Genomic DNA, 115,343 nt, shown 5'->3' with positions numbered 1-115,343 from the left:
TCATCGCCTTCTTCCATGCGCTTCGCCAAACGAATTTCTTCTTCTGCAGTTAAAAGAGGTACTCTACCGATTTCTTTCAGATACATTCTTACTGGATCATCTATACTAATACCTTCTGGAATACTTAAATCAATATCTGTATCATCATTTCCATGATCATCTAAGTTTACGTCATCATTATCATCAAGTCTTTCCGAATCATGTCCTTCATCAACAATCTCAATCCCTTTACTCGAAAAAACCTCATACATATCATCAATTTCATCTGGAGATAAATCTTCACTTTGAAGTGCATCCATAATTTCACTATAAGTTAACACTCCGCCATGTTTTTTCCCTTTCGCAAGTAACTTCTCCACAACTTCATTATTTACATGCGCCGATGATGCCGTTTTCTTATCTGCCATTTAAATCCCTCCTTTCACTGCAAATATAGAATTCTTCATTGTATTCATAAATCTATCTACCCCATCAATCATACATCTTATTAATCTCATATTTTATTCGTTGACTTTCCGCCAATTCCTGCAAAAAGCCTTCATCCCCCATACGTTCTAATTGATCTGCTCGTAATCTATGCTTTTCATACAAATCCTTTAAATGTGCTAAATGAATTGACTTAATACAATCATCTACTAACTGTACATTGTCACTATCCTCGAATTCATTTAGCAAACAACGAGATAACTCATTATTTGCAGAATCGCTCAAATTTAACGATATCCCAATATCAGAAGTACTTTGACCCTTTTTATGAACATCTGATAAAAATTGCATAATCTCTCTATGATCTTTATTCTTAAATTCATCTATTTGCAATTGAGCTTCTACATAAGGTATTATATTGTTATCTTCCCATAATAAGCGTATGATATGACGCTCCGCACCTAATGCAGCACTATCAACACGTTGCACAATAGTATTCATTTCTATAGCTTGCCCTTTTTTTACATTATTATCCTGTTTATTTTTTTGTAGATATTTTTGAATTTCACTTCTGACTGCACTTTCATCAATACCTAAAGTTTGCGAGATTTTAGCAATATAAGCATTTACTTCAACTGCATTATCCGTTTCTGCTAAAACTGGAACTACATCTGCAACTACGGAAACTTTACCATCCAAAGTCGTATAATCATAATCACGTAAAGCTTTATCTACTTGATAATCTAACAATGGTAAAGCATGATCTGCCAGTTTTCTAAATGCTTCGGCACCATGTTTACGAATAAATTCATCGGGATCTTTTCCATCAGGAATTGATATAACACTTACCTCAGCACCAAGATTGCGTACAATAGACAAAGCACGTACTGTAGCATTTTGTCCTGCTGCATCACTATCATATGCAAACAGAATTTTTTCTGCATATCTTAACAATCTCTTTGCTTGCTGTTTTGTAAAAGCAGTACCTAATGATGCAACGACATTTTTTATTCCATTACTATGCGCAGTTACAGCATCCATATACCCTTCAACAACAATTGCACACCTTTCTTTTTTTATGTGCTCACGCGCAAGATGAAGCCCAAATAAAATATTTCTTTTATTGAAAATCACTGTTTCTGGAGAGTTTAAATATTTAGGCTGACTATCGTCTAGAACCCGTCCACCAAACCCAACTACATGATTCTTTTCATCTATAATAGGAAATATTACACGATTACGAAAACGATCATAGACACCTTCATTTTTTCTTTCTGCAGCTAGTCCAGATTTAACAAGTAATAAATCACTTATCCCTCGCTTTTTAAATGCGTGACTTAACTTATCCCATGCATTAGGTGCAAACCCTAATTTAAACTCATCAATAATATTCTGTCCAATACCGCGTCCAAATAAATAATTTTTAGCTTCTATTCCGTAATTCGTTTTCGTTAAACAAGCATAAAAAAAGTCCTTTGCTAAATCCTGTACATTCCACAAACGATGCATTTCTTTTTCTCTGGCTATTTCTTCAGAGGTTTTTTCCTTCTCTGGTAATGGAATGTTTGCCTTTTGTGCTAATAATTTTATAGCTTCAAACCAACTAATATTCTCATATTTAGAGATAAACGAAGCAACATTTCCGCCCACCTGACACCCAAAACAATAAAAAAGCCCTTTATCCGGACTAACAGAAAAAGACGGCGTTTTTTCATTGTGAAAAGGACAACAGCCCCAATATTTCGTACCCTTCTTTTTTAGTGACACATATTCAGAAACAACTACGACAATATCACTCGAAGTTAAAACTTGTTCAACAAACTCATTAAATATTATTTTTTCCATAACCAACCCTTCATTGAGCCTGTTAAAATCAAAAACGATTATTTTTCATTCAAATGATGAATAATTGAAACATCCTACATAGATTCGCCAAGATTCTACATTTTCCTGCCTAATAGAGATAAAATTAGAAAACATTCTATCTAAATGGATATTTTTGATAAAATTTAAGATAATTTTACTATTCATTCGAAAATCCATCTCATGTTATAATTATATTCAATATAAAATTCAAATATCCTTTTTCCCTATTGACAATATTCTTCAAATTTGTTACAGTTTCGAACTTAAAAGTCACACACTGATATTTTCAGCGTGTGACTTTTTTTTAATCGCCAAACATAGTAGACGGAATAAAAATATCCTCAAAAGTTTTAATCGCAAATAAATCTGTTAAGCCAGCAATATAATCAGCAACAGTTAATGCTAACCCCCATTCATTTTCACGCTTTCGAAAATCTTCTGGCAACTTATCCGGATGCGAGAAAAAATACTCATATAAAGTATGAATAACATAAGCCGCTTTTTTTCTTTCTATTTCTAAATCTTTAGCATGATATATAGTCTCAAACATAAAATTTCTAAATTCATCCATGCTTTTCTGAACACTTTCAGATAGTATAATATCATTTTTACCACTTGATGTAAGAATCATATCGGACACCATAGCCGTAATCATTTTAGACGGTCTAATTCCAAAAACTTCAGCTACATCTTTAGGCAACATATTTGGTGTCAAACGACCTGCACGTATTCCATCATCATAATCATGGCAAAGATAAGCGATCCGATCAGAAATTCGGACTATTTTTCCTTCTAACGTAGAGGGTAGGTTTCTGCCTGAATGATTTAAAATTGCATCCTTTACTTCATTTGTTAAGTTTAGCCCCTCGCCATTTTGCTCTAAGTACTCAACAACACGTAAACTCTGTTCATTATGCCTAAAATGTCCTAATATCTCTTTCATCGCATCCTCTCCAACATGACCAAATGGAGTATGTCCAACATCATGCCCTAAAGCAGCAGCCTCAGTCAAATCTTCATTTAAATTTAACCCCCGAGCAATCGTTCTAGCAATTTGAGCTACTTCGAGGCTATGTGTCATTCGCATTCGATAATGATCACCTGGCGCAATATAAACTTGAGTTTTGTGTTTTAAACGTCTAAAGGCTTTACTGTGAATAATCCTATCTCTATCCCGTTGAAAATCAGTGCGGAAATCACATGGCTCTTCCTTGAATTTTCTTTTACTATCTTTACTTTTACAAGCTAGGGGTGACAAGTTCAAATATTCTCGCTCTTCGATTCCTTCACGAATTGTCATCTTTTATCACCTCACATTATTTCACTTTTTTTACAATGCTTTTTCTTAAAATATTTGTTATACTACAAACGAGAAAGGATGATTTTACCCAATGAAAAAATTGAAAATATATTGTTTATTACTTCTTCTCATTTTTATCACAACATCTTCTGTTTATGCAAAGCCAACAATTACCTCAGATCGTAAAACATTTGACATTGCCAGCGGACAATATCTTCTTGAAGGAAATGTTTCCGTAGCAACAAATAGTAGAGTTATAAAAGCTGGAAAAGCACGAGTTAATGTCATCTCACTTGAAGTATGGGGAACTGACGGTGTAGAGGTTACACAAAATGATTTATCTTTTTATGGCGATCAGGTTTATGTAAATGGTAAAAGTTCCTTAGCTCAAATAGATGGCGGAGTAAAATTAGAGACAAATTATACAACAATTACAGCAAACCAAGTAGATTATAATTGGAAAACTAAAATCGCAACTTTTCATGGAAATGTTGTCTTTACTGAAGGTAACACAACCTCTTATTTTTCTGTATTACAATATAATTTAGAAGCAAATACGATTATCTAATTGAGAAATTACCTTTAGATGAGAAAAAGGGCAGTTATAAAATAACTGTCCTTTCTTATTATCTTCGCCTATAACCACCGATAATATTTCCACCACCAAAAAACATCCATCCTAAAATGGCCAAAATAATTAAATTACCAATATCAGCACGTAATATCCCTATATCCACTAAAATTGATACAACTGTCATTCCTGAAATATACAACATAATCTTTTTTATTGAGTAATATGGATATTGACGGCGTAATAAAATATAAATCGCTCCTAATACTGCCAAATCAATGAATATACTAGCAAACGAAGAAAGAAAAATGCATTTCAATATTCCACTAATAACAAAAACAGTTAATAACTGCATTGTAACATTCTTCACGACAATCCCTCCTAATAAATGTTTATAATCATATTTTAACATATCTCCCTTTCATAAATCATCATTTTCCTTTTAAATATCAATAAAATTTACAAAAATTCTTATTTTTTTCTTTTAAGCTATTACTAAAACTAAATTATACAAAACTTCAGATCATAAATAATCGAAAATATTTACTTCTTTAGCAATACAATCTATAATAACAAAGGGTAACTTTACCAATAATAAAACAAAACTAAATTGTATAGGAGATTTCTTCATTATGGCAAAAAAAAGAATTGTTGCATTAGAATATATGCGCGGTATCGCCATGCTTGGAGTCATTGGTATTCATACAGGATCACAATATTTATCAAATACTTTCAATAATATACACTTAATTGCATTATTAGAAATAGTAACTCGATTTAGTGTGCCTATTTTCTTTTTCATTTCTGCTTTTGGCTTATTTTACAAACGTGATCTTAAGCAACCATTTGCTTATAAAGATTTCTTGCTGCGGCGAATGCACTCTGTATTGTTACCATATCTAACATGGTCGTTTCTTTATCTACTTCATTACACCTTAACTTATAAAGAGTACTCTTTTTGTTCTATTCCGTCTCTGATAAATTGTTTATTCTTTGGATTAGCTTCTTATCAATTATATTTTATGGTGATTTTATTGTGGTTCTATTTATTGATGCCCCTATGGATAAAAATGGTGAAGCATATGACAAAGCTCAGATTGATTTTTTTATTAATTTTCCAAATTGCTTTTGATTATTATTCTAGTTATATTCTTACTGGAAACTTCTCCAGTTTTTTCATCAATCATCTGATTGACTATCGTTTAAATTATTGGGTATTTCACTACTTATTTATATTTATTTTAGGCGCCTATTGCTCTATTCATTATGAAAATTTTCTAAATCTTTTAAAAAGATATTCTCGAAAAATTACTTTTCTTTTCTTTCTTTCCCTATTTGGAATCTTAGGATACTATTATTCATTATTATATTTATCAGGGTATTCAACTGAATCTGCAATTAATACTGCTCATCAATTAAGCCCCGCAGGAATTTTTTACACAATCGGAACAACCCTATTTCTATTCTATATCTTTACATTCAAAACTCTCCCTAAGAAAATAAGAATTTTATGTTCACTGTTAGGAAAGCATTCTTATTTTGTTTATCTTTTTCATCCTTTTGCCATTTATTATTTCGCTCTTTTCCTTGCTTCCCAAGGGAAATTAATGACAGGTCCTATAACGATTTTATTCTTCTTTGCCGTAACTTTTTTTAGTATCTTGGTTGCTATTTGTATTGATAAAATCGGAAAAATCTATCCTATTTTAACCTTATTACTTACTGGAACAAAGAAAAAATAATTTTTCTTTGTTCCAGTTTTTTATTCTTCTAAGTTGTAGTGATTCATAACATAAATTTCTTACAAAATTTTCAGAATAACTCCGATAGTATAAATTAAAAATTCAAGATATACTTAGTATATTAGGTAAATTTTTGTCGAATAAAATAGAATAAAGCTGAGATGAGGAGAATCGATATGGAAAAATCATTTGAAACCCAGGTATCATGTAAAGCCCTAAAAATGCAACAGCACGACTTTATTAATCATCTACAAGTTATTCAATCCTATTTGCAAATGAATAAAACTGATAAAGCATTATTCTATTTAGATAAAGTTGTAGACGAGGTTGCATCTTTAGACAGTATTGACGAATCAAGTTGTAGAAATTCATACATCGGTTAAAATTACACATTTACGTAATTTATATACTCAATAATGATTTATCCGATGACCTAGCTATTCATTGGATAAATCATTAATCTATGCTACCTTACCCTATAAATAAATATAAAAGTAAAAGGTGCTATCAGTGATAGCACCTTTTACTTTTATATTTATACCTATGAATTTGTTAGGACTAATCTTCCCATTCCATGGAACGTTTAACGGCTTTTTGCCAACCAGCATAAAGTTTAGCGCGAGTTTCTTCATCCATTGTTGGTTCGAAACGTCTGTTTAATTGCCAGTTGCTAATTAAGTCTTCTTTAGATTTCCAAACACCAACAGCTAGACCTGCAAGATAAGCAGCACCTAAAGCAGTAGTTTCAACAACTTGCGGACGATCTACTGGAACGCCTAACAAGTCAGATTGGAATTGCATTAACAAGTTATTAGCAACAGCGCCGCCGTCAACTTTCAATGCTTGTAATCTAATACCAGAATCAGCTTGCATAGCACCAAGAACATCTTTAGTTTGGTAAGCCATGGAATCTAAAGTTGCACGAATGATGTGAGATTTGCTAGTACCACGAGTTAATCCGAAGATTGCACCGCGAGCTTTCATATCCCAGTATGGAGCACCTAGACCGACGAATGCAGGCACTACATAAACACCTTCAGAATCTTTAACTTTACGAGCATAGTATTCAGAGTCTGGAGCAGATTCAATAACTTTTAAACCGTCACGTAACCATTGAACTGCAGAACCAGCTACGAAGATACTACCTTCAAGAGCATATTCTACTTTACCTTCAATACCCCAAGCAATTGTAGTTAACAATCCATTTTTGGATGTATATAATTCGCTACCAGTGTTCATAAGCATGAAGCAACCAGTACCATAAGTGTTTTTAGCCATACCTGGTTTGAAGCAAGTTTGACCAAATAAAGCAGCTTGTTGGTCACCAGCGATACCAGCGATAGGAATTTCAGCACCCTGTAATACAGTAGGAGTAGTTAATCCATAAACTTCACTGGAAGGTTTAACTTCTGGAAGCATAGATTTTGGAACCGTAAGGATTTCAAGAAGTTCATCATCCCATTTTAAATCACGAATGTTATACATTAAAGTACGGGAAGCATTGGAATAGTCAGTAACATGAACTTTACCGCCAGTCAATTTCCAAACCAACCAAGTATCCATTGTACCAAATAACAATTCGCCTGCTTCAGCTTTTGCACGAGCGCCTTCAACGTTATCTAAAATCCATTTTACTTTTGTACCAGAGAAGTAAGCATCTACCACTAAACCAGTTTTTTGTCTGAATGTATCGGATAAGCCCTTAGCTTTGATATCATTACAAATATCCATTGTTTGACGAGATTGCCATACGATAGCATTATATACAGGTTTACCAGTGCTTTTTTCCCAAACAACTGTAGTTTCACGTTGGTTAGTAATACCAATTGCAGCAATTTCGCTTGGTTCAATACCAGCGTTTGCAATTACTTCGGCAATCGTACCAATTTGAGTTGACCAAATTTCGTTTGCATTATGTTCAACCCAACCTGGTTTAGGGAAAATTTGTGTAAATTCTCTTTGTGCAACAGCAACAATGTTTGAGTTTTGATCAAAAAGGATTGATCTTGAACTAGTAGTACCTTGGTCTAACGCTAACACATATTTTTTTGTCATAATTCTCTAAGCACTCCTCGACATTAAATTTTATGAATTAACTTAATATGATATCTAGTTTTAGCAGATGTAATATAATATCAGTAAAACTAGATATCATTTTTCATAACAACTTTAAATATTACTTCAAAATCCCAAAGTATTAGATTAAGTTGATAGCTTTAGCAACGAAGTATGCAACAGCGCCACCAGCTAAAGGTCCAAGAATTGGCACCCAAGAATAAGCCCAGTCAGAGCTACCCTTTCCAGGGATAGGTAAGATCGCATGAGCTATACGAGGCCCAAGATCACGAGCAGGGTTGATTGCATATCCAGTAGGACCACCTAAGCTTAAACCTAAAGCCCAGATTAACATACCAACTAAATAAGGACCGAAACCTGCAGGTAATTGACCATTGTTTGCATTGAAGATTACCCAGATTAAGAACATAAGCATAAAAGTACCAATTGCTTCGCAAAGGAAGTTTGCACCATAGCTACGAATAGCAGGGCCAGTGGAGAATACACCTAATTTTGTAGCTTGATCTTCAGTAGCTTCCCAGTGTGGAAGATAAGCAGCCCAGGCAACAACAGCACCTAAGAAAGCACCAAATGTTTCAGCAACCATAGTTACAACAGCATGACCTGGTTGATAAACACCATTCATGGTTTTAGCAAGTGTAACAGCTGGGTTTAAGTCAGCTTGTGGAGCTCCTAATGAAACCGCAGTGAAAACACCTAACATACACGCAAATCCCCATCCAGCAGTGATTACAATCCAGCCGCTGCCTTCACCTTTGTTACCTTTTAAGATAACGTTTGCAACTACGCCGCACCCCATACAAGTAAGTACTGCGGTACCAAAAATTTCGCCTAATAAATTTTCCATGAGAATAAGTCCCTCCATTACTTTGTTTTTTAAGATGAAAAAATAATGTCTGATAAATCCTCTTAACCAACAAGCATTGCTTGTTCTTTTTTCTTTTTTTCAATCACCTCTTTTAGTATGCATTAATATGATAAGATGGGATGTCGTACTTTTTAGTCCAACTACACCCATTCACATATCCGTAACTCCTACAGCTATTATATTAGCTATTTTTTAATAAATTCCTGCAAGTCTTTTATATTTTTCTTACATTTCTGAAAAATATTTTCATATTTCACTTACAAAGGAAAAAGGTTTGAATATCTATAAAAATAAAAATATCTTAATATCTATTCACATTCCTTAAAATTAGCAAGAACATACAGTGAAAGACATTAAGATACATCTTCTTTATTAATTCAAACAACTCTCTGTCATCTCGCTGTTTATTTTCTTTAATTAATTTTATATTTGTATAATTAGATAAACTTTTGAAAAATCCTGCATGATTTTAATTTTTTTTATTTTTTTCTTACATCACTTCCAAAGCTCACGTTTACTTGTACTAACAGCATGAACTCCATTCTGAATAGCCAGCTCAATATCTTCCATCGTATGCATAAGCCCACCAGCTAAAATAGGTAAGTTTGTTTCTTTGACCAATTCCTCAATAATTGATTTTGGAACAGATGCTGGTAAAATTTCAACGGCATCAGGACGACAATTTCTTAATAAATTTATGCCTGACTTTAAAGCCTCAGAATCCATTACAAACAATCTTTGAATGACGATCATCCCTTCCTCGCGAGCAAATTTTACTAGCTGTGGCTTTGTTGTAATGGCTCCAGTAACACCTATGCGTGCGAGATACCTAATTCCTGACCGATCTTTACCTATTCCACCCAATAAATCTAAATGAACCAAAATACGTTTATTATGTTTTTTAGCTTCTTGAATGATAGACGGCAAAATAATAATATCTCCAAAAAGTAATATAATGCTAGATGATTTTATATTTAAAGCAAATTTAAAATCATCTACCGTCCTTACTGCAGGAACTATTGCTCCTTCCGAAAATAACTTATCACAGATGTTTTTTTGTTCCATAATCCCATATCAACTCTCTAATTTTTATTTTTTGTTATAAAGCCTCTAGGAGAATTATTTCGTCATTTTCAATAATTCTCCTTCTATATATTCTACAATATAAAAAATATTTTATATCTTGTATATTTATTATATTATTTTTTCTTTTTATATTGACATTTTTTTTTTGTCATAGTAGAATGTATATTGTCGTTAAGGCGTGCTGGTGTAGCTCAATTGGTAGAGCAGCTGACTTGTAATCAGCAGGTTGGGGGTTCAAGTCCTCTCGCCAGCTCCATAAATAAGGATGGGTTCCCGAGTGGCTAAAGGGAGCAGACTGTAAATCTGCCGGCTCTGCCTTCGTTGGTTCGAATCCAACCCCATCCACCATTAATTTGATATCGCGGGGTGGAGCAGTTGGTAGCTCGTCGGGCTCATAACCCGAAGGTCGCAAGTTCGAGTCTTGCCCCCGCAACCAAAACAAAAGTTAGTGATCGCTGATGTAGCTCAGCCGGTAGATCTTATCCTTGGTAAGGAATAAGATCACCCGTTTTCAATCCCGGTCATTAGCTCCATAAATACGGCGGCGTAGCTCAGTTGGCTAGAGCATGCGGTTCATACCCGCAGTGTCCGGAGTTCGAATCTCTGCGCCGCCACCATTTGAAATTAAAACTCGCGATTGCGAGTTTTTTTATTATAAGGTCATTATAATAAAGCAGAGGAAAGATGATCAAGAATTAAATTCTTACATCTTTCCTCTGCTTTTTATCGTACAAAAAATTTTAATAAAAATGCTACACTCCATAATATCGCTACCTCCAACCCAACATATTGTAAGATTGATAAATGCTCCATATCAACCGATGGCAACCAACTAAAAAAAACAATTAAAAACAAAAAGTCATTTGCTTCAAACTTCTTCATCACAACTCTGCTTCACAGCCTTATATAAAAATAATAGGAATAAGGATAAAATTATTCCTCATTCCTATTATAACCATCTTTTCTAAATGAATCAATCATGCTTGCCAAAAATTAAAGTATCAATTAAATCTATCAATTGTGCAATTTCTGGTTTTGAAATCTGACCATTTGCACCAATAGACTCACCTTTACGGCGCATTTCATCATTAATTAACGAAGAGAAAAATACCAAAGGTACTTCTTTTAAACGTTGATCTGCACGAACCAATGTCAATAAATGATGTCCGTCCATTTGCGGCATCTCGATGTCAGAAATAATCATTTTTACACTTTCTGACACTGGTTTATCTTCTCTAGAAATTCTACTTAACGCTTCCCATGCCAATTTACCATTACTATATTCATGTACATTACGATATCCAGCCTCATGTAATGTTCCAACTAAAAGATCACGTAACATTGGAGAATCTTCCGCTACAACAATCGGCTGTTTCGTTCTTTTTTCCTTAATATCATCATGAGTATCTTCAAAAGTAGTTAATTTTGCATTAATTTCAGGATTAATTTCAGCAATGATCTTTTCAAAGTCAAGCAAAAGAACAATTTTATCACTCATCTTAATTACACCAACAACCATAGATGTATCCCCAACATTAGGAGCAGGTTCCATCTCAGTCCATGAAATGCGATGTATCCTTGATACAGTATCGACTAAAAATCCCATATTATAATTATTAATTTCTGTAACAATTATATTTTTAGGCTCAATTTCTCCGCCTTCATTTAAACAACGCGGTAAATTAACTAAAGGCATTACTCTGCCACGTAAAGTAAATAAACCATCTACAAATGGATGAACCTGTGGCATTTTAGTAACGGTAACCGAATCACGATTGATAACTTCACGAACTTTTGCTACGTTAATTCCATAACTAACTTTACCAATATTAAACTCTACAATTTCAAATTCATTTGTACCGGTTTCTAGTAAAATTCCTTTTTTATCAACAGTATTGTCACTCATCGAAATTCCTCCACTCTATATAACATTTACTATCCCTTGCTTAAAATTAGAACTACATTTTTTTATCAAATTCGCTATCTGTGGAAAAAAATCCTGCCAAAAATTAAACATAAAATCTTATTCGTTGTTTTTCAAAAATGTCCATCCATCTTTTTGTTCAATTAGCTCATTTTTTAATAATGATCCCATTGCTCTTTTAAAAGCAGATTTACTAATATTGAACTTATCTTTTATTACTTCCGCTGAGGTTTCATCACTATAAGGCATTTTACCGTCACGAGTTTTGAGTAAATTTAGAATTTTTTCAGCATCAACTACAATGGCATTTTCTTTCACTGGGCGCATAGATACATTCAATCTGCCATCTTCGCGCAAAAAAGTAACTCTAACTTCTACCTCTTCCCCTACTCTAGGTCTAGAAATCATTTCGCCATTATACATAAAGGCAATATTGCGCGCTTCAGTAAAAATAAATGCACCTTGATCAGTATAATTGTAAACCGTGCCTTTTACTTTATCGCCAACTTTAATTCCTTCTGCTGGTTTTGAGGCTCTTCTTAATTCATCTTCAACTTCCATAGTAACTGCAAGTCGTCCTGATTTATCAATATATAGTTTTGCCCATACTTTTTCACCAACTTGTACTTTACCGCGCATGCCTGCATATGGCATAAAAATACCACGCTCAGCTCCAACATCCACAAAAGCACCATCTTTACTCGTATTGATAATATTCACACGGGCTATTTGTCCAACTCGCATTTGCGGCACTCTCATACTCGCAGTAAGCCGTCCCTTAGGATCAAGGTATAAAAAAACATCCACCTTTTCACCTATTTCAACCGAACGAATCTGCTGCGTTTTATGCAATAAAATATCATCAGAAGTATTCCCTGTGCCAGCGTCTAAGAAAGCACCCATTTCACTTTTTCTTACTACTTCCAAAGTAGCAACTGTACTTGGTTTTAGTATGTTATTTTCTTTATCACTCATATGCATCCTCTAATCTTCATATCTAGTTGTCGGCGCATCGCCCCATAAACGTTCAATATTATAAAATTGACGTTCTTCTTCAACAAAAATGTGTACTACACAATCATTATAGTCTAGTAATATCCATCTGCCTTCACGATATCCTTCTTTATGTGTGAAAAAGATATTTTCTCTTCCTAATTCATCCTCTATATTATCTGCTATCGCTTTAACTTGTGTACTAGAATTTGCACTACACACAATAAAGTAATCTGTAACTAAAGATATGTCTTTCATATCCATAATTACAATATCCCGAGCCTTTTTATCACTCGCTGCTTTTGCTATCATTTCACTTAATTTTTCACTTTTAATATTCATTTTTTCCTCCTAAACAAACTACTCAGTTTTTATTTTATCATTATCAATAAATATTTGATCTAGAAGACGATTTAATTCGCCCTCGTTTATCACCCAAACATTTTCATTATTCATCGTTTTTAAATCTCCAGGAATCATTTGGGTTCTTATTGAGTCTTGACTCACATGATCTACATACTTTATTATCTTTGCTACATCAAAGGCTGACAGGCTTGTCGTAACATTTTTATTTATGATATCAAATATTTCCGGTATTTTAACAATAGCATCTACATGCAGAGCTTGTGTATAAATTGCCTTTAATATTCTCTGATGTCTTTGAACTCGCCCGATATCAGCTAAATCATCGCTTCGATACCGTACATATTTCCCAGCAGATACTCCATCTAAATGTTGAAATCCTTTTTTTAAGTCAATGACTAAATTTGCATAAGGATCTTCATAATACATATCATTTTCAACATATAAATCAATTCCCCCAAGAGTATCTATGACTCCAACAAAAGTATCCCAGTCAACCACAATATAATGGTTTATCGGAATTTTTAATAACTCTTCGACAGTTCTTACCGTCAATTGTGTCTCCCCATAACTATACGCCTGTGCTATACGTCCCAATGTATTTCTCCCTGGAATATTTACATAAGTATCCCTTGGAATTGATACTATTTCTAAACTTCCCGTCTCATGATTGATGCTCATCATCATTAGAGCATCAGCCCGTTTTGCCATCCCTGCATTATCAATATCACCATCATCGACACCAATGAGAAGTATATTCGTGTAATTTTTAAATTTTTCACTCTGAAACTTCGCTTGGAAACTCATTCTCTTTTGATAATCTTGACTTATATTCTGACAAAATTGATATGCATTTTGCCCCACCGCATATACACCTTTTATAAGAAAGCCAATTGCAAAACATGCGACAATTAAAATAATAATCAGCAGAATACAGCGGTCTATCCTAAGTCTCCGCTTTTTTCGTACTTTTTGATTTAACTTACCCATCCATGTATTCATCCTTTAACAAAAGTTCATTACGCGCAAAAATTGTATCAGGGTGAACTAAACCTTTTTGCATTATGATATGTATAATAGATTGATCTAACGCAGCTAAAACCGCTACATCTAAATCTTGCTTTGCTAATTCACGCAATTTTTCAACTCCAGAAAAATTACGTGATGGCTCAATTACATCAGCCAAATAAATAATCTTATCAAGAAGCCCCATGCTTTTCCCACCCGTTGTATGGTTACGAATCGCTTGTTGTATTTCGACATCAAATATCCCATAGGTCTTTTCAATAATCATGGCACCAACGTAAGCATGTAATAAAACTGGTAATTTCCTCTCAATCGCCCCAACCCGGATTTCAAGGTCATTCGCCATAAGCAGTAATTCCTCATTTGAAAATGCTCTTGCGCAGTCATGCATAAGTCCAGCTATCTTCGCTTTTTCAATACAACAGCCGAAGCGCTTTGCTAATAACGCCGCCGTATCGGCAACTCCTAGAGAATGCTGATATCTTTTATTCGTTAACTTTGTCATTAAAATTTTCTTTAGCTCATTAAATTCCACAAAATCACCTTCTTCTGCTAAATTCGCTAAAGCTGAAAATTATCCTGCATTCCTTTATTTGAAGGAAGTTATTTTCTTTGATTACGATAAATCGAAAAAACTATAAGGGTACTGCAAAAATTCGCTGCAATACCCTTTAGTATTATACTATATTATTTTAGTCTTGCCGAGGTTTTGCTTCGTTAACCACGATTTGTCTACCCCCGAAGTCTGTACCATTCATAGCTGATACCATCTTATCGGCATCACTATCATCAACTTCTACAAAACCAAAACCTCTTGAGCGACCAGTTTCCCTATCTGTAATAATTCTACTCGATACTACACCGCCATAAGCACTGAAAGCTTCCATTAACGCTTCATCTGTAGTTGACCATGGTAGATTGCCGACATAGAGAGTTTTCGTCACTTTCCATCACCTCTCTTTCTATGGACTTTGCACTACTCTAACAGTATGTACAAATATACCAAAATATATGCCAACATTTTTATTTTTTACAGATATAAACCTTCTTTTATAATATAATTTTCCACACTCTCCGGAACAATATATTTTATAGAATATCCTTTTTTTATACGTTCACGAATATCCGTTGAAGATATTTCTAGCTCAGGGGTATTTAAGCGATGAATTTTTTGCTCTCCTAATTCACCAAAGTGCTCTTTTATATTATCTACACTAGGTACACAGCCAGGTCTAGTAGCAGCAATAAAATGGCATATTCCAAGTAGTTCCTCAATTCTATCCCAAGTAGGAATTTCCTGAATCGCATCCGCACCTGTAATAAAATAAATTTCCGTCTGCGTTCCATACCTTTTTCTCAATTCATAAATCGTATCAATCGTATACGAAGGGCCTGGGCGATCCATTTCTATCGAGGAAACATGAAAAAAAGGATTTGAATACGTTGCCATCGCCGTCATAATATAACGATGAATTGCAGGCGTGACATGTTGATCTTTTTTATGTGGCGGATTTGCCGCTGGTATAAATAATACACGATCTAAAGAATACTCATTTCGAACAGCTTCAGCAGTTACTAAATGCCCAATATGAATCGGATCAAAAGTTCCTCCCATAATACCAATTTTCCGTACTTTTTCTATCATGATAAATGCTCCCATATATAGTCCTTTTATAAACTATCTCTTATAACTTCATCAATTCTTGTAAAAATGCACCAATAAATACGCTGACTAAAATTATGATAAGGAAGGCACGTAAAAAATCTAAAAAATCATACCTTCCTTTCGGCGTTTGAATATATGCATAAAACGTTCGTATATATGCAATAAACCTATTCATTTATCTAATTTGCCCTGAACCTGAAATTAAATACTTAATACTTGTTAGTTCAGGCAACCCCATCGGCCCACGTGCATGAAGTTTTTGTGTGCTAATTCCAATCTCAGCACCAAAACCAAATTCAAAACCATCAGTAAAACGAGTAGATGCATTCACATATACAGCTGCCGCATCCACCTCTTGTTGAAATTTACGCGCCATATCATAGTCTTTCGTGACAATTGTTTCCGAGTGTTTTGTATTGTATTTAGCAATATGCTCTATAGCTTCATCAATATTCTCTACTACTTTTATCGCTAAAATCAGATCTCCATACTCGGCTTGCCAATCTTCTTCTGTTGCTGCAATGACAGCAGAGTGATATTTTTGCGTTTCACTACAACCACGAATTTCTACCCCCACCTCAATGAATTGCTCTAGCATCGTTGGGAGAAAATCGCTTGCAATTGCTTGATGTACAAGTAAAGTTTCCATTGCATTGCAAACTGCTGGCCGGGACACCTTTGCATTTAGTGCAATATTCATTGCCATAGTAAAATCTGCTGTTTCATCTACATAGGTATGACAAACACCAGTCCCCGTCTCAATCACTGGTACAGAACTATTTTCAACAACAGTTTTTATTAATCCAGCACCACCACGTGGGATAATGACATCTAAATATTGATTTAATTTTAACATCGCATTTACTACTTTTCGATCGGTTGTATCTATGAACCCAAGCGCGCCTTTAGGGAGACCAGATTTTTCCATGGTTTCACCAATAACTTTTACAATGGCCATATTCGATTGGATTGCCTCTGAACCCCCGCGCAAAATTACTGCATTTCCAGATTTCAAACATAATCCTGCTGCATCTACAGTAACATTTGGTCTAGCTTCATAAATAATTCCAATTACGCCAAGTGGAACGCGGACTTTTTGGATTTCTAAGCCATTTGGGCGACGCGTAGACGATATTCCTTCACCAATTGGATCAGGCAAAGCAGCAGTCTGCCTAAGCCCCTCAGCCATTGCTTGAATCCTTGCTTCATCTAACATCAGACGATCTAATAAAGCAGTCGATAGTCCTTTTTCCTTACCATTTGCCAAATCTTTTTTATTTTCATTTATAATAAAACCTTGTTTTTCCTCTAAAGCTTTAGCCATAGCATATAAAGCATTATTTTTTTCAGTCGTTGATAAAACAGCCATAACCCTAGCTGCCTGATTAGCCAATTTCGCTTTTTCTTCCAATTGCGCAATATAATCCATAAAGATCAACCTTTCTAAAAATAATATGTATTTCGCAAATACATTAAAGGACTTATCTACTTAAAAAGAAATAATGAAAATGTATTTTACAAATCAAATAAAAATATTATAAGAGCCTTACAATTATGTATAAGAATTATTCTATATGTTACAACTATATTCGTCAATCAAAATAATAAGCTGGTTGAATGTAAGTCATCATTCGCACCAGCTCCCATTTATGCCATCAAAATCATATTATCACGATGAACAACTTCATCTACCGCTAATACACCTAGAATATTCTTTATTTCTTTCGTGGATTTGCCTAAAATAAGGTTCAACTGGTCCGCATTATAATTAATCATTCCACGTGCAATTTCTTGTCCATGCTCAGATAAAATCCGTACAGTATCGCCTTTCGAAAACGTTCCGCAAGCCTTTGTAATACCAACCGCAAGTAAACTTGATCCTTCATTTAAAAGCGCTGCTTGACACCCAGCATCTACCGATACTTCACCAACAATCCTTGTCCCAAAGGCCAGCCAACTTTTTCGCACTTTTAAATGTGCCTCTTTTGCGGGAAAAATTGTACCAAAAGATTTACCTTCTAATATATCACAAACAATACCTTCACGACTGCCTGATGCAATCAGCATAGTAACACCAGCATTACCAGCAATTTTAGCCGCTTGAATTTTAGTAAACATACCACCTGTACCTAGCTTAGATCCTGCCCCGCCAGCGAGAGCGTCTATCTCCGGTGTAATCTCTTTTATTTCCGAAATAAGTTTTGCCGTTTTATCTGTCTGCGGATTTGCTGTATATAAACCCTCAATATCCGATAGTATAATTAACACATCTGCATCAACTAAAGTTGCAACAGTTGCTGATAAAGTATCATTATCGCCGATTTTCAATTCTTCTACTGCCACCGCATCATTTTCATTAATGACTGGAATAACTCCCATATGCAATAACGTCAATAATGCATTTCGACAATGTGTATATTGATGATGCTGCAGAGAATTTTCCCTTGTTAATAAAACTTGTGCAACAGTTTGTCCATACTCACCAAAAATTTTCTCATATGTATGCATGAGAATGCCTTGCCCAACTGCAGCTAATGCTTGCTTTTCAGGAATCGTTTTAGGTCTTTCTTTAATTCCCATCCGATCCATTCCTGCACCAACGGCACCAGACGTAACTAATATAATCTCTTTTCCTTGGTTTGCTAAATCAGAAAGTTCACGAACTAATTTTTCTATCCTTGAAAAATTTAATTTTCCTGTACCATAAGTTAACGTACTTGTACCAACTTTTATCACAATACGTTTTGCTTTTTTCAGCTCAGCTCTTGTATCCATGGAAACTACCTCTATTTACTTCGATTTTGGGAGTTCAATTTTGGTTTTTTCAAAATTTTTCTTATATAAAAGACCATTTCGACCGATAATTTGTACTAAATCCGTATTCGTACGATCCGCAAGCGTTTCAATTACAGCTCTAGGGTCTTCAAGGCAATTTTGCAACACCTTTACTTTAATCAATTCACGTGCTTGAATAGCATCCAGGGCACTTGTCACAATCGAAGGTACAAGTCCCCCTTTACCAATCTGTACAACTGGATCTAAAGTCGATCCCATCGCACGTAAAAACCGTTTTTGTTTTCCCGTTAGTGTGTTTCTTATCAAATAAATCGCTCCTATTCTTTATAGTCAAATTCCATTGTACCGATGTGAACGGTATCGCCTTCTTTTACCCCATGTGCCTTTAACATATCTTCTATGCCCTTTACACGCCAAATATATTGGAATCTTTGCAGCGCTTCATCATTCTCAAAATTCGTCATCGCAACTAGTTTTTCAATATATTTTCCTTTAACGACAAAATCACCTGCTTCATCACGCGAAATTGTAATTTCATCATCAGGTTTTGCCTGATAAACTTTAACTTCTTCAATTGCTTCCGGCTCTTCTACATATTCATCGAGCATTTGTGATACGCGCTCAATTAATGGTTTTAATCCCTCATTCGTTGCTGCGGATACCGGAAAGATTTCAATCCCTTGCTCGTTTGCAAAAGCTTTTAATTTCTCATAATTTTCTTTTGCCTCAGGAATATCCATTTTATTTGCCGCGATAATCTGTGGGCGTTTCGCTAATCTTTCATTGTATAAACGAAGTTCTTTATTAATTCGATGGTAATCCTCTATAGGATCGCGCCCTTCTATTCCAGAAACATCTATTACATGTAAAATAATCTTTGTTCGCTCAACATGCCGTAAGAAGTCATGTCCTAAACCAACACCTTCATGGGCACCTTCAATAAGTCCTGGAATATCTGCCATAACAAAACTATGTCCCTCTCCAAGGCTAACAACACCAAGCACAGGAACTAATGTCGTGAAGTGATATGCTGCAATTTCAGGTCTCGCAGCTGACACCATAGAAATAATACTTGACTTCCCAACACTCGGATAACCTACCAAACCAACATCGGCTAAAAGTTTTAATTCTAGTTGTAAAACTCTTTCTTCTCCTGGTTCACCCATTTCAGCAAAAGTTGGGGCACGATTTACACTATTTACAAACTTTGCATTACCACGTCCACCACGCCCACCATGAGCTAATACTGCTTCTTCGTCAATCTCCGTTAAATCCGCTAATACTTCACCTGTTTCAGCATCTTTTACTACTGTGCCTGCAGGCACTTTAATCACTAAAGGTTCAGCATTTTGTCCGTAACAATTTTTCGTACCGCCGTTATCTCCATTTTTTCCAACAAATTTACGTTTATAACGAAAATCAATCAAAGTATTCATATTAGGATCTACTTTTAGAACAACACTCGCCCCACGGCCACCGTCGCCACCACTGGGACCGCCTTTAGGAACGAATTTTTCTCTGCGAAAGCTTGACATTCCATGTCCGCCGTCTCCAGCTTTTATTTGAATTCTCGCTCTATCTATAAACATTACTATCTCCTTTTTAAATAAACATTTTCACAAATCCTGCATTTTAGGCTAACTATCATTAATATATGTAATTTTATTTTTTATTACTCAATGCCCGGCACATATTCTTGCAGTTTAACTCGTTTATAATACGATCTACAGCACCAACGTCATGTGCAATTCCATCTAAATAACGCAAAGCTCTATCCAATTTACCAATCTGTAGGTAAGCTTGAATAACTTGAATATGATTAATAAAATCATGTTGCTGCTTTCTTAATGCAAGTACAATTTCATCACATACAACTTGATTCTTCAATTCTTTTTCCATAGCAACAGCCTCCTTCATATCCCATACATATGATTTTGATTCTGCTTTTCCCTATAAAACTCCTTTTTGTGATGTATAAAAAGCTGGTAAACACTCTACCAGCTTTTTATACATCACAAAACAATAACGTTTTTTATTACCGATAACTAACATTTTCTCACGAAAGAGTTTACTCATCAACTACACCATTATCGGATAAAAATAATACCTGCGACTTAAAGCCGCAGGTAATGTTTTATTAGATAGCTTCTTCCACAGCATAAACGCTAACTTGTCTATCAAAACGACCTTTACGTTCAAAAGCCACTTTGCCAGCAATTTTAGCATATAAGGTATCATCTTTACCAATGCCTACGTTTTGACCTGGATGGAAGTGAGTACCTCTCTGGCGAACTAAAATGCTGCCAGCGGTAACAACGGTACCAGCTTGACGTTTTACACCAAGACGTTTAGATTCGCTATCACGTCCGTTACGAGTGCTACCAACACCTTTTTTGTGAGCGAACAACTGTAAATTAAAATTAAACATACTCATTTCACCTCCTGTGCGTCTAAAATATGCACACTTTGCGGATTTATTTTTTCGATCTCATTTAACCCAAGAATCATCGTTTCAAAAACAGCATTCGTCAATGCATCTGGCTTTGCTTTTAAACGGACAACCATATCACCACTTGCGTGCTGAAGATCAATCTCCCGATTTAAATGCTTCACCAGTCCTAACGCAGTAGTCTGCGTTAATGCCGAAATAGCCGCACAAACAATATCTTTGCCATGCTTTGCTGTTCCAGCATGCCCTTTTGCCGAAAATCCGACTACAAGGCCTAATGCATTGCGAAATATTTCTATTTCTACACCGCTTCGCCTTACCATAACTTAAGCTTCAATTTTTTCAACAGTAACTTTTGTAAATGGTTGACGATGACCTTGACGTCTACGATAATTAGCTTTAGCTTTATATTTGAAAACTAAAATCTTTTTACCTTTACCTTGAGCTTCAACTTTAGCAGTTACTTTAGCACCTGCAACAACAGGTTTACCAACAACAACCTCGCCATCTTTAACAACAGTAAGAACTTGATCAAATTCTACTACGTCGCCTTCGTTAGCTTCAATTTTCTCAACAAATAAAGTATCGCCTTCAGCAACACGATATTGTTTACCACCAGTTTGAATAATTGCGTACATCATTACACCTCCCTATATGTATACTCGCTGATTACGGTACAGAAAACTCTGTTTATCAAGACCTCACCATGCGGTTTGGGAAAGCAATTACATTGCCTACATCGTAGAATTTTATCATAAAAAAAATTGCTTGTCAATCTATAATTCATCCAACTGCAAGATGGAGTAAACCTCTGGATGGAGGCTCGCTAATGCTTCTATTTTTATTGTACATCCTAATTCAATCTTTAGCCTAGTTAAGATATCCGTTTCTAAAAGACTTTCTGCTACTTGTGGGTGTACTTGAATTAAATAAGCATGACTGGCATTTTTCTTTTTATGAATTCTTCTTAGTCCACGGCTTATGTTAATACTAACCGTCTCTGGTGATTTTACCCTGCCTCTGCCTTCACAATATGGACAAGTACTATAGAGCATTCCTTCAAAACTCTTACGAGATTTCTTTCTTGTCATTTCAACCAAGCCAAGACTTGTTATATCTACGATATTTGTTTTCGTTCGATCTTTTTTTACTTTTTCTTCTAATACGTTAAGAATCGTCTGCTTTTGCTCTTCGGTTTCCATATCAATAAAATCAACAATAATAATTCCGCCAATATCCCTTAATCGAATCTGCTTTGTAATTTCCTCGGCAGCTTCAATATTCGTTTGAAATACGGTATCAGATAAATTCGTCTTACCAACAAATTTTCCCGTATTGACATCAATCACTGTTAAAGCTTCTGTTTTATCAATAACAATTGAACCACCTGATTTTAATTCGACTTCACGCTTTCCCATTTTTTCTATTTCTTCATTAATAGAGTAATGTTTAAAAACCCCTTCTTGCCCTGTATACAGCTTAACCTTTTCTAGTAACTCAGGAGTCGTCTGAAGCAAATCACAAACCCTTTGATATGATTCTTGATGATCAATAATTAACTCTTCAACATCTGAGGATAAATAATCTCTAACAATCCGAATGACCAAATCTGCATCACGGTACAAAAGCGTCAATGCGCCTGATACTCTGCTTCGTGCCGTAATAGACTGCCATAAATTCGCCAAGTAATGAATGTCCTTTTCTAGAACTTCCTCACTTTTGCCTTGCGCTACCGTACGAACAATCATCCCCATACCTGAAGGGCAAATTTTTTCAGCAACGGCTTTTAGCCTTTCCCGTTCATCAGTTTCTTCAATTCGTCTTGATATTCCGATATAATCTACTGTCGGCATTAAGACAACATAGCGTCCGGGCAGAGTCAGATGAGTTGTCGCTCGTGGTCCTTTCGTTCCAATCGCATCTTTTACAATTTGAATTAAAACATTTTGTCCTACATGAAATGTTTCATTCTTTGAAATTGACTTCACAGCGTCTTTAGGTAAGCCATCACCAATATATAAGAAAGCATTTTTTTCATAACCAATATCAACAAAAGCCGCCTGCATCCCCGGCAAGACATTTTGAATTCTCCCTTTGTAAATATTCCCAACAATGTGGTCATGTAAGTTCCGCTCTACTGACAATTCCATCAATTCATTTTCTTCTAATATCGCCATTCTCGTCTCTTCTGGAACAACATTCACGATAATAGACTTCATTTCATTCTCTCCAAACCTTTTTAAGTAAACTTTTATTTACTTATGTATTTCTATTTTTCATTGATCAATAAGTCAATTGGTGTTGACCCATTGGCATAAATTCCTTTGCGGTGAATCAACACATCTTCAAGATATATTGGGAAGTCAAATTTTTCGGCTATGGCCTGTAGAACTTCTCCTGGTTTTATACTGCCCATAGGTGTAATCTTAACGTACATATCCAAAATAGCTGTCGTTCCCTTCGTCGTTACACAAATCGGTCTCTCCATATATTGTTTTATTTCAATTTCTTTTTTCCCTTTTTTAGGAGAAAATCTTGTAAACATCATCATTTCTGCTTCATTATAAGATTTTACAGCATTTTTAATTTTTGAAAAATCACAATCATATGGAAGACAAACCTGATAAACCGCCGAATTTACAATCGCCATCAAAGCAGGTTGTTTATCAACAATTTCAACTGCACGCAACAACTCAATGCCTGGAGGTAATTGATTACGCATTGTCTCACAGAACCCCTTCACATAAATAGGTTCTTTAAATTCAACATCCATATACTCAGCATCGCTTGTTACACCAACGGCAAGAGCTGATGCAAAAGATATTTTCATATGGGGATTAAACCCTTCTGAATACGCAACTGGTAAGTTCGTCCGGCGAATTGCTCTCTCAACCGCTGAAGCATAATCCAAATGAGAAATATACCGAATTTCTTCGCCTTTAGTAATTTCACTGCGAATCTTACACATTCCTTGAATTCTCCTTCCAGTCTATTACTTGAACATTTAAATTCTGACAAACACCACAAACACTACATCTATCATGGCGACAATCCGGCGTAAATTTTTCACTAACAGCATTTTTATATTCCCTTAAGAAAAACTCTTTATTCGCGCCACTGCTTAAATGATCCCATGGTAAGATTTCCTCTTTATCTCGCTCCCGTTGATTATAAAAATTTGGATTAACATCACAAATTTTAAAAGCTTCTAACCAAGTTTCATATTTAAAATGTTCTGACCAACCATCAAATTTTACTCCAAGCTTCCATGCTTCTAGCAATACTTTTCCAAGTCGTCTATCACCTCGTGCAAAAACTCCTTCTAAATAGCTGGTCTTGGCATCGTGATAACTAAAATTAATTGCCCGATCTTTTATGTGTTCTTTTAGTAGTCGTTGTTTTCGTTCCAATTCCTCCATCGTATTTTGCCCAAACCATTGAAAAGCAGTATGTGGTTTCGGTACAAAACAAGAGACACTTACCGTTACCCTTGCACCACGTTTCCCTTTGACTTCTTTATACCATTGCACAACTTTTTGTGCTAGCTGCGCAATTCCAATGACATCTTCATCCGTCTCTGTTGGCAACCCAATCATAAAGTAAAGCTTCACGGTTGTCCACCCTTGACGAAAAGCCGCTGTTACAGCCTCTTTTAAATTTTCTTCCGTAACGCCTTTATTAATCACGTCACGCATTCTTTGCGTACCTGCTTCCGGTGCAAAAGTCAGCCCACTTTTTCTAACTTGTTGCACTTTATGTGCTAAATCTATGGAAAAGCTATCAATACGAAGTGAAGGAAGCGAAATACTTACTCCGGCCTCCTTCAACTCATCCATCAAATCATCCACGAGTTCCGGTAGACAAGAATAATCCGCTGAACTTAGTGAAGTCAAGGAAATTTCATCATATCCAGTATTTTCAGAAATCTGTTTTGCCAAACCAACCAATTCGTCTTTCGTTCTTTCACGTACTGGACGATAAATTACACCAGCCTGGCAAAATCTACATCCCCGTGTACAGCCACGAAACAATTCCAACATAATTCTATCATGGACAACATCAATATATGGTACAACTGGCTTTGTGGCAAACGCACTTTGGCGCATATCTTTAATTAAACGCTTTTGAATCACTGGCTTTGCTTCATCCGTCAACGATTTCACCTTTTTTATTGTTCCATCTTCGTTATACAGTACTTCATATAATGATGGAACATAAATACCATCAATCGTTGCAACACGTTTTAAAAACCCATTCCGTCCTTCTGGTTTTCCCGCTTTTTCCCATGAAATGAAAGCATTTGCTACTTCAATAATAACTTCTTCCCCTTCGCCAATCACAAAAAAATCAAAAAAATCGGCAACTGGCTCTGCGTTATAAACACAAGGTCCACCACCAACAACAAATGGATCCTCTTCCTTCCGTTCACTTGTCAACAAAGGAATCTGTGCTAAGTCAAGCATCGTAAGCACATTTGAATATATCATTTCATATTGCAAAGAAAATCCAATCATATCAAATTCCTTAATCGGGGTGAATGTTTCTAACGAATATAGCGGTAATTTTTGCGCACGCATCTTTTCTTCCATATCTACCCAAGGAGTATATACACGTTCTGCATAAATATTACATTGGTTATTTAATACTTGATATAAAATTTTTAAACCGAGATTAGACATCCCAACTTCATATACATCTGGCAGAGCTAATGCAATACGAAAATCAATATCTTGTAATTCTTTTTTCACCATATTCAATTCATTGCCTGTATATCGCCCCGGTTTTGTTACCGAATTAATCACAGCAGGGGTAAGTTTTATCATGAAAATTATAACCTCCATAAAACATATATCTTTTTCTACTGTATCTGACTTATCTAGTTTACCCTTGCGGAATATTTTTACTATAGCTTTATAAATTTCTTGAAAGACAAAAAAAGTCCTGCTTTTTCGAAGTTTTAGGGACTTATGTCCCTTCTTTTGCAAGCAAAATTTCGCCTAATGTTATATCGCTACGCTTTCTCGCTAAAGCTTCCCAAATTTCAACTTCCGTTAAAGTCCCCAGTAAATGATGCGCATAATCAATAACAAAAACCATATGGTATTGCGTATGCGCTAAACACTTTATTATATCTCTTGCTTGTATAGTATGTAAAGCGGTATATGTCATTGATTCGCTATAGCCTTCATCAGCTAATCTTTCTTCTTTACGCATGATAGATTTCAGAATATTATATTGAACAACCTTACTCTCTTTATTTGCTACAATAATAATAAAGACGATTACACAAAGAATTGAGAAATTGATGATATCCAAAAATACGCAATCATAAATAAACTTACCTAAAAATATGAAACAAATAAATCGACTAATAAAAAGAGAAATTTTTCCCGCCCTTACATACCCTACCGATCCACTTAAGAAAATTTGTAACATTCTGCCACCATCTAATGGAGTCGCAATAATTAAATTAAACCAACCTAGCATAAAATTCATTTCAAACAATTCTTGTAACAATGAATGACTATATAATAAATTTATTCCATAAAAAATAGCAGCTAGAGTCAAGCTCATCATAGGCCCAGCTGCGAAAATCAAAAACTGATTCCAACGCGATGTTTCATACAATCGCTCTATTTTAGCCGCTCCACCAAACGGAAAAAGTTCAACTTCTTGTACTTTCACTCCAAGATAAGTGGATACAATCACATGAGTAATTTCATGTATAAAAACACTAATGAAAGCTACTAAAACTTGCTGCGTTAATCCAGTGATACAAAATAGTGCTAGTAAAAAAATAAACCAGCGATTTATTTTTACAATAATACCGCTGAACTTGCCAATTCGCAAACTAGATACACGCTCCTATCATATTTTTAAATGTCAATCTTCTATTCAATGACTAACCATATTATCTAACGAGATAAGCGATTCAACATGAAAAATTACTCCGCGCTATTACAAGCTCGCCTCTTCGCGAAATGGGAATTATATTAATAGGGCACGGGTGATTTTCTCAATCATTAAATAAATACAGCTAGGATTCAGATGAATTTAGACCTTGACTTGAATTAAGTCTTACCTTATCACTTGGATTAATAGATATTCCCTTTTCACGCATACCAAAATACAACATTGGCTCTTCTGTATGCACTTTATTTCCACTTGTAGCAATGATTTGCCCCTGCGTCACACGATCTCCTTCACTTACTTTTACATCTTCTAAATATCCATATACCGTTTCAATCTCGTTTGCATGAGACAAAACAACCATTTTCCCTCGTTCTTCAGTTTGAGCAATAGATTTTACTTTTCCAGTACTACTTGCTTTAATCTTCGTTCCAAAAGGTACTTTATACTCAATTCCATCCTGCCAATACTGCGGCTTGCCTTTTTCATCATCTTTCCAACCGAAGTTAGAGACAATTTCTCCTTCTACCGGAATATTCATATATTGGTAAGGATTTGTCGGTCGAGCAATTACCGCTTGTGCATGCTTTAATATATCAGAATCAATACTTGGTAAATGTTGTTGAACGCCCTGCGTAATTTCTTTAAAATCCATTTTCCACTCCAGAACATTTCTCGTATACTCTTTAAGAACTTCTCCAGTTGGATTATGGAATGCCTGAATGGCATAAAAAACAATAAAAACAGACCCAGCAACCGCAATCTTTTTCAGATCCTTTTTATATGGTTTTTCCTCATCATAAGCATACATCCAATCCTCTTCATTATCCCAATAACTTTTCCAATCATTCCACTTTTTCGGCATTACATACACCCCCGTACCAAAATATATGGTACTTTAAATGAAATGATACCAAATTCAAAAATAATAAAGGTGCTACCCATCTTCTCACCGTATGGGTAACACCTTCCCTTTTAAAACATAATCTTTTGCCGTCGCATATAAATATTCAATAAAATTCCTATCGCAAGCATATTTGTGGTAAGCGAACTTACACCATAACTCATTAAAGGCAATGGTATACCTGTAACCGGCATAATTCCAGCAGTCATACCGACATTAATTAGCAAATGAAATGTCAGCATCGAGGTAATTCCAACAGCCAGCAACGAACCAAAATTATCACGGGCTTCATTTGCGATTTTAACGCCTCGATACAAGAGAATTAGATATAAAAGTAACACTATTCCTGCCCCAATAAATCCAAGCTCCTCACCAATAACAGCAAAAATAAAGTCCGTATGATTTTCCGGTAAAAAATTCAATTGACTTTGCGTTCCACCAAATAATCCTTTGCCAAATAGCATCCCAGAACCGATTGCAATCTTCGACTGGATAATATGATAGCCAGACCCTAATGGATCTACATTTGGATCCATAAATACCATGATTCGCATTTTCTGATACTCTTTTAAAAAGTGCCAAAAAATCGGCATTAAAGCAACACCTGCTCCAAATAGAATCATCAATAGCCGAAGATTAATCCCCGCAACAAATGTCATTCCCAATAAAATTGCCAAGAAAACCAATGAGGTCCCTAAGTCTGGCTGCTTTAACACAAGTAAGAACGGAAGGCCTACATACGCAGCTACTGGCAACAAATCTTTAAAAGTATTTAACTTTCCTATTCGCTGATCGAGCATTGCTGCTAAAGAAACAATCATAATAATTTTTGAAAACTCCGACGGTTGCAAACTAATTGGACCAATTTGTATCCAACGCTGTGCACCTAATGCAGAATGTCCAATCAACATAACCGCCAATAACATAACTAGATTAAAAATATACAAATGATTTCCATACTTTTGTAGTTCTTTATAATCAAAATGCAAAAGAAAAAATACAAATAAACAGTTCATCATGGCAAAAATGCCTTGCCTTTGTACATACCAATACCGATCTTCACTCGGAGTATTAATATGTGTCGCGCTACCAATAGTAATTAAGCTCACCCCAACAATAAGTAACGTAACAATAATTAACGTAAAATCCAATTTGCGAAGCAATCTTTGACTAATCATTTACCTTTTACATACCTTCCCTATACAAAATCACACTATTTATGATATATCATATCATTTCCTAAAATCATCTACAAGATAAAGTAACTCATAAAATAAATTTCCATAAAAAAAGTTGAAACAACGTCCGTCATTTCAACTTTTGATTTTATTTATTTGTCATAACATTGATGTTTCATTCTATTTACTGGAATATTGGCAACAAGTGCTACAGATGACTCGTCTTTTGTAAAATTTACTTCCATCTCTTTTTCATTAATATCCATATAATTTGAAATAACCTTAATCATATCATCTTTCAGCACTTCCATAAACTGTGGAGTAACACTTGCTCTATCATGTACTAAAACTAAGCGTAACCGTTCTCGGGCAATATCCTTTGACGATTTGCTATCTTTACCCAACATCTTCATTATAGCACCTAACATATCCTTTCCTCCCTACAGTTTAAATACTTTTTTCAGCTTCGCGAAAAAACCTTCTTCGACAATCGGACTAAATGGAATGTTTTCTCCACAAAGACGTCCAACAATATCTTTGTATGCCTGCCCTGCTACTGAAACAGGATTTGTAATTACTGGCTCTCCTCTGTTTGTTGAAGTAACCACCAACTCATCATCAGGAATTTGCCCAATACAATCAAGAGATAAAATTTCATCTATATCTTCCATTGCAAGCATATCGCCTTTTTTCACCATTTGCGGGCGAATCCGATTCACGATAAGTTTGATATCGCCTTTTTCCGCCCTTCCAAGTTCACCGATAATTTTATCAGCATCACGAACAGCAGAAATTTCAGGAATCGTAACAACGATTGCTTGATCAGCAGCTGCAATTGCAGTTTTAAAACCTTGCTCAATACCAGCAGGACAATCAATTAATATGTAATCAAAATCTTTTGCCAACTCATTACACAATGCTGTCATTTGCTCTGGATTCACAGCAGCCTTATCCTTCGTTTGAGATGTAGGCAACAAATACAAACTATCATGCTTTTTATGACGTACTAAAGCTTTCTTAAATGGCACTCGCCCTTCTGTTACATCAATCAAATCATACATAATACGATTTTCCAAGCCTAATAACAAGTCAAGATTTCGAAGGCCTGTATCCGTATCAATGAGCACTACTCTCTTACCTCTTAGCGCAAAACCAACACCTAGATTTGCTGTAGTCGTAGTCTTTCCTACGCCGCCTTTTCCAGATGTAATAACGATAACTTCACTCATAGATATCCTCCTGCTCTTTTACTGATTCAATAACGATTTCTCCATTTTTAATCCGCGCACATTCGGGATGATCGACTTCCTCAAAATTATCCGGCGCCCTAGCTGCTAAACTTGCAATACGAATTTGCAAAGCGCGCATACGACGCGCTGTAATCATAGCATTCATGTCACCATAAGCCCCAGCGTGAACAAGTCCACGGCAAGTACCCTCGATTTCAATATTTCCTCCAGCAATTACTTGCGCCCCAGGATTCACATTTCCCTTTACCAAAATAGATCCATCATAAATAATTTCTTGTCCACCACGAACGGTTTGTTCAATAACCATAACATGATCAGCCATACTTTGTTCCGGCTCGATGATGTAATTTTCAATTTGAGGTGACAAAATTTCCAAAGTCATTCCATATTGACTCAATAAATTTTCTACCTCTATTTGTTCTTGTTCATTAAAAACATCGGAATTAACATGAATTATAGTGCCTTTTCCAAAAAAGCCAATTGCAGACTCTAATTTATTTCTTAATTGTATTAAAATATCAGAAAAATCTACATTCTCATTCAAAACTAATTGAAGTCCTGTTCGGCTTCCTTTAAATACAACGTCTTTATTCATCATTACTCCTATTTTCACCTGCATACTATGTCAATTAATACCTATTCGCTATTTTCCGCTATACTCCTGCCTATATTACGGAAAATGTCACTATTGGCCTATAACTACAGGATTTTCTTTTGGATTGTTGTCAATATGAAATGCCGCTTCTAATATTTTCTTACCAATTGGTACGGCTGACATTGAACCAAATCCACCTTGATCAACAATTACGGCAACGACATATTGTGGATTATCAAAAGGTCCATAGGCAACAAACCAACCATGATCACTGCCATGTGGATTTTCGGCAGTACCCGTTTTACCTGCGATTGGAACCGGAAAATCTTTAAATATTTGCCCTGCTGTTCCGCCCTCGCGTGCAACATCACGTAAAGAAATACGAATTAAATCCATCGTTTTTTGTGAAATAGTTAACTGCCCTAGCTTTTCGGATTGAAATTGTTTAATCACCGTTCCATCAGGCGCAGTAATTTTGCTTACTAAGTATGGTCTATAACGTATCCCCCCATTAGCAATCTCGCTATAAAGCATGGCAATTTGTAATGGTGTAACTAAATTAAACCCTTGCCCAATTGCCGCATCAAAAGTTTCCGATAGATACCAATCATCTTCAAAAACCTCTTCTTTATATTTGCGGTTTGCAACTAACCCTTCACTTTCATATGGTAAATTAATGCCAGTTTTAGCTCCAAGCCCAAACATCCTCGCATACTTTTCTATCAAATCAATTCCTAATCGATTTCCCATCTCATAAAAATAAACATTATCTGATTTAGACAAAGCTTCTTGGAAATTAATCCAGCCCAAAGCCTCACCTTCAGCATTGACCTTTGGAATAATCCAATGCTTTCCTGTATCTAAGATTTTTTCTTCTGGCGTTACCTTATTTTCTTCTAAAGCTGCTACCCCAGTTACAACTTTAAATGTTGATCCTGGTGGATATTCTCCTGTTATTGCTTTATTATCCAGTGGATGATTTGGGTTATTATTAATTAAATTCCAATCCTTAGTTGAAATTCCACCAGCAAATAAATTTGGATTAAAAGATGGGCGACTAACCATCGCTAAGACTTCCCCAGTTTGTGGATTCACAACTACAGCAGCTGCTGCTTTTGCATTTGGTCGTCCACCTTTTGTCTGCAAATAAAGAAGTTGCTCATCAATCGCCTTTTCAGCTGCTTTTTGGATATTTTCATCAATTGTCAATGTTAAATCACAGCCTGGAACTGGCTCTTTTTTACCTAAAACTTGAACAGGTTTACCCGTTACATCGACTTCAACCTGCCCACCACCATCAATACCACGAAGCTCCTTATCATATACTCTTTCCAGTCCAAATTTACCTATAATATCTCCAGATTTATAACCATCACTTTTCTTTTTTTCAAGCTCCGTATCATTAATTTCACTTACATAACCAAAAATATGTGCTGCAAGATCATTATTCACATAATTTCTAATTGGCTGTATCTCAATTACAACCCCCGGATACTCATCCTTTTGCTCCTCAATTACCGTTACAATTTCCGGTCCAACATCACTTTTTATATGGATTGGATCAAACGCTGTATGTTGCTTGACTTTAGCATAAATGGATTCCTTCGTAACACCCAAAAGTACAGATAGTTTGTTTACCACATCATCCGATACCGGTCCTGACAATGGTAACAATGATACTGTAAAACCTGGACGATTTGATACCATTAAAATTCCATTGCGGTCATAAAATAAGCCTCTGGGAGCCATTGCAGGAATCAATCGAATTCGATTTCCGTCAGCTAACTTGCTATAGTATTCACCCTCAACAATTTGTAAATACCCCAATCTGGAAAGCAACGCAAATATAACTAAGCAAACAATAACTGCTAAACCTTCCATGCGGCCTTTAAATTTTCTTGCTATCACAATTCTTCTCTCCTATATTCAAATAAAAGACACCTAAAAAGGTGTCTTTATCTTTATTTAGCAAAATTGCAGCATTCTTTATAACAAAAATTATGCTTTTAACCATGTACCAATTTTATTTACTAATTTATAAATAGGAAAAGCCATTATCAAATTATAAATTAAAACTGGACACAAAACTGAAATTATAGCATTAGATAATTCAACCTTATGACCTAATAATAGCATAAAAATCATCGTCATTAAAGTGTTTACAAATGAACCCATTAAAATTGCTACCACTGGTAATAACGCATTTTCTTTAAAAACATGCTCTTCCGCTATGCCAAAACCATATCCTAATAACATCTTTGAAAATGTATTCACACCAAAAAAAGTTCCCGTAGATAAATCTTGCAATAACCCGGCAAAAAAACCTGTTACAACTCCATGATCTTTTCCATATAACAAAGCAGAACTAATAACAATAATTAATAACAAATCCGGCTTTATTCCATTATAAGCAAAAACTGCAAAAAATGTAGATTGTAAAATTAACGCTGTTATTATAATTCCTGACCAAGTTAAAAATCGTTTCATTTTGCCCCTCCAGCCACAGGTTGTTGATTGGTCAACATAACTGCACTAGGCAGCGGCACAATTTCACGTGCTTTTGTAATAACAAAAACCTCTTCTAACTTATTAAAATCAACAGCCGTTGATAGTACAGCATATTTAAGCAGACCACCCTCTTCATTGATGACTTGCTCTACAGTCCCAATACAAACCCCTTTAGGATACACTCCACCAAAGCCGGAAGTAACAATCACATCCGAAGGTTGGATATCCGCATCACGCGGAATATTTATCATTTTCGCCATGGCTTGATTATTATTACCTTCAATAATTCCTGCAACTCTTGACTCCGGACGTTGTACCAGACCTCCAACAGCACTGCGAGGATCCAAAATTAACTGTACAATAGCAGAATTACTCGTCACACTTGCGATATTGCCAACTAATCCACGCTCTGTAATAACAGTCATATCTTTTGCAATACCATCTGCAGACCCACAGTTAATTGTTACACTCTTCGTCCATGTGCTGGAGTCACGTGCAATTATTTTGGCTGGTAACAAATCAAATTGTGGTGTTGCTTGCTTATAAGCAAGCATATTGCGTAAACGATAATTTTCCGCCAAAATTTCATCCGCATCAATTTGCTTAGACCTTAACTGTTCATTTTCTGACATTAGCATTTTATTTTGTTTATATACAGTAGCAATTTCCCATATCGAAGCACCTGCTCCATGTAGAGATGTCGAAATGCGCATCATCACATTTTGAAATGGTGCAAGCACTGTATTTACTAATTTTTCACTCGCCAAAAATTGATACTTTCCTGTGGCAGAAGAAAAGATCAATAAAAAGACAATGACAAAAACCGTCAATAAAACAATTATCTTTTTATTAGAATATGAATCTTTTCTTGCTCTACTCATCTTAATTTTTTAGACATCATCACAATGCGTTTTAAAAGCTCAATACTTTCTAGTGATCTGCCTGTTCCTTCCCCAACACAAGATAAAGCTTCCTCTGATACATGGACAGGCATCCCTGTCTCTTTACTAAGTAAAAGATCTAATTTACGAAGTAAAGCGCCGCCACCTGTCATCATAATGCCTCTATCCATAATATCAGCAGCAAGTTCCGGAGGAGTTTTTTCCAATGTACTTTTTACCGCATCAATAATTTTTTGTACTGGTTCACTAAGAGCAAATTGAATTTCACTAGATTTAATATTTAATGTTTTTGGCAATCCGCTTACCAAATCACGACCACGAATATCCATATTAACTTCCGTCATTGGCACAATCGCTGTTCCAACATTAATTTTAATTTCCTCTGCAGTTCTTTCACCAATCATTAAATTATACTGTTTCTTAATATAGCGGACAATAGACGCATCCATTTCATCACCGCCAATGCGAATGGAGCGGCTTGTTACAATCCCGCCCAAAGAAATCACTGCAATTTCCGTAGTTCCACCACCAATATCTACAACCATATTTCCAGTAGGTTCATGTACGGGAAGCCCTGCCCCAATTGCAGCTGCCATTGGTTCCTCAATCAAGTAAGCTTCACGCGCTCCAGCTTGCATTGTCGCATCAATAACCGCACGTTTCTCCACTTCTGTCACCCCAGAAGGAACACCTACTACAACACGTGGCCGAACCAAAGATCTAGTATCCATAGACTTATTAATGAAATACTTTAGCATTGCTTGCGTAACATCAAAATCTGCAATAACACCATCTTTTAACGGTCTCACTGCAATAATATTTCCAGGGGTACGTCCAATCATTTGCTTTGCTTCTTCACCTACTGCTAAAACCTCTCCTGTATCACGTTGAATAGCCACCACGGATGGTTCTCTAAGAACAATTCCTTTTCCCTTAATATGAACCAATGTATTCGCTGTACCTAGATCGATACCCATATCCTTTGAAAAACTACCAAACAAATCCCACATAATCAAATTAGCTCCCTTCACTATTTAACCAATAAAATTAACCCTAGTATCAATCTATAACTCTCTCTTCTTTTAGGCTGATATAACAGTTATCTCCAATAATTATATGATCAATCACCTTTATATCCATTAATCCGCCTGCTTCTATCAATTTATGAGTAACATGAATATCCTCTTTACTCGGCGTAGGATCACCGCTTGGATGATTATGTACTAAAATCATCGCCGCTGCAAAATGAACAATCGCCTCCCGAAAAACTTCCCGAGGGTGTACAATAGATGAGTTTAAACATCCTACTGAAATAACAGGTGTTGCTAAAATATGATTTTTCGTATCTAAAAGAACCACAATAAAATGTTCTTTCTTTTCATAACGAAATCTCGGCATAAAATAATTAACAACATCTTGAGGTGACGTAATCTTTTTGCGCTCTATCGATGGCGCTTCAGCTAACCTCTTCCCAAGTTCTAAAGCTGCGAGCACAGTGATTGCCTTTACTTTACCAATCCCTTTGATTTTAGAAAAATCATTGACTGATAAATTTGCAAACTCACCTAGTGATTCATTTTTATAAACAGATAATAATTTTTCAGCAACCCGAATAACTGAATCTTCTTTTGTCCCTGTACGTAGTAAAATAGCCAGTAATTCAGCATCGCTAAGCGACTGCGCCCCTTTTAATAACAATTTTTCTCGAGGTCGTTCCATATCTGGTAAGTCTCTTACCATAAGTTCTTTCATTTTAGCTCTATCCCTGCCTCATTGGCCATTCTTTTCAAAAGAGCCAACGGCAATCCAACAATATTAAAATAACAACCTCGAATCTCTTCAACATACTGAGCAGCTTTTCCCTGAATTCCATACGCACCGGCTTTATCTAAAGGTTCCCCAGTTGCAATATAATCAAGAATCTCTTTCTCTGACATCTTTGTAAATTTTACAGTTGTTTTGAAGTAATCACAATACTCTTTGTTATTTATAACTAAAGAAATTCCAGTATAAACATCATGAGAACGTCCAGCGAGAGTTAATAACATTTCTTTTGCTTCTTCCTCGCTGGCAGGCTTACCAAAAATTTTTTTATCAATCGCCACAACAGTATCTGCCCCTAGAACAACATCACGATAAAAGGATTTACACGCTACATCACGTGCTTTTTTCAATGCGTTTCCCATAACTAAGTCCTCTGGGGAAATATCTGCATCCATAATTTCTTCGCAATCACTAGGTATAACTTCAAACTTAATACCAATCTGCTGCAATAGTTCTTGCCTGCGTGGTGATGAAGATGCCAAAATCATTTAGAAACCTCCTACTTTACTTTTTTCTCATTAAAATCTTTTATATAAATAAATGCCCAATCCAGCACCTATAAGACTAAAAAAGCTAGGCTGGAAACAAAAACTTAAAGATAATTTAATTATATATAAGTTCATCGTAGCAGGTGCAAAATCAAATACTATATATTGCCTGCTCAATGGAGTTACCATCTCAGCAAGTTGTGGAATCGTAATTAAAAAATCACCAAATAATCCCCCACATACAGCACCTACTGCCATAAAAAGAAACATCGCTAAGTAAGATTTCCCCTTCACTTTCAAAGCCTCCTCTATTCAGCTTGTTTTACTGCAAAACTTTATTTCTAATTACCATTTAACATTACCAAATCAAAGGAAAGTTAAAACTAGACTATAAAACTCCGACTAAAAAATTTCTGTTAAATAAAAAATCTCGCTTTTATTCAAGCGAAAAATAGCTTTTATTTTTTTAATCACCTCTAGATTCCAATAACTTGTATCATTATATCATCTTTATCCAATTAAAAAAAGTCGCAAAAGTTTGGAAACCGCTTCTTTTTACAAAAATTTTATAGCTAATAAAAACAAGTCACATTATAAAAATTTATCCGATGATAATCTGAGCCTTGGAACACTTCTATTTCAACAAAATAGACTTGATTCAGATGAAGTTTTTACTCCATCTGAATCCTAATCATCGGATAAAATTTTGCTGAAAGAATTTTATAATGTGACCTGTCAATTAAAATATGCTTATACTTTGAATTTTCTTACCATATCATTTAACTTTTTAGCCAAATCTAATTGTTTAGATGCTGTATTAGATACTCTCTCTAGGGCAATTGTTGTTTCATTCATATTTTCATTAATTGTTTTCGTATGACTATTTGAAATTTGTGTATTTTCCGTCATCACTTGAATAGCCTTACTAACTTCGCTAACAGTATTCGTAATGTCTTCTGACATCATAGCAATTTCTTCTGACATTTTACTTACAAATTCAGCGTCATCAGCATAAAGCTTGCCTGTTTCGCCATAAGCATCAAACTGCTTATGAACATTAACATTCAAAAATTCTAGTATTCCATTTCCTGTATCAATACTACTTTTAAATGCATGTTGTACTCTTTCAATCGTTTCTTGAATACTAAGTACAGATTTAGACGATTGCTCTGCAAGTTTACGAACCTCTTCAGCAACAACTGCAAAACCTCTTCCCTGTTCGCCTGCTCTTGCAGCTTCAATTGCAGCATTTAGTGCAAGTAAGTTTGCTGGGCAATACTTGCAATCGTATCCGCCATTACTTTTATACTATCTACAATTTTCCCTGCTTCAATTGCTTTTTCCATATTTTCAGTTTTATTAGAAATAATATCTTGAGATTCATTAATAGCAATTAACCCCTCCCCTTTGAAACCAATAAAAACTCATTTTTACTTTATCTAATAATTTAACCAATCGCCTGTACCCATGGCATAACTCCCTCTTATCGAAGGCAGGAGTCTTAGCCTTAGTTATCAGATAAATTATTTTCTTATAATATCATCACCAAAACAATAAATAAATAGGAAAAATAGACTCTTCTCTACGTAATTTTAAATATTTTCTTATATAATCCTAAAAAAAGAGTGTGCAAATCAATTTTGCACACTCTTTTTTAGGATTATATTAAATAACGCATATAAATATATAAAGTCGATAAAAGAATCGTTAAAGTCATGATTGGAAATCCTATCTTCAAATATCGCATAAATGAAATATTATGTCCTGCCTCTGCAGCCATTCCCGCAACAATCAGATTCGCACTTGCTCCAACAATTGTTCCGTTACCACCAAGACATGCACCAAGAGCCAAACTCCACCACAATGGTTCCAAATTACTTACACCCATATTCCCCATATCTTGAATTAACGGAATCATTGTTGCAACAAATGGAATATTATCAAGAAAGGACGATACAATTGCACTTAACCATAAAACCAACATTGACGTCTTTGCTACGTCTCCCCCTGTAATTTCTATGCCATATACAGCAATTTGTTTGATAATACCAACCTCAATCAATCCGCCAACTGCAACAAACAAACCCACGAAAAAAAATATTGTCGTCCACTCTACCTTTTCCATTGCATGTTCAATAAAACTATGGTCACGGCTTGCAATTAATAAAAGTAAAAATGCCCCTGTTAAAGCGACTGTTGAAGATTCTACATGAAGCAACTGATGCAAAAAGAATCCTAAAATTGTCAGTGATAAAACCGACAAGCATTTTTTTAATAACAACTTATTTTTTAATTCAGCTTTTTCATTCAATGACATTAAATCAGCCTTTAATTCATCTGTTGTACGCAATTGTTTGCGATACAAAAAAGTTAAAATCACCAAAACAACTCCTAAATTAATGGCTGATATCAATGCTAAGTTATTAATAAATGAAATAAAGGTTAATTCCTTTACTGCACTCCCAATCATAATATTAGGAGGATCCCCAATCAAAGTAGCGGTTCCGCCAATATTTGATGCAATAATTTGCACAATTAAATAAGGAATGGGATTTACATGTAATTTATTCGTAATTCCAATAGTGACGGGAACCATAAGTAACACGGTTGTTACGTTATCTAAAAACGCGGAAAAAAGTGCAGTAATCACTGCTAAGTAAATTAGGATTCGCATTGGATTCGCTTCCGCCTTTTTCGCTGACCAAATTGCGATATAATTAAAAAGTCCTGTCTGCCCAGTAATCGCAACGATAATCATCATACCAATCAATAATCCAAGCGTATTAAAATCAATATGATGTAAAGCTGCTTCCTGCGAAATTACACCAGTTAAAATCATCAATATAGCACCAAGCATGGATACAATAGTACGATGAACTTTCTCTGAGACAATAAACATATACATGACGATAAATATAATTCCTGCTAAAAGTGTTGTGTTTTCCATTACTTTCCCCCTGTTGCATAGTAATGTTTTTATTATATCTTAAAATAAATAATTCGTCATAAATTTTAAAAATGTATACAAAATACTAAATACAAATAGATAAATGCAGAGGAAAACTTTCTCCAACATTTATCTATTTCATTTTCCTAATTCTCCACATCATTATAATAAAATACTATTTTATCCAATGTTTAATCTGTTCATCTAATGCAGTAAACAAATTATACAAAACCAAATCCAACTTACGATTTCTCTCATCAATAAGTAGAAATTACTATAGATAGAATTGAGCTAAGTAAATCTCTACCTATTAAAGTAATTTCTCTTTATTTCATCCTTCGATTAATATAAAACGCAATAAAATTCATACCAAGCAGAATAATTCCCATCGGCATAGCATTCATTTTACCACCAAGCCCAACCAATGGAGATGCAGCTCCTCCAAAAACAAATGCACCAACTTCAAGTAAACCAGCTGCGCTCCCTGCGGCATCTTGTTTTGTTTGTATAGCTAAAGAAAAGCTTGTCGTAGTTTTGATTCCTATACACGAAACCCATAATAAAGCTATGAATAAAGCATACCTCGTAGACCTCCGATCTTGCAACAACTTTTTAAAACCAATGATTATCCCACTTAACCCGCCACTTTTTCGACTTTCCTTAGGCAAAGATTCTTTGACTCCAACCCAAACAAGGATAAAAATGAATATACTTATCGCACTTAAAACAACAAATATTCCTGACCAATCCGTAACTTTTAGCAATTGCCCACCAAGAACAGGACTTAAAATAGGAGCAATCCCATTAAGGAGCATTAATAAAGAAAAAACTTAGATATGGTTTTGGAAAATAATTCTTTTTTATTATTTTTTCATCTTTGCCTCCATTTAAATTATAGTGACCAGTTAGACTTCATCTGAATCTATTGTCGACAAGTACCAGAAATATATAAAAATAAAAGAATCACTCCTGCTATTATGTATAGAATTAACATAATAGCAGGAGTGATTCTCTTATCCATCTATTGTTTTAAATCGTTTTTATCATTCATCAATTTATTTTAATTTTTCTAAATCTATCTTTTGTTTTCCTTATCAACTCTCCACTTTATCTTTTGAACTCAATAATAAGACTGTTCCTAAAATTGTCGAAAAGAACGATGCAATTATAATTGATAATTTAGATTGATTTAAGAAAAAAGCGTTGTCAAAAGCTAGTCCAGCTATAAAAATAGACATTGTAAAACCTATTCCAGCAAAGCATCCGCTTGCCCATAATTGCTGCCAAGATATATTATCTGGTCTCTCAGCAAAATTCAACTTTTCTAATACCCAACATATAGTCACAATACCTATTGGCTTTCCGATACACAGTCCAAAAATAATTCCTAAAGATAAAGCATCCAACACGCCACCTATCATTTTTGGATCTATCGTGATACCACTATTAGCTAAAGCAAATAAAGGTAAAATAAAATAGGAAACTAAAGAATGAATCCTGTGCTCCATTCTTTGCAAAGGTGTCCCCGCCTGTTTGTATAAGTTTGACATTTGAGATAAAACTGAATGATACATAGCATCACCCAGAACTTCTTTTGAGGAAGTACTTAAATCGTTTAATTGGTCAGCTAACTTCGAACTCTTTTTCGCTGCCGATTTTTTTGAAATTTTTCCTTGTACTGGTATCGTAAATGCCGCCACGACACCGGCTAAAGTTGCATGTACACCAGAAGACAGAACGACAAACCATAATATAACCGATAAAATTTGATAAAAAAGTAAATTTCTAACACCTGCACGGTTTAAACAAAACATAATAGCTACTATAATTATCGCAAGTGATAAATACCCCCAGCTTGGAGCAGCTGAATAAAATATTCCAATAAGTAAAATAGCACCTATATCATCAACAATTGCCAAGGCAGTCAAAAAAACTTTTAATGCAATAGGAACTCTATTCCCTAATAAAGATAATATTCCTATTGCAAACGCAATATCTGTAGCGGTAGGAATCGCCCAACCACGGATGGTTTCGGAACCAGCACTTTGAAAAAGTAAAAATACAATTGCTGGAGCCATCATGCCACCAAAAGCAGCAGCTACTGGAAAAAGTGCCTTACGTGCTACAGACAATTCTCCAACTAATAACTCACGTTTAATTTCAAGACCTACTAAGAAAAAGAATATTGTCATCAATCCATCATTTATCCAATGATGAAGATTCATATTTAAAGAATATTCTCCTAGGGTTATTCCTGCGTATGTTTCATGCCATAATATATGATATTGATGTTGATAGTCAGAGTTAGCCCACACTAACCCCATAACTAACGCTAATAGTAGTAAGTTTCCACTTAGAGAATTCGTTTGTACAAACTTTTTAAGTGGATATACCAGCACCCGTTTCACATGCTTAAACTTAGTTGAATTTTTTCTTTTTTCGCTCAAAAAATACACCTCTTTCTTCAAAATCACAATTCATTAATAAATTTCATTTTATAATTTAAAATAATCACTTTAGCTATACTAACTCAAAACTCCTCATCATAATTTTCTCCATTCTTAAACAGGATTAACTACGTGGTTATATACATATATTTTAATTTATCTCTAAATACACAGAAATATTTCAATAGAGAATATAAGTAGAAAAAGATACAATAAAATGAAACTTTTCCGACAAGAATAAATCATTTCCCTGCCTACATTAATGAAAATGATTTATACGCCCCCTAATCTGCATCTACTCTTTATTATATACAAAACTTCTAAAAATTTACTATCAAAATACTAAAAAGGAGCCTGTAATGAACAGGCTCCTCCAAAAATTTTTCTTATTCTATTAAAGAAGCCTACACAACACATGTGCAGGCTTCTTTCAAATTCAAGCGAATTAACCGATAACAGCTAAAACTTCACCTGGTTTTACAGATTGACCAGCAGCTACATTAATAGATTTTAAAGTACCATCAACTGGAGCGGAGATTTCATTTTGCATTTTCATAGCTTCAAGAATTAAAACTACATCGCCTTTTTTTACAGCTTTACCAGCTTCAGCCACTAATTTTACAATTTTACCAGGCATTGGTGCATTGATAGCTGTATCGCCAGCACCAACAACAGCAGGTGCAGGTGCAGCAGCAGGTTTTGCAGCAGGTTTTGCAGGTGCAGCAGCAGGTTTTGCAGCAACTTTCACAGCTGGAGCAGCTTTTACTTCTTCGATTTCAACTTCGTATGCGTTACCATTAACTTTAATATTAAACTTTTTCACTTTTTTATTCCTCCACAACGATAAAATCTTAATTTTAATGCGAATTCATTAAATTTTTGTGTCCGGCTTCAACCCAAGCATGATGATCTCCATGAAGAATCACTAACGGAACGGATTTTTCCTCTTCCACCTCAAGTTCAAACTCTGTACCTTCAACTCTAACTTTAAAATTACGCATTGATATTCCTCCAGTACGAGAAACTTTCATTAATGACACTTAGTTCATTAATTTTTGACGGCCAGCCATAACCCAAGCATCGCTACGTTTTATGCTAATAGCGACAACTTTATTACCAACCATCATATTTACCGCTGCGGAAATAGCAGCGACAACTTCAGGACTAATATTTTTAGCATCAATTTTCATTAGTCAACTTCTCCTTATAGTGGAATGTTACCATGTTTTTTAGCAGGACGTGCTTCACGTTTACTAGCCAACATATTTAAAGCAGTGATAATACGAGGTCTAGTCTCCATAGGCTCAATAACCATATCAACAAAACCGCGTTCAGCAGCTTTATAAGGAGTTGCAAATTCTTCAATGTATTCAGCAGTTTTTGCTGCAACATCAGGATCTTTACGGAAAATAATGTTTGCAGCACCAGCAGGTCCCATAACCGCAATTTCAGCAGTAGGCCAAGCAAATACTTGGTCAGCACCTAAATCTTGTGAACACATTGCTAAATAAGAACCGCCATACGCTTTACGAGTAATTACTGTAATTTTTGGTACGGTAGCTTCGGAATAAGCATAAAGCATTTTTGCACCGTGACGAATAATACCGCCGTATTCTTGGTCTGTTCCTGGCAAGAAGCCTGGTACGTCAACAAGATTTACGATAGGAATATTAAACGCATCACAGAAACGAATAAAACGTGCTGATTTATCGGAAGCATTAACGTCTAAGCAACCTGCCATTACAGCTGGTTGGTTAGCGATAATACCAACGGATTTACCACCAAAACGAGCAAAACATGTAATGATGTTTTTCGCATAATGTTCATGTACTTCGTAGAACTCACCATTATCAACAAGTGAAGTAATAACATCTTTCATGTCATAAGGCATGTTAGGGTTATCAGGAAGCAATGTATTTAAGCTTTCATCCATGCGGGATGGATCGTCATTTGTTTCTACAATTGGAGCATCTTCAAGGTTATTGCTTGGTAAGAAGCTTAATAAGTAACGAATTTGTTCGATACAGTCTTCTTCATTTTCAGCAGCAAAATGAGCTACACCAGAAGTAGAGTTATGAGTCATTGCACCACCAAGTTGTTCAGCTGTAACTTCTTCTGCCGTAACAGATTTAATAACTGCTGGACCAGTGATAAACATTTGACTTGTATTTTTAACCATGTAGATAAAATCAGTTAAAGCTGGGGAATATACTGCACCACCAGCGCAAGGTCCCATAATTACAGAAATTTGTGGAACAACACCAGAAGCTAATGTATTTTTCAAGAAGATTTTACCGTAACCGCCTAATGCATCAACGGCTTCTTGAATACGAGCTCCGCCGGAATCATTGATACCAATAACTGGAGCACCCATTTTAAGTGACAAGTCTAATACTTTACAAATTTTTGCTGCATGCATTTCACCAAGAGATCCACCCTCAACAGTGAAATCCTGTGCAAATGCATATACAAGACGGCCATTTACTGTACCGTAACCTGTAACAACACCTTCACCAGGAAGAGATTTTTTCTCCATGCCAAAGTTTGTGCAACGATGTGTAACGAATTGATCTAATTCAACGAAAGTACCTTCATCGAAAAATAATTCAATACGTTCACGTGCTGTCAATTTACCTTTTTCATGTTGTTTTGCAATACGAGCTTCGCCGCCACCAAGTTTAATCTTTTCTTGTTTAGCTTTCATAAGCTCAATTTTTTCTTGAACTGTAGACATTTTGTACCTCCTACAAAATCTGCTGTTTGTAAACTATTTGCGTTGGCATAATTCTACTAAAACGCCGCCAGTAGCTTTTGGATGAACAAACGCAATGCTAGATCCGCCAGCACCATAACGAGGTTTTTCATCAATCATGCGAACACCTTTTGCCATTAAATCGGCAATCGCTTGTTCGATATTATCAACACGTAAAGCAACGTGTTGAATACCGTTTCTGCCACCATTTTTTTCAATGTATTTTGCAATAGGACCATCTGGGGAAGTTGATTCTAAAAGTTCTAATTCGCTATCACCAGTAGGGATAAAGCAAACTTTTACTTTTTGTTCTTCAACTACTTCTTCACCAGTGGCTTTCATGCCAAGCATTTCAGTATAGAATTTTTTTGCTTCTTCTAAATTAGTTACTGCAATACCAATATGATCAACTCTGTTAACTTCAAACATATATATATCCTCCTTCATCTACATATTACACGACAAAAGTCATGTTCCTAGTTCTATTTTAACATATCTTTTAATAAATTTGCTACAATAGTGTAAGGGTCATTTTTTCGACTTTCTACCTCACCGATTAATTGATCAAATTGACCATTTTCAGTAATTTTGTGTAATACATAACGACCTATATCCGCTTTTAACATTGATAAAAGCTCATTTTTCGTACGTTCTCTACGACGCTCGGTTAGTTTCCCCGTTGATTTTAGATGTTCAAAATGCTCATAAATCGTTGCTAAAAGTTCCTCAATTCCTTTATCTTGGCTAGCTACGGTTTGTTTTATTGGCGGACGCCAATCTGGTTTTTTATCCGAATCTAAGTCAAGCATCATGTTGATTTCAATGTTTAAACGATCTGCACCTTCACGGTCTGCTTTATTAATTGCAAATACATCACCAATCTCTAAAATACCAGCTTTAATGGCTTGAATATCGTCGCCTAAACCCGGTACTAAAACAACTAACGTTGTATCAGCTGCACTTACAATATCTACTTCAGACTGTCCAACACCAACAGTTTCAATAAAGATTACATCTTTTCCCGAAGCATCCATAATTTTTACTGCATCAGCAGTTTTGCGTGATAAGCCACCAAGGCTTCCACGTGTACCCATACTACGAATAAACACACCTTGATCTAAAGTTAATTCATTCATACGGATACGATCGCCTAAAATCGCGCCACCCGAAAACGGACTGGTTGGATCTACAGCGATAATCCCGACAGTTTTTCCTTGACGACGACATGCTTTTGCAAGCTTATCAGTCAATGTACTTTTGCCGGCACCTGGCGGACCTGTAATACCAATGACTAAAGCTCTGCCTGTATGCGGATATAACTCCTGCATAATACTTACTGCATTGTCGTATTCATTTTCCACTGCAGTAATTGCTCGTGATAACGCGAGCCGAGAACCCTTGATTACTTCCTTAGCTATATCCATTGAATCGCACCACCTTATGGTATATGTGCCTCATATAAAATGAGGCACATCATCCACTGCAATTTATTTTACATTAGCTTTGATAAAGTCAACAATTGCACTTGTTGGAGTTCCTGGAGTGAATACTTCAGCAACGCCAGCTTCTTTAAGTGCTGGAATATCAGCATCAGGAATAACGCCACCACCGATAACTAGTACGTCTTCCATGCCTTTTTCTTTTACTAAATTAACAACTTTAGGGAATAAATGAGGATGAGCTCCTGAAAGAATGCTCATTGCAACTACATTTACGTCCTCTTGAAGTGCTGCTTCTGCTATTTGTTCAGGTGTTTGACGAAGACCTGTGTATACTACTTCGAAACCAGCGTCGCGAAGAGCGCGGGCTACAACTTTAGCTCCACGGTCATGGCCGTCAAGACCTGGTTTTGCTACTAATACTCTAATACGTTTTTCCATTGTATTTATCCCTCCAACTCTCGCTATTATAGGTTTACATGCGCTTCATATTCACCGAATACTTTACGCATAACTCCACAAATTTCACCAAGTGTAGCATATGTTTTAACAGCTGCTAAGATATGTGGCATAAGATTTTCATGCTCATCTTGACAAGCTTTTTCAAGATCAGCAAGAGCAGCTTGTACTGCCGCATTATCACGTTCAGCTTTCATTTTTGTTAATTTAGCTTTTTGCTTTTCACCAACAGAAGCATCTACGCGAAGTAAGCCTTCAACTGGTTTTTCTTCCACTTGGAATTTATTAACACCAACGATAACTTTTGCACCGGATTCAACATCCATTTGCCATTTGTAAGCACTGTCTTGAATTTCTTTTTGGATATAACCTTTTTCAATTGCTTCAACAGCGCCACCAATTTCATCAATTTTGTTGATGTATTCCCAAGCTTCTTTTTCAATTTTGTTGGTTAAAGCTTCTACATAGTAAGAACCTGCTAATGGATCGATAACGTCAGCAAGACCACTTTCATAAGCAACAATTTGTTGTGTACGAAGTGCAACCATTACGGAATCTTCTGTAGGAAGAGCTAATGCTTCATCACGGGAATTTGTGTGAAGAGATTGCGTACCACCCATAACAGCAGCAGCTGTTTGAAGAGCAACACGAACGATATTATTGTTTGGTTGTTGTGCAGTTAACATAGAACCAGCTGTTTGTGTATGCACACGAAGCATCCAAGATTTTGGATTTTTCGCACCAAAACGTTCTTTCATCACTTTTGCCCATACGCGACGGGAAGCACGGAATTTTGCAACTTCTTCTAATACATTGTTATGTGCATTCCAGAAGAAGGATAAACGACCTGCAAATGCATCAACGTCTAAGCCAGCTTTAATTGCAGCTTCTGCATATGCAATACCATCAGCAATTGTAAATGCGATTTCTTGAGATGCAGTTGAACCAGCTTCACGAATGTGGTAACCGGAAATAGAAATTGTATTCCAGTTAGGAACATTTTTAGAGCAGTATTCAAAAATATTTGTAATTAAACGCATGGAAGGTTTTGGTGGGAAAATATAAGTTCCACGTGCTGCATATTCTTTAAGAATATCATTTTGGATTGTACCTTTTAATTTATCAGCAGATACACCTTGTTTTTCAGCTACCGCAATATACATTGCAAGTAATACTGAAGCTGGTGCATTGATTGTCATAGAAGTGGAAACTTTTCCTAAATCGATTTGATCGAAAAGGATTTCCATATCAGCTAAGGAGTCGATCGCAACCCCTACTTTACCAACTTCACCTGTAGAGATTTCATCATCGGAATCATAACCAATTTGTGTTGGTAAGTCAAATGCACAAGAAAGTCCTGTAGCACCTGATTCGATTAAGTAACGGTAACGTTTGTTGGATTCTTCAGCAGTTGAGAAACCAGCATACATACGCATTGTCCAGAAACGGCCACGATACATTGTAGGTTGTACACCACGTGTGAAAGGATAGGATCCAGGGAACCCAATTTCACTTGTATAGTCAGTACCTTCTACATCAAGTGGAGTGTATAAACGTTGCTCCGGTAAGTTCGCACGTTCTGGGAATTTTGCAGTCGCTTTTTCTACTTTGGCATCATATTCAGCCAGTTTAGCTTTTAAATTTTCATTGCTCATTATTAATAATTCCTCCTTGCTTTATTTCTTCATTGTACCTGTTTCCATAAATCTACTGTGCCAAGATAACGCTTCATTGATAATATGTGGCGTATGTGCTTGTTTTGTGGCTTTTTCAGCTCTCTCTAAATAATCAAGCAACATTGGACGGTAGTCAGGATGAGCACAATTGTTGATAATTTTGCGTGCACGTTCTCTAGGACTTAATCCACGAACGTCAGCAAGACCGATTTCAGTAACGAAAATATCTGTATCATGTTCAGTATGATCAACATGAGAGCACATAGGAACGATTGAAGAAATAGCACCGTCTTTTGCTGTTGATGTGCTAAAGAAGCAAGTCAAGTAAGCATTACGTGCAAAATCTCCGGAACCACCAATACCATTCATCATTTTAGAACCCATGATATGTGTAGAATTTACGTTACCATATATATCAAATTCAATTGCCGTATTCATCGCAATGATTCCAATGCGACGAGCCACTTCTGGACTATTAGCAATTTCCTGTGGTCTAAGCATCATTTTTTGACGATAGTCTTTTATATTTTCATAGAAGCGTCTCAATCCGTCTGGAGATGGAGAGAAAGATGTACCGGAAGCAAATTTTAATTTTCCCGCATCCGCTAAGTCAAACATACCATCTTGGATTACTTCTGTATAAACTTCAAGATCAGTAAAATCAGAATCAACGAAACCACTGATTACCGCATTGGCCACATTACCTACACCAGATTGAAGAGGTAATAAGTTTTTCGGCATACGACCAGCTTTAATTTCGTCTTTGAAGAATTTTAAAATATGTTCAGACATTCTATGTGAATTTTCATCTAATGGCGCAAATGGACGAACGTCATCTGTAATGTCACAAGGAACAATGTATTTTATTTTATCCACACCACACGGAATATATGTAGTACCAATGCGGTCGTTTACTTTTACAACTGGAATTGGTAAACGATGTGGTGGATCAAGTGGAACATATACATCATGCATACCTTCCAATTCTAATGGTTGAGTTGTATTTACTTCAACAATAACTACATCAGCACTTTGAACATAAGAAGCAGTATTCCCCATTGAAGTGGTAGGAATAAGATGTCCTTCTTCGGTAATTGCACAAACTTCAACGATAGCTACGTCAATTTTACCACCCATAAAACCATAACGAGCAAACTGTGCTGATTCACTCAAGTGAAGATCACAATATTCAATTTTGCCGCCGTTAATACCAGCACGTAAATCCTTGTTGGATTGATAAGGCATACGTCTTTTAATACCGCCGACTTTTGCCAATGCACCGTCTAATTCTTTCCCAACGGATGCACCTGTCCATAAGTTAACACTAAAAGGTTCTGTTTCCATTCTTTTAGCTAAAGCTAAAGGAACTGCTTTTGGATATCCTGCAGGCGTAAAACCACTAACACCAATGTTCATGTCAGGCTTAATAAAAGCTGCCGCTTCTTCTGCACTAACGATCTTTGCTTGAAGTGCTTGGTTACGCACGCGATCGCGAATATCAATCATCGAAAAATTTCCTCCTTGGTAGGTCAACAAAAAAAATTGGCCATTTCATTACTTATAAAAATCTGATTCTCCTGCTACATTTTAAGAAATAAAGCTATAGACTCACCTCTTTAAATCGTACGCATATGAGATTTTGCCACCACTAGCATAAAAAATACTAATCCAGCAATATCAGTTAGTTATAATTCCAAACACAAGCATACCACTAAGCAACAATACCGTCAAGATAGATATAGCTTATTCTTGACGGTATTTCTCTTAAATTCCCGATTATCTTGTGAAATTTTGTTCAAACTAACTGTAATAATATTATTTCTCTATCATCCTACAAAATCCTGCAAAAAATTTATCAAAAATCCTTCATTTACAGTAATTTTCTTGTTATATGATAAGAGAGATTACTAAGACCCACAGATAAATCTTCATTCACTATACAAATATGTTCTGGAACAACAATTTTTCTCGGTGCAAAATTCCATATCCCAGTCACGCCAGCAGTCACTAGCTTATCTGCTACCTCTTGTGCAAATGGTGCTGGAACAGCAATTACCCCAATATGAATATTGCGTTCTTTTACTACTTGGTTGACATCGTTGATATGATCGACTTTTACCTTATTTACAATTGTTCCTACAACATCTTCATCTGCATCAAACAACGCCATTAGGTTAAATCCCAAAGTAATAAAATTTTGATAATTAGCTAATGCTGCACCTAGATGTCCAATACCAACGACAGCAATATTCCAATTGTTATCTAATCCTAGTATTTCACCAATATTGCGCATTAATTCATGAACATAATATCCCACACCTTTTTTTCCGAACTGTCCAAAAGAAGCCAAATCTTTCCGTATCTGTTCCGGCGTAATTCCTAATCGTCTTCCGAGCTCCTCAGAAGAAATAATTTCTCGTCCTTCTTCTTTCGTTACCCTTAACGTTCTAAAATACAATGGCAGGCGGTCAATTGTAGCCTTTGAAATTACAACTTTCTGTCTCAACTGCCAAGCCTCCTTACAATAATCGATTCTATCTCCACTACTATTTTAAATTCTAAAATAAAAACCTGCAATAAATAAAAAATATTAATCCAGTCGTTCACGATGAATAATCACAATAAACGCATTAATTATCCAAAATAGCATTGATAATTCAATATTAAATAAAACATAATCTGTAAATCCATTCACTGCAATACAGGCTAAAGCTAAACCAAAGCCCAGCATAAGGCCATTTAATAATTGACTTTCCCTTATTTGCGGTTTAGAAAAAGCCATATGCATTGCACCAAATAAAACAGAGCAAAAAGCCATAAAGCCAAGTAATCCTATTTCAGCCGCAATATTAAGGTACATATTATGCGCGTGAACAATTAAAACATCGGGATTATTAATAAAAAAATCATAATATGGATACACCATAAAGTAGGAACCCCAACCAACACCAAAAATCGGATGCTCAATAATCATCGCGACCGTACTTTCCCACATCGCCATCCGCATTTGCGAGGAACTGTCGTCTGCATTAAAAGCAGACATAATTCGTTCGGTAATGCTTGTATCAAAGACGGCTACTATTAAACCCGCAACTATCATCATGAAAAATAACCTTTTGTTTTTTATGATACCGTAAAAAGCCAGTACAAGTGCCAAGCTTAAAATAGCTCCACGACAATAAGTCAGTGTAAGACAAGCAAAAAATAAAATAAATAAAATAGCCATACTGCTCTTAATTTTTTGCGAGCTCACTTTTGTAAACACACCAAAAAACATGGATAGCATAACAAGTAGATACCCCGCAAAAATATTAGGATTCTGCATCGTTGAAAACACTCTCGTTTTTAACTCTGGGAATTGATCTCCATCCACCCATAACATACTCGTAATGTCTATTCCATGTATATATTGATAAAATCCATAACCAACTGCTCCTATACCAGCGATTAACATAGCTATAATTAATTGTTTTATCTGCTTCATCGTAGAAATATTTTGAACAAATAAATAATACACTAATACATATTGTCCCATTAAATTATAAAAATTATAGAAACTAAACCCTGTATCTAACGATGCAAAAACAGAAATCGCTCCAAACCCAGCAAAGCACGCAATAGGAATATCAAAAATAGTGCGCTTAAAATTACACTCTTTTATCAAAAAAAGTTTGATAAGCCAAGCACTTGAACCGATAAGCAAAAAAATTGTAGTCAGCATTGGGGATAATACCAAAAAGAACCCTAATGCTAAAATAGATTTTTGTATCATCCAATCAAGATACATTTCTTTTTTATTTTCAACACTTATATTTTGCACAAACTCACCTATTTATAATTTTATTTTAGATAATTTTTCTTCCTATGCAAATTGAAAAGAATCAAAATTCACATAGGAAGAAAAACAAAAATTATTCTTGTTGTATTAAAAGAGATCTAACCACACCAATTAAATACAACGATCCTGCTACGCACAATATCTTTCCATTTGCGGCAAGCTCTTTTGCTCTTTTTAAAGCGTCGTCAATATCTTCAATTGCTTCTACCTGTTTGGCAAAAATCATCTCCGCAACTTTCTTTGGTGCAGCCGCACGATTTGAATCCGGCTTTGTCACAACGACTACATTCTCTTCATGAATAAGATGATGAATAATCCCGCTAACATCTTTATCTTCAAGAATTCCTAATAGAAACACTATTTCTGCATGAGGAAAATATTTATCTAAATTTCTTCTTAAAACTTCTGCCCCTGCGTTGTTATGCGCGCCATCAATAATCATAATTTGTTCATTCTCTTGCTGCATAACTTCAAAACGTCCAGCCCAACTTACCTCTGATAAAGACTTTTGCATCCCTTCGCTCGTAATTCGCTTTTCATTTGTCGCTAAAATTAAAGCTGTCATAATTGCAATCGAACTATTTTCAATTTGATGTTCGCCGAGTACACCCAAACAATACGTAGACGATACACCTACCATTCCAGAGTTAAAAGTAAGGCATTGCTTATTCGTTGCAAAACTTTTAAACTCACTCGTAAAGTCTTCACCTGCAACAAATACATCTGAATTTTTTTCTCTTGCTTTTTCTTGAATGATTTCTAAAGCAATTCCCTTTGCTGCAGTTACCACAGGAACTCCATCTTTGATAATTCCAGCTTTATGCTCTGCTACACCTTCTAAAGTTCCACCACACCGCTCCGCATGTTCTAAAGTAACATTTGTAATTACAGATACTTCTGGAATAATCACATTCGTTGAATCTAAAAGTCCTCCTAATCCAACTTCAATCACTGCATATTCTACCTGCATTTTGGCAAAGTAAAAAAAAGCCGCCGCTGTAATGACTTCAAACTGCGTTGGATTTTCTTCTCCTTCTGTAATCATTTCTTCAACTTTTTCTTTCACAATCCTAATGCAATCAGCAAATTCATTTTCACTGATATAGCTTCCATCTATTTGCATGCGTTCAGTATACGAAACAAGATGCGGAGATGTATACATCCCCGTCTTGATTTTCGCATTCGTTAAAATAGAAGTAATCATTGCCGTTGTAGAACCTTTTCCATTCGTACCGGTGACGTGAATCGTTTTATACTTATTCTGCGGATTCTCTAATAGTTTCAATAAACGCGTGATTCTTACTAAACCTAATTTAATCCCGAAAGTATTCAAACTATCTAAATACGCTAAAGCTTCTTGATAATTCACTTTTTTCAGTCCTTTTATAAGCTTGCTAAATAAGTCAAGCGTTCATTAATTGCAATACGTTTTTCTTCAAAACCTTTTTGCTTTTCTTTTTCTTTGGCAATCACTTCTGCTGGTGCTTTTGCCACAAATCCAGCATTAGATAATTTTCCACTTACTCTAGCTAATTCTTTATCAAGCGTAGCAAGTTCTTTATTCAACCTAGCCGTTTCTTTTTCTACATCAATCAGGCCCTTTAATGGTAGATAAACTTCCACACCATTTACTACTGCGGTCATTGCATTTTCCGGTTTTTGTGCATCAGCGTCAAGGATAGCAACCGGCTGTGCACCAGCTAACACTTGTAAATAGCCTTCATTTTGCAGGAATACCTGTTTTAATTCCTCCGTTGCAAAGCTTAAAATCACTTCGCTCTTTTTGCCAGGGGCTACATTCACTTCTGCACGCATATTACGAATTGATTTTATCGTATCCATAATTGCATTCATTGAAGTTTCCGCTAATTCATCAATCTTTTCTTCTTCGCCACATGGATATTTCGCCACCATAATGCTAATTCCTTCATGCGGAATATGTTGCCAAATTTCTTCTGTAATATATGGCATAAACGGATGCAATAATTTCAGTGTATTTTCAAGCACATAACAAAGTACATATTGCGCTGTTTGACGAGCTGTAACTGCGTCTTTATTATACAGACGTGCTTTTGCCATTTCGATATACCAATCGCAGAATTCATTCCAAATAAAATCGTATAAAGCGCGTCCTGCTTCTCCTAATTCAAACCGTTCCAAATTGTTTGTTACATCAGCAACTGTTTTTGCATAACGACTCAGTATCCAACGATCAGCTAAAGTATAATCTTCTTGTTTTGGTCTAAACGCAGTATCAAAGCCCTCTAAGTTCATTAAGACAAAGCGAGATGCATTCCACAATTTATTCGCAAAATTACGCGTTGCTTCTACGCGTTCCCAATAAAAACGCATATCGTTGCCCGGTGTATTTCCTGTAATCAACATAAATCTTAACGTATCTGCGCCATATTTCTCAATTACTTCTACGGGATCAATCCCATTACCAAGAGATTTACTCATTTTACGACCTTGAGAATCACGAACTAACCCATGAATGAATACATGTTTAAATGGAATTTCTTGTTTAAATTCCAAGCCCAGCATAATCATTCTTGCAACCCAGAAGAAAATAATATCATAGCCTGTAACAAGTACACTTGTAGGATAGAATTGCTTTAATTCTTCGGTATCTTTCGGCCACCCCATTGTAGAAAATGGCCATAAAGCAGAACTAAACCAAGTATCAAGTACATCCTCATCACGGCGAAGTGCTTTGCCGCATTTTGGACATACCGTAAGATCTTCACGCGAAACAAAAGTTTCCCCACAGTCATCGCAATACCAAGCCGGAATGCGATGACCCCACCATAATTGACGAGAAATACACCAATCACGAATACTCTCTAGCCAATTTAAATAAATTTTCGTAAAACGTTCAGGTACAAATTGAATTTTTCCACTCGTTACGGCTTCCATTGCAGGTTTTGCTAACGACTCCATTTTGACAAACCATTGTTTGGAAATCATTGGTTCAACTACTGTATGACAACGTTGGCAATGACCAACCGCATGATTATGTTCTTCAATGCTCACCAAGTTACCTAAAGCTTTTAAATCTTCAAGTAATACTTTTCGACATTCATAACGATCCATGCCTTTATATTTTCCTGTATTATCTGCCATAGTCGCATCATCATTTAACACAACGATTTGTTCTAAAGCATGTCTTTGTCCCATTTCAAAGTCATTCGGATCATGCGCAGGCGTAACCTTTACCACGCCTGTACCAAAATTTAGGTCTACATATTCATCAGCAAACACAGGAATCTTACGCCCAACGATTGGTAAAATCAAATTTTTTCCGATAAGATGCGTATAGCGTTCATCCTCTGGATGTACCGCTACACCTGTATCACCAAGCATTGTTTCTGGACGAGTCGTCGCAATTTCAACAAACTCATCTGAACCTTCAACTTGATAGCGTAAATGATAAAGATGCCCCTGCTTATCCTCATGCTCAACTTCAATATCACTTAAAGCCGTACTACAACGCGGACACCAATTCGTAATCCGATGTCCTTGATAAATCAAACCTTTTTCATATAAGGAAACAAAAACTTCACGTACTGCCTCAGAGCATCCTTCATCCATCGTAAAACGTTCACGCTGCCAATCACAAGATGCACCAAGACTGCGCAATTGGTTTGTAATCTTACTGCCATATTGATGTTTCCACTCCCAAACATGCTCAATGAATTTTTCACGACCAATATCATGGCGCGATAGCCCTTGTTCGTTACGGAGCATTTCTTCAACTTTAATCTGCGTAGCAATCCCTGCATGATCTGATCCCGGCATCCAAAGCGTATTGTAACCTTGCATTCTGCGCCAACGAATTTGAATATCTTGCAAAGTGTTATCAAGTGCATGTCCCATATGCAGCTGACCCGTAACATTTGGTGGTGGAATAACAATGCTAAACGGCTTCTTATCACGTTCTACTTCCGTATGAAATAACTGATTTTCTTCCCAAAATTGATACCATTTCTTTTCAAAGGACTGTGGATCATATACAGTCGGAATATTTTTTTCTTCCATAATATTAAACCTCCAAAATTTTGCAAAAATAAAAAGCTCTTCCGTCCTCAAAGGACGAAAGAGCATACTTTCGTGGTACCACCTTACTTTTTTTACAGTCATCCTGTAAAACTCATCCTGCAATAACGCCGCACTCGCGACTGAACCTACTATTATTTCAGCCCAGCAACTCCAAGGCTACTTTCCATTATCACGATTGAGAAACTTTCCAGCCATGAGTTTCCTCTCTTAAACAATCGACAGTAATGTACTCTCCTCTTCATCGTTTTTTATATATGTTATTACTATACTGCTTTCATAACACACTTGTCAAGAAATCAGCCTATTTAAGCATGATTTTCATCTAGCAATTTTTGCAATAACTTTTCGGTTATCTCTTCTTCTGAATAAACATCAATCTCATTTTCTCTAAGTAACGCTGTCGCAACCCCTTCACCAGAAACTCTTTTATTAGAAAAAGTTCCATCATAAATTTGATGTACTCCACAAGATGGACTACGCTCTTTTAAAATCGCCGCTTTTATCTTATATTGCTTGGCAATTTCTAAAACTCTTTCTGCTCCGTGAATAAAATTTGCCGTTACCACATGATGCTGATTGCTAATCACTTTCGCTTTTTCCGTCCAAACATCTTTTCCACTGCCACCAATAATTTCCGAAGGTGGATGAGGAATTGGCAGTTTTCCTAAGCACTCTGGACAGACTGCAACAAATTTTCCTAACTCATTATATTTCATCAGCAAAGGATGATCATTTGACCCACCGTTATACTTTGTGTTATGACCTAATAAACACGCACTTACCAATATCATTTCGCTTCCCCCTTATCTAATTTATCCTCTATTAGATTGCCCTATGGGTGTCAACAAAACTTTTTATTTGGTAACCCTAACTTAGCAATAAGTTCCCGAAAACTTGTTACCTGTAATTTTTTTGCAGCAAGAAGTGCAACACAAGCACAGGTTCTAGCATCATCTAATGCATTATGATGCTGAAAATCAATATGAAAATAATCGCCTAAAGTCCCTAGTTTATGATTTTCTAATTCCGGCCAAACCTTTTTTGCCATACTTACTGTACAAAAATGCGAAAAATTTGGCATCGTAAGCTGATAATAAGTCAAACAACTTTTTAGCACACTCATATCGAAGCTCGCATTATGGGCAATGACATTTCTGCCTTCCAAACATGGCTTCAAATCGTTCCATATTGTTGAAAAATTAGGTTTATCTCTCACATCTGCCGGTGTAATCCCATGAATATCTATATTAATTCGATTAAACTGCATCATCGGTGGACGAATCAATGCATAGTAAGAATCATATATTTCTCCATTTTTCACTTCAACAACAGCAACACTGCACGCACTATTACGATATTGATTCGCCGTTTCAAAATCTATTGCAACAAAATTCATCATCCATTACCTTCCACAAGACAAAATTACTTAGAATATTGTACAGCATAACCTCAATCAGTGCAATCAAAAAATCATTCGTAAGCCTTTATACTACAAAAACAGGGATTTCCAAATCACGATAGCTTTGTATCATTTCTTCCCCTGCTCCTTCCCGCTTAATAATTAAATCCGGGCTTAAAGCAATGACTGAAAAGCAGTAAAACATATACTATATTTTTGTTTTCTCAATTTTCACATCCTCACAATACCTCTTCTATAGCCAAAAATGGTATTAAAATGGCAGATATCATTTAATATCTGCCATCTTATATAAAATTAGAACCTATGTGTATAAGCTAATCTATAATTACGAGGAGTAGACCAATTTTCCGAATTATTTATCGGGTTTTCACGATTTAGTAAATTATATCCGCCCAAGGTAATTGTATCATCCGGATTAATATCATATTGCATCGTTAAATTCAAGTCAATTTTGTCAGGCACTCTATGATCTTGATATTTCGTATTACCTGCATAATTATAATATGCCATTTCGCGTTTTGCTGTCACAAACCACTCCATATCAAGCGTCAATTTATCTTTTTTATAGGTAGCTCCCGCAGAAAATTGCAATCTAGCTTCATCTTGTGTCCAGTCACCATCGCCGTCCTTAGCTTCCGGATTTCCATAATAAGCACCTAAATTAAGTTGCAAATTATCATTTACTTTTTTAGTATATTCCATTTCTACTCCCGTATTTCTAAACTTATCACGATTGATTTGGATACTTGTATTCGGATCACCGCCTGGAATTACTGTATTTTCTTTTACCCATTTAAATTTATTTTTTACATCCATTTTAAAAACTGCAAGTTTAAAAGATTCCGTATCATTAATCACTTTTAACCCAGTTTCATAATTCCACCCTTCTTGCGGTTTTAATGGAAGCGCTGTAGATATGGCAGCTGATCCATAAAAAGGTGAATTCGATGCCGGAAGTTCAAACGATTTACCAACATTCACATACCAGGAAGTACTATCGTTAATTTTATAGAGTGCTTGCAATTGTGGCAAAAAGATATTTTGTGCATCATCATACTCATTTCCCTTCACAAAATGTTCTCTTGCTCCAATTGTCGTAGAAAATCTGTCATTGATTTGATTGGTATAAGAAAGGTATAATGCATAACTGTCTCTATCAAAGTCACCTGTATGAGCACCATAGTTTTGCGTATAGCTCTCACGATGTATATTAATTCCACCTACCAAGGTATCTTTTCCATCATTAATATCCCATGCTTTTTGCGTATTAAAATCAATACTACTTAAATCCGTATTCGTTGTAGCACCTTTATAGCCTCTTAGCTTATTTTTATTATAAGTAATCGTAGATTTTAATTGATTCTCCGTGTCATCATAACTCAAATTTACATTTTGTCTATTATCATAATATAAGTTTTCTTTAGTAAGCTTGGTCCAATCTTTTGTAGCATTATCATAGGAAAACTGTTTATAAGTACTATCTGTATCTGAATATGCGTAAGTCATTGTTAATTTATCATTAATATTATAATTCATAAAGATAGAGTCTCTCGTCCCTTTATCTTTTGAGGTCTTTTTCGTTGTTGTCGCAAATAGTGGATTATAATCATCGATAGAATTATAGAATTCGCGTTTATAAAAAATATTAACATCATCCGCATTTACGCCCACGGAGTAGTTTTTATTATAATTGCCCGTTTGCGCTGTTACACTTCCGCCAACTGTACCAGATTTTTTCGTAATAATATTAATGACGCCGCCCATAGCTTCTGCACCATATAAAACGGCATTTGAACCTTTTACAATTTCAACTCGATCTACTGCTTCTACTGGAATAGAGCTCATCATACTATTATAATTCATTAAGTTTACAGGACTGCCATTCACTAAAATGAGCGTGCCCTTATCCATCCCACGGATATTAATACGCGAATACATTGCGCCATAATCACCGCCACCATTTCCATATGAATAGCTATTAATCCCAGGAATGCGCTCAATTGCTTCAAAAACAGTCGCTGCACCACTATCTTTTAACTTTTGTGCGGTAATTACCGTCGTCGTTGCCGGTGTGTCTAAATCTTTTGTTTCAATACGTTGCGCCGTAACGATTACTTCATCTAATGTAAACTCATCAAGCGTTGCTGTTTTCATTTCTGTTGCTGGTTTTTCTTCCTTAACCGCAACATCCCCAGCTTCCTCCGCATGTCCTACCGCACCACTAAGCACAAAACTTGTCCCCATTAACATCGTAAGAAAAATCTTTTTGTACAAATTTCTTTCACTTCTTAACATTTACTCTTCCCCTTTTATCTTTCATCATCTATACAAAGGATAATCTATAGCCAATCTTTCATGGTCCTACAGCTTCCTCTGAAACAAAATAAAAAACCCTTTCCCATGATTGGGAAAGGGCAAAATATTACGCAGAAATATATACTAAGTATATAGCGCAATATCCCCTTCCTGTCTGTCGCAGGTCTAACGGTGATCTTACAGCGGGCAGTTCTTCTGACTTAGGTTCATCGCTTCTTCTGCCTTCCCAGAAATTCTCCAGTGACATTATAGAAGTTGCTCCCCTTACAGCGGCGGGACCGTATCGGATTCTACCGATTTCCCTATTAAGCCTTGCGGCACCCCTTGTGCAAATATGCTATTTTAAACAACGATTGTCATTATAAACTATATAGTGGTCATATAGTCAACATTTTTCTACAAAATTTTTCACATAGAAAAAGTCTCCAACCATAGAGAATATCTCTATGGTTGGAGACCCATTTTATTTAACCTATTATAATTATATTCTTATTTTTACTTAATCATCTCAATAACGTCTTTCGTCAAGTCTGTACCACCATACAGCATTTCTTCTGCTTTAACAACTTGATAGATTCCTTTTGCTTGTGCCGCTTTAGCAATTGCTTGATTTATCTTCGTTTGAATCGGTTCCATGACTTCCAATTGTTTTTTCGCCAAAGCTTGGTTCAATTCTTTTTCTAATGCCATCTTTTCCGCATCATTTAACGTTGCCGCCTTAGAATGATATTCTTGCTGCGATTTTTGCTGTTCTTGCTGTAGCGTCATCTCTGCTTTATTTATATTAGGATATGCAGCAAAAACCGCCTACAAGTTAACATATCCAAGACTTTCCGCTGCTTCTGCTTTAGAAATCCCACCATTTGCAAGTCCAAATAAACAAACTACAGAAACCATAACCGCTAAAAATATTTTTTTCATCTTAAAACGCTCCTTAATATACATTATAAATTCTATTTTTTATGTAAACTATTATTATTCTGCCCAAATTTTCTGCATAATCTTAGGATAAGCATCCTTTAAATGTTTTACTATCATATCTAGCATCAGATGAACCATATTACTATCAAATGTTTCCTCAACAAATGGGAGGCAAACATCAAGATATAAATTATAATCTGTGCCTATATAGTATTTAAAAATTTTAAAGTCTCTATTGATTTCATTTATAAATTCAACTATTTCCCCTTGTTTTTTCTCATCAATACCGGTAAATATTTGTGTTCGAATAAGCGTAAAAATACTTTCGTCAATAATAATACCCATTGGTAACATCTGACTATTCACTTCTATGCGCGATCTGAAAACAACACTCTTCAATTCATCGTTCATCACTTCTACATTGAACACATGAATTTCATTTTTTTCTAAAAATTTTTGAAAGTTTTCTGCTTTCTCATTCATTTGGTCACTCGTTTTTTTGATTTCTTCTTGTACTGCTTCTACCATGAATATCACTCCTAAATTTTATTTTGACAGAGGCTAAATATAGCCCCTGTCTATATTTATTGCAAATTAGAAACTCCAACGTAAACCAGCATCAATACGCCAGTCAGTTTTTATGTCGCCACCTATTGATTTCTCGAAATTACCATAGGCATAAAGTTTATCATTGAGTTGAGAAGTTCCGCCTAACATGAATGTTACCCAGCTGTCTTTAAAATCTTGCTTTGTACTTTTTGGCATATTATCAGCATCATAATACGTATTCATATCGCCACAGAATTCATGACTATATGATAATTGTGCGTAAACACTGCTTTTCTCCATTTCTCTACCAAATGCTATCCCAATACGTCCTATCAAACTATTCATACTACTTTGATTTACATTCATCGTCTTATACTTGCCATTGACATCCATGAAATCACTCGTCGCATCATAATCACTTCCATTAAGATGCCCATACGTAAATTCTAACTGTGGTTCATAATAAAAACCATTATCTTGCTTAATTCGACGACCGTACTCTGCACTAATAGAGGTTCCCCAAGTATCATAATCTCCTTCTACCTGATGTCCATCAGCATTGAATACCGTATAATCATTAGTCAGTTTCGTTCCTTTCAAGATCAAATCGGCATAATGTCCTTTTTCTCCATTCCATGTTCCATAAAGTGCAATACTCTTAGACTTGTCATCACCACTACCTCCATATTGATAGCTGCTGTCACCTTCCATAATGCTTATCGCAGTACCAACACGCCAATTTCCATCGACTTCTTTATCGTAGCCAACTTGAACAGTATTATAATTTGCTTTATAATCGGTTTTATTTTTATCACTACTAGATTTTCCTCTATAAATACGTGCCCATGCTCCAACATCTCCGGATGATAACCGTAAATCCCCCATACGTTTCATGAGATTGTTATTTTCAGTGCGCCATCCCATAGCAGCTGATGTCATCGCAGATTTTACTCCACTCATCACCGCAGTTTCATAATCACCATAAGTGATAGTTCCACTTGAACCATTATTAAACGTAATTTTATCTATTATATTGCTATCAGTCCCATTTTTAAATAATATCTCTGCTTTTGCTGATGGTGCAGTAATGCTTTCATTAACAGTTGCCATACCAGTCAAATTACTTACTCGTCCATCTTCATTAATTACGCCATTATATTGCACTTTGTTAGCCAAGCTGTTTAACGTTTTTTCCCATGAAGTATTATCCAATGCATTTACATTATTATTATCAGTAGAAATCGTAATACTGTTATTACTCGAACCTGCTTTTAGTCCATTAATTACAAAATTACCCTGATTATCATTAATCATTAAATTTCCATCAGCATATGTACTAGCATATTTTACATTCATATTACCACTAAAGGTATGAGCAGTAATCGTATGACCAGACTTTTGTTCAATGATTCCTTCATGACCTTTACTTCCTCCAACAAGGTCACTTACATTAGCATCTTTATCTGCATTAAACCTCCATATTGCACCATCTACTAAAGAAAGTTTAGTTATTGGTTCTGCTGATACATCACGCATCATCGAAAAAGTTCTCTGAATAGATCCTGTTTCAATACCACCTTCTAGAACCGATCCCTTTCCTAAACTAATGTCTACATTACCACTTGTATTTCTTATTGTACCTTTAATTACAGAATCTTCCCCTGGAACAATCGCTATACTTCCACCATGATTTTCAATGTCGCCTGTGATATTCACACGTTTATTCGTTGTATCAAGTTTTATTTGACCACCTGCCTCGGCTAGCAGTGCTGTTTTATTAACTGCATTAATCGTGGTATCACCTTTTATTTCAACCGTGCCGGCAGAAGCCCAAACTGCTTGTGCATTATTTTCATCTACAGTAATATCAGCATCACCATTAATTGTAACTTTCCCATTATCCTTTGCTAAAATTCCATTCCCATTTTTCGCATGAACTGAAATATTATTTATGATACTTACATTTCCCTGGTCGCTATAGATCCCACTACTTTCATTGCTACCGGATGTATGAATTGTCACGTTGCTCGCATTTACATTTATATTGCTATTTTCAGCCGTAGCAGCTATACCATAAGATTTATTTGCTGTTCCATTCGCATCTAATACAATATTTTTACCTTCAGCATTAATTATAGTGTCTTTATTATTACTATATACTGCTGCGGTAACACCGTCAGCCACTTGTTTAGTATCGTCAACATCGACTTTAGTATCTTTCGTAAACGTATATGTCCTTCCAGTATCATCCATTACATCCTTGTACTCATCATTAGCGTTATCCTTCCCAATTGGCGTATTAAATTCACTTGGTATTACCGGTGGAATAGGCGGAGTCGGTGGCGTAATTTGATGTTCATAACTTCCCTCACCGGTTGTTTCACTGAATTTAATTTCACTATTCTTTATCGCCGAAGATGAAGTCATGCCTTCTGCAATACCGACATACCCTTTCAAATTTTCTTCTGCTTTGCCTATATAGCCCGTATAAATTAATTTCTTTGCCAAATTATCTAATACTGTATTCAGCGTTTCTTTTTCTGCATCGGTTGCACTCGTTGCTGTATTAACACCGTTGTTTCCTGTCCACAACGTCATTGTCGAATCAGGTGCTGCCGATTTTACAGTAATCGAACCACCAATTAGCTCTGTCGGAGATGCTATATTATGATCATACCAAGCTAAGGTATTTCCACTATAATTATCTATTACCACATTAGCCGTAGCATCTTGCGTCATTTGAATATAGCCAATCTTATTTTTGTCTTTAGCACCAGTTAAATATTGGACTTTGCTAGGATTTTCTGTCTTATTATTATTTTTCCAAATAGCTTGATCGCTTAGACTTAAATTGAAATTATCACCAACGTTATATCCTTCCCAAGTTGATCCGCTAGACATATCAACATTCATTGTTCCTTTCGTATATCCTGTCCAGTTTGCACCATTGGTCATAAACAAATTCACATTCCCCAACTGTCCCTGTGTTACACCATATCCCGTTACATCTGTGTAATCACCTTTCCAATAGGAGTCTGACGTACTTAATCCAATGCTCACTCTACCTTTCGTTCCCATTCCACCATTTGTTACAATCGCACCTTCAATCGTAGTCTTGTTCTTGCCTGCTCCAATGATATTTCCCTGTTCATCTTTCGCTACATTGATGTTTACAGTGCCGTAATTATTCGAAACAAATTCTCCATAAGCACGAATTGCACACCAAGCACCGTTAACGGCTTTGATACTACCTCCACCAATTTCAATCGTCGATGCAACTGCACTGATGCCTTCATTTGCCCCTTTTCCATTTTTCGCATCACCATTACCGTCTGCTACTACATCTACAAGCCCATCAATAATAATACTTGATTCTTTGCCGCCGACTCCATTCATAGATTTAATTACTGCACCGTTCGCGATACTTGTAGTATTTGCTCTTACCGTCAATACTTTATCTTCTAGGTTTTCTCCCCCATTATGTATGACTATATGACCACCGCCATTGGTATATAATGCAGCAGTCTGCCCACCACCCGTACTTTCGGTATTTATTGTTATTTTACCGGCATGATCAATTTCTACTTTTCCATCGCCAATTGCCGTTATCCCCGTCGTATGTGTATCGGTAGTTGTATTAATTATTAAATCTTTATTATTCATGTCAAGTAGCACTGATGTAGCTTCAGTACTTCCGGATATTGCCGAACTAATCTTAGGCATCCAAGCTCCGGCAGCAATGAGGTTTTTCTCCGCATTGATTGTTGTATCTTTAGTAAAACTATACGTTCCGTTTTCTTTTAAAACACCACTATCCACATATTCGCTATTTGTTTCTTTATTTCCGGTAATCGCCCTCGTAAATTCTGTTTCAGTCTGATTATCAGGAATCACAGGTACTTTATATTCCCCTTGCCCCGTCGTTTCGTTAAATGTCATATCAACTAACTTGAGTGCTTTTGCCGATGAAGTAAGCCCTTCCGTGATTTCAGCTTGACCAATAAGATTTCTTTCTCCGCTTATATATGCGTTATAATATAGCTTATTCGCCAATGCATTTAATACTGCGTTACTATTTTCATTCGTTACTCCTGCATTATCGGTACTAAAAATAATTCCACTATCCGTTGCTGCATGATTAATTTTTATGTTCCCGCCAATCATCGTTGTCGGCGTAGTCAACTCATGTTCATAAAAGACTTTCGTATTACCGCTATAATTGTCAACCATAATATCACGATTATCTTTTTGGAATATCAAACCAGTATGATCTTTATCAGTACCGCCCGTTAACTTTGTTACCTTACTACCACTGAAAGTAGCCTCATTGTTTGTTTGTTGTTTAACACTTGATTGTTGCTGATTTGTCCATGTAGCGCCATTTTGAAGGTATAAGTTGAAATCTCCTGCATCATGTGCAGTAAATCCGCCAGTACCATAATCACTTTTATCAATAGAATACCCTGCAACACCTGTCCAAAAAGATTGGTTATCAGTAAGTGCTAAATTTAGATTACCGTTCTTCGTAAAATCAACAAGTTCTCCACCACTGTATTCTACTACTCTTTTACCGTATTCTTTGTTGACAAAGACATCACCATTTATTTTAGTCGTTGTATTTCCGGCATTTTGACCGTTCATATTCACACTAACAGTACCTTTATCTACGCGAATTGCATAAAACAGTTTTGATTTATCAGCATCCTCTGCCGCAGTAATCGTTCCACCCTTAACGGAAATTGATGAATCTGCGCCAACAGTATTAAGACCATTTCCTCTTATCCCAGTAATATCAACGATATCATTTACCGTAACAGTCGAATTGTCCCCCGTCACTCGAATTCCCGCAGCATTGATCCCATTCCCTCGTTCTCGTTTTGCTGTTATATTTTTCATCGTTAATGGACCATCAATCTTGATATCACTATTTTGCCCCTGGATATGAATTCCTGTTACACTATCCCCATTCGTTGATACGCCATCGATATCTACCGCACCTGAAATAGCTAAATGAGAATTCCCATCTAACTGAATCCCCATTGCACCGCGGGTATCATTAATCGTCGAACTGATAGATAATTTTTTAGTAGCATCATTGTTTTTTACATTGATATAATCATTTGCACTAACAAACATACCAGCTGCAATCTTGTCAGGGCTTTCTGATTTCAACGTTAAATTATGTCCTGCCATATCAATAACCATTGGATTTTGTTTTGATGTACTTTCACTGCCATTAAACAATGCACTTACATATTTATCACCATACGCGTTTGCCACTGTGGCTATAGCTTCATAATCATCAGTTAATGTCATACTTTTTGTAATAGGATCAGTTTTAGGTGCATCTACAGCTTGCGTATATTCATATTGTCCTTGACCATCTGTTTTATACGCTATAGATCCAGATTTTTTCCTTGCGGAAGCAGACGTTAACCCTTCAGCAATCTCTACCATACCGCTAAGATTTTTTTCTCCATTTGCATAGGCAGTATAGTACAATTTATTTGCTAAAGCATTTAACGTTTCACTTACCAGATTTTTGTCATTTGCTTTATCAGAATCAGTATTTAATCCTACATTATCCGTGCGCAATGTGATAAAGCTATCGCCTAACGCACTATTTATCGTCAAATTTCCACCAATGATATTGGTCGGTGTTGTCTTGTCATGCCCATATAAAACAGTAGTATATCCGCTATACTTATCAATTGTAATCGGGTTGCTGTCTTTTTGAGAAATTACACCCTGATTTTGTTTTGTTTTTCCACCCGATACTGTATTGACATGACTGCCATTAAAAGTAGCTGATTTTGAATTAAGCGTATTTTCCCATGTAGCACCCTTTTCTAAAAATAAATTAATAGCGCCACCGTTCGTATTACTAACAACGCCCGCAAACAAGGAATTACTACTACCTAATCCGAGATTGATTGTCCCTTTATCTAAAGCATAAATTTGTCCTTTGACAGTTACATCCTTCCCGTTTGCAATTCCTTGATCCGTCATTCCCATATTAAAAGTACCTGCTGCAATACCAACCGCTTTAAATTCATCGGTTGTACTTTCAGGTGTGATAATACTTCCATTATCAATCGTTATTTTATTGTTCTTGCTCCCTCGCATATCGACTCCGGTACCTTTAACGGCAATATCAGCTTTTCCGGTAATCTTTACTTCCCCACCGTCAGTACTGTTATCGCACATATAAAGGCCTTTAGCTTGATATACCTTTGTTCCATACCCACCTTTTTGAGCAGCTAAAACCCCATAGGCTAAATCTCCTTCACCATTTCCTTTCATATTTAGGTCACCATTAATCGTGAGCTTAGAGCCGCCGTTATAAAGATAAATTCCATCTGCATCACCATCAGTAGAATTTTTGACTGTCATAGCAACATTTCCATTGATTACAGCCTGACCGCCATTTTGGACAAAAATCCCTACAGCCGTTTTTCCTGCAGCAGTAGCTTTAATGTTCAAATTATTAGCCTGTACATTTACGTTTTTATTTGTATATACACCGATTGCTTGACTGGTTCCCGTTGTGCTTACACAATCCAAATCCAGAGATTTTCCCTCCGCAGCAACGGTAATGTCATTTCCATTGCCTAAAATTCCAACGACTGCCGGATAATAGCCAATATTGCTCGCCGTTACATTTTGATCATCCACGGTAATCGTACTATCTTTCGTAAGACGATATTCCTCTTGTCCCGTCCCATTTTTTTGAACCACGCCGCCATTTACATATTGGATATCATTATCCTTAAGTCCGGTCAAAGTTGTCGTAAAGGATGTAGTAACCTGTTCTGTAGGGATTGATGGAGTACTCGCACTTTGATAACTCCCTTCTCCTGTTATTTCACTAAATGCGATATCCCCACTTTTTAACGCCGATGAAGATGTCATTCCTTCCGCGATACCAACTGTTCCTTTTAAATTATTTTCAACCTTACCTTTATACCCTTCATAAACCAGTTTTTTTGCAAGATTATCCAATACGGTATTTAAAATTGTTTTTTCATTATCTGTAGCACTATCTGCTGTATTAACCCCATTATTTCCTGTCCATAAAGTCATCGTAGAATCTAAATCTGCCGATTTTATATGAATAGCCCCACCAATTATTTCAGTTGGAGATGATGTATTATGATCATACCAAGCCAAAGTATTTCCGCTATACCTATCGATCGTAATCGGGTTGCTGTCTTTTTGATAAATCAAACCGCGATTTTGTGGTGTGTTTCCACCTGTAAGACGACTTACATGACTAAGCTGCCCTGCGCCTATATCTTCATTATCATCTGCATAACGATTATTCTGTTTTGTATTATACCAAGTGGCACCATTTTGCAAATATAGATTTGCTGTACCACCATTATCAATGATTCCATTTAAATAAGAATTTTTATCTGTTAATGCAAGATTTATTGTACCGGTATTTAGTGTAAATAAATCACCATCGAGTTTAACCGTATTACTCCCTACTGTTTTTCCATCTAGTCCCGTATTCATATTGATGGTACCGAGATAAGATGATAATGCATAGTATCCATATTGAGTAGCTAACGGAGTCACAATCTTTCCGCCATTGATACTAACCTTACTATCTTTCGCATTTGTCGTAACACCATTTCCGTATACAGCAAAATCGACATTACCATCAATTACGACTTCACTTTTATCAACAGCCGTTAAAATACCTGCATTATTAAATCGCGAATAAACATTTTCAGAATTTACAGGTATTCCCCATACCGTATTATCTGCACCTAAAATGCTCACATCTCCATGAATGATAACCTTTGAACTATCATTTGCTTCATTACTTTTCTCGCCCCAGCGATCCGTTTTTTGTATTGCAATTCCGTTTCCACCCAGACCGCCACTCATCGAAATATTTACCGGAGCATTGATTTCAATTATACTCGTTTTATCTTTACTGGCATCATTCCAAACAGCATTGGTTAGACTATTTCCACCTTCATATCCACTTGTAATAATATTTAAATTTCCGGCGTTAATGCTCACATTTTTACCATTTCCCGCAAAAATCCCCACCGGAGTTCCAATATAATTTTTAGCTTGCAATTGCAATGTATTTGCACTAGCGTCAATTACAATATCGTTGCCATCATTTGCATAGATATCTGCTAAAATATTGTTATCTAAATTCCCCCCTGCTTTTTCGAGTCCCAAGTTTATTGTTTTATCCGCATCAAAATGATAATGACTGTTATCATTTGTTACTGCATTATACTGTATATCATCTGCTGTCCCTGTAATGCTACTTTTATAGTCACCGCTATTACTCGTTGCATTCAAATTTATTATTTTATTCAATGTTTGTGACGATTGGGTCAATCCTTCATCTGCCATGAATTTTAATTGAGCAAGCTTGCCATTTACAGTATCAGTAGGTATGATTTCAACTGAATTGAACAGAGAATATTGCTCATCGGTAGAAAAATCTTTCGCATTCCAAACAATCGGCTTAGTACTGCCATCGGTATATACCTGTAATTTATCGCCGGCTTCCAGCCATAGCCGTTTAGTATAATACTCCGCATCCAGCTTACCAAACCAACCTTCATACTGACCATTAACAATTTCTTCCCAATTTTTCGGATTTTCCGACAGCAAATTAGATACAGTCGTCTTATAAACATGCGCATCCATTCCACTGCCTGCTGCAGCTAAATTATAGGTCATTACGTAAGCTGTGCCATTCGGCAAAATTTTTAAGTTTCTAAAATCACACTTAACATTTTCCGGTTTTTTTATGGCCTGGGATGTTGTATTTAATTGTCCATTAGAAATTTTGACAACATCAATTCTTGATTCCGCATTACCAGATCCATAATTTTGCTTTCCGCCAATAAATGGAACAAACACTGAATCATTATAAAAACTTAATCGTACCTGATCCGCATTTTTACCTACTCTAGAATAACTATTAAACTCTAAACTTCCATTATCTTTAATATTAAATTGCAATAAATATCCATTGTCATAATTGTCATAGCCCCCTTCCAAATTAACACTTGCAACTAAGTAAAGTTTATCGCCCCGTACTGCAATGCCTTCACCATGCACCGTAGTCTTTTCACCATAACCAGCACTACAATTTTCATTAATGCAATTCTTTAAATTAACAGCTAAACTCGGTTGGTCTTTTAAAGAGCTTTCTGCAATTTCTGCTACACCAATTTGACCTAAATCATATCCTGCCGCAAATAAATATTTTCCATTAGAGGCAGCTGCATGCATATTGGCAACTGCTTTTATCACTCCAGTCTGATCAGGGTTATTCCAATCTCCGTTTACATCCAATACACGATTGGGTTTTAACTCAGTCGTACTGTAAGTATATTGTCTCAAAATCAGTTTACTTTCACCATTTTCATTAATTGCATATAAACCGGCATCCCCATTTAACCCTTTAATAACGCCTGCTGATGGATCTGAATCAACATGCGTAGTTACTCTTGACCCCGTGACTTTTCCTACTTGACTATTTGTGTAATCCGAAGAAGCAACTGCCGCTAAATCTGCAGCAAAAACATTGCCAGTCATTAAGCATCCACCTAAAATCATCGCTAAAAGTCTAGCATACTTCTTTTTCGTTATAGAATTTTTCTTTTTTCTTAACACTATTTTTTTCATAAATCCTAAAACACTCCTCTCATTTAAAATTCATATTTAACGGTTGCATAGTAAGTTCTTCCTTGTAAAGGAAACTCTGCATTGATATACCCATCTTCAGTAAAGGCAATAGGACTATAGATTTTTTGTTTAGGTCCTTTATTAAAGATGTCATTACAACCGATATTAATTTGCCAATCTCTCTCTGGTTTCCATTTAACGCCTGCGTTGATTACGGTTAAAGAGCTCACTGGTTTTCCCGACAAATAAGCATAGTTGCCACCACGAGAATCTCGACTAGTACTAGTAAAATATTCATCTGTATAATGCAATTCACTAAAAATAGATATTTTATTATTTGGTGTATAAGTTAAACGCAAGCTACTTTCCCATTCCGGCTGATAAGTCATCCATATATCGGTATATGGATAATGAACTGCTGTATTTTTTTTCTGCGCATGCACTTTAGTATAAGTGGTACGTAAATCTAAAGAGTATTTATTCCACTTAAATTGGCTTTCTAACTCAATGCCATGCACTTTGGCTCGGCTATCATTAAAATAAGACCAATAATCAAGACCTGCACGCACCAATTGAAGCATATTATCTGAATCACGCCAAAAATAAGTTAATGTAGTATTATTGTCTGCCCCCAAGGTTTTACCGTTCCATAAAGCACTAATATCAAACTGCTTTCCTTCTTCCGGCAATGGAAAAATTGAACTACTTCCATCTCGTGACGCCGGCAAAATTCCAGCACCATCACCGGCAATTTCATACATATTAAGCAGTCTATAATAAGTACCACCTGTCATGCGAAGACTAAAGCTATCATTAAAATCTTTTTTCAACGCTAATTGCCAAGTAGATTTGCCATCCGTCTGACTATCTTCTTGATGTAACCAATGAAATTTATTACTTTGATTTACCGGAAAACGTTTTCCATCACTAAACCCAGTAATTTTTGATTGATTATAACGAATACTTGGAGTCAATATGAATGTACCTTCTTTATCCAATGTAATCGCATCTTGTATCTGCACATTAAATAAATCTTGCTCATATCTGTTACGAGTTTGTCCTAATATATTTCCTATAACATCATCACCAAGAACTTTATCTAATAACGAACCTTTAATGTTTAACTTTTCATGAGAAAAGTTAAACTGATATTCTAACATCTGGTTATCATTAATTTGATAATTTCCATCAAGCTGTACATTATATTTATCAGATTGATAATGACTCCACTCTCTTAGCGGAATATTATTCCACCTAAAGTTATTAGGATAATCTAACATATGTTCCGTCTTATATTTTTTATCTTGATGAAGATAGTCGATCATCCAGCCCCATTCCAACTTTTTATATTGCGCCCTATTTTGTAAAAGGATTTCACTATTCTCAAGATCCTGTTTACGACTTGACGCATAAAAAATATCTTTTGTATCTACTAATGCATTCGTGGCTGCATCGTTAACACTATCTCCCCATAAACTATCAGGTAAATGTCTTTGCAGTTTGTTCCAGCTTCCTTTAATCACAAAGTTATCGTCCTGCCATTTGATAATAGCGCTATCTTTTTTATAATCGTTATATCTGCGGTATCTTTCTTTATCCTGCAATGCCTTAAGTTTCTTTTTCGCCGCTTCTAAGTCTTCTTTCGAACTTGCTAATGACGTACTTTTATCCGGATCAACAATAGTTGTCCATTCATCAATAATTTTAGGCGTTGTATTTTGCACATATGTATCAATAATTTGATTCTTTACATTATCATTTATAATCCCTGTTTCACTACCATGGTGATTCCAGTCCTCACCGGCATAATCCCACCAATTCGTCCATCCAGTTTCAGGATATCCCTCAGCAATATATTTATCTTTGATGCCCATGTCAATCATCGTTTGCCTAAAAGTACTCATATCAGACTTTTGTGCTACATTTCTTGCATTATCTTCTATCGCATGACTTAAGCTATTGTCACCTGTGTTTCTAATAAATTCTACCCACGCATCAGGATTGGCTTTGTAGTAATCTTTATCTGTATCACTCATAGAAATAAGCGGTTTGCGTCCGCTTGTTAACATATCTATCATTTTGGGATTAAAATCATTTACGTCTTCTTGCAACGAATTTATGCTTAACTGAGCATCCGATATATTTCTTCCAGCTGCATAATTTTCATATTTAAATTTTTGATCACTGTCATCATGGTTAATTCCAATCAGCAAACTACCACTACCTAATGGATTGGTTATTTCCAAAGCTGCCCTTGTACCACCATAAGAGGATTTGCCAACTTCTGCCGATATATTTGCCTTGGTGGGTTTCTTCGTTACTATATTGATAACACCACCCATAAAAGTTCCAGCAAAACGAGTTGGTATATAACCACGATATACTTCTATCCGCTCAACATTATCAACGGGAATTGTAGATATATCAACAGCTGCATCTCCACCTAAATTTGATAAAACCCCATCTAGAAAAACCCCAACTTGCGCCGCTGTTGAACCTCTAACTGTTACAGTCGTATACTGACCTTTCCCATTTACTTCACGCACATGTACTCCTGGAACCTTTTTTAAGAGTTCCGGCAATGTTTTCTGCTCACCTTTGTAATCGTCAGGACGAATCACAGTTACTGTGCCTGGAGATAATTTTGACTCCCAATCTGGGCGCTTTGCTTCAACAGTAACAGTATCTAACGTATACTGGTCTAGTTCATTCTCTGTATTTGATATTTTTTCAATATCTTTCTCTGCTTCATCAGCCCATACCACCCCAGCCGGTGTAGCAAAGCCCAAGGCTAACGTACAAACTACGCACGCTGCTATATTTTGATAGCGGCGCTTTTTTTTCGTTTTGATTTGATATAACCATTTACTATCCATCTTCTTCAATCTCATCCCTACTTATAAAATTCAATAAAAAAACTTCTGCCATGTTTGACAGAAGTGATATGAATGCATAGGAAATAAACCTATGCTTCATAATCCCCTTCCCATCGCTCGCAGGTCTAACAGTGATTGTTAAATAGGCAGTTCTTCTGGCTCCAGATCATTGCTTGGCTACGCCTTCCCAAGATTTCTCCCAGTGACATTCATATAGCCTTACTCCCTGTTACAGCGGCGGGACCGCACCGGTTTTTCACCGGACTTCCCTATTAAGTCTTTCGACACCCATTTCTTCGTTATATATTTTTTACGGACAAAATTTCACATTTTAAATCCTACTAGAACCCCTATCTGATACCATCATGTTTTAATTTAATGTCTCTGGATTTAAAAATAAAAAAATCTTCCACCTACGATAGACAGAAGACTTTGGAATCCAAAACAATATCAACATAAAAATATCATATCAACAAATTTCAGAAATCCCCTTCCCATCGCTCGCAGGTCTAACAGTGATTGTTAAATAGGCAGTTCTTCTGGCTCCAGATCATCGCTTGGCTACGCCTTCCCAAGATTTCTCCCAGTGACATTCATGTAGCCTTACTCCCTGTTACAGCGGCGGGACCGCACCGGTTTTTCACCGGACTTCCCTATTAAGTCTTTCGACACCCATTCCATCTTTATTCATTTTTGTATTACTTTTCATTTTCTTACAAAATAAGAGTATACTCCTTTTGTTTTTATTTAGCAACATTATCTGTAGATTTTTTTATCATTCATCTTATCTTTTATAAAAATACTTCTTTCATTCCCCAATATAGTCATTTTATTTACAATAAGTTTCTAATTCTTTTGTCATTTCATACCTATTAATTTTGTGCACATTTCCTGACAAAATCGTACATCGTATCTGCAAAAGTTTTCACTGGCACAGGAACAAAACTTACTGCTTTCGTTTGCTCCGCGATAAGCACTCCTTTGGAGCTATACAATTTTAAATTTTTCACTGCATACATTCTTTTACGAAGCTGAAAAATCATCTGCATCTCACTATAAGCTATGCTATCTTCTCCCTCCATTTTTTTTTGATATTGTTCATTTAGCTTTTTAATCACCGCTTTATCCTTATAGATTGCTTTTATAGTAACATGCACTTGATCTTTATCTGCGCTGTCTGGTTGAATCGACTTCACTTCGAAAAAATATTGCGCCAATTCATTTTGAAATACCTCTGTCCAGCGCATTGCTTCTATCTCCTCTGGTGTAAGCTTTTCCTTCACGCTAATTTCCCAATCTATTGCTGAATCTTTATTTTCTTCCATTGCAAAACCTACAGAAAAAAACATGTTACATAACAGAGTAAAAGCACCCACTAGAAACCATTTTTTCATCACTATTCCTCTTGGCTTTCTCATTTAAATATAAAGTTAGACCTAGACACTAAAAAGCCTAGGTCTAACTTTTCCCTAACACTTTTCAACACTCTATATCAAACGCACACACTCTTTGTTTTTTACATTTTTCTGCTAATTCACATGCTTCACGCGCTAAGCGAATATGTGAAGCAAGGGATTTAGATGCTGTTGGTGCAGAAACGCCTGCAGCTTTCAGCTTTCCTGCCCCAGCCACATCTGGTGCAATAAAGCAAGCTGAGTTCAAATTACCACCATCAAAATCGCTCATGTCGGTAATACTGAATGCTTTGCTTGCTGTAACTGTTGTAGTTGGCGTTCCATCAAAAACATCAATTGGCGTTCCTTTAACAAACCACAAGCGATAACCATCCGCATGAATTCCCCATAGATACCCCATAGAATTTACATCAATAATCTTTGTCCAAGTACTTGGCGTTGTTAAATTTGCCAGTGTCGTATGATAAACACCACCAACTAAATTTCCATAACTTGCATCATAATGACCTAAGAATAAGTACACATGGTTATCATTCACAATAGAAATATCACGAAAATCACCATTCGTCGTCGGACTGTCAATCGTCACATGCGTAACTCCGGCTTGGGTAAATTTACCTAAATCAATAATACTCAGCTTTGTTTCCGCATTGCCGCTACCCGCATTCTGCATACCGCCTAATGAGCAAACATAGAGCTTATTATTATATAAATCCAGCGTAAAGGAATTTTTCCCAGCCGTAACATAGCTATCAAAAGTTAGTTCCCCCAAATCGGTATCAATATTAAACTTTGCTACAATGCTGTCATAATAAGTTCCGTATCCACTGCCTTTATTGACATAAAACAATGCATACAGCGAAGTACCAACTACAACCATAGCTTCACCATGAAAAACACCATCCGCATAGGGATTCGTAAAATTCGTAAAACTTGTTGGGAAACTATATTCAAAGTCTTGACTATAGTCGGTCCCCATGTTCACAACCGCGATTTTTGATAAATCATATCCTGTTGCATATAGCCAACTACTGCTATAATTTGCTACACCGTGCAAATTTGCCACCGCTGACCAAGTTGGCGTAGCTAAAGGAGCTTGCCAATTGCCCTGTGGTGCAATAATTTGATTTGCTCTTAAGTCCGTAGTGCTATACGTATATTGACGTAAAACCAACCGACTGCTATTTCCTTCAAAAAAATTAAAGAATGCTGGATCACCATTTAAACCTGACCCAATTTTATTCTTTACTGCTGTAAATGCGGTTGCTGAAGCTGCCGTTCTGTCACCGTGAATTGCTCCAGCCGTTCCTGTAGAATATCCTGCATCCGTTGCTGTGTACGCAAATAAATTTTCACTCATCATAAACCTCTCCCTTTTACTTTTCTTTTTTCTTTTAACACATCTTCCCCTCGCCCAACGGCACCACCTCCCTTCAAGTAAAATTAGTTAAAAATTGTATTGCAAAGTTGCGTAGTAAGTACGCCCTTGGATTGGATACTGGATATTTGACGCTTCCCAATTCGGATAAAATGGATTCGTTAGATACATATCATTCGCTTTATTAAGGAGATCATTGACCCCGATGATAATTTGTGTATTCGTATTCGGCTTATACTTCACACCTAAATCCAAAGTCGTCAACGAGGACTGTTCTCCAGCAGCTCCATCATTATAGAGAGAAGTACGCATTCTATCTACATACCGAAGTTGACCAAAAATCCCCCACTGGGTACTCGGACGATAAGTCAGCCGCATCGTTCCTTCCCATTCCGGCTGATAAGTCAGATAACCAGGGAATACACCATTATTTCCCCAATAACCAGCCCCCGGCAATTTACTCAAATCATAGATAACATCTTTCGGCTTCGTATAAGTTCCTTGCAAGTTTAAGTCCCATTTCTTCCAGGATAAATCCGCTTGAATCTCTAAGCCATTCACTTTTGCCGATGCCGCATTGGTATAAACGAAAAAGAAATTATTCCAGGTGCCTAGCTGCAACATCCGCTTGGAATCACGACCAAAGTACGTCAGTTGAATTTTGCTGCTTTCCGTACCGAAGATTTGTCCATCCCAAATGGCAGAGAAATCCCATTGTGATCCCTCTTCCGGGCGAGGAAAAATGCTATCACTCCCTCCAATATTTGGCATGGGTAAAATGCCTGCACCATCACCGGCGATTTCATACATATTCAGTAGTCTAAAATATGTACCTCCCGTTGCACGAAGTGTTAAATTGTCATTGACCTGCTTTTTCAGCGCTAGCTGCCAAGTTGTTTTACTATCCGTCTGGTCATCCGCCTGATGCAGCCATTTAATATTCTGCGGATCGGAGTTTTGATCGTAACCATTGCTCAGCCCATAGATATTTGATCGATTATAGCGAATACTTGGCGTCAACCAAAAATCACCTTTCTCGTTTAAAGTAATCGTATCTTGAATCTGGGCATTGAACAGCTTCTGTTCATAATAGGTACGCCACCGTTTAAAGACACTTATCGTAGCTTGTTGATATTGTTTTAACCGCCAACCATCCATATCCATCTTTTCTTTTGAAGTATCAATTAAAAACTCGAACAGATGCTTATCGCCAATTTTATAAGTTCCATCAATTTTAAAGCCTAATTTATCCATGTCATATTGGCTCCAGTAATAGTTTGGCGAACGCCAATTCACCGTCGTATCGACCTTTTCTTTTTCCTGCCAATCGTCTACTGCATAGCGTTTAGTCTGGTCGAGATAGTTTACACTCCACCCCCATTCTAAATTGCCAACTGTATCACGCCGTCCAATTAACGTTTCTTTGCTGGTAATGTCCTGATGACGGTAGTTATAGATTGGGTCAAGATATCCTGGCAAATCTATATTAGGTATATTTCCATAATTCGCATTCAGCGGGAAAGGATAATGACGGTCAATTTTCTTCCAAGTGTATTTTGCCAGCCAATGATCATCCTGCCATTTTAAAATTGCATCCGTATTTTTGTAATCATTCGTTTTACGCCAACGATCTGTTGTACTCGTTGAATCTATGTCTTTCTGGTAAAGCCTTATATTATCAATATAACTTTTAAAATATCCGATATAATTTGCATGGGCATTATTAATTGGGCGCAATTGTTCCGACGCTTTATTTAACGCTGCATAAAAATTAGGATCGGTTGCAAGCGTTATTCGAAGGTTATCTTGGGTCAGCCCAGAATAAGCATTTAGAGTATCATATCCATTTGCTTGTAAAGTCGAAACCATCCGATCTAATCGTATTTTTCCGTTCCTATCGGTTTGATGCGTATAATCTTTTAATTTTTTAACATATCCGTCATAAAGGCTAGTATCTACCGATTTATTCGTATATTTAAAATCACCATCACTTTGGTCGCGATTGAGTCCAAACATAATGCTGCCGGAGCCCAGTGGGGCATCCACCTGCAATGCACCTTGGAAGCCACCGTAGGAACTCTTACCAATGGATGCATCGATATTGGCTTTTGTTGGGCGTTTCGTTACGATATTGATTACGCCCCCCATATAGGTGCCACCAAACCTTGCTGGAACATAGCCACGATATACTTCAATTCGCTCGACATTTTGAACTGGAATGGTCGAGATATCCGCCGCGGCATCGCCACCGAGATTGAATAGTACTCCATCGACAAATACACCGACTTGTGCCGAAGTTGACCCACGAACCGTGACTGTCGTATATTGCCCTTTCCCATTGACTTCTCTTACATGTACCCCCGGTACCATTTTGAGAAGTTCCGGCAAGGTTTTCTGCTCACCCTTATAATCATCCGGGCGAATAACCGTCACTGTGCCTGGCGATAATTTTGATTCCCAGTCAGGGCGTTTTGCTTCAACGGTAACCGTATCTAACGTATAACTATCTAGCTCACTATCTGTACTTGCCAATACTACTGGTTCTTTTGCTTCTGTTACTTCTTCATTCATCTGATCAGCCTCTTGCTTTGCTTCATCTGCCCACACGATTCCATTTGGCATAGCAAAACCTAAAGCCAACGTACAAACCACACATGCCGCAATTTTTTGATAACGATGTGTGTTTTTTATTTTGCCTTGATATAACCTTTTGCTTTTCATCTTACTCATTCTCATCCTTACTTATAAAATTCAATAAATAAAAAAACTTCTGCCACGTTTGACAGAAGTTGATATGGTTGCATAGGAAATACTCCTAGCATCATAATCCCCTTCCCATCGCTCGCAGGTCTAACGGTGATTGTCTAATAGGCAGTTCTTCTGGCTTCAGATCATCGCTTGGCTACGCCTTCCCAAGATTTCTCCCAGTGACATAAATGTAACCTCGCTCCCTGTTACAGCGGCGGGACCGCACCGGTTTTTCACCGGACTTCCCTATTAAGTCTTTCGACACCTATTTCTTCACTATTTATTTTTTATTAACTTTGCTTTAGATTGATTTTCTTAACTTCTTATTCTGCGTTTTTTTACCCCGTTGTGCATATTTAAAACGCAGTTTGTTTAACTCTTTTAGCAATGCAACATAATGGTGAGCCGAAATGGTAATCATTTCTTCTTTGTCATTATTTTTTATATTGTTTTCAATTTCCTCAATCATATATTTTATCTTCTTCACGTTACATCGTTGACTTTTATAGTCAAAAACCTTCCTTTCTTTACATCTATTGCTCGAAGATAACTCTTCTACCTTATGCTTAATACAAGAACAATCAACTTAGCTATAAATTAAAATAATGATAAATTAATTTTTATTTATATAAATTAGAATAAAAAATGTGAAACTTTCTATCGCCAATAAAAATTTTCTTTTCATTTTACGAGACAAAATTTCACATTTTTAATCCTGTTAGAATCCCTATATGAAGCCACCATGCTTGAATTTTAACTTTTCTGGATTTACAAAATGAAAAATTCACTTTTCAACGAAAAAATAACTATTGAAGAATAAAGAAATGCTTTCTTCCATTCAACGCATTTTCATCAGCGAAAATTTTCCGAATAAAATACTTTATTCAGACTCATTTTATAACCCAGATCTGTACTGCGCAGACACTCCTCGGATGCTAGAAACAGTTGGTGCTCTGACTTAAGTTCATTGCTATCCTATCCCTTTGCAAGAGGTTTTCGATACGATAGCTCACTTTTACAGTTGCGCGACAGCGTCGGAATTGAGTTTGACTCTCACCGAACTTTCCCATAAAGTTTATTTATTGCACTTGCTTTAATAAATTAGCAATAAATATTCACCCGTTTCCCTTTTATATTTAATTGTCAAATCTTTCATTCATTATCATATAAATTCTAATCTAAAAAATAAAAAAGTCCTCTGCCTATGATAGACAGAAGACTACAAATTCAAAATAATATTAACATAAAAACATGTCAATAAAATTCAGAAATCTCTTCCCCATCGCTCGCAGGTCTAACGGTGATTGTTAAATAGGCAGTTCTTCTGGCTCCAGATCATTGCTTAGCTACGCCTTCCCAAGATTTCTCCCAGTGACATTCATGTAGCCTTACTCCCTGTTACAGCGGCGGGACCGCACCGGTTTTTCACCGGACTTCCCTATTAAGTCTTTCGACACCTATTTCTCCTATGTAATTCTAAGATAAAATTTGTTATCCTTTACAAAAATAGAGTATACTCCTTTTTTTCTGATTTGACAAGATTATCTATTATTTTTATTTTTTATAAAAAAAGGAATGTTAACCAAATCAAATTTAGCAACATTCCTTTTACTAACATAACTTTAATTATTTATTTTTTAAATATTCATCAATAGCTTTTGCCGCTTTTTTCCCTGCACCCATTGCAAGAATTACTGTTGCCGCACCTGTTACGATATCACCGCCAGCAAATACGCCCGGTTTACTCGTTGCACAAGTTTCTTCGTCAGCAAGGATATTCCCACGTTTATTTGTATCAAGCCCTGTTGTCGTGGATTGAATTAATGGATTTGGACCTTGACCAATTGCAATAATTACTGTATCTACAGCTAATTCAAACTCAGAACCTTCCACTGCCACCGGACGACGACGCCCAGATGCGTCAGGTTCGCCAAGTTCCATGCGAATGCACTTTAATCCTGTTACCCAGCCTTGTTCATTGCCAATAACAGCGACTGGATTGTTCAGTAATTTGAAATCGATTCCTTCTTCTTTCGCGTGATGTACTTCTTCTAAGCGTGCTGGAAGTTCCGCTTCACCGCGACGATATACTATATAAACATGCTCAGCACCAAGGCGTAATGCTGTGCGAGCTGCATCCATTGCAACATTACCGCCGCCAACAACAGCAACATTTTTACCAACATGAATTGGAGTCGCGTGATTCGGGAATTGGTAGGCTTTCATTAAGTTACACCGCGTCAAAAATTCATTTGCAGCATATACACCATTTAAATTTTCTCCAGGAATCCCCATAAAATGTGGTAATCCCGCACCAGTTGCAATAAATACTGCATCGAATTCTTCTTCTAATAATTCATCAACTGTAAATAATTTGCCTGCAACTGCATTGACAACAATCTCTACACCAAGTTGGCGCAACGTATCAATTTCTGCTTTTACGATTTTTTCTTTTGGTAATCTAAATTCGGGTATACCGTAAGACAATACACCACCAGCAGCATGAAGTGCTTCAAAAATCGTTACTTTATAACCCATTTTTGCTAAATCACCAGCAGCTGCAAGTCCAGCAGGGCCAGAGCCAATAATCGCAACCTTTTTCGCATCATCAGCATATGCAATCGGCTGTAGTTTCTCGCCTTTTTCCATACTATAATCAGCAACAAAACGCTCTAAACGCCCAATTGCAACGGATTCACCTTTTTTGGCTAAAATACAATGTTTTTCACATTGTTCTTCTTGCGGACAAACACGTCCACAAATCGCTGGTAAACTATTTACCGTTTTTATTTCAGATGCAGCATCTGCGAATTTACCTTCTTTGATATGCCCAATAAATTCAGGAATATTTACTTGAACAGGGCAACCCTTCCGACATAATGGAACCTTACAACCAAGGCAACGTTTTGCTTCTTCTATTGCAGTTTGAGCATCATATCCTAATGCAACTTCATCAAAATTCTTTGCTCGAACTTTCGCATCTTGTTCCGGCATTGCATGTTTTTTTAGTGAGAGTGACATTGACAACTGTCGCCTCCTTTAGCTTTTCCTTGTTTTTCGCATTGGCATTCATGCGCAGCTTCTTGCGTTTTATACATACGTTGACGCGACATTAGTCCATTAAAATCAACTTGATGTGCATCAAATTCAGGGCCATCTACGCAGGCGAACTTACTTTCATTGCCAACTTGAACACGACAGCCACCGCACATGCCTGTTCCATCTACCATGATAGGATTCAAGCTAACAATTGTCTTTATTCCATATTGACGTGTTGTTTCTGCCACACTGCGCATCATGACTACAGGCCCAATTGCAATCACCAAGCTAATCTCAAGACCAGAATCAATTAACATTTTCAATTGATCTGTAACAAATCCTTTATGCCCTTTTGAGCCATCATCTGTTGTGATATAAACTTTATCACTTACTGCATTCATTTCCTCTTCAAGAATTAAGATGCTTTCATTTCTAGCGCCCATAATGGAAATAACATGATTTCCGGCTTGCTTCATTCCTCTTGCGATTGGATATACAGGTGCTACTCCAATACCACCACCAATGCAAACTACATTACCCATTTTTTCAATATGTGTAGCTTTTCCGAGCGGACCTACAAAGTCAAGAATACTGTCCCCCTCATTTAAATCGCCCAATTGTTTTGTTGAGCCGCCAACTTCTTGGAAAATTATTGTGATTGTTCCTTTGTCACGATTAAAATCCGCAATTGTTAATGGAATACGTTCTCCATCTTCATCAATACGAACAATGACAAACTGCCCCGGTTGTGCTTTTTTTGCAATTAACGGCGCTTCAATTTCAAACAATTGAACACCTTGTGATAATTCTTTTTTTGTAAGAATTTTATACATCCATGCACTCTCCTTATCACTTAGTCATAAGCAAATCTATTTCAGTTGGAAAATCCACTGATTACAATAATTAACTTAACCAAAAATAATACCAACGATATTTTAAATAAAATCTAACAACTTAGCCATTAAGAACTCTTTTTATTTACTAAATGCGCCTGTTAAATAGGGCAACAAATTCGTCTTAATCGGCATAAAATAAATATTTGTATTATTTTTACGCACAAAATCAAAAGTCTTTTGTGCAAAATCAATGTTCCACTCCAATGTTGGAACGAAGTTTTTGGGGAAAATTACATTGTTTTTTGTCTCCCAATAATTTACCGAACGCTCCGACATCACTGGCGATACGCCCCAATATACTTCTCTACCATCTAGCATTTCCGCATACATTTCCATATACCGCAAATCGAAAAAAGGTTGCGTAAAAAAGCCTGCCGCACCAGCTTGAATTTTTCGCCTAATGTTGTACTCTTCTTGACGCATACTGCTGCGATACTGATCTATCCCAGCATAAACTTTAATATGTGGCAATTCATCGCGAAACTTTCTAATTACATCCGTACTCACTGTCGGATAGATTTTTCGTGACATATCTTGTGGCGGATCGCCCGTAATGACAAGCACTTCATTAATTTTATTTTCAAGGAGGAACTCCGTCATTGGCAGCGGTTTATCTAAATCAATATCGATGGCGCGAATATGCGGCATTGTATTTTCATAATAATTTTGCGCAATCTTTGCCCCTTCCCAGCTTCTAATATCATAACGCAATAGTTCAGGGATATTAATTACATCAATACCAGAAAAATTCTCTTTTAAAAGTTCTAATTCTTCTTTAATCGCAGCCTCATCACGAGGAACTAATTCAACGGAAACTCGAGTCATTTATCTACCTCCTCATTAAAATAAGCCGGTAATCTTGCCGTCGTTTGTAATGTCCATTCTTTCTGCCGCCGGATGTTTTGGCAAGCCTGGCATTGTAAGAATACTGCCTGTTAATGCCACGATAAAGCCAGCTCCTGCAGAGACTTTAATTTCACGTACGGTAACTGTAAAGTTTGTTGGACGCCCAAATTTAGCAGGATCATCACTTAAAGAAGATTGTGTTTTCGCCATACATACCGGCATATTTGAAAGCCCTAAATCCGTTAGTTCTTTTATCGCTTTTTGTGCAGGAGGAGTAAATACTACACCGTCAGCACCATAAATTTCTTTGGCAACTGCTGTAATTTTAGCTTCGATGGACTCATTTACATCATACATAAATTTAAAGTTATTTGTTTTTTCAGTTGCGGCCATTACTTTATTTGCTAAATCAATGCCACCGTCTCCGCCTTTTGCCCACACTTCAGACAATGCAACTTCAACGCCCATTTCATTGCATTTTGCTTCTACAAAATCAAGTTCTTCTTTAGTATCCGTTGGGAACGCATTAATTGCAACAACTGTAGGCAGTCCAAATTTTTGCATATTCTCAATATGTTTTGTTAAATTTGCAATACCAGCTTCAAGTGCTTTCATATCAACAGTTGCTAATTCTTTTTTGTCCATTCCACCATGCATCTTTAATGCACGGACTGTAGCAACAATAACTACTGCATCTGGACGAATGTTTGCAAAACGACATTTAATATCAAGGAATTTCTCAGCACCAAGATCAGCACCGAATCCTGCTTCCGTTACAACTACATCTGCTAATTTGAGAGCAAACTTCGTTGCCATAATACTATTGCAACCATGTGCAATATTAGCAAACGGGCCACCGTGTACAAAGGCTGGTGTTCCTTCGAGCGTTTGTACAAGATTAGGTTTTATTGCATCTTTAAATAATAAAGTTAATGCACCAGTAACATTAAGCTCTTCCGCACGAACTGGTCTTCCATCAAAGGTATACCCAATAATAATTTTCCCGATACGTTCTTTCATATCATCCAAATCTTTTGCTAAACATAAAATTGCCATCATTTCTGAAGCAACAGTAATGTCAAAACCTGTTTCACGCGGTACACCATGTGCTTTGCCACCCATGCCACAAACAATGTTGCGTAGCGCACGATCATTTAAATCCACAACACGGCGCCATGTAATGCGACGCACATCAAGTCCAAGTTCATTTCCTTGTTGAATATGATTATCAATCACCGCAGCAAGTAAATTATGAGCCGAAGTAATTGCATGGAAATCACCTGTAAAATGCAAGTTAATATCTTCCATTGGTACAACTTGCGCATATCCACCGCCAGCAGCACCGCCTTTTATTCCAAAGCAAGGCCCAAGGGAGGGTTCACGAAGAGCAACGATTGTTTTTTTATTAATTTTGCGAAGTGCATCACTTAAACCAACACTTGTCGTCGTTTTACCTTCTCCAGCAGGTGTAGGATTGATTGCACTCACTAAAATCAACTTACCATCCGGACGATCTTTAATTCTTTCCCAAGTTTCCAAAGATACTTTCGTTTTATAACGTCCATATAACTCCAACTCTTCTTCTGGAATATCAAGTTGCTCCGCAATCTCTACAATTGGTTTCATTTGCGCTTCTTGCGCAATTTCAACATCACTTTTCATGACTAGAATCCTCTCCTCACATTTCTTATTAAATTATCCGATGACTACCCTGCTTTAAGACTCTACAAGACACAAGTAGCTAAATTTCTAGATAAAGGCGACTAGGCTTCAGACAGAGTAAAAATCCCCCTGAATCAAATCTACTTTATCTATTAAATTGAATGCGCGCAGCTTTTACTGTATTATGCATCAGCATGGCAATGGTAAGCAGTCCGACTCCACCTGGGACAGGTGTAATCGCACCAGCTACCTCTTTTACACTTTCAAAATCAACATCACCGACTAGCTTTTTCGGCGCAATCCGGTTTATACCTACATCGATAACCACTGCTCCCGGCTTCACCATATCCGCAGTAACAAAATTCGGCTTGCCAATCGCTACAACAAGAATATCTGCCAAGCGAGTCACCTCTGCTAAATTTTTCGTATGTGAATGACAAACTGTAACAGTTGCATGACGAGATAACAGTAAGTTAAACATCGGCTTACCAACAATATTACTTCTACCTATCACAACTGCATTTTTTCCTTTAATCTCAATCCCTGCCAACTCCATCATTTTGATGCAGCCGAGCGGTGTACAAGGGACTAAATGCTCTTGCCCAACAGATAATTTACCAACATTGATTGGATGAAATCCATCGACATCTTTATCCGGATGAATAAAATCAAGAATTTCCGCTTCATCAGCGCTAATATGCGCCGGTAATGGTAATTGAACCAAAATTCCATGAATTTTTTCATCTTTATTTAATTCATCTATTTTTTTTAGTAACTGCTCTTTGGTTGTATCTTCTGGCATTTCGATTACCGCAGAATAAATCCCAACTTCACCACAAGAACGATGCTTATTGGCAACGTATACTTTAGATGCAGGATTCTCACCAACGATAATTACTGCCAAACCTGGAGTTACACCATATTCAGCTTTCAGTGACTCTACATCACACTTTACTTCTTCTTTTATTTGTGTTGCAAATACTTTGCCTTCTAAAATTTTAGCTGTCATCTACGAATCCCTGCCTTTAATTTAATAAACTCACATCATTAAACTTGCAAAAGTAAAGAGAAAAACGGAAATTCCCACCAATCCATTGCGCATAAAATACACTTGGGTAACACGAGAGAAATCCGTTGGGCTAACAATTTTATGTTGATAGATAAGAACAAAAACAGCAATCATTACTCCAACATAATAAATCAATGATAAATTCAATAATACACCAACAAAAACAAAACATAACATACTGATAGAATGCATGACACGAGAAATTTTCAATGCACCTTCTACCGTAAATCTAACCGCCATTGAATTTAATTGATGAGCTTTATCAAACTCAACATCTTGGCATCCATAAATTACATCAAAAGCAGCAATCCAAATTCCTACTGCTAAGCCTAGTAAAATAATCGCCAAATTTAAATCACCACGTATTGCCACCCAACCGCCTATCGGTGCTATAGATAAAGCCCATCCTAAAACCAAATGGCAAGCCCATGTATATCTTTTCATATACGGATAAATGACAAATGGTAAGACTGCAAGCGGCACTAATTTTACACAAATCGGTGCCAAATGCAACGTTGCCACAATAAAAATTGCAAAACTAATCACGATGAGAAAAATTGCCTCCCAAGGTTTCACTTCTCCTGTAACCATTGGACGCTTTGTAAATCTTGGGTGAATCTTATCATATTTTAAATCAATGAAGTTATTTAAAGCTAATGCTGCACTTCGCGCCCCAACCATAGCGACTGTAATCCAAATAAACTCTGCCCAAGACGGTACACCATTCGATGCCAAGAATGCTCCCATATATGCAAAAGGTAAAGCAAATATTGAATGATGTAATGCGATATTGTTGATATGTGCAGATAACTTACTCAAGTCCAAGATCCTTCCATTTTTGATCAACTAAATCTTTAATGTCTTGGCTCATTACGATTTCATCTGGCCATTCACGTGTTTGTCCTTCACTTGGCCATGATTTTGTTGCATCAATTCCTACTTTCGTTCCCCAATTTGGCATTGGTGAAGAATGATCTAATACATCAAGTGGTCCATCTACCATAACGATATCACGCCGCGCATCAATATTATTGAAGACTCGCCACCATACTTCGTTTGTATCTTGTACATTAACATGAGAATCAACGATAATAATCATTTTCGTAAACATCATCTGTCCCATTCCCCAAATTGCATGCATAACTTTTTTCGCTTGTTGCGGATAAGTCTTCTTAATAGAAATCATCGCGCAATTGTGAAATACGCCTTCAAGCGGTAAATTAATATCTATAATCTCTGGTATTTGCATTTGTAGAAATGGTAAGAAAATTCTCTCCGTCGCTTTTGCCAGATAGCAATCCTCCATCGGCGGCTTCCCCACAATCGTAGATGGATAAATCGCATCTTTACGATGCGTAATGCAAGTAATATGAAAAACAGGATACATGTCTGCTAATGAATAATACCCAGTATGATCACCAAACGGTCCTTCACGCCGTAATTCATCAAGCATTACATAGCCTTCTAATACAATTTCACTATGCGCTGGTACTTCCACATCTACCGTTTCGCATTTAATCATTTCCACAGATTTTTTTCGTAGCATTCCGGCAAAAACCATTTCATCAATATCACGAGGCAATGGTGCTGTTGCAGCATAAGTAAGTACTGGATCCGTACCAATGGCTACTGCAACTTCGATTCTATCTAATCCCATTTCCTTATGATCTCTAAAGTTTTCCGCACCGTTTTTATGTATATGCCAATGCATTCCCGTCGTTTGTCCATCATATTTTTGCAAACGATACATTCCAACGTTGCGTTTGCCTGTTTTTGGATTTTTTGTGAAAACTAAAGGTAAGGTAATAAAGCGGCCACCATCATCTGGCCAACATTTTAAAATTGGGAATTTATCAATAGATGGCTGATCCTTAATAATAACTTCTTTGCATGGTCCCTTTTTCACATACTTAGGAAAATTAATTGCTCGTTTCGCCGTTGGAATAATATGTACCAAATCTAATTTATTTTGCAAAGAAATATAAGGTAATTTTAATATTTCTCTTATTTCCTGGGCAATATCATCCACTTTTTCTACGCCGAATGCCAAAGCCATACGTTCCATACTACCAAAAGCATTCATTAATACAGGCATATCATAGTCTTTCACATTCTCAAACAACAATGCGACATTTTTATCGCCTTTCATTTTTGATACACGATCTGTAATTTCCGTAATTTCTAATTCACAATCCACCTCTGTGGAAATTCTTTTCAACCAGCCGCGTTCATCTAACGCATCAATAAACTCTCGTAAATCCTTAAAAGCCACCCCGTTCTCCTCCTAGTGAAACCTACTTTTTCATGATATATTTTATAATGAAAATTCCAACCTCATATAATACAATCATTGGAATCGCAATCATAACTTGCGAAAAGACTTCTGGTGGTGAAATAATTGCACCAACAACAAAAGCCCCAAAAATTACAATATTTCGTTTAGCAATCAACATTTTCGAAGTTACCAGTCCTAATCTAGCTAAAATCACCAGAATAAGTGGCAATTCAAATACAAAACCAAAGGGAAGGATAAACATAATAACAAAATCTAAATAATTGCCTACAGATAATAATGGCTGTAATTCATTTGTCGCAAAACCTAAGAAAAATTGAATTCCCGTCGGCAATACTAAAAAATAGGAAAATGCAATTCCAACAAAAAATAAAAATATTATAGCTGGAATAAAGGCTCCCGCTATTGCCCGCTCACGTATAGTTAAAGCTGGCACTAAAAAAGCCCAACCTTGATAAACAATCATTGGAACTGATACTAAAAATCCAACAAATATAGAAACTTTCATATAAGTAAAAAAAGCTTCTGCTGGTTGCATGTAATACAGCTTTCCAGCAGGAGCAGTAATAAAACCTACTAATTCTTCTGCAAAATAGTAACTAATAATGCTACAAAAGCCAACTGTAATTAACGAAATAATTAATCGTTTGCGAAATTCTTCTAGATGATTAATGATTGGCATTGCTGTATCATGATTTTCATTTACTACTCGCTTGATCTGCTCATCGTGCTCTACCGATTCATGTTCCATAAATCAAACCTCACTTTGTAGCATCTGATTTATCTTGTTCTTTAGTCTTTTGCTCAATCGTATCTACACTTGCATCTACTTTACGAATCGGTTTTTCATCCTCATTAATTCCATTTGTAGCTTTTTTGAACTCTTGCAAACTTTTCCCTATTGCACGACCAACTTCCGGCAACTTTCCTGGTCCAAAGACCACTAATCCAATAATTAAAATTAAAATTAATTCCGGCATACCAATACCAAACATAAAAAAATCCTCCTCAAAATAATAATAATAATTTTATTATACAATTTACACAAAAAAAAGACAATGTAACTCAAAGGTAAATTAAAAAATACATTCTTTCTTGAACAAAAAACATCTAAAGAGTAAAAAAGGGACAAAGTTAATCTGCACATAGAATAAATATTTTATCCCGTACAAAGAACCTGTCCCTGATTCTGTTTACTAAAATTTACGCTTTGCAATAAAGTCAGCTACATAAATATACGTATCACGAATTTCTTGTGGAAGTGAGCTTGGTAAAACAGTTCTTGCTCGATCCAAAAATTCATCAACCGCACGATAAGAATATTCAACCGCATCTGTGGCATGTACAATTTCTAGCCCTCGTTTCAACATTTCCTGGCCCATACCTTTAGTCGAAACAATTTTCGTCAATTCTTCTTTATCTGAACTTACCGTTAATGCTCGAATGACTGGCAATGTCACAATTCCCTGCAAAATATCATTTCCCGCTGGTTTTCCAAGCTGTTCAGAAGTCGCCGTAATATCAAGAATATCATCCGTAACCTGGAAAGCCATACCAATCGAATAACCGTATTCATATAAAGCCGCAATTTCATCATCATTTAGCTCAGCTATAATTCCGCCCAACTGACAGCTAGCTGCAATAAAATCTGCTGTTTTCTTTGCAATCCTGCCGAAATACTCCTGTTCATCTGTGGATGGTATAAAAGTCTGACGATTTTGAACGATCTCGCCCTCACTCATTGCACAGATAATATTTGTTAATGCCAGTAACACTCGTTGGTCATACTTACTAAGTGCAACTAACGAAAATGCCTTAGCAAACAAATAATCCCCAGTCAAAACAGACATTTGATTTCCCCACTTTGAATTCGCCGTTGGAATACCACGTCTAGTAGCCGCACTATCAATAACGTCATCATGCACTAATGTTGCCATATGAATCAATTCAAGAGCAATTGCTAAATCAGTAGCATATTTATTAACTTCTTTTCTCGCTCTTACTCCTAAGAAATAAAGTGCAGGACGTAATCTTTTTCCTCCTGCTTCTACCAGATGCGTGCTAATTTCTGTTATTAAATCTACTGGAGAAGATACAACAGAGAGCATTTCTTTCTCTAATTCCTCTAAATCTTTTTTTACCACATCAAACATTGAGTTCTTTACCAAATTTATCACCTACAAGCTAAATCTGTTAACATTCTACACCATTCTACACCATTACGCAAAGTAAAGTCTAGCAAATTTTACTGCAAAAACTTTCCTTATCCAGCCTTAGTATTCAACTATTACCATTTATTTATGCAATATTTAGTAACTATTCTTCCTGCCATGCTTTACAAACATCAATCCATGTTATGTAATTTGAATACTTTTCAAGTTCATCGAGCGTCAATTCAATTGCACTATTGCTACTACCGCATGCGGGAAACACCGTAGAAAATCTTTTTAAAGAACAATCAAGATAAACTTTAACGCCCTCATTAACAGCAAACGGGCAAATTCCTCCAACTGCATGTCCAATCATTATGAAAGCTTCTTCCGGAGACAACATTTTCGCTTTAGTAGAAAACTCAGCCTTATATTTTGCATTATCAACCTTTGCATCCCCAGCCGCAACAATTAAAACACATGTATCATTCACTTTAAATGATAAAGTTTTTGCAATGCGTTTAGGCTCACACCCTGCGGCCTCAGCTGCTAGTTCAACAGTAGCACTCGATGTTTCAAACTCTAGAATTCTATCTTCTAGTCCAAACTGTCTAAAATAATCTTTCACTTTTTCAAGCGACATTTCTTCACCCTCTACTCAAAAGTCTTTTTATCCGATGACTACGATTCAGATAGCGTAAAAAGTCTACTTTATTTACTCATTTCTTTAATCTCTTGCTCTACTGCTGCCTCACAAGAACGCATCGCTAAAATTGTTTTTTCAAATAACGTATTTAATTCCCAACTAAGCATCTCTGCACCTTTATTGATTACTTCCCTAGAACATCCTGCGGCAAACTTTTTATCTTTATATTTTTTCTTTAAACTTGACACTTCCATATCCAAAACACTTTTCGATGGACGCATTCTTGCAGCCGCTCCAATAAGTCCTGTAAGCTCATCTGTTGCAAATAGGATTTTTTCCATTTGATGCTTCGGTTCTATATCTACACAAATCCCATAACCATGTGAACAAATAGAATAAATCATTGCTTCATCAACACTCGCCTCACGCAAAAGCTCTGCTGCTTTTTTGCAATGCTCCTGTGGATAAAGCTCAAAATCAATATCATGCAACAGACCAACAATTCCCCAGTATTCAATTTCATCATGAAATCCAAGTTCATTAGCATACCATTTCATTACACTTTCCACCGTTAATGCGTGTAAAAGATGAAAAGATTCCTGATTATACTCTTGTAACAATTCTAAAGCCTTTTGTCTAGTGATATTACTCTGCATTCCAATCGCCTCTTTAGCTTTTATTTCATATAAATGTATACAAAAAAACCCTTGCAATTGCAAGGGCAATAAATTCTTAATGGTGCGGGAGAAGGGACTTGAACCCCCACGAGTCACCCCGCCAGATCCTAAGTCTGGTGCGTCTGCCAATTCCGCCACTCCCGCGTAGATTAACATGTTCGTTAACCGACTTCTATATATTATCACAGTAGATTATTCATGTCAACACCTTTTATTATAAAACATGAACAGATTATTCTTGGATAAAAATCTTATTTTTCATCATTTTTTAAAGTCTGTGAATTAAGCATATTAGAAATTTCTCCAATATCATTTGTCATTTTCTCTAAACGATAATTAAAATAACTCAAAATCACTATCGATGAAGCCGCAATAAACAAACCAAAAGCTGTAGAGCTTAAGGCCCCGGCAACGATAACACCAATTCCCGAAGTTTGTTCCGCTTTTTCATTTAATGAAGCCATAATATTTAATACAGTTCCCAATAATCCAATGATAGGAGCAATCATCACCATTGTATCCAAAAAATTTAAATTACGTTTTAAATTTGCAATAATAACTGCCGATCTTGCTTCTATAGCGGCAGAAATATTTGCATTTTTATTTATCAATGATTCAATCCCAGTTTCAGCAACTGCAGAAATTAAACTTTCGTCGCTTTTACAAAGTTCCATCGCATATTTCCAATTTTTTTGTTTAAGGATAATTTTTAATTGCTCAATAAAATCTTCATTATTCACTTTTACAGATTTATAATACTTATATCGTTCACCTGCAATTACTAAAACCATAATAAAGCAAATAAGTAAAATATACATCGCGAAACCACCCGATTGAAATGTTGAAATAAAGTCCATGATAAATATCTCTCCCCAACTTAATTACAAATCTACACTAACTTAATTTTTTGTTCTGGACATTAGCATAACAGTTATAAATTTTTCGTGCAAGTTTTTTCTTTTTTATTTCTTATCATCTATCTTTCGATTATAAGAGAAACAAAAGCAATATAAATCAAAAGTTTTTAATAAAAAGTTTTTAATAAAAAGTTAAGGACAGTATAAAATTTATACTGTCCTTAACCTTTATTTATTTTTTACTTGCACATTGACATGAACAACTTCCGCATGCTGATGTACTGCAGCAATCACTTTCCCCTTTTGTAAATTTGCGGACAATCTTCCTAAATCCTATAAAGAATACAATGCCAATACCGATGGCAAGTACTCCTGTTACAATGCTTCCCGACATCTTTTTTCAACTCCTATATCCTAAATTATTTTATCCGATAACTAACGATGGTTAGTTTCCAAATCCAAGTAAAAGCCCAATTTGATAAACTAGTAAAGAAATCACCCAAGCAACCATAAACGTATAAACTGCAGAAAAAAGCGTCCACTTCCAAGTTGCAATTTCCTTCTTAATCGTTCCTAATGCAGTCATACATGGTGTATATAGAGCAGCAAAAATCATAAATGCATAAGCGGATAACGAAGTAAATGCTATACCTAAACTTCCTTGCATCTGCCCTGCAGCTTCCATCGCTTCTTCTGATACCTCTGCAACTCCATATAAGACTCCAAGTGTTGATACCACAGCCTCTTTTGCTAAGATTCCTGTAATGACTGCTGCACCAGCCTCCCAAGTTGCAAATCCATGCCATGCAAATAAATGTGCAACTACTCCGCCAATACTAGCCAAGAAGCTATCTTCCATATCTACCATACCACTAAAATTATAATTGCTTAAAAACCAAATAACGATAGACATTGCAAAAATAATCGTACCGGCTTTTATCAAGAATCCTTTACCTTTATCCCAAGTTTCTAATAAAACTGTTCGCATATCTGGAAATCTATACGGTGGTAACTCCAATAAAAACGTACTTTCTTCCTTTTTAAACATCACACGATTCAACAATTTCGCCATAAGCATTACTGCAAGAATTCCTGCAATATAAATTGAAAATACTACATTTGTTGCTTGCTGTGGAAAGAAAACGGCAGCGAATAATGCCATAATCGGCAATTTCGCACCACAAGTTAAAAACGGTGTAACTAAAATTGCAATTTTTCTATCCTTTTCCGAATCTAAAGCCCTCGCTCCCATAATCGCCGGAACGGCACAGCCAAATCCCATAATGAGTGGCATAACACCCTTACCTGTAAGTCCAACACGGCGCATAATCGGATCCATGATAAACGCAACACGCGACATATATCCTGTTCCATCAAGAAAACTCAAACAAAAGAATAACGTGAAAATCAATGGTACAAAGGTCAAAACGCCACCTACACCAGCAATAATTCCATCAAGAACTAAAGATTGCATCCAATCCGCTACTTCTAAACTTGCCAACGTTTCCTCTGCCCATGGGGTAATACCATCAGCAATGAATCCATCAACCCAATCGGCTAAAGGCTGACCAATCCAGCTAAAAGTAATTTCAAATACCCCATACATCATTGCTAATAAAATTGGTAACGCTAAAACCCCATTAGCAAAAATCCGATCCAGTTTTGTTGTAAAAGTCGTATGAGTTGAATTGCGTTTTACACTCTTTTCTAAAATCTCATCAATTAATGCATAACGCAATTCAATGATTTTTTCTTCATAATCCTCATCATCCAATAAAGTCAATGTTTTTACTTTTTCAATATGTGCCTGAATCAGTGCACTTGGCTCATATCTTTGTAGGGATGGCTGAGTAAATACATCCATAAGGTGCTGAATACTTTTTGTATCTTTTGCAACAGTTTCTACTACTGGCATACCAATTTGTTCTTCCAAAGTTTTTACTTGAATATGTATATTTTGCTTTTTTGCTTCATCTACCATATTTAAGTCTAAGATTACAGGAATTCCAGATTCTAATAATTGCAGAGTTAAAAATAGATTTCTTTCTAAATTTGTTGCATCTAAAACGTTAACAACAACATCTGGTTTTTCATTTAACAAATAGTCTGAAACAATCATTTCTTCTGCCGAACGCGCATTCATACTATATGTCCCAGGTAAATCAACAACTGAAACAATTCGATCTTTATGATTGAAATACCCTACTTTTTTATCTACTGTTACTCCTGGCCAATTCCCAATTTTTTGACGCGCACCTGTTAAAGCATTAAACAGCGTTGTTTTCCCTGTATTAGGATTCCCGGTTAACGCCACTGAAATAGTTGACATATTGATCACCTCTACTCTGTTATTGAACTAACTTGAATGTTTTCTGCATCTGCCAGTCTAAGAGATAAAACATAAGAACGTACAGATACTGCCATTGGATCACCAAATGGTGCCGATTGCAAAACCTTCACCTTTGTTCCTTTAATCATCCCCATACTCATCAAGCGCGACTTTAATGTAGATGCTTCTAATTTTTCTATTCTAACTGTCTGCCCAGCTTTTATCTCACTTAACTTCATTACGAATCCCCCATTTCATCATATCACTCACTTAATTGATTATGATTCTCATTCTCCAACTTCGTTTTTATATTAATACAAAAATATCTCCATGTCAATATAAATTGAGAAAAATTATCATTTTCAATAAGATAAAAAGCCGCCTATCGCTTAAATACGATAGACGGCTTGATTCCATCTTACTTACTTTTCTACCTATACTTTATTAAATTTTCACATCAATTTGTGCAGAAACCCCAACACCTTGAACTCTTGAAAAATTTGTAACATTTTTACTATCAATTGGGATCAATGCTTTTACTCTAAATTGATTTCCACTGAAATTCCCTTCTATTTGAAGAACTGCTTTTGTCTGGTCAACTAACGCCTGAGGGCCAGTTACCTGAGCTGCTCCTGTATATGTACCACTACCAACAACAATAATCGGTACAACCTTCGTTGCATAATCACTACTTACAGCATGTTTTGCTGTCAAAGTATTGATAAAGTTATTTAATGGTTCAGAAAATTTATCAACCAGAATTGAAATTCCACCAACTTTTAAAAGGTCTGTCCAGCCAGCATTCGTTACATTCGGAGCCGATACAGCTGAAACTACAGATAAAGCAAGCATTGCTGCAACAATCTTTTTCTTCATTTTTTCATCTCCTCTAATCAATCATATTGTCTGCTAAATCATGCTAAATTTGCATAACTAGTCCTATACCTACATATTATACACTATTGATAAGCTTTTTTGCTATAAGTAAATATTAGAATTCAAATTCACTTTTTATTTTTAGGAGGTTATCTTTATGGCTAGAGACTTAAAAATTTACAGATGCCTTGATTGCGGATACGTTGTTGATGTTATCGATTTCGGTAAAAGACAAGTAATTACAAAAGGTACTTCTTTCGCCAAAACAACTACGATTGCAGATGCAGTATTAGTTTGTTGTTCTAAAGAAATGGAACTTTTAGTACCTAATACCACGGAAGCATCCAGTGAAAAACATCTTCCTACTGTAGAATTTATTGAGGGAGGAAAAATTTCCGTAAAGGTCGCACATCCAATGATCGAAGGCCATTATATCAAATGGATTGCAGTTGTTAGTGGTGATAGAGTAGAACGCCTTGAATTAGAACCAGACCAAGCACCTGAAGTAACATTTTATGTCGGTGATGAAATTGATGTTGATGTTTATGCTTATTGTAACCTTCATAACTTATGGAAAACAAACATAAAAAAATAATTTAAAAACGGTTATAGTTAACAAATTCCCTATCGTTATCTATAACCGTTTTTCATTTTTCTTTTAAAAAACATTTTGTATTAAATACATAATTAATCGACAAAGCACTATAGCTAAGTCCATTTTTATAAATTATTATACTTAATGCTCAATCTTAACATAAAAAATCCGCTAAAATAAATAGCGGATTTTTTATACTTGATATTGTTTTTTAAAACATCGTTTCAATTGTTCCGATAATATCCCCGCGATGATTTTTTAAGATTGGTGGATACTTTTCAATAAGTTGGTCATATTCTGATTTTGAAATTAAATCCATGCGTTTTAATGTACCAATAACAACAGGATTAATTGCTCTATAGCTGCCATCTTCAATTTTAAACGTAATCCCAATTCCATCTGTCGTTGAAGCTAAACAGTATACTGCCTCTGCTCCGATTTTCGCAATAATTCTCCCTTTAGTAATTGCTGAAACTGCCTCATCTATTCTGCCTGTCCCGGAAACAACTAAAGGATGTGCAATCATTGCATTGCGAATCTTCGTAACTGCTTCTTCTTTTTCTCTCCAATCGCCATCACTCGGTTTTGCAAGTCTAGCATAAGCAAGAGACATATTATATAAAGGTAAATAAAACACTGGTACACCACAACCATCAATTCCAATTTCCAACTTCTCGGGAGAAATTTTTGCACATTCTGCAACAGACTGATGCATAATTTTTTGTACTTGATGGTCTGGCTTCGTATACCCTTCCACTGGAATTCCAAGCATTCGGCAAAGTGCAAGCATTCCAGAATGTTTACCTGAACAGGCATTATGTACTGCCTGAGGCTTTTCCTTATTTTCTGCTAATATTTTTGCTGCTTTACTACTCATTGGGCGAGCCGATCCACAATCTAATACGTTTAATTCAACATGTACTTTTTCTAAAATACTTTTTACTAAATTCACATGAACGGGTTCTCCACTATGTGAAGATACCAATAATGCTAGTTCTTCCTCTGTAATATTAAATTTTTCTAAACCACCTTCATAAACAAAAGGTAATGCTTGAAACGGTTTCGCCGCCGAGCGCCAAAACATATCTTTGTGAGCGTCACCAACAGCATCTACAATTTTACCTTTTGTATCAACGGCTACAATATCCCCTCTATGAATACTTTCCACTTTACCTGCGCGCGTATAGTGCAGTAACACTTCACTCATTTTATTCCTCTACTCCTTGCCAATCTATCATAATAGCAAGAAAAGCACCTAAGTGCTTTTCTTGTACTTTTAGAGTTTATTAAAATTTCGCGTAATATAAACAACTTTTGGTTCAGTAGATTCTTGCTTATTCGTTTCATCATCTACTAAAATGTCAACACTTTTCTTCGGCTGATTATCCTCATCATTGGCTTTCACTTTATCAAGATCGTCCAATGTGCCATCTTTCATTAATTTTTCTAATTCAACCGCTTCTAAAGTTTCTCTTTCGATTAGATACTTTGCAATCAAGTGCAGCTTATCAATATTATCAGTCAAGAGCTTACGGCAATTTTCATACGCCGTTTCAATATATTGACGAACTTCTTTATCAATTTGACAAGCTACTTCTTCACTGTAATTACGTTCATGATTGATATCCCTTCCAAGAAACACTTGGTGATTTTGCCCTTTGCCAAACGCAATTGGACCTAATACATCACTCATTCCATATTGCGTAATCATATTGCGCACCAAGGCAGAAGCTCTCTCAATATCATTTTGCGCACCTGTACTAATTTCTTTTAGTACAACCTCTTCCGCTACGCGTCCAGCAAGTAATGTTTGCAATTGATCTAAAAGTTCGCTACGCGTAGCATAAGAACGATCTTCTTTTGGTAACATTAATGTGTAACCACCGGCTCTACCTCGTGGAATAATCGTTACCTTATGAACTGGATCTGCATTAGGTAATAACATACCTACAAGCGTATGACCACCTTCATGATATGCAGTTAGACGTTTTTCTTTATCACTAATTACTTTGCTTTTCCGCTCTGGTCCAGCAATTACACGTTCAATAGATTCTTCCATTTCAGGCATCGCAATTTTTTTCTTATTGCGTCTAGCAGATAAAAGCGCCGCTTCATTAATTAGATTACTTAAATCAGCACCAGTAAATCCAGGAGTACGTCTTGCCAGTACATCAATATTTGCATCCTCAGCAATAGGTTTGCCTTTTGTATGTACTTTCAAGATTGCCGCGCGCCCTTTCACATCTGGCTTATCAACGACAATTTGTCGATCAAAGCGACCTGGTCTAAGCAGTGCAGGATCTAAAATATCTGGACGATTCGTAGCTGCAATAATAATGATTCCTTCATTCGCTGCAAATCCATCCATTTCAACTAATAATTGATTTAGTGTCTGTTCACGTTCGTCATGTCCGCCACCTACACCAGCACCACGCTGACGACCAACAGCATCAATCTCATCAATAAAAACAATACAAGGTGCATTTTTCTTTGCTTGTTCAAACAAATCACGTACTCTAGATGCACCAACACCAACGAACATTTCTACGAAATCAGAACCACTAATACTGAAAAACGGTACACCAGCTTCACCAGCAACAGCTTTTGCCAATAAAGTTTTCCCTGTCCCTGGAGGTCCAAATAAAAGTACGCCTTTAGGAATTCTCGCCCCTAAATCATTAAACTTTTTCGGATGTTTTAAAAACTCAACAACCTCTTCTAATTCTTGCTTTGCTTCATCAGCCCCAGCTACATCAGAAAAAGTAACTTTAATTTTATCATCATTATTTAATTTCGCACGACTTTTTCCAAAAGACATTACACGGTTTCCACCGCCTTGTGTCTGTTGCATAATGAAAAACCATACACCAATTAATAAAATCATTGGCAAAATAGAAGAGAAAATCGTCGTCCACCAAGGTGGCTGCGGCGTTTGTTCCGCTTTAATCTCAATTCCTTTTTCACGAAGATTTCCAATTAATGCTGGATCATTCGGTGTAATTGTAGTAAACTCTGTTCCATCTGTTAACTTCCCACGAATAACATCATCAACAATTGTTACTTTTTCAACATTCTGCGTTTCAATTTGACGCAAGAATTCCGTATAATCAATTTCTTGCTTGCTATTATTCTTTGTAGAGAAATAGTCAATGATGGATATAGCTATTAATATAATTAATAGATAGAAGCCAACATTACGTAAAAACTTATTCAATAATTCGCCCTCCCTCTTCGCGGAGTCTACCTTTTATACGAGAGTCTCCATAGAAAAATATTATATCATCAAATCTAAATTTCCACAATTCTTCCTATTGATAAATCTAAAGATTTTCATACTAACAGTATAACTAGTTTTCGTTTCATTTATGCCATACTTAAAATAGATTACCTAAGCATATATCTCTTCTTTTAATATCCCAATGAAAGGTAAGTTACGATATTTTTCTGCATAATCTAAACCAAAACCAACTAAGAATGCATCTGGTACAGTAAATCCTATATAATCAACTTTTACTTCTACTTTGCGTCTTTCAGGTTTATTTAATAATGTACATAACTTTAAGCTTGCTGGCTTACGACCTGCTAAATGCTCAATTAAATAGCTAAGTGTAACACCCGAATCAATAATATCTTCAACAATCAGTACATGTTTTCCTTCGATATCGTAATCTAAATCTTTTAAAATACGTACGGTTCCAGTTGTCGTTGTTCTATTTCCATAGCTTGATACTGCCATAAAGTCAAATGACACTGGAACTGTAACCTCTCTAACTAAGTCCGCAACAAAAATAACCGAACCTTTTAAGATACCAATAACAATAACTTCTTTGCCCTCGTAATCTTTACTAATTTGTTCACCCATCTCTTTAATACGCTTTGCTAAAGTTTCTTCGTCTAACAATACTTCTTGAATATCTTTCCTCATCTTTCTTCATTTCCTCCCAGAGATTATCACTTGTAAAAATTTTTTTGTTGAAGCTGTTACCTTCCCCACTTCACTTAGACGATGACCAACAACCCACAAAATCCCTTGCTGATCGCAAACTAATGGAATTTTACCCCTGTCACTTCTCTCAATTTTTTGATCAATAAAATATTCCTTTAATTTTTTACTCCCCTTCATTCCCAACGGCTTAAATCTATCGCCATTTTCTCTTGCTCGCACAAATAAAGGCAGGTAAATTTTCTCTGAATCAAAAACAGCAGAATATTCCCCTGTCTCTTGTGGATACTCCTCCAATAACCGCGCCGTAATTGTAATATTAAAGAAATCATTCCTCATTGTCTCATCTAAAACAATTTCACTAAATTGATTCATTTCTTGACTCGTATGATCTCCCTTATCTAAGCTAAACACTAATGTATTATAACTTACTTTCATCATTATTTCACTAGGTAAAATAAAAACAGCACCAACTTGTCCAAATTCAGCAATCTCAATCATTTTTTCAATATGCTGAAAAGTGACACCTTTCAAATCACCTTGCTTCATTATGATAATCTGCCTAATAACTTCTCTTTTCAATGCTATGTGCAAGCTTAAAAAATCTTTTTTTTCAATCACACTATTTTTCTGTGATTTCTGTAGTAATTTTTTAATATGTAACCTTGCACTTTCGACAACATAATCATGTTCGTCGCCAACAAGTTGCGCAGTCTTACACAACGCATCTGTAATTGAAGGATTAAACTCTTCCTTAAGCTTGGGCAATAATGACAATCTTATACGATTGCGTGTATAACAATCTTCAAAATTCGTTTGATCAATCCGTGGTAAAAAATGATTTTGCTCACAATATAAATCAATCTCTTTGCGCGTTACCGACAATAACGGTCTTATTATATCATGATTTATCGGGCGAATACCAGAAATTCCTGCACTTCCTGCCCCTCTTAACAAATGCAAAAGTATCGTTTCTGCCTGATCATCTTTGTGATGCCCCGTTGCAATTTTCGCGCCGCCTAAATCACTTGCTACTTTACGCAAGAATTGATACCGAACAATCCGAGCCGCTTCTTCACTTCCAAGTCCATGCAAAGCAGCAAATACATTTACATCCGTCTGCTGCATATGACAAGGAATACCTTTAGCTAAACAAAATTCTTGAACGAACTTTGCATCAGCGGCCGAAGCATCACCTCGAAACATATGATCTAAATGCGCAACAACTAGAGTAAGAGCATATTCTTCTTGTAGTTTTAATAAAACATCTACTAAAGTAAGTGAATCCGCCCCACCTGAGCAAGCAATTACGATTTTATCGCCATAAGATAATATTGAATTTTCCCTGCAATATTTTCTAATTCTTTCTAGCATAAAAATTCCTTTCCACTTTGAGTCACCAAATTATTATACCACGAAAAAATAAAATGAGGCGTTATCCACCGCCCCATTTTTTAATATTTATTTCCAAAATATTAAATTTCATTCTTACTTTATCTCTCAATTAATTTTACAACAATAACTGTCATATCATCTTTTGCTTTACCATCAGATAGGCGCATTGCTTCATTTAAGATTCCATTAGCGAAATCTTGTGGATCATCATAATCAGCGCGCCGCAAAAAATTAATCAACCATCCATCTTTATCATCATAACGTTGTTTCAACTCTTTAATATCATCAATACCATCACTTACCATAATTAAAAAGTCATTTGCAACCATTCGCGCTTGCGTAGGCACAATTTCGATATGATTTAAAATTCCAATTGGCAAAGCTGCGGCTCGAATTGGAATAATTTCACGTACGCGTTTAATATAGCTTACGGCTGCGGAAATCTTTAAAAATTCTACTTCACCATTATATTGATCAATAATCGCCATATCTACAGTTGCAAAATTTTCCCCTGCACTCCGAAGTGCTAGCAGTGAATTTACCGTTTTTACCGATACATCAATAGAAAATCCTGCTTGTAATAACTTTCCTAAGCAATCCACCGTCATTTTACTCTCGCGGGCTGCATCGTCACCGCTTCCCATACCATCACTAATTAGAATGCCTACACGATTATGATTGAGTTTTGTTATAGATGTATTATCGCCACAAATAATTTGATTTTCTTTTGCAATAGAAGCAATGGCCGGTTTTACTTTATATTGTGTAGCTATCCTTTGCTTTCTATTCCCTCTATCATGAGGTAAACGCCTTAATTCTTCAGCCAAATTCGATAAAATATTTCCTGTAGCTTTCATTTGTTCGCTTACCATTTCTTTCTGCTGTAAAAATTGATACTGCCAATAACGACTCATTTGTTTTTTACTTACGGTTTGTTCAATAATTCGTAAAATTTCTTTTGTATTTACACATGTATTTTCAAACAAGTCGGGCAAATACTGTAACGTTTTTTTCTTTGCATTGTTTAATCTAAATAAATCCATAAAAGATTGATATGTTTTATAATAATTATCATCCCAACATTCCTGGCGACAAGGGCAGCTTTCGCAAACATAACGGCTAACAGAACTTAGTAATACCTCTATATCAATTTCTTCTATGGATTCTTTTTCCTGTTCATGTGACAAACTAAATATACTACCAAGTTCATAAAACATTGTAGAGATTCGATTTAATTTTTCATTATTTTCATCAAGGATTTGTGATTTAACAGAAACTCCCGCAACAGAAACATTCAGATTATCTTGTAGTGACATAATCTTTCCAAGTGGCAAAAAGAACAAAATTACAATTGCAATTAAAGCTTCTGTCAAAGATTTTAATAGTAGCGGCAATTGGGTAAAGCCCAACTGCATGAACAAATTTCCTAAAATAAAACCAAGAATTACCGCATACTTTCCTAATCCCCTAAATAATCCTGCAACAGTACCACTAACTGCATATAAAGCAACTGTTGCCATTGCATTACCTCCAGAGCTAAGCCCAATTACTATTCCAAGTACAACACCTACTGAAGCACCAAGTCCAGCCCCTCCTGCTAGAGCCAACGCAATAATCATCATATTTCCTACAATGACTTGCATCTGATAATCAGCAATTCTAATATCACCAATACCAGCTACTCCTAATGCAAGAATAAATACAAAACCAATCATCGCTTCATTTGCAGCTTTATGATATGCTTCGACAACTAAAGAGCGATTCAAAATTAACGGCAAACCATATTTAAATAAGTAAATTGCAATTACACAGAGAAACGCATTAAATAAAACGACAAGATTATCATACAATGCTGCATCTAAACAAAAATTAACAATAATTCCACTAATAAAAATAAAGGAAAACACCATCAATGGTAAAGCAACCACCTTGCGCTGAAGGCGATTTAATTGCATACGACATTTTAGAACCCCGACAATAACAATTAAATACATAATCGCCTCTTGATACCTTCCTGCACTAAGCACGCCCATAAGGGACCAAAATCCAACAGTGATTGCTTTATTTTTTTCTACTTGTAATACGGCAGCAAAAAATGCTAAACCAAATGGAGATAAATCACCAAGAATCGTAAGCCTGCCCAATAGCACAGCCAATAAATTGAGTAAAATATGATCACGATATGACAATAAGTGTACAGCTTGTCCTTTTAGTGATTCCAATGAAAAGATATTTTTAGAAATATTCCTTGTCTCTCTCTTCGTTTCCGTCATAAAAGCAATGAATTCTTTCGGAAAAGTCATAACCGGCGTTTTTTGCATATTACCACTCCCATAATCTGATTGGTTATATTTTACATATATTCAGGTTTAATTCTTGTCTAAATAAGAGAGTAATAAAAAAAAATATACCGACATAACGCCTGCGAATACGCCAAAAACAGACGATTGGTATAAAAAAACAAAAGCACTCTATTTAGAGTGCTTTTTAACTATTCAGCTCTACGTGCGCCGCGTCCACCACGTTTTGAATCAGTATTCTTTTTCAAATCCAGTAGACGTTCATCGCTGTCTTTTAAAAATTTTGACAATTTATCTTCAAAAGAAGTTGCACTATTTAAACGGTTCGGACGTTTAAAATCATTAGCCAGAGCTCTTCTTGGTGCCGGTCTATAACTTGATGCAGCATTTGCTGTATCAGGTGATATACTAGGAGATTTGGGTTCTTGAAGTTGTTTTATAGATAAACCTATCTTTCCACGTTCATCAACTGTTAATACTTTTACTTTTACTTTATCTTGTTCCTTTAAGAAATCCTTTACGTCGCGGACATATACATCTGCAACCTCCGAGATATGGATAAGACCTACTTTTCCTCCCGGTAGTTCAACAAATGCACCAAAATTTGTAATTCCGGTAACAACGCCCTCTACCACACTGCCAACTTCGATGGACATACTATTCAAATTTCCTCCTTATTAAATGAAACATTACACAAAAATATTATAACCTCGTGATATAAAAAGTGTCAAGAAAAGAGACTCTAAATGTTAGCTTTTATTTGATAATATAAAAGGCATTTCCCCTTTCTTCACTAAACCTAATTCTTCTCTTGCAATTTTCTCTATGTAAGCAAGATCATTTAAATTATGTTTTTCTTCTTCTAAACTCTTATGTAAATCAGTTACTTGCTGTAATTTTGCATCAGCAAGCGACTGTTCTTTACTAATTTCATTCAAATGACTCTGTTGATTAACTAAAATAGAACCAAAATATACTATAATTCCTACTAATACTAAACGAAACCATGTTACTTTCGGCTTAACCCGCATATTGCACCATCCTAATCAAGTCCAAATTTTAAATAACAATTATTATCTAATAACTCCATGTTATTTATCTTTTATAAGTCCATATGATTAAATCATCTATAATATTTATGATACATACATTTTTTGTTTATTGCAATACTTTATAACCAAAATTAGTCATAATTCATCTTTAGTTTTCTGAAAATTACAGCATTTTTTTACTTTTCTAAGAAGCCATAGAAAAATTTTTGTCAAAGATAAGATAGGTTTTATTAAAATATTATTTACCACCTTATTCGTATAAAAAACAAAAACATTTCCTACATGTACCACTTGAAAAAATAACTGCATCATATAACGACTAATAAATTTATAGTAAAGTCCTCCGCCTAATGTAATTCCTATAAATATATAAAATCTAAACTCTCCCCAATTACTCATAATCAGCAAAGTAAATGCGATTACCAATGCAATAATCCAATATAATATATCAAGTATACTCGTTGCAATTGTATGTAAATGAAAAGTTGTACGAATAACACGAAAAAGATCAAAAATAATTCCTAGAATAAGGCCGATACAGAGCGCTGTGAGAAAGCTGCTCACCTGCATTTCCACTTCTATTTCCGCCCTTTAATATTTTATTTTAATAATCGATTGAGTAAACCTCTCCGCTCTTTATTATTTTCTTCATATCCTATACTTTTAATCTTACCCTCTACAACAATTTTTCCTTCTTCCAAATTTAATTCCTTTACCGTCATACCTTCACCACGCACATTTAGCATACCGGACTCTGTATCCATAGAAATCTCTTTTTCATCATAGCTTCCTAAGCTCGTTGCACCATCAATTGTCAATTCATTTCTATCAACTAACGTTACCTGATGGCGCCATACGGGTGTTTTATCTGTATTCATCGTCCTACCTCCTATAGCTATTACTATTTAACTATATGCACAGGCAAAAAAAATAGAACTCTAGTCACATAAGAAAATGGTGCTTAATTTAAGCACCATTTTCTTACTACCACCGTTTTTCAATTTTAATTCCCTTAAAATAGTGTGAAACAATATCTTCGGCCTTTTTCCCTTCCACCGCCATTTTTCTCGCACCCCATTGTGACAAACCAACACCATGCCCATATCCCTTACCGCTAAATATAATTTGATCTCCCTGCACTTCAATTTTATCAAGCAAAGTTGACTTTAATTTGGTACTACCAATGGCTAAACGAAACGATGAAGCAGAAATTTCCATTGCATCATTAAAAACTAAACTAATTGCTCTGCCAGATGGGCCTTTTTGTCCTATTCTAGCACTTTTTATCTCCACAAGTGCCGGATTATTTAAAGCTTTTAAAACATCAGCTTGAGAAAATGCTACTTGCCAGTTTTGTACATCAGCAGGCGCCAAATCATCTGGTGAATCTACACTTTGAATATACGGAGGTTCATCATATTTATATGCTAAACCTTCTTTTGCCATTGCAGTTTTTCCACCTGCAGATGCATGAAACCATCCAATAATCGGACTTCCAGCATAAGTTGCAACTTTGCCACGAGTCAATTCGACTGCTTGCTTTACCCGATCATTTATTGCATCTGCATTATATGCTTGAAATTCTTCGATATCAGTAGATGCTTGTGTTCCTTTTGATGTTAGTTGACCTTTCTCCAAAGCTTGCAACGTAAAAGTACGTGCAATAATCGCTTGCGCAGCTAAAGCTTCCAATTCCCAATCATTATGCATCTCTCCTGCAACAACACCACATAAATACTCTTCTAATTTCATCTGTTTTGTTTCGCCAGTCTTGTGCATATAGACACTAATTGTAGGTTCGTCACTAACTTTTTTATTTTGCTGCAAATTATCATTTTTCTGCATATCATTATTACATCCACCAAGCAAAACACTTAAAGTCAAGAATACAATGAGAAACAGCCTTTGCAAAAAATCAGCCCCTTTCATCACTAAATTATGCATTAATCAAAAATGATTTCTCATCATATTTAGCTTATGAAAACGGCTGATTTTTATACATAAATTTATCAATTAATGGCGAATCGCGCCCGCCCGTTTTTGCATAATTCGCATTGGAATTGTGAATACAAGATTAAATAATAAAATTGTGATAATAAGGAGTGCACCTATACCGTCCGCAATAATATCCCGATCTGGAACAAGTCCAGTAGACATCAAATACCACATGTGCACTGCTAAGGTTTCTCCCGCAGCGAACACATCAGTATCAAACATATGTCTCGATACTGTGGTACCTGCGGTAAAAATAAGAATCGCTGTTTCCCCCAATGCTCTACCAGCAGTAAGCGTAATACCTGTAATAATCCCCGGAAGCGCATTTGGTAGTACTACTTTCCAAATCGTTTGCCACTTTGTTGCACCTAAAGCTAAACTAGCTTCTCTATAATGATTAGGAACGGTATTGATAGATTCTTCCGTTACCCTTACTAGTACAGGCAAATTTAACAAAAGCAGCGTTAATGCACCACCAATAATACTAAATCCAAAACCTAAGAAATTAACAAAAATGATCATTCCAAACAAACCTAAAACAATTGAGGGAACTGTAGCTAAACTTTCCGTACTCAAGCGAATAAAATACGTTAATTTGTTTTCTTTTGCATATTCTGCAAGATAAATTCCAGCACCAACCGCTATAGGAACAGAAACTATCATAGATAAAAACAAAATATAGAAAGAATTGAACAACTGCGGTCCAACACCACCACCAGATTCAATATCACTCGGTTTACCTAAAATAAAATCAAATGATAAAACAGGTACCCCTTTATATAAAATATACCCTAAAAAAGCTACTAAGATGCCAAGGATGACAACACCTGCAAACCACATACAAACAGTGGCAATTTTATCTACCATCTTCGCATTCATCTAAGCTAGCCTCCTTGCACCAATTTTCCTAATTAATAAAATCATTCCCAATGAAATTACCAGTAAGACAAGCGCCATTAAAAATAGTGAATTTCCCCAAGCCGAACCAAATGGAGTATTCCCCATTTCGACAACGATATTACTTGTCAATGTAGACGTCGGCGTAAATAAAGTCGTTGCTACTACTGGTGTATTACCAATTAGCATTTGTACTGCCATCGTTTCCCCAATCGCTCTCGCCATTGCGAGGATAATCGCAGTTAATATTCCAGGTAGCGCTGCTGGAATTACAACTTTCCACAACGTCTGCCAGCGCGTTGCGCCTAAAGCCAAGGAAGCTTCCTCCAGCGGTTTTGGAACTGCACGTATTGCATCTTCACATATGCTAATAATTGTTGGCAAAATCATAATTGCTAAAATCATCGCTGCTGCCATAAGCCCAAAACCCGTATTTACTTGAAAAAAGTCACGTAAAAACGGTACAAGAAGCATAAGTCCCAAGTAACCGTAAACAACTGAAGGAATTGCCACATACAAATCCGTTGCTGGCCTCATTAAATCGCGAAGCCATTTAGGAGCAATCTTTGCCATAAATACCGCCCCTGTCAATCCCAATGGAGCTCCAAAAACAATGGCAAGCAAAGTTACAACTACCGAGCCAAAAATAAAGCTAAATGCACCAAATTGATGTTCCCACGGATCCCATTTAGCACTACTAAAGAATTCGAATGGACTTACCTCCGTAAACGTTAAAAGCCCTTGTTTTCCAACAAAAAAAATGATTGAAAAAATGATTACCGCCATTAATCCTGCACAGGTAATAAATAAATATTTGACATATTTATCGTACATCAATTTCAGATTGTGATTATCCATAGGTGTTCTCCTTCGTTTTTCTGAAATGATAAGAATGGCTGCAAATTTAATCGTGCAGCCATTCTATATGAAACATTTTATTTCGGCATTTTGGTGATTGGAATGAAGCCTGTTTTTTCCACGTAGGTGTTTTGGAAATCAGCGCTCATTACATAATCAATAAATGCTTTCGTAGCTCCCGTTGCTTCACCTTTCGTATACATATGTCCATAAGAGTATACAGGATATTTGCCACTAGTCACTGCTTCAGGTGAATATTTCACACCATTATAATCTAATGTTTTCACACTTCCATCTGCATAAGGTGCATCTACATAACCAATTGCACCTGGTGTATTGGCGATTGCTGCTTTTACCGCACCATTTGAATCTTGGATTACTGCTTGATCAGTAAATGCTGCACCTTTTAGCACTGTTTCTGTAATCGTTGCTCTGGAACCGGAAGATTTAGCACGATGAATAATTGTAATCGCTTTATCCTGTCCGCCTACTTCCTTCCAGTTTGTTATTTTGCCAGTTAAAATATCAACTGCTTGCTGCTCTGTTAAATTATCTACTGTTACATCTTTATTGGTAATAAATACAAATGGTAAAACTACCACTTTATGATCTACAATCCCTTTGTCTTTAAATTCTGTCGGTAATGCTACATCAGAATTTCCAATATTCACAGTACCTTCAGATACTTGATTCATTCCTGTAAAAGATCCGCCGCCAGCAATATTTACTGTAACTTTATCATACATCTTATGAAATTCTTCTTGTGCTGGCTTTAATAACGGTAATAATGCGGTAGACCCTGAAGCACTTACTTTTCCTGATACTTCTGCTGCTTGATTTGCAGTTTTGTCACCACTATTTGAACCACATCCTGCAACCATCATTAAACCTATCATTAGTACCAATAATGTTGTTAATACTTTCGATTTGCCAAAGCTTTTCATTTTCTGCCTCCTGAATTTGTTTCTTTCTATGGTCTTATTCTAAAATAAAATAGCAAAAAATTTGTTACAGAAATGTTATGGAATTGTTAATTTTATTTTGATATGCTTTCCCAATCAAGCAAAAAATAAACCTCCATCAACATTCGTTGATGGAGGTTATCCCTTACTCTGAATAACATTGATAATACTCTGTATTTACTAATGGCCGATAAACCATTTTACAAGACTCGCATATATAATGTGCCTCTGTACCTTGTTTTAATTTACCATCCACAACTTGTACCGGTTCTCGTGGTGAAAATTTTAAAACATTTTTACATAAAGGACATAAGCAATCGCCATTTTCATTCTTCCTTAATTTTACAGGTTGCATAAAATCACCACAGCTTTCTAAAAAACAATTCTTATTAATTCATAGACCCTATTACCTATAATTATTTTAATCTATCTAGCATTGAATTGCAATAATTGTAGGAAAAAAATGAAGCTAATTTTATTAAAAATATTCGAAATACATTTAATTCTATGCTTAACTACCTAAAAATATTTCTCATCTTTAATAAAAAGCTAATTTTTTATCTAAACTCATTACATCCCGGATACTTGATTTTGCGAATTTGTTAAATATTTCTCAATTTCTTCCACGATGGTTTTAGCAGCATATGGTCTTTTATAGAAGCGTGCATTTATGCGCATTTTTGTTAAAATTTCGTTATCTAATATGACTTGTTCGATGATTTTCGCCAACTCATTTGTATTTTTTACCCACAAAGCAGTTCCTGTGGCTTCTATATATTCCGCATTTTCTTTTTCCTGTCCTGGGATTGGTTCACTTAATACCATCGGCAATTCCATTGCTAAGGCTTCACTGATTGTTAACGCTCCTGGCTTCGTAATTAATAAAGTAGCCACTGCCATTAACTCTTGAATATTATCGGAAAATCCCCACACTCTAACTAAATGCTTTGACGATTCAGCAATTTTTCTTAACTCTGCACGAAGATTATGATTCTCACCTGCTACCACGAGAACCTGCAATTTCATTTTCAAAGTTTCAAGTGCTGTCAGCGCCATTTTTACGCCACCCATTCCTAAACCGCCGCCCATAACGAGTACAATTGGGATATTTAAATCTAAATTCATTTCTTTAGCAAGCTGATGCTTATCATACTTCATTGTAAATGAAGTATCAATAGGTATTCCCGTATCAAAAATTCGCCAAGATTCTACTCCCTTTTCCGCTAAAAGAGCGCCCATTGACGCATTGCAAAGAAAATACATATCGACTTCTTTATATACCCATACTTGATGTATCGCAAAATCAGTAATAACTCCAGCGAGTAATATATTCGCTTTATTATTTTTCTTAATATAGGCTGCTGCTGCACACGGAAACGGATGCGTACATATAACAACATCTGCTTGATAATGTTTAATTAAATGCATCATATCATTTTTCATTGCTAATGCTAGTAGCGTTTGAATGGATACTCCCTTCAATCTACCACCACTCCAGCTATATAACAGCTTATACAGATCAGGAAGTAAATTTAGCATAGCCAAGTATGCCTCTTTTAATAACATATTCAAATATGCTGTCTTTGTAGACATAAAATCTACAATATGTATATTTGCTTGTGGATATTTACTTCGTATTTCCTTGCCAATCGCTTGGGCTGCTCGGTTATGACCAGAACCAATAGATGCAGTAACGATTAGAAAGTTTTTCTTGTTTGCATACATAGGTTACTCCCTTTCATTTATCCGATGACTAATTCAATATAAGATTCCCTGCTTCTATAAGTGGAAGTTAAAATCGACTCAGTCCATAGATAAGTGTGACTAAGATTCTGATGCATTGAAAAATCTGCCTGAATCAAGTCTTTCTTGATCTCTACTCTAATATAATATAAACTTATCATTTTGTTAAGAGATAATTGGAAATTAAAAGGAAAAATATCATATTTTCATTGCTCATTTGAAAAAATAAATCTATAATTAACCATACAGATTTATATTTTCAAATAAAAGGAGATTTTTATGATAAATATCGGGATAAAGAATCGTATTACCTATTCTTTTCTCCTTCTCGTTATAACATCACTTACATTATTAGGATTCTATTTATTACATTATTTTTATACACAAAATCTTGAAAATAAAACACAACATTTAATTACAAATGCTAAAATTATCGAATTAACCCTCGAACAGGATTTATATAATCAAGATAAACGCTCTTATATTGAAACAGAAATTAGGCGTATAAGCAACACTGTAAATCTGCGCATAACTATTTTAGATGCTCAAGGGTATGTATTAGCTGATTCTTGGGAATCTCCTCCAACACTTGATAACCATTTAAATCGTTCCGAAATTCAAGGTGCTTTATCCAAGGAATATGCTACCAGCACTCGTTACAGTGATACACTTGGACAAAATATGCTTTACGTTGCAATTCCCGTTTATAAAAACAATGAATTCATGGGAATCGTCCGTACTGCAACAACACTTACACCGATTGAAAACAATTATGAAACAATTAAACAAGTAATCCTATCCGCTTTACTTTGTACTAGTTTACTATCTATTTTACTTGGCATATGGCTTACTCATAAAAACACGAAGCCTATTCTTTACATGACTACACAAGCAAAAAAGATTGCCAATGGGGATCTTTCCACACGTATCGAACTCCATTCAAAAGATGAGCTCGGATTGCTTGCTAATACCATCAATCAGCTTACCTCTAGTTTAGAAGAAAAACTTCATCAAATAAATACCGAAGCCAAGAAGCTTTCTTTAATTTTAGAAAATATGGACAATGCAGTAATCCTACTTGATGCAAGCGGAAATGTGATCGACGCAAATAAACAAGCAAAATTAATTTTCCAGATAAAATCGGATTTATTTGGAAAACATAGCATCAGTGTCATCGGTAGCAGTCTACTTACTCAAGCTGCCAATGAAGTCCTCCATTCACTACAACCACAGAATATTAATATTACCACAAAATTAAATAATATTAAACAAACCTATCAAGTTTTTCTCGCGCCATTTATTAATAACGATCAAAAATTAACAGGTGTACTCAGCGTATTTCATGATATTACGACAATTCAAGAAAATTATGAGCGACAAGTTGACTTCGTTTCCAATGCTTCACACGAACTAGCTACACCCCTTACTTCTATTCAAGGCTTTACGGAAACATTACTGGATGGTGCCTTAGCGGACCCAGAACTAAGTTATAAATTCGTCGATATTATCCATACTGAAGCCCAGCGAATGAATCGTTTAATTAAAGACTTATTATTGTTAGCCAAGCTTGATTCTGCAGAATATCGAAGGCAAGTGAAAAAAGAACCTCTTTCCCTATATGAAATTTTAAACTCAGTTAAATATAAACTATCACCTCAATTTCAAGCAAAAAATCAAACATTTCTTTTATTGCCAATAAATACAGACCTAACCCTTCACGCAAATTACGATTGGATACTTCAGGTTATCATTAATTTGGGAGAAAACGCAATAAAATATACACCAAATGACGGTGAAATCATTTTAAATGCTTGGGAAGAAGATCAAACTATTTACATCTCTATAAAAGATAATGGTATTGGAATTGCTGCTAGCCACTTACCTTTTATTTTTGAACGTTTTTATCGTGTAGATAAAGCGCGGTCTCGAAATGCAGGAGGTTCGGGGCTTGGACTATCCTTAGTTCGTTTCATCGTTGAAATTCTCGGTGGGAAAATAGACGTAACAAGCGAATTAAATAAAGGTACAACATTTATACTCTCATTTAGAAAATAAAAAGGGTACGGTAGAATAAGATTTCTACCGTACCCCTTTTTATTTTCTAATTCTTTGTGCTGTGACTAAATAGATAACCCACTCTGCAATATTTGTCGCATGATCTGCAACACGCTCTAGATATCTTGATACAAAAATAAGTTGTGTCGCTTGCTTCATATCTGCTGTATCATCTACTGCAAACTTTGATAGTTCCTGAAAAGTTTTTGCATATAATTCATCTACAACATCATCGTCATTGCAAACTTTTTCTGCAAGCTTAATATCAAAATTGCGATATGCTTCAATAGATTCTAATAACATCTGACTTGCCATTTCTGCCATTTTAGGAAGATCTACAATTTTCTTTATAAATGGACGACTATCTAGTTCTGTAGCTATTTTCGCAATATCAGCTGCATGGTCACCAATACGTTCTAAATCTGTTGATATTTTTAATCCAGTCGCTATGATTCGTAAATCGCGAGCAATTGGCTGTTGCCTAGCAATTAATAGCATACATTTATCTTCAACAACAACATTAATATTATCAATAAAGTCATCACCGGACATTACTCGTTCGGCCAGCATATTATCTTTTTCCAATAG

General features: G+C 35.9%; 103 protein-coding genes, 6 tRNA genes, 2 pseudogenes, 6 riboswitches and 1 other annotated feature (2 of these 118 cut by a window edge). Of the genes and pseudogenes, 10 read left to right on the top strand and 101 right to left on the bottom strand.

Annotated features, from left to right (window positions below; genetic code table 11):
- The 3 genes from rpoD to ACWZFG_RS01120 all read right to left on the bottom strand — a co-directional run.
- On the bottom strand, window positions 1-407 hold the start of the coding sequence (gene rpoD / locus ACWZFG_RS01130; RefSeq protein WP_147667748.1) for an RNA polymerase sigma factor RpoD. It extends 721 nt beyond the left edge of the window; the window shows 407 of its 1,128 coding nt (coding positions 1-407); the start codon lies at window positions 405-407; the stop codon falls past the left edge of the window.
- Window positions 408-471: 64 nt separating this feature from the next.
- On the bottom strand, window positions 472-2,271 hold the full coding sequence (dnaG, locus tag ACWZFG_RS01125) for a DNA primase (RefSeq protein ID WP_177504148.1): 1,800 nt from the start codon (window positions 2,269-2,271) through the stop codon (window positions 472-474).
- 325 nt (window positions 2,272-2,596) lie between these two features.
- The gene (locus tag ACWZFG_RS01120; RefSeq protein ID WP_177504146.1) at window positions 2,597-3,592 is read right to left on the bottom strand and encodes a deoxyguanosinetriphosphate triphosphohydrolase; all 996 of its coding nucleotides are present in this window, start codon (window positions 3,590-3,592) and stop codon (window positions 2,597-2,599) included.
- 100 nt (window positions 3,593-3,692) lie between these two features.
- Between ACWZFG_RS01120 and ACWZFG_RS01115 the strand changes: the two genes are divergently transcribed.
- Window positions 3,693-4,160 carry an OstA-like protein gene (locus tag ACWZFG_RS01115; protein ID WP_455576920.1) on the top strand — a complete coding sequence of 156 codons (468 nt, stop codon included), beginning with the start codon at window positions 3,693-3,695 and terminating at the stop codon, window positions 4,158-4,160.
- A 58-nt stretch (window positions 4,161-4,218) separates the two neighbouring features.
- Here the strand turns inward: ACWZFG_RS01115 and ACWZFG_RS01110 are convergent, their stop codons facing one another.
- Entirely contained in the window at window positions 4,219-4,533 is a 315-nt protein-coding gene (locus tag ACWZFG_RS01110) for a hypothetical protein (protein ID WP_177504142.1), read from the bottom strand.
- A gap of 262 nt (window positions 4,534-4,795) precedes the next feature.
- Here ACWZFG_RS01110 and ACWZFG_RS01105 point away from each other — a divergent pair, with 262 nt between their 5' ends.
- Together ACWZFG_RS01105 and ACWZFG_RS01100 are read left to right on the top strand one after the other, a co-directional pair.
- On the top strand, window positions 4,796-5,905 hold the full coding sequence (locus ACWZFG_RS01105; RefSeq protein ID WP_177504140.1) for an acyltransferase: 1,110 nt from the start codon (window positions 4,796-4,798) through the stop codon (window positions 5,903-5,905).
- A 161-nt stretch (window positions 5,906-6,066) separates the two neighbouring features.
- Window positions 6,067-6,288, top strand: a complete 222-nt coding sequence (locus ACWZFG_RS01100) for a Spo0B domain-containing protein (protein ID WP_455576919.1) — start codon at window positions 6,067-6,069, stop codon at window positions 6,286-6,288.
- A 175-nt stretch (window positions 6,289-6,463) separates the two neighbouring features.
- On the opposite strand, the gene glpK is transcribed toward ACWZFG_RS01100, so the two are convergent.
- The 3 genes from glpK to ACWZFG_RS01085 form a co-directional block, all read right to left on the bottom strand.
- Complete coding sequence (gene glpK / locus ACWZFG_RS01095) at window positions 6,464-7,960, bottom strand: glycerol kinase GlpK (protein WP_177504136.1); 1,497 nt, start codon at window positions 7,958-7,960, stop codon at window positions 6,464-6,466.
- Between the two features lie 142 nt (window positions 7,961-8,102).
- Entirely contained in the window at window positions 8,103-8,846 is a 744-nt protein-coding gene (locus ACWZFG_RS01090) for an MIP/aquaporin family protein (protein ID WP_309320634.1), read from the bottom strand.
- Window positions 8,847-9,344: 498 nt separating this feature from the next.
- On the bottom strand, window positions 9,345-9,914 hold the full coding sequence (locus ACWZFG_RS01085) for a glycerol-3-phosphate responsive antiterminator (RefSeq protein ID WP_147667740.1): 570 nt from the start codon (window positions 9,912-9,914) through the stop codon (window positions 9,345-9,347).
- A gap of 201 nt (window positions 9,915-10,115) precedes the next feature.
- Between ACWZFG_RS01085 and ACWZFG_RS01080 the strand changes: the two genes are divergently transcribed.
- The 5 genes from ACWZFG_RS01080 to ACWZFG_RS01060 all read left to right on the top strand — a co-directional run bounded on the left by ACWZFG_RS01080 (window position 10,116) and on the right by ACWZFG_RS01060 (window position 10,552).
- Window positions 10,116-10,191, top strand: a tRNA-Thr gene (locus ACWZFG_RS01080).
- A gap of 7 nt (window positions 10,192-10,198) precedes the next feature.
- Window positions 10,199-10,283 (top strand) — tRNA-Tyr (locus tag ACWZFG_RS01075).
- Between the two features lie 12 nt (window positions 10,284-10,295).
- A tRNA-Met gene (locus ACWZFG_RS01070) sits at window positions 10,296-10,371 on the top strand.
- An 18-nt stretch (window positions 10,372-10,389) separates the two neighbouring features.
- Window positions 10,390-10,468 (top strand) — tRNA-Thr (locus ACWZFG_RS01065).
- Window positions 10,469-10,475: 7 nt separating this feature from the next.
- A tRNA-Met gene (locus tag ACWZFG_RS01060) sits at window positions 10,476-10,552 on the top strand.
- Window positions 10,553-10,658: 106 nt separating this feature from the next.
- Here ACWZFG_RS01060 and ACWZFG_RS01055 read toward each other — a convergent pair.
- From ACWZFG_RS01055 to ACWZFG_RS00670, 78 genes and pseudogenes are all read right to left on the bottom strand, one after another.
- Window positions 10,659-10,817: a hypothetical protein gene (locus ACWZFG_RS01055; protein ID WP_177505174.1), complete on the bottom strand. Its 159-nt coding sequence runs from the start codon at window positions 10,815-10,817 to the stop codon at window positions 10,659-10,661.
- A gap of 91 nt (window positions 10,818-10,908) precedes the next feature.
- Complete coding sequence (locus tag ACWZFG_RS01050; protein ID WP_147667739.1) at window positions 10,909-11,841, bottom strand: chemotaxis protein; 933 nt, start codon at window positions 11,839-11,841, stop codon at window positions 10,909-10,911.
- 117 nt (window positions 11,842-11,958) lie between these two features.
- Window positions 11,959-12,834 carry a CvfB family protein gene (locus ACWZFG_RS01045; RefSeq protein WP_177505175.1) on the bottom strand — a complete coding sequence of 292 codons (876 nt, stop codon included), beginning with the start codon at window positions 12,832-12,834 and terminating at the stop codon, window positions 11,959-11,961.
- Window positions 12,835-12,843: 9 nt separating this feature from the next.
- Window positions 12,844-13,194, bottom strand: a complete 351-nt coding sequence (gene rsfS / locus ACWZFG_RS01040) for a ribosome silencing factor (protein WP_147667737.1) — start codon at window positions 13,192-13,194, stop codon at window positions 12,844-12,846.
- Between the two features lie 18 nt (window positions 13,195-13,212).
- Window positions 13,213-14,205: an LCP family protein gene (locus ACWZFG_RS01035; protein WP_177505177.1), complete on the bottom strand. Its 993-nt coding sequence runs from the start codon at window positions 14,203-14,205 to the stop codon at window positions 13,213-13,215.
- Complete coding sequence (yqeK, locus tag ACWZFG_RS01030) at window positions 14,198-14,776, bottom strand: bis(5'-nucleosyl)-tetraphosphatase (symmetrical) YqeK (protein WP_418627072.1); 579 nt, start codon at window positions 14,774-14,776, stop codon at window positions 14,198-14,200. The genes ACWZFG_RS01035 and yqeK overlap by 8 nt, the downstream gene beginning before the upstream one ends.
- A 157-nt stretch (window positions 14,777-14,933) precedes the next feature.
- Window positions 14,934-15,185, bottom strand: coding sequence for an RNA recognition motif domain-containing protein (locus ACWZFG_RS01025; protein ID WP_147667734.1), 252 nt, complete (start codon window positions 15,183-15,185; stop codon window positions 14,934-14,936).
- Window positions 15,186-15,271: 86 nt separating this feature from the next.
- Window positions 15,272-15,886: a nicotinate-nucleotide adenylyltransferase gene (gene nadD, locus ACWZFG_RS01020; protein WP_147667733.1), complete on the bottom strand. Its 615-nt coding sequence runs from the start codon at window positions 15,884-15,886 to the stop codon at window positions 15,272-15,274.
- Window positions 15,887-15,926: 40 nt separating this feature from the next.
- Window positions 15,927-16,082, bottom strand: coding sequence for a hypothetical protein (locus tag ACWZFG_RS01015; protein ID WP_455576918.1), 156 nt, complete (start codon window positions 16,080-16,082; stop codon window positions 15,927-15,929).
- Window positions 16,083-17,336: a glutamate-5-semialdehyde dehydrogenase gene (locus ACWZFG_RS01010; RefSeq protein ID WP_147667732.1), complete on the bottom strand. Its 1,254-nt coding sequence runs from the start codon at window positions 17,334-17,336 to the stop codon at window positions 16,083-16,085.
- Window positions 17,337-17,554: 218 nt separating this feature from the next.
- Window positions 17,555-18,682: a glutamate 5-kinase gene (gene proB / locus ACWZFG_RS01005; RefSeq protein ID WP_177505178.1), complete on the bottom strand. Its 1,128-nt coding sequence runs from the start codon at window positions 18,680-18,682 to the stop codon at window positions 17,555-17,557.
- A 15-nt stretch (window positions 18,683-18,697) separates the two neighbouring features.
- Complete coding sequence (yhbY, locus tag ACWZFG_RS01000; protein WP_147667730.1) at window positions 18,698-19,009, bottom strand: ribosome assembly RNA-binding protein YhbY; 312 nt, start codon at window positions 19,007-19,009, stop codon at window positions 18,698-18,700.
- Between the two features lie 11 nt (window positions 19,010-19,020).
- Window positions 19,021-20,292, bottom strand: coding sequence for a GTPase ObgE (obgE, locus tag ACWZFG_RS00995; RefSeq protein ID WP_177505179.1), 1,272 nt, complete (start codon window positions 20,290-20,292; stop codon window positions 19,021-19,023).
- A 73-nt stretch (window positions 20,293-20,365) separates the two neighbouring features.
- Window positions 20,366-20,602 (bottom strand): Spo0B domain-containing protein, encoded by a 237-nt coding sequence (locus ACWZFG_RS00990; protein ID WP_147667728.1) that lies wholly within the window; start codon window positions 20,600-20,602, stop codon window positions 20,366-20,368.
- 51 nt (window positions 20,603-20,653) lie between these two features.
- Complete coding sequence (locus ACWZFG_RS00985; protein ID WP_455576917.1) at window positions 20,654-20,779, bottom strand: hypothetical protein; 126 nt, start codon at window positions 20,777-20,779, stop codon at window positions 20,654-20,656.
- Window positions 20,780-20,840: 61 nt separating this feature from the next.
- Window positions 20,841-21,131, bottom strand: a complete 291-nt coding sequence (rpmA, locus tag ACWZFG_RS00980; protein ID WP_147667727.1) for a 50S ribosomal protein L27 — start codon at window positions 21,129-21,131, stop codon at window positions 20,841-20,843.
- Between the two features lie 2 nt (window positions 21,132-21,133).
- Entirely contained in the window at window positions 21,134-21,475 is a 342-nt protein-coding gene (locus ACWZFG_RS00975; protein ID WP_455576916.1) for a ribosomal-processing cysteine protease Prp, read from the bottom strand.
- A gap of 3 nt (window positions 21,476-21,478) precedes the next feature.
- Window positions 21,479-21,790: a 50S ribosomal protein L21 gene (gene rplU / locus ACWZFG_RS00970; RefSeq protein WP_147667725.1), complete on the bottom strand. Its 312-nt coding sequence runs from the start codon at window positions 21,788-21,790 to the stop codon at window positions 21,479-21,481.
- A 138-nt stretch (window positions 21,791-21,928) separates the two neighbouring features.
- Window positions 21,929-23,371 carry an Rne/Rng family ribonuclease gene (locus tag ACWZFG_RS00965; RefSeq protein WP_177505181.1) on the bottom strand — a complete coding sequence of 481 codons (1,443 nt, stop codon included), beginning with the start codon at window positions 23,369-23,371 and terminating at the stop codon, window positions 21,929-21,931.
- 50 nt (window positions 23,372-23,421) lie between these two features.
- Window positions 23,422-25,975: pseudogene (locus ACWZFG_RS00960) on the bottom strand (TIGR03960 family B12-binding radical SAM protein).
- Window positions 25,976-26,117: 142 nt separating this feature from the next.
- Window positions 26,118-27,002, bottom strand: coding sequence for a M50 family metallopeptidase (locus ACWZFG_RS00955; RefSeq protein WP_177505184.1), 885 nt, complete (start codon window positions 27,000-27,002; stop codon window positions 26,118-26,120).
- 187 nt (window positions 27,003-27,189) lie between these two features.
- Window positions 27,190-27,927 carry a M23 family metallopeptidase gene (locus tag ACWZFG_RS00950; protein ID WP_177505185.1) on the bottom strand — a complete coding sequence of 246 codons (738 nt, stop codon included), beginning with the start codon at window positions 27,925-27,927 and terminating at the stop codon, window positions 27,190-27,192.
- 110 nt (window positions 27,928-28,037) lie between these two features.
- The gene (rodA, locus tag ACWZFG_RS00945) at window positions 28,038-29,144 is read right to left on the bottom strand and encodes a rod shape-determining protein RodA (protein ID WP_147667719.1); all 1,107 of its coding nucleotides are present in this window, start codon (window positions 29,142-29,144) and stop codon (window positions 28,038-28,040) included.
- 152 nt (window positions 29,145-29,296) lie between these two features.
- Complete coding sequence (minE, locus tag ACWZFG_RS00940) at window positions 29,297-29,572, bottom strand: cell division topological specificity factor MinE (RefSeq protein ID WP_147667718.1); 276 nt, start codon at window positions 29,570-29,572, stop codon at window positions 29,297-29,299.
- Between the two features lie 12 nt (window positions 29,573-29,584).
- Window positions 29,585-30,373, bottom strand: a complete 789-nt coding sequence (gene minD, locus ACWZFG_RS00935) for a septum site-determining protein MinD (protein WP_147667717.1) — start codon at window positions 30,371-30,373, stop codon at window positions 29,585-29,587.
- Window positions 30,366-30,989 carry a septum site-determining protein MinC gene (gene minC / locus ACWZFG_RS00930; protein WP_147667716.1) on the bottom strand — a complete coding sequence of 208 codons (624 nt, stop codon included), beginning with the start codon at window positions 30,987-30,989 and terminating at the stop codon, window positions 30,366-30,368. Before minC ends, minD begins: the two co-directional genes overlap by 8 nt.
- Before the next feature lie 90 nt (window positions 30,990-31,079).
- The gene (gene mrdA, locus ACWZFG_RS00925; protein WP_177505261.1) at window positions 31,080-32,870 is read right to left on the bottom strand and encodes a penicillin-binding protein 2; all 1,791 of its coding nucleotides are present in this window, start codon (window positions 32,868-32,870) and stop codon (window positions 31,080-31,082) included.
- Between the two features lie 117 nt (window positions 32,871-32,987).
- Window positions 32,988-33,476, bottom strand: a complete 489-nt coding sequence (mreD, locus tag ACWZFG_RS00920; RefSeq protein ID WP_147667715.1) for a rod shape-determining protein MreD — start codon at window positions 33,474-33,476, stop codon at window positions 32,988-32,990.
- Window positions 33,473-34,378, bottom strand: coding sequence for a rod shape-determining protein MreC (gene mreC, locus ACWZFG_RS00915; RefSeq protein WP_177505186.1), 906 nt, complete (start codon window positions 34,376-34,378; stop codon window positions 33,473-33,475). Before mreC ends, mreD begins: the two co-directional genes overlap by 4 nt.
- A complete protein-coding gene (locus ACWZFG_RS00910) occupies window positions 34,375-35,409 on the bottom strand; it encodes a rod shape-determining protein (protein ID WP_147667713.1) in 1,035 nt (344 codons plus the stop codon). The genes mreC and ACWZFG_RS00910 overlap by 4 nt, the downstream gene beginning before the upstream one ends.
- 49 nt (window positions 35,410-35,458) lie before the next feature.
- On the bottom strand, window positions 35,459-36,151 hold the full coding sequence (gene radC / locus ACWZFG_RS00905; RefSeq protein WP_309320629.1) for a RadC family protein: 693 nt from the start codon (window positions 36,149-36,151) through the stop codon (window positions 35,459-35,461).
- The gene (locus ACWZFG_RS00900; protein ID WP_455576915.1) at window positions 36,148-36,711 is read right to left on the bottom strand and encodes a Maf family protein; all 564 of its coding nucleotides are present in this window, start codon (window positions 36,709-36,711) and stop codon (window positions 36,148-36,150) included. The genes radC and ACWZFG_RS00900 overlap by 4 nt, the downstream gene beginning before the upstream one ends.
- A gap of 30 nt (window positions 36,712-36,741) precedes the next feature.
- A complete protein-coding gene (locus ACWZFG_RS00895; protein WP_455576914.1) occupies window positions 36,742-37,005 on the bottom strand; it encodes a DUF4321 domain-containing protein in 264 nt (87 codons plus the stop codon).
- 456 nt (window positions 37,006-37,461) lie between these two features.
- Window positions 37,462-37,977: pseudogene (locus tag ACWZFG_RS00890) on the bottom strand (methyl-accepting chemotaxis protein); the annotation flags it as partial.
- A gap of 394 nt (window positions 37,978-38,371) precedes the next feature.
- Window positions 38,372-39,658, bottom strand: a complete 1,287-nt coding sequence (locus ACWZFG_RS00885) for an SLC13 family permease (RefSeq protein ID WP_455576913.1) — start codon at window positions 39,656-39,658, stop codon at window positions 38,372-38,374.
- Window positions 39,659-39,984: 326 nt separating this feature from the next.
- Window positions 39,985-40,473: an MFS transporter gene (locus ACWZFG_RS00880; RefSeq protein WP_455576912.1), complete on the bottom strand. Its 489-nt coding sequence runs from the start codon at window positions 40,471-40,473 to the stop codon at window positions 39,985-39,987.
- Window positions 40,474-40,752: 279 nt separating this feature from the next.
- Window positions 40,753-42,105 (bottom strand): Na+/H+ antiporter NhaA, encoded by a 1,353-nt coding sequence (nhaA, locus tag ACWZFG_RS00875; RefSeq protein ID WP_177505190.1) that lies wholly within the window; start codon window positions 42,103-42,105, stop codon window positions 40,753-40,755.
- A 445-nt stretch (window positions 42,106-42,550) separates the two neighbouring features.
- Window positions 42,551-42,928: a biotin/lipoyl-containing protein gene (locus tag ACWZFG_RS00870; protein WP_147667706.1), complete on the bottom strand. Its 378-nt coding sequence runs from the start codon at window positions 42,926-42,928 to the stop codon at window positions 42,551-42,553.
- Window positions 42,929-42,962: 34 nt separating this feature from the next.
- Window positions 42,963-43,106: a hypothetical protein gene (locus tag ACWZFG_RS00865; RefSeq protein ID WP_177505191.1), complete on the bottom strand. Its 144-nt coding sequence runs from the start codon at window positions 43,104-43,106 to the stop codon at window positions 42,963-42,965.
- 39 nt (window positions 43,107-43,145) lie between these two features.
- On the bottom strand, window positions 43,146-43,295 hold the full coding sequence (locus ACWZFG_RS00860; protein ID WP_177505192.1) for a hypothetical protein: 150 nt from the start codon (window positions 43,293-43,295) through the stop codon (window positions 43,146-43,148).
- 14 nt (window positions 43,296-43,309) lie between these two features.
- Window positions 43,310-44,839, bottom strand: coding sequence for a methylmalonyl-CoA decarboxylase subunit alpha (gene mmdA, locus ACWZFG_RS00855; RefSeq protein ID WP_147667705.1), 1,530 nt, complete (start codon window positions 44,837-44,839; stop codon window positions 43,310-43,312).
- 33 nt (window positions 44,840-44,872) lie between these two features.
- Entirely contained in the window at window positions 44,873-45,286 is a 414-nt protein-coding gene (gene mce, locus ACWZFG_RS00850) for a methylmalonyl-CoA epimerase (protein WP_147667704.1), read from the bottom strand.
- 53 nt (window positions 45,287-45,339) lie between these two features.
- A complete protein-coding gene (gene meaB, locus ACWZFG_RS00845) occupies window positions 45,340-46,281 on the bottom strand; it encodes a methylmalonyl Co-A mutase-associated GTPase MeaB (RefSeq protein WP_455576911.1) in 942 nt (313 codons plus the stop codon).
- A gap of 63 nt (window positions 46,282-46,344) precedes the next feature.
- Window positions 46,345-46,737, bottom strand: coding sequence for a cobalamin B12-binding domain-containing protein (locus ACWZFG_RS00840; RefSeq protein WP_147667702.1), 393 nt, complete (start codon window positions 46,735-46,737; stop codon window positions 46,345-46,347).
- 26 nt (window positions 46,738-46,763) lie between these two features.
- Entirely contained in the window at window positions 46,764-48,410 is a 1,647-nt protein-coding gene (locus ACWZFG_RS00835; RefSeq protein ID WP_177505194.1) for an acyl-CoA mutase large subunit family protein, read from the bottom strand.
- Window positions 48,411-48,431: 21 nt separating this feature from the next.
- On the bottom strand, window positions 48,432-49,937 hold the full coding sequence (locus ACWZFG_RS00830; RefSeq protein WP_177505195.1) for an acetyl-CoA hydrolase/transferase family protein: 1,506 nt from the start codon (window positions 49,935-49,937) through the stop codon (window positions 48,432-48,434).
- A gap of 364 nt (window positions 49,938-50,301) precedes the next feature.
- Complete coding sequence (locus ACWZFG_RS00825) at window positions 50,302-50,937, bottom strand: redox-sensing transcriptional repressor Rex (protein ID WP_147667699.1); 636 nt, start codon at window positions 50,935-50,937, stop codon at window positions 50,302-50,304.
- A gap of 84 nt (window positions 50,938-51,021) precedes the next feature.
- Window positions 51,022-52,251, bottom strand: coding sequence for an O-antigen ligase family protein (locus ACWZFG_RS00820; RefSeq protein WP_418627137.1), 1,230 nt, complete (start codon window positions 52,249-52,251; stop codon window positions 51,022-51,024).
- Window positions 52,252-52,342: 91 nt separating this feature from the next.
- Window positions 52,343-53,638 (bottom strand): bifunctional folylpolyglutamate synthase/dihydrofolate synthase, encoded by a 1,296-nt coding sequence (locus ACWZFG_RS00815; protein ID WP_418627136.1) that lies wholly within the window; start codon window positions 53,636-53,638, stop codon window positions 52,343-52,345.
- Window positions 53,639-53,652: 14 nt separating this feature from the next.
- On the bottom strand, window positions 53,653-56,307 hold the full coding sequence (locus tag ACWZFG_RS00810) for a valine--tRNA ligase (RefSeq protein ID WP_455576910.1): 2,655 nt from the start codon (window positions 56,305-56,307) through the stop codon (window positions 53,653-53,655).
- A 47-nt stretch (window positions 56,308-56,354) separates the two neighbouring features.
- Window positions 56,355-56,579, bottom strand: a binding site (T-box leader).
- Between the two features lie 54 nt (window positions 56,580-56,633).
- The gene (locus tag ACWZFG_RS00805; protein ID WP_418627134.1) at window positions 56,634-57,119 is read right to left on the bottom strand and encodes a DUF523 domain-containing protein; all 486 of its coding nucleotides are present in this window, start codon (window positions 57,117-57,119) and stop codon (window positions 56,634-56,636) included.
- Between the two features lie 50 nt (window positions 57,120-57,169).
- Entirely contained in the window at window positions 57,170-57,727 is a 558-nt protein-coding gene (locus ACWZFG_RS00800; protein WP_455576909.1) for a 3'-5' exonuclease, read from the bottom strand.
- A 315-nt stretch (window positions 57,728-58,042) separates the two neighbouring features.
- Entirely contained in the window at window positions 58,043-60,043 is a 2,001-nt protein-coding gene (locus ACWZFG_RS00795; protein WP_455576908.1) for a TonB-dependent receptor plug domain-containing protein, read from the bottom strand.
- Window positions 60,044-60,232: 189 nt separating this feature from the next.
- Window positions 60,233-60,404: riboswitch (cobalamin riboswitch) on the bottom strand.
- Between the two features lie 155 nt (window positions 60,405-60,559).
- Window positions 60,560-60,832 (bottom strand): OmpH family outer membrane protein, encoded by a 273-nt coding sequence (locus ACWZFG_RS00790; protein WP_455576907.1) that lies wholly within the window; start codon window positions 60,830-60,832, stop codon window positions 60,560-60,562.
- Between the two features lie 207 nt (window positions 60,833-61,039).
- Window positions 61,040-61,513 carry a YbjN domain-containing protein gene (locus ACWZFG_RS00785; protein WP_147667692.1) on the bottom strand — a complete coding sequence of 158 codons (474 nt, stop codon included), beginning with the start codon at window positions 61,511-61,513 and terminating at the stop codon, window positions 61,040-61,042.
- A gap of 66 nt (window positions 61,514-61,579) precedes the next feature.
- Entirely contained in the window at window positions 61,580-71,203 is a 9,624-nt protein-coding gene (locus tag ACWZFG_RS00780) for an autotransporter outer membrane beta-barrel domain-containing protein (protein WP_455576906.1), read from the bottom strand.
- A 23-nt stretch (window positions 71,204-71,226) separates the two neighbouring features.
- The gene (locus tag ACWZFG_RS00775) at window positions 71,227-74,094 is read right to left on the bottom strand and encodes a TonB-dependent receptor (protein WP_455576905.1); all 2,868 of its coding nucleotides are present in this window, start codon (window positions 74,092-74,094) and stop codon (window positions 71,227-71,229) included.
- Between the two features lie 113 nt (window positions 74,095-74,207).
- A riboswitch (cobalamin riboswitch) is annotated at window positions 74,208-74,386 on the bottom strand.
- Between the two features lie 205 nt (window positions 74,387-74,591).
- Window positions 74,592-74,770: riboswitch (cobalamin riboswitch) on the bottom strand.
- Between the two features lie 181 nt (window positions 74,771-74,951).
- Complete coding sequence (locus ACWZFG_RS00770; RefSeq protein ID WP_455576904.1) at window positions 74,952-75,473, bottom strand: hypothetical protein; 522 nt, start codon at window positions 75,471-75,473, stop codon at window positions 74,952-74,954.
- 85 nt (window positions 75,474-75,558) lie between these two features.
- Window positions 75,559-76,854: a hypothetical protein gene (locus tag ACWZFG_RS00765; protein ID WP_455576903.1), complete on the bottom strand. Its 1,296-nt coding sequence runs from the start codon at window positions 76,852-76,854 to the stop codon at window positions 75,559-75,561.
- A gap of 87 nt (window positions 76,855-76,941) precedes the next feature.
- Window positions 76,942-79,602 carry a TonB-dependent receptor gene (locus ACWZFG_RS00760; RefSeq protein WP_455576902.1) on the bottom strand — a complete coding sequence of 887 codons (2,661 nt, stop codon included), beginning with the start codon at window positions 79,600-79,602 and terminating at the stop codon, window positions 76,942-76,944.
- Window positions 79,603-79,725: 123 nt separating this feature from the next.
- Window positions 79,726-79,904, bottom strand: a riboswitch (cobalamin riboswitch).
- A 17-nt stretch (window positions 79,905-79,921) separates the two neighbouring features.
- Window positions 79,922-80,089: a hypothetical protein gene (locus ACWZFG_RS00755; protein ID WP_418627126.1), complete on the bottom strand. Its 168-nt coding sequence runs from the start codon at window positions 80,087-80,089 to the stop codon at window positions 79,922-79,924.
- Window positions 80,090-80,546: 457 nt separating this feature from the next.
- Window positions 80,547-80,759, bottom strand: a riboswitch (cobalamin riboswitch).
- A 158-nt stretch (window positions 80,760-80,917) separates the two neighbouring features.
- A riboswitch (cobalamin riboswitch) is annotated at window positions 80,918-81,096 on the bottom strand.
- Window positions 81,097-81,246: 150 nt separating this feature from the next.
- Complete coding sequence (gene gltA, locus ACWZFG_RS00750; RefSeq protein ID WP_177505264.1) at window positions 81,247-82,641, bottom strand: NADPH-dependent glutamate synthase; 1,395 nt, start codon at window positions 82,639-82,641, stop codon at window positions 81,247-81,249.
- Window positions 82,626-83,492 carry a sulfide/dihydroorotate dehydrogenase-like FAD/NAD-binding protein gene (locus ACWZFG_RS00745; protein ID WP_455576901.1) on the bottom strand — a complete coding sequence of 289 codons (867 nt, stop codon included), beginning with the start codon at window positions 83,490-83,492 and terminating at the stop codon, window positions 82,626-82,628. The genes gltA and ACWZFG_RS00745 overlap by 16 nt, the downstream gene beginning before the upstream one ends.
- Before the next feature lie 141 nt (window positions 83,493-83,633).
- Window positions 83,634-84,380: a methylenetetrahydrofolate reductase gene (locus ACWZFG_RS00740; protein ID WP_177505205.1), complete on the bottom strand. Its 747-nt coding sequence runs from the start codon at window positions 84,378-84,380 to the stop codon at window positions 83,634-83,636.
- Window positions 84,381-84,395: 15 nt separating this feature from the next.
- Window positions 84,396-86,063: a formate--tetrahydrofolate ligase gene (locus ACWZFG_RS00735; protein ID WP_177505206.1), complete on the bottom strand. Its 1,668-nt coding sequence runs from the start codon at window positions 86,061-86,063 to the stop codon at window positions 84,396-84,398.
- Between the two features lie 145 nt (window positions 86,064-86,208).
- On the bottom strand, window positions 86,209-87,072 hold the full coding sequence (gene folD / locus ACWZFG_RS00730; RefSeq protein ID WP_177505207.1) for a bifunctional methylenetetrahydrofolate dehydrogenase/methenyltetrahydrofolate cyclohydrolase FolD: 864 nt from the start codon (window positions 87,070-87,072) through the stop codon (window positions 86,209-86,211).
- A 30-nt stretch (window positions 87,073-87,102) separates the two neighbouring features.
- Window positions 87,103-87,951, bottom strand: a complete 849-nt coding sequence (locus ACWZFG_RS00725) for a UbiA-like polyprenyltransferase (protein ID WP_418626530.1) — start codon at window positions 87,949-87,951, stop codon at window positions 87,103-87,105.
- Window positions 87,944-89,404: a menaquinone biosynthesis decarboxylase gene (locus ACWZFG_RS00720; RefSeq protein ID WP_177505209.1), complete on the bottom strand. Its 1,461-nt coding sequence runs from the start codon at window positions 89,402-89,404 to the stop codon at window positions 87,944-87,946. Before ACWZFG_RS00720 ends, ACWZFG_RS00725 begins: the two co-directional genes overlap by 8 nt.
- Before the next feature lie 22 nt (window positions 89,405-89,426).
- Window positions 89,427-90,176 carry a twin-arginine translocase subunit TatC gene (gene tatC, locus ACWZFG_RS00715; protein ID WP_177505210.1) on the bottom strand — a complete coding sequence of 250 codons (750 nt, stop codon included), beginning with the start codon at window positions 90,174-90,176 and terminating at the stop codon, window positions 89,427-89,429.
- 10 nt (window positions 90,177-90,186) lie between these two features.
- Window positions 90,187-90,420 (bottom strand): twin-arginine translocase TatA/TatE family subunit, encoded by a 234-nt coding sequence (gene tatA, locus ACWZFG_RS00710; protein WP_147667681.1) that lies wholly within the window; start codon window positions 90,418-90,420, stop codon window positions 90,187-90,189.
- A gap of 201 nt (window positions 90,421-90,621) precedes the next feature.
- Window positions 90,622-91,578, bottom strand: coding sequence for a polyprenyl synthetase family protein (locus tag ACWZFG_RS00705; protein WP_418626533.1), 957 nt, complete (start codon window positions 91,576-91,578; stop codon window positions 90,622-90,624).
- 163 nt (window positions 91,579-91,741) lie between these two features.
- Complete coding sequence (locus tag ACWZFG_RS00700; protein WP_177505211.1) at window positions 91,742-92,218, bottom strand: YbaK/EbsC family protein; 477 nt, start codon at window positions 92,216-92,218, stop codon at window positions 91,742-91,744.
- 68 nt (window positions 92,219-92,286) lie between these two features.
- Complete coding sequence (locus ACWZFG_RS00695) at window positions 92,287-92,877, bottom strand: hydrolase (protein WP_455576900.1); 591 nt, start codon at window positions 92,875-92,877, stop codon at window positions 92,287-92,289.
- An 80-nt stretch (window positions 92,878-92,957) separates the two neighbouring features.
- A tRNA-Leu gene (locus ACWZFG_RS00690) sits at window positions 92,958-93,042 on the bottom strand.
- Between the two features lie 107 nt (window positions 93,043-93,149).
- A complete protein-coding gene (locus tag ACWZFG_RS00685) occupies window positions 93,150-93,755 on the bottom strand; it encodes a MotA/TolQ/ExbB proton channel family protein (RefSeq protein ID WP_177505213.1) in 606 nt (201 codons plus the stop codon).
- A 445-nt stretch (window positions 93,756-94,200) separates the two neighbouring features.
- Window positions 94,201-96,084, bottom strand: a complete 1,884-nt coding sequence (feoB, locus tag ACWZFG_RS00680) for a ferrous iron transport protein B (protein ID WP_177505215.1) — start codon at window positions 96,082-96,084, stop codon at window positions 94,201-94,203.
- 11 nt (window positions 96,085-96,095) lie between these two features.
- Window positions 96,096-96,323 (bottom strand): FeoA family protein, encoded by a 228-nt coding sequence (locus ACWZFG_RS00675; protein ID WP_147667676.1) that lies wholly within the window; start codon window positions 96,321-96,323, stop codon window positions 96,096-96,098.
- 205 nt (window positions 96,324-96,528) lie between these two features.
- The gene (locus ACWZFG_RS00670) at window positions 96,529-96,960 is read right to left on the bottom strand and encodes a hypothetical protein (protein WP_147667675.1); all 432 of its coding nucleotides are present in this window, start codon (window positions 96,958-96,960) and stop codon (window positions 96,529-96,531) included.
- A 157-nt stretch (window positions 96,961-97,117) separates the two neighbouring features.
- Here ACWZFG_RS00670 and ACWZFG_RS00665 point away from each other — a divergent pair, with 157 nt between their 5' ends.
- Window positions 97,118-97,555, top strand: a complete 438-nt coding sequence (locus ACWZFG_RS00665) for a desulfoferrodoxin family protein (RefSeq protein WP_177505216.1) — start codon at window positions 97,118-97,120, stop codon at window positions 97,553-97,555.
- Between the two features lie 211 nt (window positions 97,556-97,766).
- Here the strand turns inward: ACWZFG_RS00665 and ACWZFG_RS00660 are convergent, their stop codons facing one another.
- The 15 genes from ACWZFG_RS00660 to ACWZFG_RS00590 form a co-directional block, all read right to left on the bottom strand.
- Window positions 97,767-98,762 (bottom strand): asparaginase, encoded by a 996-nt coding sequence (locus ACWZFG_RS00660; protein WP_455576899.1) that lies wholly within the window; start codon window positions 98,760-98,762, stop codon window positions 97,767-97,769.
- A 69-nt stretch (window positions 98,763-98,831) separates the two neighbouring features.
- A complete protein-coding gene (gene ftsH, locus ACWZFG_RS00655; RefSeq protein ID WP_177505218.1) occupies window positions 98,832-100,769 on the bottom strand; it encodes an ATP-dependent zinc metalloprotease FtsH in 1,938 nt (645 codons plus the stop codon).
- A 174-nt stretch (window positions 100,770-100,943) separates the two neighbouring features.
- Window positions 100,944-101,480, bottom strand: coding sequence for a hypoxanthine phosphoribosyltransferase (gene hpt / locus ACWZFG_RS00650; protein ID WP_147667671.1), 537 nt, complete (start codon window positions 101,478-101,480; stop codon window positions 100,944-100,946).
- Between the two features lie 6 nt (window positions 101,481-101,486).
- On the bottom strand, window positions 101,487-102,872 hold the full coding sequence (tilS, locus tag ACWZFG_RS00645) for a tRNA lysidine(34) synthetase TilS (RefSeq protein ID WP_455576898.1): 1,386 nt from the start codon (window positions 102,870-102,872) through the stop codon (window positions 101,487-101,489).
- 119 nt (window positions 102,873-102,991) lie between these two features.
- Window positions 102,992-105,214, bottom strand: a complete 2,223-nt coding sequence (locus tag ACWZFG_RS00640; protein WP_177505220.1) for a SpoIIE family protein phosphatase — start codon at window positions 105,212-105,214, stop codon at window positions 102,992-102,994.
- A 170-nt stretch (window positions 105,215-105,384) separates the two neighbouring features.
- Complete coding sequence (locus ACWZFG_RS00635) at window positions 105,385-105,849, bottom strand: S1 domain-containing RNA-binding protein (protein ID WP_455576958.1); 465 nt, start codon at window positions 105,847-105,849, stop codon at window positions 105,385-105,387.
- A gap of 93 nt (window positions 105,850-105,942) precedes the next feature.
- The gene (locus ACWZFG_RS00630) at window positions 105,943-106,224 is read right to left on the bottom strand and encodes an FtsB family cell division protein (protein ID WP_177505221.1); all 282 of its coding nucleotides are present in this window, start codon (window positions 106,222-106,224) and stop codon (window positions 105,943-105,945) included.
- A gap of 156 nt (window positions 106,225-106,380) precedes the next feature.
- Window positions 106,381-106,815: a spore cortex biosynthesis protein YabQ gene (gene yabQ / locus ACWZFG_RS00625; RefSeq protein ID WP_418627191.1), complete on the bottom strand. Its 435-nt coding sequence runs from the start codon at window positions 106,813-106,815 to the stop codon at window positions 106,381-106,383.
- A gap of 29 nt (window positions 106,816-106,844) precedes the next feature.
- Window positions 106,845-107,123 (bottom strand): YabP/YqfC family sporulation protein, encoded by a 279-nt coding sequence (locus tag ACWZFG_RS00620; RefSeq protein WP_177505223.1) that lies wholly within the window; start codon window positions 107,121-107,123, stop codon window positions 106,845-106,847.
- A gap of 106 nt (window positions 107,124-107,229) precedes the next feature.
- Window positions 107,230-108,129, bottom strand: a complete 900-nt coding sequence (locus tag ACWZFG_RS00615; RefSeq protein ID WP_455576897.1) for a SpoIID/LytB domain-containing protein — start codon at window positions 108,127-108,129, stop codon at window positions 107,230-107,232.
- Window positions 108,130-108,258: 129 nt separating this feature from the next.
- Window positions 108,259-109,119, bottom strand: coding sequence for a phosphate ABC transporter permease PstA (pstA, locus tag ACWZFG_RS00610; protein ID WP_177505224.1), 861 nt, complete (start codon window positions 109,117-109,119; stop codon window positions 108,259-108,261).
- The gene (gene pstC, locus ACWZFG_RS00605) at window positions 109,120-109,995 is read right to left on the bottom strand and encodes a phosphate ABC transporter permease subunit PstC (RefSeq protein WP_418627186.1); all 876 of its coding nucleotides are present in this window, start codon (window positions 109,993-109,995) and stop codon (window positions 109,120-109,122) included.
- Between the two features lie 77 nt (window positions 109,996-110,072).
- Window positions 110,073-110,939 (bottom strand): phosphate ABC transporter substrate-binding protein, encoded by an 867-nt coding sequence (locus ACWZFG_RS00600; RefSeq protein WP_177505226.1) that lies wholly within the window; start codon window positions 110,937-110,939, stop codon window positions 110,073-110,075.
- A gap of 163 nt (window positions 110,940-111,102) precedes the next feature.
- Entirely contained in the window at window positions 111,103-111,312 is a 210-nt protein-coding gene (locus tag ACWZFG_RS00595; RefSeq protein ID WP_177505227.1) for a hypothetical protein, read from the bottom strand.
- A 215-nt stretch (window positions 111,313-111,527) separates the two neighbouring features.
- The gene (locus ACWZFG_RS00590; RefSeq protein ID WP_177505228.1) at window positions 111,528-112,682 is read right to left on the bottom strand and encodes an MGDG synthase family glycosyltransferase; all 1,155 of its coding nucleotides are present in this window, start codon (window positions 112,680-112,682) and stop codon (window positions 111,528-111,530) included.
- A gap of 297 nt (window positions 112,683-112,979) precedes the next feature.
- Between ACWZFG_RS00590 and ACWZFG_RS00585 the strand changes: the two genes are divergently transcribed.
- Window positions 112,980-114,755 (top strand): sensor histidine kinase, encoded by a 1,776-nt coding sequence (locus tag ACWZFG_RS00585; RefSeq protein ID WP_177505229.1) that lies wholly within the window; start codon window positions 112,980-112,982, stop codon window positions 114,753-114,755.
- A gap of 39 nt (window positions 114,756-114,794) precedes the next feature.
- Here the strand turns inward: ACWZFG_RS00585 and phoU are convergent, their stop codons facing one another.
- Window positions 114,795-115,343 carry the 3' portion of a phosphate signaling complex protein PhoU gene (gene phoU / locus ACWZFG_RS00580; protein WP_177505230.1) on the bottom strand. 114 nt of this gene lie beyond the right edge of the window, so the window shows 549 of its 663 coding nt (coding positions 115-663); its start codon lies beyond the right edge, outside the window; its stop codon occupies window positions 114,795-114,797.

Source organism: Anaerosinus sp. (assembly GCF_965318445.1).
This window is presented reverse-complemented; position numbering and strand designations above follow the sequence as displayed.

Bases quoted from the DNA above. Each gene is read 5' to 3' on its own strand.
- dnaG (WP_177504148.1), bottom strand. From the start codon at position 2,271: ATGGAAAAAATAATATTTAATGAGTTTGTTGAACAAGTTTTAACTTCG.
- ACWZFG_RS01120 (WP_177504146.1), bottom strand. From the start codon at position 3,592: ATGACAATTCGTGAAGGAATCGAAGAGCGAGAATATTTGAACTTGTCA.
- ACWZFG_RS01105 (WP_177504140.1), top strand. From the start codon at position 4,796: ATGGCAAAAAAAAGAATTGTTGCATTAGAATATATGCGCGGTATCGCC.
- ACWZFG_RS01100 (WP_455576919.1), top strand. From the start codon at position 6,067: ATGAGGAGAATCGATATGGAAAAATCATTTGAAACCCAGGTATCATGT.
- glpK (WP_177504136.1), bottom strand. From the start codon at position 7,960: ATGACAAAAAAATATGTGTTAGCGTTAGACCAAGGTACTACTAGTTCA.
- ACWZFG_RS01090 (WP_309320634.1), bottom strand. From the start codon at position 8,846: ATGGAGGGACTTATTCTCATGGAAAATTTATTAGGCGAAATTTTTGGT.
- ACWZFG_RS01085 (WP_147667740.1), bottom strand. From the start codon at position 9,914: ATGGAACAAAAAAACATCTGTGATAAGTTATTTTCGGAAGGAGCAATA.
- ACWZFG_RS01055 (WP_177505174.1), bottom strand. From the start codon at position 10,817: ATGAAGAAGTTTGAAGCAAATGACTTTTTGTTTTTAATTGTTTTTTTT.
- ACWZFG_RS01050 (WP_147667739.1), bottom strand. From the start codon at position 11,841: ATGAGTGACAATACTGTTGATAAAAAAGGAATTTTACTAGAAACCGGT.
- ACWZFG_RS01045 (WP_177505175.1), bottom strand. From the start codon at position 12,834: ATGAGTGATAAAGAAAATAACATACTAAAACCAAGTACAGTTGCTACT.
- rsfS (WP_147667737.1), bottom strand. From the start codon at position 13,194: ATGAATATTAAAAGTGAAAAATTAAGTGAAATGATAGCAAAAGCAGCG.
- ACWZFG_RS01035 (WP_177505177.1), bottom strand. From the start codon at position 14,205: ATGGGTAAGTTAAATCAAAAAGTACGAAAAAAGCGGAGACTTAGGATA.
- nadD (WP_147667733.1), bottom strand. From the start codon at position 15,886: ATGATAGAAAAAGTACGGAAAATTGGTATTATGGGAGGAACTTTTGAT.
- ACWZFG_RS01015 (WP_455576918.1), bottom strand. From the start codon at position 16,082: ATGAATAGGTTTATTGCATATATACGAACGTTTTATGCATATATTCAA.
- ACWZFG_RS01010 (WP_147667732.1), bottom strand. From the start codon at position 17,336: ATGGATTATATTGCGCAATTGGAAGAAAAAGCGAAATTGGCTAATCAG.
- proB (WP_177505178.1), bottom strand. From the start codon at position 18,682: ATGGATACAAGAGCTGAGCTGAAAAAAGCAAAACGTATTGTGATAAAA.
- obgE (WP_177505179.1), bottom strand. From the start codon at position 20,292: ATGTTTATAGATAGAGCGAGAATTCAAATAAAAGCTGGAGACGGCGGA.
- ACWZFG_RS00990 (WP_147667728.1), bottom strand. From the start codon at position 20,602: ATGGAAAAAGAATTGAAGAATCAAGTTGTATGTGATGAAATTGTACTT.
- ACWZFG_RS00985 (WP_455576917.1), bottom strand. From the start codon at position 20,779: ATGAGTAAACTCTTTCGTGAGAAAATGTTAGTTATCGGTAATAAAAAA.
- rpmA (WP_147667727.1), bottom strand. From the start codon at position 21,131: ATGTTTAATTTTAATTTACAGTTGTTCGCTCACAAAAAAGGTGTTGGT.
- ACWZFG_RS00975 (WP_455576916.1), bottom strand. From the start codon at position 21,475: ATGGTAAGGCGAAGCGGTGTAGAAATAGAAATATTTCGCAATGCATTA.
- rplU (WP_147667725.1), bottom strand. From the start codon at position 21,790: ATGTACGCAATTATTCAAACTGGTGGTAAACAATATCGTGTTGCTGAA.
- ACWZFG_RS00965 (WP_177505181.1), bottom strand. From the start codon at position 23,371: ATGAAGTCTATTATCGTGAATGTTGTTCCAGAAGAGACGAGAATGGCG.
- ACWZFG_RS00950 (WP_177505185.1), bottom strand. From the start codon at position 27,927: ATGCCGAAAAAGTGGAATGATTGGAAAAGTTATTGGGATAATGAAGAG.
- rodA (WP_147667719.1), bottom strand. From the start codon at position 29,144: ATGATTAGTCAAAGATTGCTTCGCAAATTGGATTTTACGTTAATTATT.
- minE (WP_147667718.1), bottom strand. From the start codon at position 29,572: ATGTTAGGTGCTATAATGAAGATGTTGGGTAAAGATAGCAAATCGTCA.
- minD (WP_147667717.1), bottom strand. From the start codon at position 30,373: ATGAGTGAAGTTATCGTTATTACATCTGGAAAAGGCGGCGTAGGAAAG.
- minC (WP_147667716.1), bottom strand. From the start codon at position 30,989: ATGAATAAAGACGTTGTATTTAAAGGAAGCCGAACAGGACTTCAATTA.
- mrdA (WP_177505261.1), bottom strand. From the start codon at position 32,870: ATGGAAGGTTTAGCAGTTATTGTTTGCTTAGTTATATTTGCGTTGCTT.
- mreD (WP_147667715.1), bottom strand. From the start codon at position 33,476: ATGAAACGATTTTTAACTTGGTCAGGAATTATAATAACAGCGTTAATT.
- mreC (WP_177505186.1), bottom strand. From the start codon at position 34,378: ATGAGTAGAGCAAGAAAAGATTCATATTCTAATAAAAAGATAATTGTT.
- ACWZFG_RS00910 (WP_147667713.1), bottom strand. From the start codon at position 35,409: ATGTGGGATTTGTTTGGTAGTTTTTCAAAGGATATGGGTATCGATCTA.
- radC (WP_309320629.1), bottom strand. From the start codon at position 36,151: ATGAAAGAACTTATGGTAAGAGACTTACCAGATATGGAACGACCTCGA.
- ACWZFG_RS00900 (WP_455576915.1), bottom strand. From the start codon at position 36,711: ATGATTTTGGCATCTTCATCACCACGCAGGCAAGAACTATTGCAGCAG.
- ACWZFG_RS00885 (WP_455576913.1), bottom strand. From the start codon at position 39,658: ATGGAAAACACAACACTTTTAGCAGGAATTATATTTATCGTCATGTAT.
- ACWZFG_RS00880 (WP_455576912.1), bottom strand. From the start codon at position 40,473: ATGCTCCTTAATGGGATTGCTCCTATTTTAAGTCCTGTTCTTGGTGGG.
- ACWZFG_RS00865 (WP_177505191.1), bottom strand. From the start codon at position 43,106: ATGCGTAATTTTAAAGTTAGAGTTGAAGGTACAGAGTTTGAACTTGAG.
- ACWZFG_RS00860 (WP_177505192.1), bottom strand. From the start codon at position 43,295: ATGAAAATTGATGCTAAAAATATTAGTCCTGAAGTTGTCGCTGCTATT.
- mmdA (WP_147667705.1), bottom strand. From the start codon at position 44,839: ATGTCTACAGTTCAAGAAAAAATTGAGCTTATGAAAGCTAAACAAGAA.
- mce (WP_147667704.1), bottom strand. From the start codon at position 45,286: ATGTTTGAAGTTAACAGAGTTGATCATATTGGTATTGCAGTAACTAAT.
- meaB (WP_455576911.1), bottom strand. From the start codon at position 46,281: ATGGATATAGCTAAGGAAGTAATCAAGGGTTCTCGGCTCGCGTTATCA.
- ACWZFG_RS00840 (WP_147667702.1), bottom strand. From the start codon at position 46,737: ATGGAAAAACGTATTAGAGTATTAGTAGCAAAACCAGGTCTTGACGGC.
- ACWZFG_RS00835 (WP_177505194.1), bottom strand. From the start codon at position 48,410: ATGAGCAATGAAAATTTAAAAGCTAAACTGGCTGAATATGATGCCAAA.
- ACWZFG_RS00830 (WP_177505195.1), bottom strand. From the start codon at position 49,937: ATGATTGATATTCGCGATCGCGTGCGTAACCAAGCACTTCAAGCAAAG.
- ACWZFG_RS00810 (WP_455576910.1), bottom strand. From the start codon at position 56,307: ATGGAAGAAAAAAATATTCCGACTGTATATGATCCACAGTCCTTTGAA.
- ACWZFG_RS00805 (WP_418627134.1), bottom strand. From the start codon at position 57,119: ATGATATTGGTAAGTGCGTGTTTATTAGGTCATAACACAAAGTATAAC.
- ACWZFG_RS00800 (WP_455576909.1), bottom strand. From the start codon at position 57,727: ATGATGAATTTTGTTGCAATAGATTTTGAAACGGCGAATCAATATCGT.
- ACWZFG_RS00795 (WP_455576908.1), bottom strand. From the start codon at position 60,043: ATGTTAAGAAGTGAAAGAAATTTGTACAAAAAGATTTTTCTTACGATG.
- ACWZFG_RS00790 (WP_455576907.1), bottom strand. From the start codon at position 60,832: ATGACGCTACAGCAAGAACAGCAAAAATCGCAGCAAGAATATCATTCT.
- ACWZFG_RS00785 (WP_147667692.1), bottom strand. From the start codon at position 61,513: ATGGTAGAAGCAGTACAAGAAGAAATCAAAAAAACGAGTGACCAAATG.
- ACWZFG_RS00780 (WP_455576906.1), bottom strand. From the start codon at position 71,203: ATGAAAAAAATAGTGTTAAGAAAAAAGAAAAATTCTATAACGAAAAAG.
- ACWZFG_RS00775 (WP_455576905.1), bottom strand. From the start codon at position 74,094: ATGAGATTGAAGAAGATGGATAGTAAATGGTTATATCAAATCAAAACG.
- ACWZFG_RS00770 (WP_455576904.1), bottom strand. From the start codon at position 75,473: ATGAAAAAATGGTTTCTAGTGGGTGCTTTTACTCTGTTATGTAACATG.
- ACWZFG_RS00765 (WP_455576903.1), bottom strand. From the start codon at position 76,854: ATGAGTGAAAATTTATTTGCGTACACAGCAACGGATGCAGGATATTCT.
- ACWZFG_RS00760 (WP_455576902.1), bottom strand. From the start codon at position 79,602: ATGAGTAAGATGAAAAGCAAAAGGTTATATCAAGGCAAAATAAAAAAC.
- ACWZFG_RS00755 (WP_418627126.1), bottom strand. From the start codon at position 80,089: ATGATTGAGGAAATTGAAAACAATATAAAAAATAATGACAAAGAAGAA.
- gltA (WP_177505264.1), bottom strand. From the start codon at position 82,641: ATGTCACTCTCACTAAAAAAACATGCAATGCCGGAACAAGATGCGAAA.
- ACWZFG_RS00745 (WP_455576901.1), bottom strand. From the start codon at position 83,492: ATGTATAAAATTCTTACAAAAAAAGAATTATCACAAGGTGTTCAATTG.
- ACWZFG_RS00740 (WP_177505205.1), bottom strand. From the start codon at position 84,380: ATGACTCGAGTTTCCGTTGAATTAGTTCCTCGTGATGAGGCTGCGATT.
- ACWZFG_RS00735 (WP_177505206.1), bottom strand. From the start codon at position 86,063: ATGAAAAGTGATGTTGAAATTGCGCAAGAAGCGCAAATGAAACCAATT.
- folD (WP_177505207.1), bottom strand. From the start codon at position 87,072: ATGACAGCTAAAATTTTAGAAGGCAAAGTATTTGCAACACAAATAAAA.
- tatC (WP_177505210.1), bottom strand. From the start codon at position 90,176: ATGGAACATGAATCGGTAGAGCACGATGAGCAGATCAAGCGAGTAGTA.
- tatA (WP_147667681.1), bottom strand. From the start codon at position 90,420: ATGTTTGGTATTGGTATGCCGGAATTAATTTTAATTTTAATTATTGGA.
- ACWZFG_RS00705 (WP_418626533.1), bottom strand. From the start codon at position 91,578: ATGTTTGATGTGGTAAAAAAAGATTTAGAGGAATTAGAGAAAGAAATG.
- ACWZFG_RS00700 (WP_177505211.1), bottom strand. From the start codon at position 92,218: ATGTCGCTTGAAAAAGTGAAAGATTATTTTAGACAGTTTGGACTAGAA.
- ACWZFG_RS00695 (WP_455576900.1), bottom strand. From the start codon at position 92,877: ATGCAGAGTAATATCACTAGACAAAAGGCTTTAGAATTGTTACAAGAG.
- ACWZFG_RS00685 (WP_177505213.1), bottom strand. From the start codon at position 93,755: ATGGACTTTATTTCAACATTTCAATCGGGTGGTTTCGCGATGTATATT.
- feoB (WP_177505215.1), bottom strand. From the start codon at position 96,084: ATGTCAACTATTTCAGTGGCGTTAACCGGGAATCCTAATACAGGGAAA.
- ACWZFG_RS00675 (WP_147667676.1), bottom strand. From the start codon at position 96,323: ATGAAGTTAAGTGAGATAAAAGCTGGGCAGACAGTTAGAATAGAAAAA.
- ACWZFG_RS00670 (WP_147667675.1), bottom strand. From the start codon at position 96,960: ATGAAGAAAAAGATTGTTGCAGCAATGCTTGCTTTATCTGTAGTTTCA.
- ACWZFG_RS00665 (WP_177505216.1), top strand. From the start codon at position 97,118: ATGGCTAGAGACTTAAAAATTTACAGATGCCTTGATTGCGGATACGTT.
- ACWZFG_RS00660 (WP_455576899.1), bottom strand. From the start codon at position 98,762: ATGAGTGAAGTGTTACTGCACTATACGCGCGCAGGTAAAGTGGAAAGT.
- hpt (WP_147667671.1), bottom strand. From the start codon at position 101,480: ATGAGGAAAGATATTCAAGAAGTATTGTTAGACGAAGAAACTTTAGCA.
- tilS (WP_455576898.1), bottom strand. From the start codon at position 102,872: ATGCTAGAAAGAATTAGAAAATATTGCAGGGAAAATTCAATATTATCT.
- ACWZFG_RS00640 (WP_177505220.1), bottom strand. From the start codon at position 105,214: ATGCAAAAAACGCCGGTTATGACTTTTCCGAAAGAATTCATTGCTTTT.
- ACWZFG_RS00635 (WP_455576958.1), bottom strand. From the start codon at position 105,849: ATGTCCATCGAAGTTGGCAGTGTGGTAGAGGGCGTTGTTACCGGAATT.
- ACWZFG_RS00630 (WP_177505221.1), bottom strand. From the start codon at position 106,224: ATGCGGGTTAAGCCGAAAGTAACATGGTTTCGTTTAGTATTAGTAGGA.
- yabQ (WP_418627191.1), bottom strand. From the start codon at position 106,815: ATGCAGGTGAGCAGCTTTCTCACAGCGCTCTGTATCGGCCTTATTCTA.
- ACWZFG_RS00620 (WP_177505223.1), bottom strand. From the start codon at position 107,123: ATGAATACAGATAAAACACCCGTATGGCGCCATCAGGTAACGTTAGTT.
- pstA (WP_177505224.1), bottom strand. From the start codon at position 109,119: ATGAATGCGAAGATGGTAGATAAAATTGCCACTGTTTGTATGTGGTTT.
- pstC (WP_418627186.1), bottom strand. From the start codon at position 109,995: ATGGATAATCACAATCTGAAATTGATGTACGATAAATATGTCAAATAT.
- ACWZFG_RS00600 (WP_177505226.1), bottom strand. From the start codon at position 110,939: ATGAAAAGCTTTGGCAAATCGAAAGTATTAACAACATTATTGGTACTA.
- ACWZFG_RS00595 (WP_177505227.1), bottom strand. From the start codon at position 111,312: ATGCAACCTGTAAAATTAAGGAAGAATGAAAATGGCGATTGCTTATGT.
- ACWZFG_RS00590 (WP_177505228.1), bottom strand. From the start codon at position 112,682: ATGTATGCAAACAAGAAAAACTTTCTAATCGTTACTGCATCTATTGGT.
- ACWZFG_RS00585 (WP_177505229.1), top strand. From the start codon at position 112,980: ATGATAAATATCGGGATAAAGAATCGTATTACCTATTCTTTTCTCCTT.